Origin of the sequence: Chitinibacter tainanensis DSM 15459, from assembly GCF_000429785.1 — a bacterium.
Taxonomy (GTDB): domain Bacteria; phylum Pseudomonadota; class Gammaproteobacteria; order Burkholderiales; family Chitinibacteraceae; genus Chitinibacter; species Chitinibacter tainanensis.
The window spans coordinates 1-115,343 of record NZ_KE386953.1; the positions used below are offsets into that span (position 1 = coordinate 1).

Annotated in this window: 107 protein-coding genes, 1 rRNA gene and 1 riboswitch (1 of these 109 running past the window's edge); of the genes, 49 read left to right on the plus strand and 59 right to left on the minus strand. The window is 56.4% G+C overall.

Going from position 1 to position 115,343, the window contains the following annotated elements:
* A 16S ribosomal RNA gene (locus G482_RS0114760) occupies window positions 1-67 on the minus strand; the annotation flags it as partial.
* Between the two features lie 444 nt (window positions 68-511).
* Here G482_RS0114760 and grxC point away from each other — a divergent pair.
* The 6 genes from grxC (at window position 512) to G482_RS0114790 (ending at window position 7,636) form a co-directional block, all read left to right on the plus strand.
* The gene (grxC, locus tag G482_RS0114765) at window positions 512-775 is read left to right on the plus strand and encodes a glutaredoxin 3 (RefSeq protein ID WP_028450678.1); all 264 of its coding nucleotides are present in this window, start codon (window positions 512-514) and stop codon (window positions 773-775) included.
* 146 nt (window positions 776-921) lie between these two features.
* On the plus strand, window positions 922-1,395 hold the full coding sequence (gene secB / locus G482_RS0114770; RefSeq protein WP_028450679.1) for a protein-export chaperone SecB: 474 nt from the start codon (window positions 922-924) through the stop codon (window positions 1,393-1,395).
* A complete protein-coding gene (locus tag G482_RS0114775) occupies window positions 1,376-1,837 on the plus strand; it encodes an SH3 domain-containing protein (protein WP_051259079.1) in 462 nt (153 codons plus the stop codon). Before secB ends, G482_RS0114775 begins: the two co-directional genes overlap by 20 nt.
* A 22-nt stretch (window positions 1,838-1,859) precedes the next feature.
* Window positions 1,860-2,852: an NAD(P)H-dependent glycerol-3-phosphate dehydrogenase gene (locus tag G482_RS0114780; protein WP_028450681.1), complete on the plus strand. Its 993-nt coding sequence runs from the start codon at window positions 1,860-1,862 to the stop codon at window positions 2,850-2,852.
* Window positions 2,853-2,970: 118 nt separating this feature from the next.
* Window positions 2,971-6,660 carry a PAS domain S-box protein gene (locus G482_RS18950; protein ID WP_034619844.1) on the plus strand — a complete coding sequence of 1,230 codons (3,690 nt, stop codon included), beginning with the start codon at window positions 2,971-2,973 and terminating at the stop codon, window positions 6,658-6,660.
* Window positions 6,653-7,636 (plus strand): response regulator, encoded by a 984-nt coding sequence (locus G482_RS0114790; RefSeq protein WP_028450682.1) that lies wholly within the window; start codon window positions 6,653-6,655, stop codon window positions 7,634-7,636. Before G482_RS18950 ends, G482_RS0114790 begins: the two co-directional genes overlap by 8 nt.
* A gap of 48 nt (window positions 7,637-7,684) precedes the next feature.
* Here the strand turns inward: G482_RS0114790 and G482_RS20520 are convergent, their stop codons facing one another.
* The 13 genes from G482_RS20520 to G482_RS0114850 all read right to left on the minus strand — a co-directional run bounded on the left by G482_RS20520 (window position 7,685) and on the right by G482_RS0114850 (window position 19,113).
* Window positions 7,685-8,383, minus strand: coding sequence for a patatin-like phospholipase family protein (locus G482_RS20520; RefSeq protein ID WP_373277576.1), 699 nt, complete (start codon window positions 8,381-8,383; stop codon window positions 7,685-7,687).
* The gene (locus G482_RS20525; protein WP_211227652.1) at window positions 8,265-8,789 is read right to left on the minus strand and encodes a patatin-like phospholipase family protein; all 525 of its coding nucleotides are present in this window, start codon (window positions 8,787-8,789) and stop codon (window positions 8,265-8,267) included. The genes G482_RS20520 and G482_RS20525 overlap by 119 nt, the downstream gene beginning before the upstream one ends.
* Window positions 8,790-8,961: 172 nt before the next feature.
* Window positions 8,962-9,753, minus strand: a complete 792-nt coding sequence (locus G482_RS0114800; RefSeq protein WP_028450683.1) for an ABC transporter ATP-binding protein — start codon at window positions 9,751-9,753, stop codon at window positions 8,962-8,964.
* A complete protein-coding gene (locus tag G482_RS0114805) occupies window positions 9,750-10,757 on the minus strand; it encodes a FecCD family ABC transporter permease (RefSeq protein ID WP_051259081.1) in 1,008 nt (335 codons plus the stop codon). Before G482_RS0114805 ends, G482_RS0114800 begins: the two co-directional genes overlap by 4 nt.
* Window positions 10,754-11,647, minus strand: a complete 894-nt coding sequence (locus G482_RS0114810; RefSeq protein ID WP_034619845.1) for a cobalamin-binding protein — start codon at window positions 11,645-11,647, stop codon at window positions 10,754-10,756. Before G482_RS0114810 ends, G482_RS0114805 begins: the two co-directional genes overlap by 4 nt.
* Window positions 11,644-12,924, minus strand: coding sequence for a cobyrinic acid a,c-diamide synthase CobB (locus G482_RS0114815; protein ID WP_051259082.1), 1,281 nt, complete (start codon window positions 12,922-12,924; stop codon window positions 11,644-11,646). The genes G482_RS0114810 and G482_RS0114815 overlap by 4 nt, the downstream gene beginning before the upstream one ends.
* 18 nt (window positions 12,925-12,942) lie before the next feature.
* The gene (locus G482_RS0114820; RefSeq protein ID WP_028450687.1) at window positions 12,943-13,392 is read right to left on the minus strand and encodes a YiiD C-terminal domain-containing protein; all 450 of its coding nucleotides are present in this window, start codon (window positions 13,390-13,392) and stop codon (window positions 12,943-12,945) included.
* The gene (locus G482_RS0114825) at window positions 13,389-13,640 is read right to left on the minus strand and encodes a VF530 family protein (RefSeq protein ID WP_028450688.1); all 252 of its coding nucleotides are present in this window, start codon (window positions 13,638-13,640) and stop codon (window positions 13,389-13,391) included. The genes G482_RS0114820 and G482_RS0114825 overlap by 4 nt, the downstream gene beginning before the upstream one ends.
* A gap of 55 nt (window positions 13,641-13,695) precedes the next feature.
* A complete protein-coding gene (gene cobO / locus G482_RS0114830; protein WP_028450689.1) occupies window positions 13,696-14,298 on the minus strand; it encodes a cob(I)yrinic acid a,c-diamide adenosyltransferase in 603 nt (200 codons plus the stop codon).
* Window positions 14,295-15,176: an ABC transporter substrate-binding protein gene (locus tag G482_RS0114835; protein ID WP_084414742.1), complete on the minus strand. Its 882-nt coding sequence runs from the start codon at window positions 15,174-15,176 to the stop codon at window positions 14,295-14,297. Before G482_RS0114835 ends, cobO begins: the two co-directional genes overlap by 4 nt.
* Window positions 15,177-15,185: 9 nt before the next feature.
* Window positions 15,186-16,256, minus strand: a complete 1,071-nt coding sequence (locus G482_RS18960) for an aminotransferase class I/II-fold pyridoxal phosphate-dependent enzyme (protein WP_051259083.1) — start codon at window positions 16,254-16,256, stop codon at window positions 15,186-15,188.
* A gap of 31 nt (window positions 16,257-16,287) precedes the next feature.
* The gene (gene cbiB / locus G482_RS0114845) at window positions 16,288-17,271 is read right to left on the minus strand and encodes an adenosylcobinamide-phosphate synthase CbiB (RefSeq protein WP_028450691.1); all 984 of its coding nucleotides are present in this window, start codon (window positions 17,269-17,271) and stop codon (window positions 16,288-16,290) included.
* 3 nt (window positions 17,272-17,274) lie between these two features.
* A complete protein-coding gene (locus tag G482_RS0114850; protein WP_028450692.1) occupies window positions 17,275-19,113 on the minus strand; it encodes a TonB-dependent receptor domain-containing protein in 1,839 nt (612 codons plus the stop codon).
* Window positions 19,114-19,236: 123 nt separating this feature from the next.
* Window positions 19,237-19,454, minus strand: a riboswitch (cobalamin riboswitch).
* Window positions 19,455-19,641: 187 nt separating this feature from the next.
* Between G482_RS0114850 and G482_RS0114855 the strand changes: the two genes are divergently transcribed.
* From G482_RS0114855 to G482_RS0114875, 5 genes are all read left to right on the plus strand, one after another.
* Entirely contained in the window at window positions 19,642-20,211 is a 570-nt protein-coding gene (locus tag G482_RS0114855; protein ID WP_028450693.1) for a GbsR/MarR family transcriptional regulator, read from the plus strand.
* Window positions 20,212-20,214: 3 nt separating this feature from the next.
* Entirely contained in the window at window positions 20,215-21,531 is a 1,317-nt protein-coding gene (locus tag G482_RS18965) for a cytochrome ubiquinol oxidase subunit I (RefSeq protein ID WP_051259084.1), read from the plus strand.
* Between the two features lie 11 nt (window positions 21,532-21,542).
* Complete coding sequence (gene cydB, locus G482_RS0114865; protein WP_028450694.1) at window positions 21,543-22,565, plus strand: cytochrome d ubiquinol oxidase subunit II; 1,023 nt, start codon at window positions 21,543-21,545, stop codon at window positions 22,563-22,565.
* 245 nt (window positions 22,566-22,810) lie between these two features.
* Window positions 22,811-23,290 carry a DUF4231 domain-containing protein gene (locus G482_RS0114870; protein ID WP_028450695.1) on the plus strand — a complete coding sequence of 160 codons (480 nt, stop codon included), beginning with the start codon at window positions 22,811-22,813 and terminating at the stop codon, window positions 23,288-23,290.
* Window positions 23,290-23,700, plus strand: coding sequence for a hypothetical protein (locus G482_RS0114875; RefSeq protein ID WP_028450696.1), 411 nt, complete (start codon window positions 23,290-23,292; stop codon window positions 23,698-23,700). Before G482_RS0114870 ends, G482_RS0114875 begins: the two co-directional genes overlap by 1 nt.
* 35 nt (window positions 23,701-23,735) lie before the next feature.
* Here G482_RS0114875 and G482_RS18970 read toward each other — a convergent pair whose 3' ends face one another.
* The gene (locus tag G482_RS18970) at window positions 23,736-25,445 is read right to left on the minus strand and encodes an EAL domain-containing protein (RefSeq protein WP_051259085.1); all 1,710 of its coding nucleotides are present in this window, start codon (window positions 25,443-25,445) and stop codon (window positions 23,736-23,738) included.
* 172 nt (window positions 25,446-25,617) lie between these two features.
* Here G482_RS18970 and G482_RS0114885 point away from each other — a divergent pair, with 172 nt between their 5' ends.
* Complete coding sequence (locus G482_RS0114885) at window positions 25,618-26,463, plus strand: 23S rRNA (adenine(2030)-N(6))-methyltransferase RlmJ (protein ID WP_028450697.1); 846 nt, start codon at window positions 25,618-25,620, stop codon at window positions 26,461-26,463.
* Between the two features lie 124 nt (window positions 26,464-26,587).
* Here the strand turns inward: G482_RS0114885 and G482_RS0114890 are convergent, their stop codons facing one another.
* From G482_RS0114890 to leuC, 7 genes are all read right to left on the minus strand, one after another.
* Window positions 26,588-27,511, minus strand: coding sequence for an Asd/ArgC dimerization domain-containing protein (locus tag G482_RS0114890; RefSeq protein ID WP_028450698.1), 924 nt, complete (start codon window positions 27,509-27,511; stop codon window positions 26,588-26,590).
* A gap of 127 nt (window positions 27,512-27,638) precedes the next feature.
* A complete protein-coding gene (locus G482_RS18975) occupies window positions 27,639-28,403 on the minus strand; it encodes a substrate-binding periplasmic protein (RefSeq protein ID WP_169721088.1) in 765 nt (254 codons plus the stop codon).
* Between the two features lie 103 nt (window positions 28,404-28,506).
* Window positions 28,507-29,571 (minus strand): 3-isopropylmalate dehydrogenase, encoded by a 1,065-nt coding sequence (leuB, locus tag G482_RS0114900; protein WP_028450699.1) that lies wholly within the window; start codon window positions 29,569-29,571, stop codon window positions 28,507-28,509.
* Between the two features lie 163 nt (window positions 29,572-29,734).
* Window positions 29,735-30,466: a glucosamine-6-phosphate deaminase gene (gene nagB / locus G482_RS0114905; RefSeq protein ID WP_028450700.1), complete on the minus strand. Its 732-nt coding sequence runs from the start codon at window positions 30,464-30,466 to the stop codon at window positions 29,735-29,737.
* Window positions 30,467-30,578: 112 nt separating this feature from the next.
* The gene (gene leuD, locus G482_RS0114910; protein WP_028450701.1) at window positions 30,579-31,214 is read right to left on the minus strand and encodes a 3-isopropylmalate dehydratase small subunit; all 636 of its coding nucleotides are present in this window, start codon (window positions 31,212-31,214) and stop codon (window positions 30,579-30,581) included.
* Window positions 31,211-31,327, minus strand: a complete 117-nt coding sequence (locus G482_RS20170; RefSeq protein ID WP_156129093.1) for an entericidin A/B family lipoprotein — start codon at window positions 31,325-31,327, stop codon at window positions 31,211-31,213. The genes leuD and G482_RS20170 overlap by 4 nt, the downstream gene beginning before the upstream one ends.
* A gap of 9 nt (window positions 31,328-31,336) precedes the next feature.
* Complete coding sequence (gene leuC, locus G482_RS0114920) at window positions 31,337-32,743, minus strand: 3-isopropylmalate dehydratase large subunit (protein ID WP_028450702.1); 1,407 nt, start codon at window positions 32,741-32,743, stop codon at window positions 31,337-31,339.
* A gap of 154 nt (window positions 32,744-32,897) precedes the next feature.
* Between leuC and G482_RS0114925 the strand changes: the two genes are divergently transcribed.
* From G482_RS0114925 to G482_RS0114935, 3 genes are all read left to right on the plus strand, one after another.
* Window positions 32,898-33,350, plus strand: coding sequence for a ribonuclease domain-containing protein (locus tag G482_RS0114925; RefSeq protein ID WP_028450703.1), 453 nt, complete (start codon window positions 32,898-32,900; stop codon window positions 33,348-33,350).
* A complete protein-coding gene (locus G482_RS0114930) occupies window positions 33,329-33,607 on the plus strand; it encodes a barstar family protein (RefSeq protein WP_028450704.1) in 279 nt (92 codons plus the stop codon). Before G482_RS0114925 ends, G482_RS0114930 begins: the two co-directional genes overlap by 22 nt.
* Before the next feature lie 311 nt (window positions 33,608-33,918).
* Window positions 33,919-34,200 (plus strand): helix-turn-helix domain-containing protein, encoded by a 282-nt coding sequence (locus G482_RS0114935; RefSeq protein ID WP_034619846.1) that lies wholly within the window; start codon window positions 33,919-33,921, stop codon window positions 34,198-34,200.
* Window positions 34,201-34,211: 11 nt separating this feature from the next.
* Here G482_RS0114935 and G482_RS0114940 read toward each other — a convergent pair whose 3' ends face one another.
* Together G482_RS0114940 and G482_RS0114945 are read right to left on the minus strand one after the other, a co-directional pair.
* The gene (locus G482_RS0114940) at window positions 34,212-35,069 is read right to left on the minus strand and encodes a radical SAM protein (RefSeq protein WP_028450706.1); all 858 of its coding nucleotides are present in this window, start codon (window positions 35,067-35,069) and stop codon (window positions 34,212-34,214) included.
* Window positions 35,070-35,080: 11 nt separating this feature from the next.
* Window positions 35,081-35,536, minus strand: coding sequence for a universal stress protein (locus tag G482_RS0114945; RefSeq protein WP_028450707.1), 456 nt, complete (start codon window positions 35,534-35,536; stop codon window positions 35,081-35,083).
* Window positions 35,537-35,605: 69 nt separating this feature from the next.
* On the opposite strand from G482_RS0114945, the gene G482_RS0114950 reads away from it, so the two are divergent.
* The 4 genes from G482_RS0114950 to G482_RS18980 all read left to right on the plus strand — a co-directional run bounded on the left by G482_RS0114950 (window position 35,606) and on the right by G482_RS18980 (window position 38,898).
* Window positions 35,606-36,121 (plus strand): acyl-CoA thioesterase, encoded by a 516-nt coding sequence (locus G482_RS0114950; RefSeq protein ID WP_245575295.1) that lies wholly within the window; start codon window positions 35,606-35,608, stop codon window positions 36,119-36,121.
* Window positions 36,118-36,531: a tellurite resistance TerB family protein gene (locus G482_RS0114955; protein WP_028450709.1), complete on the plus strand. Its 414-nt coding sequence runs from the start codon at window positions 36,118-36,120 to the stop codon at window positions 36,529-36,531. Before G482_RS0114950 ends, G482_RS0114955 begins: the two co-directional genes overlap by 4 nt.
* A 61-nt stretch (window positions 36,532-36,592) precedes the next feature.
* Window positions 36,593-38,386, plus strand: a complete 1,794-nt coding sequence (locus G482_RS0114960; protein ID WP_028450710.1) for a methyl-accepting chemotaxis protein — start codon at window positions 36,593-36,595, stop codon at window positions 38,384-38,386.
* Window positions 38,383-38,898, plus strand: a complete 516-nt coding sequence (locus G482_RS18980) for a DNA-deoxyinosine glycosylase (protein WP_245575296.1) — start codon at window positions 38,383-38,385, stop codon at window positions 38,896-38,898. Before G482_RS0114960 ends, G482_RS18980 begins: the two co-directional genes overlap by 4 nt.
* 3 nt (window positions 38,899-38,901) lie before the next feature.
* On the opposite strand, the gene G482_RS0114970 is transcribed toward G482_RS18980, so the two are convergent.
* Entirely contained in the window at window positions 38,902-40,587 is a 1,686-nt protein-coding gene (locus tag G482_RS0114970) for an ABC1 kinase family protein (RefSeq protein WP_028450711.1), read from the minus strand.
* An 82-nt stretch (window positions 40,588-40,669) separates the two neighbouring features.
* Between G482_RS0114970 and G482_RS18985 the strand changes: the two genes are divergently transcribed.
* On the plus strand, window positions 40,670-41,590 hold the full coding sequence (locus G482_RS18985; RefSeq protein WP_051259086.1) for a C40 family peptidase: 921 nt from the start codon (window positions 40,670-40,672) through the stop codon (window positions 41,588-41,590).
* A gap of 166 nt (window positions 41,591-41,756) precedes the next feature.
* On the opposite strand, the gene G482_RS0114980 is transcribed toward G482_RS18985, so the two are convergent.
* The 16 genes from G482_RS0114980 to ndk form a co-directional block, all read right to left on the minus strand.
* Window positions 41,757-43,052, minus strand: coding sequence for an adenylosuccinate synthase (locus G482_RS0114980; protein WP_028450712.1), 1,296 nt, complete (start codon window positions 43,050-43,052; stop codon window positions 41,757-41,759).
* A gap of 124 nt (window positions 43,053-43,176) precedes the next feature.
* Window positions 43,177-44,319: an ATP phosphoribosyltransferase regulatory subunit gene (locus G482_RS0114985; RefSeq protein ID WP_028450713.1), complete on the minus strand. Its 1,143-nt coding sequence runs from the start codon at window positions 44,317-44,319 to the stop codon at window positions 43,177-43,179.
* A gap of 83 nt (window positions 44,320-44,402) precedes the next feature.
* Window positions 44,403-44,588, minus strand: a complete 186-nt coding sequence (locus G482_RS0114990) for a DUF2065 domain-containing protein (RefSeq protein ID WP_028450714.1) — start codon at window positions 44,586-44,588, stop codon at window positions 44,403-44,405.
* Complete coding sequence (gene hflC / locus G482_RS0114995) at window positions 44,585-45,463, minus strand: protease modulator HflC (RefSeq protein ID WP_028450715.1); 879 nt, start codon at window positions 45,461-45,463, stop codon at window positions 44,585-44,587. The genes G482_RS0114990 and hflC overlap by 4 nt, the downstream gene beginning before the upstream one ends.
* A gap of 9 nt (window positions 45,464-45,472) precedes the next feature.
* Entirely contained in the window at window positions 45,473-46,666 is a 1,194-nt protein-coding gene (hflK, locus tag G482_RS0115000; protein ID WP_028450716.1) for an FtsH protease activity modulator HflK, read from the minus strand.
* Complete coding sequence (gene hflX / locus G482_RS0115005; protein ID WP_028450717.1) at window positions 46,667-47,770, minus strand: GTPase HflX; 1,104 nt, start codon at window positions 47,768-47,770, stop codon at window positions 46,667-46,669.
* Window positions 47,771-47,894: 124 nt separating this feature from the next.
* On the minus strand, window positions 47,895-48,146 hold the full coding sequence (hfq, locus tag G482_RS0115010; RefSeq protein WP_028450718.1) for an RNA chaperone Hfq: 252 nt from the start codon (window positions 48,144-48,146) through the stop codon (window positions 47,895-47,897).
* 100 nt (window positions 48,147-48,246) lie between these two features.
* The gene (gene der / locus G482_RS18990) at window positions 48,247-49,599 is read right to left on the minus strand and encodes a ribosome biogenesis GTPase Der (RefSeq protein WP_051259087.1); all 1,353 of its coding nucleotides are present in this window, start codon (window positions 49,597-49,599) and stop codon (window positions 48,247-48,249) included.
* A 9-nt stretch (window positions 49,600-49,608) separates the two neighbouring features.
* Window positions 49,609-50,739 carry an outer membrane protein assembly factor BamB gene (gene bamB / locus G482_RS18995; RefSeq protein ID WP_034619849.1) on the minus strand — a complete coding sequence of 377 codons (1,131 nt, stop codon included), beginning with the start codon at window positions 50,737-50,739 and terminating at the stop codon, window positions 49,609-49,611.
* A gap of 1 nt (window position 50,740) precedes the next feature.
* Window positions 50,741-51,370 carry a YfgM family protein gene (locus tag G482_RS0115025; protein WP_028450719.1) on the minus strand — a complete coding sequence of 210 codons (630 nt, stop codon included), beginning with the start codon at window positions 51,368-51,370 and terminating at the stop codon, window positions 50,741-50,743.
* A gap of 11 nt (window positions 51,371-51,381) precedes the next feature.
* Window positions 51,382-52,653, minus strand: a complete 1,272-nt coding sequence (hisS, locus tag G482_RS0115030) for a histidine--tRNA ligase (protein ID WP_028450720.1) — start codon at window positions 52,651-52,653, stop codon at window positions 51,382-51,384.
* 55 nt (window positions 52,654-52,708) lie between these two features.
* Window positions 52,709-53,983 carry a flavodoxin-dependent (E)-4-hydroxy-3-methylbut-2-enyl-diphosphate synthase gene (gene ispG / locus G482_RS0115035; protein WP_028450721.1) on the minus strand — a complete coding sequence of 425 codons (1,275 nt, stop codon included), beginning with the start codon at window positions 53,981-53,983 and terminating at the stop codon, window positions 52,709-52,711.
* A 6-nt stretch (window positions 53,984-53,989) separates the two neighbouring features.
* Window positions 53,990-54,868, minus strand: a complete 879-nt coding sequence (locus G482_RS0115040; RefSeq protein ID WP_028450722.1) for a helix-turn-helix domain-containing protein — start codon at window positions 54,866-54,868, stop codon at window positions 53,990-53,992.
* Window positions 54,861-55,562 (minus strand): tetratricopeptide repeat protein, encoded by a 702-nt coding sequence (locus G482_RS0115045; protein ID WP_028450723.1) that lies wholly within the window; start codon window positions 55,560-55,562, stop codon window positions 54,861-54,863. Before G482_RS0115045 ends, G482_RS0115040 begins: the two co-directional genes overlap by 8 nt.
* 50 nt (window positions 55,563-55,612) lie before the next feature.
* A complete protein-coding gene (gene rlmN / locus G482_RS0115050; protein ID WP_028450724.1) occupies window positions 55,613-56,755 on the minus strand; it encodes a dual-specificity RNA methyltransferase RlmN in 1,143 nt (380 codons plus the stop codon).
* 24 nt (window positions 56,756-56,779) lie between these two features.
* Window positions 56,780-57,208 (minus strand): nucleoside-diphosphate kinase, encoded by a 429-nt coding sequence (gene ndk, locus G482_RS0115055; protein WP_028450725.1) that lies wholly within the window; start codon window positions 57,206-57,208, stop codon window positions 56,780-56,782.
* A gap of 187 nt (window positions 57,209-57,395) precedes the next feature.
* Here ndk and G482_RS0115060 point away from each other — a divergent pair, with 187 nt between their 5' ends.
* Complete coding sequence (locus G482_RS0115060) at window positions 57,396-58,262, plus strand: SPOR domain-containing protein (RefSeq protein WP_028450726.1); 867 nt, start codon at window positions 57,396-57,398, stop codon at window positions 58,260-58,262.
* An 84-nt stretch (window positions 58,263-58,346) separates the two neighbouring features.
* Here G482_RS0115060 and cysS read toward each other — a convergent pair whose 3' ends face one another.
* The gene (gene cysS, locus G482_RS0115065) at window positions 58,347-59,741 is read right to left on the minus strand and encodes a cysteine--tRNA ligase (RefSeq protein WP_028450727.1); all 1,395 of its coding nucleotides are present in this window, start codon (window positions 59,739-59,741) and stop codon (window positions 58,347-58,349) included.
* A gap of 290 nt (window positions 59,742-60,031) precedes the next feature.
* Here cysS and trpE point away from each other — a divergent pair, with 290 nt between their 5' ends.
* From trpE to trpC, 5 genes are all read left to right on the plus strand, one after another.
* Window positions 60,032-61,501 carry an anthranilate synthase component I gene (gene trpE / locus G482_RS0115070; RefSeq protein ID WP_034619851.1) on the plus strand — a complete coding sequence of 490 codons (1,470 nt, stop codon included), beginning with the start codon at window positions 60,032-60,034 and terminating at the stop codon, window positions 61,499-61,501.
* 38 nt (window positions 61,502-61,539) lie between these two features.
* Window positions 61,540-62,109, plus strand: coding sequence for an aminodeoxychorismate/anthranilate synthase component II (locus G482_RS0115075; protein ID WP_028450729.1), 570 nt, complete (start codon window positions 61,540-61,542; stop codon window positions 62,107-62,109).
* A 63-nt stretch (window positions 62,110-62,172) separates the two neighbouring features.
* Complete coding sequence (trpD, locus tag G482_RS0115080) at window positions 62,173-63,204, plus strand: anthranilate phosphoribosyltransferase (RefSeq protein WP_028450730.1); 1,032 nt, start codon at window positions 62,173-62,175, stop codon at window positions 63,202-63,204.
* Window positions 63,204-63,566: a GFA family protein gene (locus G482_RS0115085; protein ID WP_028450731.1), complete on the plus strand. Its 363-nt coding sequence runs from the start codon at window positions 63,204-63,206 to the stop codon at window positions 63,564-63,566. The genes trpD and G482_RS0115085 overlap by 1 nt, the downstream gene beginning before the upstream one ends.
* Window positions 63,567-63,586: 20 nt before the next feature.
* The gene (gene trpC, locus G482_RS0115090) at window positions 63,587-64,390 is read left to right on the plus strand and encodes an indole-3-glycerol phosphate synthase TrpC (RefSeq protein ID WP_028450732.1); all 804 of its coding nucleotides are present in this window, start codon (window positions 63,587-63,589) and stop codon (window positions 64,388-64,390) included.
* A 99-nt stretch (window positions 64,391-64,489) separates the two neighbouring features.
* On the opposite strand, the gene G482_RS20390 is transcribed toward trpC, so the two are convergent.
* The 4 genes from G482_RS20390 to G482_RS0115110 all read right to left on the minus strand — a co-directional run bounded on the left by G482_RS20390 (window position 64,490) and on the right by G482_RS0115110 (window position 69,165).
* Window positions 64,490-64,981 carry a hypothetical protein gene (locus tag G482_RS20390; RefSeq protein ID WP_028450733.1) on the minus strand — a complete coding sequence of 164 codons (492 nt, stop codon included), beginning with the start codon at window positions 64,979-64,981 and terminating at the stop codon, window positions 64,490-64,492.
* 132 nt (window positions 64,982-65,113) lie between these two features.
* Window positions 65,114-66,445: a tRNA adenosine(34) deaminase TadA gene (gene tadA, locus G482_RS20180; RefSeq protein ID WP_211227654.1), complete on the minus strand. Its 1,332-nt coding sequence runs from the start codon at window positions 66,443-66,445 to the stop codon at window positions 65,114-65,116.
* A 63-nt stretch (window positions 66,446-66,508) separates the two neighbouring features.
* Window positions 66,509-68,179 (minus strand): DNA repair protein RecN, encoded by a 1,671-nt coding sequence (recN, locus tag G482_RS0115105; RefSeq protein ID WP_028450734.1) that lies wholly within the window; start codon window positions 68,177-68,179, stop codon window positions 66,509-66,511.
* A gap of 110 nt (window positions 68,180-68,289) precedes the next feature.
* A complete protein-coding gene (locus G482_RS0115110; protein WP_028450735.1) occupies window positions 68,290-69,165 on the minus strand; it encodes an NAD kinase in 876 nt (291 codons plus the stop codon).
* 123 nt (window positions 69,166-69,288) lie between these two features.
* Here G482_RS0115110 and hrcA point away from each other — a divergent pair, with 123 nt between their 5' ends.
* The 3 genes from hrcA to G482_RS0115130 all read left to right on the plus strand — a co-directional run bounded on the left by hrcA (window position 69,289) and on the right by G482_RS0115130 (window position 72,730).
* Window positions 69,289-70,290, plus strand: a complete 1,002-nt coding sequence (hrcA, locus tag G482_RS0115115) for a heat-inducible transcriptional repressor HrcA (protein WP_034619852.1) — start codon at window positions 69,289-69,291, stop codon at window positions 70,288-70,290.
* Between the two features lie 48 nt (window positions 70,291-70,338).
* Entirely contained in the window at window positions 70,339-71,397 is a 1,059-nt protein-coding gene (mltB, locus tag G482_RS19010) for a lytic murein transglycosylase B (protein ID WP_084414747.1), read from the plus strand.
* Window positions 71,398-72,136: 739 nt separating this feature from the next.
* Complete coding sequence (locus G482_RS0115130; RefSeq protein WP_028450738.1) at window positions 72,137-72,730, plus strand: hypothetical protein; 594 nt, start codon at window positions 72,137-72,139, stop codon at window positions 72,728-72,730.
* Between the two features lie 134 nt (window positions 72,731-72,864).
* Here the strand turns inward: G482_RS0115130 and uvrC are convergent, their stop codons facing one another.
* Entirely contained in the window at window positions 72,865-74,808 is a 1,944-nt protein-coding gene (uvrC, locus tag G482_RS0115135; RefSeq protein ID WP_084414790.1) for an excinuclease ABC subunit UvrC, read from the minus strand.
* 226 nt (window positions 74,809-75,034) lie between these two features.
* On the opposite strand from uvrC, the gene G482_RS0115140 reads away from it, so the two are divergent.
* Window positions 75,035-76,390 carry a sodium-dependent transporter gene (locus tag G482_RS0115140; protein WP_028450740.1) on the plus strand — a complete coding sequence of 452 codons (1,356 nt, stop codon included), beginning with the start codon at window positions 75,035-75,037 and terminating at the stop codon, window positions 76,388-76,390.
* 141 nt (window positions 76,391-76,531) lie between these two features.
* Here the strand turns inward: G482_RS0115140 and G482_RS0115145 are convergent, their stop codons facing one another.
* Both G482_RS0115145 and G482_RS0115150 read right to left on the minus strand, forming a co-directional pair.
* A complete protein-coding gene (locus tag G482_RS0115145) occupies window positions 76,532-77,083 on the minus strand; it encodes a hypothetical protein (protein ID WP_034619854.1) in 552 nt (183 codons plus the stop codon).
* Between the two features lie 93 nt (window positions 77,084-77,176).
* Window positions 77,177-77,569, minus strand: coding sequence for a YchJ family protein (locus G482_RS0115150; RefSeq protein ID WP_028450742.1), 393 nt, complete (start codon window positions 77,567-77,569; stop codon window positions 77,177-77,179).
* Between the two features lie 57 nt (window positions 77,570-77,626).
* Here G482_RS0115150 and G482_RS0115155 point away from each other — a divergent pair, with 57 nt between their 5' ends.
* The 5 genes from G482_RS0115155 to G482_RS19835 all read left to right on the plus strand — a co-directional run bounded on the left by G482_RS0115155 (window position 77,627) and on the right by G482_RS19835 (window position 84,552).
* Window positions 77,627-78,295 (plus strand): HAD family hydrolase, encoded by a 669-nt coding sequence (locus G482_RS0115155; protein ID WP_169721089.1) that lies wholly within the window; start codon window positions 77,627-77,629, stop codon window positions 78,293-78,295.
* Between the two features lie 132 nt (window positions 78,296-78,427).
* Complete coding sequence (locus G482_RS0115160) at window positions 78,428-79,900, plus strand: inorganic phosphate transporter (RefSeq protein ID WP_028450744.1); 1,473 nt, start codon at window positions 78,428-78,430, stop codon at window positions 79,898-79,900.
* A gap of 122 nt (window positions 79,901-80,022) precedes the next feature.
* On the plus strand, window positions 80,023-80,361 hold the full coding sequence (locus G482_RS0115165) for a hypothetical protein (RefSeq protein ID WP_028450745.1): 339 nt from the start codon (window positions 80,023-80,025) through the stop codon (window positions 80,359-80,361).
* A gap of 577 nt (window positions 80,362-80,938) precedes the next feature.
* Window positions 80,939-81,928: a GGDEF domain-containing response regulator gene (locus G482_RS0115170; protein WP_028450746.1), complete on the plus strand. Its 990-nt coding sequence runs from the start codon at window positions 80,939-80,941 to the stop codon at window positions 81,926-81,928.
* Between the two features lie 86 nt (window positions 81,929-82,014).
* The gene (locus G482_RS19835) at window positions 82,015-84,552 is read left to right on the plus strand and encodes an ATP-binding protein (RefSeq protein ID WP_051259088.1); all 2,538 of its coding nucleotides are present in this window, start codon (window positions 82,015-82,017) and stop codon (window positions 84,550-84,552) included.
* 383 nt (window positions 84,553-84,935) lie between these two features.
* Here G482_RS19835 and ppsA read toward each other — a convergent pair whose 3' ends face one another.
* A complete protein-coding gene (ppsA, locus tag G482_RS0115185; protein WP_028450747.1) occupies window positions 84,936-87,308 on the minus strand; it encodes a phosphoenolpyruvate synthase in 2,373 nt (790 codons plus the stop codon).
* Window positions 87,309-87,477: 169 nt separating this feature from the next.
* Here ppsA and ppsR point away from each other — a divergent pair, with 169 nt between their 5' ends.
* From ppsR to G482_RS0115220, 7 genes are all read left to right on the plus strand, one after another.
* Window positions 87,478-88,296 (plus strand): posphoenolpyruvate synthetase regulatory kinase/phosphorylase PpsR, encoded by an 819-nt coding sequence (ppsR, locus tag G482_RS0115190; RefSeq protein ID WP_028450748.1) that lies wholly within the window; start codon window positions 87,478-87,480, stop codon window positions 88,294-88,296.
* Between the two features lie 161 nt (window positions 88,297-88,457).
* Window positions 88,458-89,201 carry a septum site-determining protein MinC gene (gene minC, locus G482_RS0115195; RefSeq protein ID WP_028450749.1) on the plus strand — a complete coding sequence of 248 codons (744 nt, stop codon included), beginning with the start codon at window positions 88,458-88,460 and terminating at the stop codon, window positions 89,199-89,201.
* A gap of 38 nt (window positions 89,202-89,239) precedes the next feature.
* On the plus strand, window positions 89,240-90,049 hold the full coding sequence (minD, locus tag G482_RS0115200) for a septum site-determining protein MinD (RefSeq protein ID WP_028450750.1): 810 nt from the start codon (window positions 89,240-89,242) through the stop codon (window positions 90,047-90,049).
* Between the two features lie 3 nt (window positions 90,050-90,052).
* Window positions 90,053-90,316: a cell division topological specificity factor MinE gene (gene minE, locus G482_RS0115205; protein WP_028450751.1), complete on the plus strand. Its 264-nt coding sequence runs from the start codon at window positions 90,053-90,055 to the stop codon at window positions 90,314-90,316.
* 127 nt (window positions 90,317-90,443) lie between these two features.
* The gene (locus G482_RS0115210) at window positions 90,444-91,757 is read left to right on the plus strand and encodes a chloride channel protein (protein WP_051259089.1); all 1,314 of its coding nucleotides are present in this window, start codon (window positions 90,444-90,446) and stop codon (window positions 91,755-91,757) included.
* A gap of 87 nt (window positions 91,758-91,844) precedes the next feature.
* A complete protein-coding gene (gene map, locus G482_RS0115215) occupies window positions 91,845-92,654 on the plus strand; it encodes a type I methionyl aminopeptidase (RefSeq protein ID WP_028450753.1) in 810 nt (269 codons plus the stop codon).
* A 76-nt stretch (window positions 92,655-92,730) separates the two neighbouring features.
* Window positions 92,731-95,304: a [protein-PII] uridylyltransferase gene (locus G482_RS0115220; RefSeq protein WP_245575297.1), complete on the plus strand. Its 2,574-nt coding sequence runs from the start codon at window positions 92,731-92,733 to the stop codon at window positions 95,302-95,304.
* Window positions 95,305-95,444: 140 nt separating this feature from the next.
* On the opposite strand, the gene purU is transcribed toward G482_RS0115220, so the two are convergent.
* A complete protein-coding gene (gene purU / locus G482_RS0115225; protein WP_028450755.1) occupies window positions 95,445-96,299 on the minus strand; it encodes a formyltetrahydrofolate deformylase in 855 nt (284 codons plus the stop codon).
* A gap of 76 nt (window positions 96,300-96,375) precedes the next feature.
* Entirely contained in the window at window positions 96,376-96,750 is a 375-nt protein-coding gene (locus G482_RS0115230; protein WP_028450756.1) for a hypothetical protein, read from the minus strand.
* Window positions 96,751-96,840: 90 nt separating this feature from the next.
* On the opposite strand from G482_RS0115230, the gene G482_RS0115235 reads away from it, so the two are divergent.
* Window positions 96,841-97,305: a tRNA (cytidine(34)-2'-O)-methyltransferase gene (locus G482_RS0115235; protein WP_028450757.1), complete on the plus strand. Its 465-nt coding sequence runs from the start codon at window positions 96,841-96,843 to the stop codon at window positions 97,303-97,305.
* 264 nt (window positions 97,306-97,569) lie between these two features.
* Here G482_RS0115235 and G482_RS0115240 read toward each other — a convergent pair whose 3' ends face one another.
* Window positions 97,570-97,959, minus strand: a complete 390-nt coding sequence (locus G482_RS0115240) for a group II truncated hemoglobin (RefSeq protein WP_028450758.1) — start codon at window positions 97,957-97,959, stop codon at window positions 97,570-97,572.
* 158 nt (window positions 97,960-98,117) lie between these two features.
* Here G482_RS0115240 and G482_RS19840 point away from each other — a divergent pair, with 158 nt between their 5' ends.
* Window positions 98,118-99,749 carry a methyl-accepting chemotaxis protein gene (locus tag G482_RS19840; protein WP_051259090.1) on the plus strand — a complete coding sequence of 544 codons (1,632 nt, stop codon included), beginning with the start codon at window positions 98,118-98,120 and terminating at the stop codon, window positions 99,747-99,749.
* Between the two features lie 29 nt (window positions 99,750-99,778).
* A complete protein-coding gene (gene putA / locus G482_RS19030; protein ID WP_051259091.1) occupies window positions 99,779-103,267 on the plus strand; it encodes a bifunctional proline dehydrogenase/L-glutamate gamma-semialdehyde dehydrogenase PutA in 3,489 nt (1,162 codons plus the stop codon).
* 46 nt (window positions 103,268-103,313) lie between these two features.
* Here putA and G482_RS0115255 read toward each other — a convergent pair whose 3' ends face one another.
* From G482_RS0115255 to dnaB, 5 genes are all read right to left on the minus strand, one after another.
* The gene (locus G482_RS0115255) at window positions 103,314-103,868 is read right to left on the minus strand and encodes a phasin family protein (protein ID WP_028450759.1); all 555 of its coding nucleotides are present in this window, start codon (window positions 103,866-103,868) and stop codon (window positions 103,314-103,316) included.
* A 105-nt stretch (window positions 103,869-103,973) separates the two neighbouring features.
* Entirely contained in the window at window positions 103,974-106,304 is a 2,331-nt protein-coding gene (locus G482_RS0115260) for a serine/threonine protein kinase (RefSeq protein WP_028450760.1), read from the minus strand.
* Between the two features lie 182 nt (window positions 106,305-106,486).
* Window positions 106,487-109,804: a DNA translocase FtsK gene (locus G482_RS19845; protein WP_245575298.1), complete on the minus strand. Its 3,318-nt coding sequence runs from the start codon at window positions 109,802-109,804 to the stop codon at window positions 106,487-106,489.
* 2 nt (window positions 109,805-109,806) lie between these two features.
* The gene (locus tag G482_RS0115275; RefSeq protein WP_028450761.1) at window positions 109,807-110,178 is read right to left on the minus strand and encodes a cupin domain-containing protein; all 372 of its coding nucleotides are present in this window, start codon (window positions 110,176-110,178) and stop codon (window positions 109,807-109,809) included.
* 102 nt (window positions 110,179-110,280) lie between these two features.
* On the minus strand, window positions 110,281-111,729 hold the full coding sequence (gene dnaB, locus G482_RS0115280; RefSeq protein ID WP_028450762.1) for a replicative DNA helicase: 1,449 nt from the start codon (window positions 111,727-111,729) through the stop codon (window positions 110,281-110,283).
* A gap of 108 nt (window positions 111,730-111,837) precedes the next feature.
* Between dnaB and G482_RS0115285 the strand changes: the two genes are divergently transcribed.
* The 4 genes from G482_RS0115285 to G482_RS0115300 all read left to right on the plus strand — a co-directional run bounded on the left by G482_RS0115285 (window position 111,838) and on the right by G482_RS0115300 (window position 114,948).
* Window positions 111,838-112,266: a type II toxin-antitoxin system RatA family toxin gene (locus G482_RS0115285; protein WP_028450763.1), complete on the plus strand. Its 429-nt coding sequence runs from the start codon at window positions 111,838-111,840 to the stop codon at window positions 112,264-112,266.
* 3 nt (window positions 112,267-112,269) lie between these two features.
* The gene (locus G482_RS0115290; RefSeq protein ID WP_028450764.1) at window positions 112,270-112,575 is read left to right on the plus strand and encodes an RnfH family protein; all 306 of its coding nucleotides are present in this window, start codon (window positions 112,270-112,272) and stop codon (window positions 112,573-112,575) included.
* A 109-nt stretch (window positions 112,576-112,684) separates the two neighbouring features.
* A complete protein-coding gene (gene rsxC, locus G482_RS19040; RefSeq protein WP_084414753.1) occupies window positions 112,685-114,034 on the plus strand; it encodes an electron transport complex subunit RsxC in 1,350 nt (449 codons plus the stop codon).
* Window positions 114,031-114,948, plus strand: a complete 918-nt coding sequence (locus G482_RS0115300) for an RnfABCDGE type electron transport complex subunit D (RefSeq protein ID WP_028450765.1) — start codon at window positions 114,031-114,033, stop codon at window positions 114,946-114,948. The genes rsxC and G482_RS0115300 overlap by 4 nt, the downstream gene beginning before the upstream one ends.
* 27 nt (window positions 114,949-114,975) lie before the next feature.
* On the opposite strand, the gene G482_RS0115305 is transcribed toward G482_RS0115300, so the two are convergent.
* Window positions 114,976-115,343, minus strand: partial view of an SRPBCC family protein gene (locus tag G482_RS0115305; protein WP_028450766.1) — the 3' portion only. It continues 103 nt past the right edge of the window; the window shows 368 of its 471 coding nt (coding positions 104-471); its start codon lies beyond the right edge, outside the window; it ends in the stop codon at window positions 114,976-114,978.

A 115,343-nucleotide genomic window follows, 5' to 3' on the forward strand; every position in this document is an offset into this window, starting at 1 on the left:
GTTCGACTTGCATGTGTAAAGCATGCCGCCAGCGTTCAATCTGAGCCAGGATCAAACTCTTTCGTTTAATCTCTAAGCTATTTTTACTACTTGGCTTGTACTTCAATACTCAAAGAAAATCACGAGTTAACAGGCAAAGCCTGCTGACTTGTTTTTTTCCTATCATCTGAGTGCAAGCACTTGTTTCGACTTACGAATCAAGCACTCACACTCATCGGCTGTAATTTGTTAAAGATCGGGCTGGCGACTAGAGAAACTCGTTTTGTTTCGCTGCGTCATCAGCAGAGAGGCCGAACTATACCCACCCATCGGAAACACGTCAACACCAATCCAACGAAAAAGCACCAACAAGTCGATAAGCGATTGATTTTCATAAACCTCTATCAGGCAACTTTTGCGACCAGAAACTTAAGACTTGCATTTCCGCTTTGGCGCCACATCTAGAAAGATGTACTCAACAAGAGCAAAGTCAGCACAAAATTCACTGGCTTTGCACAAGGATAGCGACCAAATGGCCAAAGTAATCATGTATAGCACCGGCTACTGCCCCTATTGCGATCGGGCAGAGCGCCTACTTAAAGAACGCGGTGTCGATAATCTGGAAAAAATCCGCGTGGACCTCGATCCTACGCAACGTGAAGCCATGATGGCACGCACCCAGCGCCGTACAGTGCCGCAAATTTACATTGATGATTATCATGTAGGTGGTTTTGACGACTTGGCAGCCCTGGATCACGCTGGCAAATTAATCCCTTTGCTGCAAGGTGAACAATAAGCGTCATCTGGATACCAAATCACCGCAGAGATCATGGCATCAGGCGAACAACTATGCGATGATTCCTGCGCGCTGAATAACGCTATCAATACTGATAGCTATGTAGCGAATACTTGTTTAAAAATCACGACTCAAAGGGATGGACCATGAGCGAAGAAAACCAAGAAGTACAACAACCGATTTTCGCCGTACAAAAACTGTACGTAACCGACATTTCGCTCGAATCGCCAAACGCGCCAAATTCTTTCATGGAACAAGCGCAACCTGAATTCAATATCCAGTTCCGCAACCAAGCTAAAAGCTTCGACAATGGCTTTTACGAGGCTGGACTGACCGTTACTGCCACGGCCAAAGTGGAAGATCGCACCGTATTTCTGGTGGAAGTAACACAAGCTGGTCTGTTCCAGATTGAAAACGTACCTGAGCAAGAACTGGATCCGCTGCTGGGCATCGGTTGCCCAAGTATTCTGTTCCCGTATCTGCGCGAAGCCGTATCAGATCTGACTACCCGTGCAGGCTTCCCTCCGCTGATTCTGCAACCGATCAACTTCGAAGCGATCTACCTGCAACAGCGTCAACAAGCTGCCGCACAAGAAGCCAATGAGCAAACCACTCATTAATCGCGCTGCATATTATTTGCACGTAGGTGCACTACTGGCCTTGGCGGCCGGTAGTGTGCATGCGCTGGAATACCGTTCCAGCGCGCGTCATGGCGTTATTCTGTATGAGGCGCCCAACGAAAACAGCACGAAACGCTTTGTATTAAGTGCCAACATTCCGCTCGAACTCATCGCCGAACAAGGCAATTGGCTACGTGTACGAGATCGGGATGGTACGCTGGCTTGGCTTGCCAAAACCGACGCCAGTAGCACTCGTTATGTGCAAGTGAGCAAACTGACAGAGATTCGCGTAGCGCCGCAGCCACAAGCTACCACCCTCTTCAAAGCCGAACGCAATGTACTATTGCAACTGCTGGACAACACCGGCACCGGCTGGCTGAAAGTCAAACATCGTGATGGCCAAACCGGCTACATCCGTATCGAAGAAGTTTGGGGCGTATAGCCCCTCTGCAGGAGATCAACCCTTGAAACTTGCCGTTCTTGGCGCTGGCGCTTGGGGCACCGCCCTAGCGATCCGTTTTGCCGACCGCCAATCGGTTACGCTGTGGTCGCGTGAAGCTGAGCAAGTTGCGACCATGCGCACCGAAGCCTGCAACACACGCTACCTGCCGGATGCGCCCTTCCCCGCGCAACTGCAAGTCACCGCATCCATGGCAGAAGCCATCAGCGATGCCGGCTTAGTTTTGATTGTAACGCCGATGTCTGGCCTGCGTAGCACCTTGAAAGCACTGGCCGAACTTGGCAATACCGCACCCGTTTTGTGGGCGTGCAAAGGCTTGGAAGCGGGCACTATGCTGCTGCCGCATCAAGTCGCCGAGCAAGAGATGCCCGATCATATTCCGCGCGGCATGCTCTCTGGCCCCAGCTTTGCGCAGGAAGTCGCCAAAGGCCTGCCCGCGGCAGTGACTATTGCCGCGAGTGATGCGGCGTTTGCCCAGCAAGTGGTGAATGATCTGAATACTAATGTACTGCGCCTCTACGCCTCCGATGACTTGGTGGGCGTAGAAATTGGCGCCGCCGTTAAAAACGTCATGGCGATCGCTGCCGGGGTAGCCGATGGCCTGAATCTGGGCCTGAATGCTCGCGCGGCGCTGCTGACTCGCGGCTTAGCCGAGATGGCGCGCTTCTGCGTCGCTTTGGGTGGCAAGCCCGAAACCATGATGGGTCTGGCCGGGATCGGTGATTTGATGCTCACTGCGACCGGTGATCTATCCCGCAATCGCCGGGTTGGCCTGCTGCTAGCACAGGGGCTTGATCTGGATGGCGTACTGAAAAATCTTGGCCACGTCGCCGAGGGCGTACCCACTGCTCGCGAAGTATTGCGCCAAGCCAATGAGCTGGGTATCGATATGCCAATTACACAATCGGTGTGCCAGGTCTTGTTCGAGCAAGCGCAGGTCAGCGACATTATTGCTGATCTCATGGGCCGCAGCCCGAAAATGGAAGCCGTGGTCTAAGCACCCCGCCCCCAAGCAAGCCACCTGCGGGTGGCTTTTTTCTTGACCTTTACTTGCTGTGCCCAAGCCCAAGCGCCGCCTATACTGAGGCTTTACCGCCTCAATAGCACAAGGCGCCATGCTCAGCGACTTCTTTCTCGCCGCCGATATACCTAGCCAGCTACTGCTCTATGGCAGCTATCGCTACGATCTGGTGGCCTTGTCTTTTGTCATTGCCATTCTGAGCTCAGCCATGGCCTTGCAGGTGGCTGGCATGGCGCGACTAGCTCACACGCGAGCCTTGCGGCAGGTGGCTTTTCTCACTGGCTCTTTTGCCTTAGGCGTGGGCATCTGGTCGATGCATTTTATTGGCATGCTGGCGTTTTCGCTCTGCACCACCATCAGCTACGACTATGGCCTCACCTTGCTATCGATGCTGCCCGCCGTGTTGGCCTCATGGGTAACACTGAATCTGCTGTGGCAGCGGGACATTAACCGCTGGCAACTCGTGATCGGCGGGGTACTGGTCGGCAGTGGGATTGGTGCAATGCATTATGCCGGCATGGGTGCCATGCGGATGAGCCCTTTGCTGCGCTACGACCCATGGTGGTTTGCAGCCTCCATTGTGGTGGCGGTAGTACTGGCTATGCTGGCTCTCTGGATCCGCTTTGGTCTACGGCGCCGCGGCCGCTTTAGCGCCTTGCAGTCGATTTTGCTGGGTGGCATCGTGATGGGCTGCGCGATTACTGGTATGCACTATACGGGTATGGCCGCGGCACGCTTTGTAGGAAGCGCTGATCCGGCCTATACCCCCACGATGGGTGCCAACACCTATCTCGCCATCAGCATCGCACTCTTTACCATCACGGCTAGCGTGTTTGTGCTGGCCGGCAATGCCCTTTTGCGCTATCGCCAGCTGTTGCGGCAGATGCAAAGTAATGAAGCGCAAATGCGCGCGATCGTCGATACCGCCGTTGATGGCATCATTACCATCGATCAACACGGCCTGATCCGCGCGCTTAATCAGGCGGCCGAGCAGCAATTTGGCTGGCCTGCCGCCGAGTTAATCGGGCAAAACATCAACCGGCTGATGCCCCAGCCTTATCGCTCTGAGCATGATGGTTATCTATTGCATTACCTGCAAACTGGGGACGCCCGCATCATTGGCCAAGGGCGTGAAGTTTATGCCCAGCGCCGCGATGGCTCGGTGTTTCCGATCCGGCTGGCCGTGGGCCGCACCCAGATGGCCGGCGAGCCGATGTTTGTTGGCTTTATCACCGATATCAGCGAGCGTGTCCGGATTGCCAAAGCCCTGCAATCGAGCGAACAACAATACCGCACCCTGATAGCCAATATGCCTGGCGTGGCTTTTCGCAGCAAAGTTGATTTTGACTGGACCAAACTGTTTATCAGCCAAGGCATGACGCAACTCAGCGGTTGGCCAGCCGAAATGTTTCTGGATGGCAGCCTAAGCACAGTCAGCATCATTCATCCGGACGATCTGGCACGAGTGCGCGTCTGCATTGATGCTGCCATCAGCGCCCAGCAATCCTATGTGGTGGAATACCGCATTCTGTATCGGGGTGGTGGCGAGCGCTGGGTGTCAGAAAGCGCCGGCGTGGTGTACGACGAGCAAGGCCAGGCGCAGTGGATTGATGGCGTACTGCTGGATATTACCGAGAGCAAAATCCGCGCAGCAGAACACGAAGGCATTGTGCATGCCATTTCACGCGCGCTCAGCGTGGTTGAATTTGACCTGACCGGCACGATCCTCGCCGTCAATGACAACTTCCTCAGCCTCACTGGCTATAGCGCGGCCGAACTCATTGGCCAGCACCATAGCCTGCTGTGCTTTACCGAGGAGCGTGACAGCCCAGAATATCAAGCCTTCTGGCAACGCTTGCAGCAGGGTGAATTTCAAAGCGGCGAATACCGCCGACGTGGTCAAGCCGGGCAAGAAATCTGGATTCAATCCGTCTACAACCCGATTCTGGATCTGGATGGGCAACCTTGGAAAGTGGTGAAGTTGGCGCATGATCTGGCCGAGCGCAAAAAAATGGAGCAGGCACTGACCGAAGCGCGCGATCGTGCCGAACAAGCCGCTGCCGCCAAGGGCATGTTTTTGGCCAATATGAGCCATGAAATCCGCACGCCAATGAACGCCATTTTGGGGTTTACCGAACTCTTGCAGCACACGCCCCTAGATGCCCAGCAGGCTCGCCACCTCGACATCGTACGCCAATCGGCCCGCGCGCTGCTGGGGCTATTGAACGATATTCTGGACACCGCCAAACTCGAACGTGGCGCTCTTGAGCTGGAAGAAGCCGACTTCTCACTGCGCCAGCTGTGCGAGCAACTGATCAACACCTTCGCCCTGCAAGCCCAGCAAAAAGGCTTGGCGCTCACCTTGCACTATGCGCCCGATTGCCCTGCAGCGATTCGCGGCGATGCGCTGCGGCTGCGACAAATCCTGACCAATTTGCTCGGCAATGCCGTGAAATTTACCGAGCACGGGCAAGTTAGCCTCAGCGTCGAGTGCGATCAAACACAGCTGCGCTGCCAGATCAACGATACCGGCATTGGCATTGCCCAGGATCGGCTCGAAACCATTTTCGCGCCCTTTACCCAGGCCGATGTGTCGATGGCGCGCCGCTTCGGTGGCACTGGCCTGGGCACAACCATCGCCCGGCAACTGGCAGAACTGATGGGCGGCACCATCAGCGTCAGCAGTAGCGAAGGTGTGGGTAGCTGCTTTACGCTGCAGCTACCTTTACGCGCAGCCAACATGGCCGAGGAAGTCGCCCAGGGTAAGGCAATTGTGCTCCCGCCATTACGCCTCCTGGTAGCAGATGATGTGGCGCAAAACTTGGAGCTAATGCAGCTATTACTCCAGCAAGACGGGCATCAGGTCACGCTGGCACAGGGCGGCGCGGCGGCAATTCAGGCCTTTGAGCAGGGTGAATTTGATGTGGTACTAATGGATGTGCAAATGCCACAGATCGATGGCTTGCAGGCCACGCGGCACATTTTGCGCTGGGCCGCCGCAGAAGGCCGGCCAGCACCACCCGTCATTGCGCTCACCGCCAGCGTACTCTCGCAAGACCGCGCGGATGCGGAAGCTGCCGGCATGGTCGGCTTTGCCTCCAAGCCCGTCGATCACGCGGCGCTCAATGCCGAAATAGCACGAGTCTTGGGCTTGCCGACGAGCCCAATTTCTGTGACAAGTCATCCATCTCAAGGCCTAGCCTTGGGGCAAGTTGGTGCCACCATTGATGCAGTCAGTGCAACGATCGATCGCGCCGGCGCTCTCGCCCGCTGGGGTAGCGAGGCAACATGGCAAACCCATCTGGCCGCTTTTGTGCAGGAATATCAAAACTTGCCTGCCGAGCTAAACACTGCCGATGCTGACGCACTAGCCGCCACCGCACACCGGCTACGCGGGGTGGCCGCCAATCTGGGGCTCACCGCGATGACCCAGTGGGCCCAGCAAATCGAATCCACCCGCACCCTGCCCAGTGGCTGGCAAACTGAATGGGCCAGCCTACTGGCCTCAGCGAGCGCCGCAATGTCGCCCGCAAGCGCAGCCACACCAGCAAACACAGGTACACCGCTGCCTGCCACCCCTGAATTAGCAGCGACGCTGTCTGTACTGGCCGCCGCGTTTGCCCGTGGCGAGCTAGCCGAAGACACCCTCGCCCCTTTGCAGGCTTATTGCCCACCGGCCTTATGGCAAGCCCTCAACCACGCACTGGGGCAATTCGATTTTGATGCAGCCCTCGCCACCCTGCAGCAATGGCAACAGACCTTGAGCGGAGAACAGCATGACTGAGCCTAATCCCCTGCTACTGCTGGTTGATGATGAGCCCAATAATCTGCAGGTGCTGCGCCATATTCTGCAAGAACATTACCGGTTGCAATTTGCCCGCGATGGTGAAAAAGCACTGCAACTTGTGAGCCAAACGCCGCCAGCGCTGATCTTGCTCGATGTCATGATGCCGAACATGACCGGGCTAGAAGTCTGTCGGCGGTTAAAGGCCGATCCGGCAACGGTCAATATCCCGGTGATATTCGTCACGGCCCTGAGCGATAGTAATGACGAAGCCGAAGGCTTTGCGGCCGGCGCGGTTGACTACATCACCAAACCAGTCAGCCCTCCCATCGTGCTGGCGCGAGTAAAAACGCATTTATCGCTGGTGCGCGCGGATGAGCTGCGCAACACCCGGCTGGAAATCATTCGCCGGCTCGGGCGCGCGGCCGAGTTTAAAGACAATGAAACCGGCATGCACGTGATCCGCATGAGCCACTACGCGCAAAAGCTGGCGCTGGCCGCCGGTCAAAGCGCGCATTGGGCTGAAGAATTACTGCATGCCGCGCCCATGCATGACATTGGCAAAATCGGGATTCCCGATGCGATATTGCGCAAACCTGCCAAGCTCGACCCTGCCGAATGGCAAATCATGCAAACCCATGCCGAGATTGGCGCGCGCATCATCGGCGAAGATCGCTCAACCTTGCTGCAAATTGCCCGCACCATAGCCCTGAGCCACCATGAACGCTGGGATGGCCAAGGCTATCCGCAGGGTTTGGCTGGGGAGGCAATCCCGCTGGCGGCGCGCATCGTGGCGATTGCCGATGTCTTTGATGCGCTCACCAGTGTGCGCCCGTACAAAGCGGCCTGGACTGTAGAAGACGCGCTTGCGCATATTGCCGCCCAAGCCGGCCAGCATTTTGATCCAGCGCTGGCCGCGCTGTTTCTTACCCTCGAGCCCGAGTTACGCGCCATTCAGGCCAGCTGGCGGGATTAACGCCCGCCCCGGCGCGGCCCAACGCTCGACCTCAGCCCAAACTCAGCCCTAGCGCAAAGCCGCCCGCCGCCCTTGCAGAAATAAGCTCGCCTGGCGCCGGCCATCTTCGATCAGGCGCGTTAGGTTTTCCGGATTACGATCCAGCTTGCTTTCGTAATCCAGCTCATGCAGCGCTTCGCTCATTTCAATAAACGGAATATGGTACGGTGCGGTGGCCTGCGCCAGATGGCATTTCGGGATCAGCACCGGCTGGCGGATATCAAATTGCGCCAGAAACTCAGGGCGGAAAGCATCGCGCAGCATCAGCTCATTGAGCCAGCTTAAGGTATCGAGCTGCTGAAATAGCGACACATTGCCCACCATCTCATTGCGCCGATCAGCAATCGCTTCGGGCAGCTCAGGCACACTGCGGCAGCCGGTTGGGTTAATTTTGATCACCCAAACTTCATCCGGGATATTGCCCTCACCGACATATTGCGCACGCACTAGCTCATTGATCGGTGGGTTATCCGAAAACAGGCCATCCCAATACGCGCGGCCTTCGTGCTGTACCGCCGGGAAAATATTCGGCACCGCGCACGAGGCCAGAAAATGCTCCAGCTGAATCGACTCGGTGCGGGAATTAAACTTACGCAGCTCGCCGGTCAGGATATCGGCCGCCCCCCAGTAAAAGCGCCGGCGCCTGCGGCTGTGGCCCCCAGGCTTGCAGCTCGGAGAAATCAAAATGCTTTTGCAGCAGCAAGGCAAAATCGGTGAATTCGGGGCGCAGGCTTTGCGTGCTGAGCGCCATCATCCATTTGGCCAGCGGATCAGACGGGCTCATATTGAAATGCGGCATATGGCCCTTGCTGGTGGCGCGCAGCGTTTCGATGATCTGATCATTAAACTGCCGCTCGGCCGCCGTTTGCGCCATATTATCCAGCCAGAAATCCAGCAGGCGCTTGCTGGGCTGGGTATCGCCCTTGCGCAAGGCATACCAGAGCAAACCGGCACAGATCGCCCCGCCCGAGGTGCCGGATAAACTCACCAGCTCAAAATCGGACTGAAAATTCTCACTAAACAGGGCGTCGAGCGCCCCAGCGGTAAACGCGGTTTGGCTACCGCCCCCCTGGCAAGCCAGGGAGATTTTGCGACGACGGCGAGTGCTGGGCATATCCTTTCCTCTGGCAGCTGAATAACACAGAAAAATGTAAGGATAAAATCAGCGGAACACAAGCACGGCAGCGCGTCGCGACTGCCGATGCACAGTCATGGTGTACACGCTCAGCAACGTGCCTCAATCACCAAAATTGAATCCCACCACCGAGCCTGACCCGGCCGCCCGCTTAGGCCGGCGCCTGCGGCACAAACCAGCGCGCTCCCTGCTGGCTAAGCTCAGATACAGGGTGATGGTATAGCTCGCTAAGGCTTTTCGTATTGAGCACCTGATCACATACCCCCGCCTGCCAGCGTCCATCACCAAACAGCAGCAAGGCGTGGGTAGCAAATTGAGCGGCGTGATTGGGGTCATGGCTCACCACCAGCAGGCTACGGCCTGCCGCGCGCTCGGCACGCAGCACCTGCAAGGCTTGTTGCTGATGGCGCACATCCAACTGCGAGAGCGGTTCGTCTAGTAACAGCAGCGGCGCTTGCTGGGTTAAGGCCGTGGCCAGCGCCACCCGCCGACGCTCACCGCCCGACAGGCTGGCCAAGTCGCGCTCGCCAAAGCCCTGCAAATCCAGCCGCGCCAGCTGCGCTTCGGCCAGCGCCAGATCGGTCGCGCCCTCCCAAGCCCAGCGGCTTAAATGCGGGTGGCGGCCAGTGAGGGTCTTTTCCAGTACCGAGAGTGGAAACGGGCATTCGTCCTGCTGGGTTTGCCAGGCGATCAGCCGGGCACGCTCGGCCGGCGGCACCCGGCACAAGGGCAACAGTCCGCCCGCCGCGGCGAGCTGAACTTCCCCCGCGGCCGGGGCGCGCCAGCCGGCCAAGGTGGCCAGCAAAGTACTTTTGCCGCAGCCATTTTCCCCCAGCACAATCCAGCCTTCACCCGGCTGAATGCTCAGCTGCAAATCGCGCACCAGCTCGCGCGAGCCTTGTTGCAAGCTCAGCTGTTGCACCTGCATTAACGCTGCGGTCATGCCCGCCCCCCGCCCGCGCGCTGGGCCAGCAACCATAAAAACACCGGCACCCCCAGCAGTGCCATCACCACCCCCACCGGCAATTGCTGTGGCGCCAATAATGTACGCGCCAGCATATCGGCCAGCAGCAGCACCACGCCACCGGCCAGCGCCGCCGCTGGCAGCAGCAAGCGTAAATCCTGCCCAATCACCAGCCGCAAGGCATGCGGCACAATCAAACCCACAAAGCCGATCATGCCAGCGGTGGTCACCGCCAGTGCGCAGGCCAGCGCCGCGGCGAAATACAATATCCAGCGCAAAATGGTGTGATTCAGCCCCAGCGAAAACGCGGCTTGCGAACTCATGCCCATGATGTTCAGCTCACGCGCCAGCGGCCACAGCAGCAGCAACATCAGCCCCAGCATCACCAGTGCTGGCAGCCAGGCCGCGCCGGCCAGATCGCCCATTAGCCAGAAAATCATGCCGCGCAACAAGCCATCGGGCGCCATGCTCAGCAGCAAGGACGACAGCGCGCCACAAAACGCCGCCAACGCCACGCCGGTGAGTAGCAAGCGCGTCTGGGTGCTGGATTGATCGCGCCCGGCCAGCAAAAACACCACCACGATGGTCAGCAAAGCCCCGGCGCCGGCAGCCAGATTTACGCCCCAGATACCCACCCCCAGTAATAGTGCCAACAACGCACCCACACTGGCCCCGCCGGAAGTACCCAGGATGTACGGATCAGCCAGCGGATTGCGCAGCAGCACCTGCTGCAAGGTGCCGGCCAGCGCCAGCAGCCCGCCCACGCCAATCGCCGCCAGCGTGCGCGGCAGGCGGAGCGCCAGCACCACATCGCGCGCCAAGGCCGCTTCTGCGCCCCCGCCCCACAACTGCCACGGGCGGTAATTAGTGCTCCCAAAACACAGGCTGGCGGCCACGGCCAGCGCCAATAGCAATAGCAACACGCTCAAAGTACTGATAACACGCCGCGGAGTTAGCCGCGCGGGAGCCGCCGCGCGACTCATTGCCGGCGCACCTTATCCACTGCCTCACACATGGCGCGGGTGCCATCCACCAGCCGCGGCCCCATGCGGTTCACGCTGTCTTTGGGCAAGACGTAAAACTGTTTGTTTTGCGTGGCTTTCAGGTTTTTCCACTGCTGCCACGGCGCCAGCCAATCGATTTTCATGCCCGGCTCGCCGCTGGTCATAATGGCTTCGGGGTTGGCGGCCAGCACAGCTTCTACATCAACTTTCGGGGTTAAATCCGGCAAGTGGCCAAACACATTGACCGCGCCACAAATGCGCATGGCATCGGAGATAATCTGCGTGTTATTGATGGTCATGAGCGGGCGATCCCAGATCTGGTAAAACACCCGCACCGGTTTGCGACCGGCATAGGTTTTTTGCAGCTCGGCCAGCTGATCGCGATAGCGTTTGGCTGCTTGCGCTGCACCGGCCTGCTGACCGGTCAGCACGCCCAAGCGCTCCAGCACGGTGGGCACATCGCCCAGTTTTTTCGAAAAGGTCAGAAACACCGGAACGCCCAACGCCTTTACCTGCGCCAGATGCCGCTCAGGGTTGCCCGTGGCCCAGCCCACGATCAGATCGGGCTGCAAAGCACGGATACGCTCCAGATCAAAACCGTTGTAACCGCCAATGCGCTCAATCTGATTGGCTTCGGGCGGGTAATCGCTGTAGCTCACCGCGCCCACAATCAGCTTACCAGCGCCAATCGCAAACAGATCTTCGGTCACATGCGGGGCCAGGCTGATAATGCGCTTGGCCGGCTGCGCCAAGGTAATGCTGGTACCCAGATCATCTTTCACCGTCAGCGGGGCCGCCATGCTGGCCAGCGCCCATGCACTCAGGCTCAGGCCCAATACCCAATCACGCAGGTGGCGTTGCAAACTCATACTTGTGCTCCAAACAATGCGGCCGTGCCTACCGGATTAGCGGCAAACCAGACATGCAAATAACTTGCCCGCAAATACCCATGCCGGTATACCGCCTCACCGCTAGATCCTAAGCGGCATGGCGTAGCATACCCCTCGGGGGTGAGCGTGGTTTGCAGGGTGGAATAATGAAAGGTGTGCCCGCGCAGCGCGCCAGAACCCAGATCGATCTGCTGCGCGCCCAGCGCCGCCAGCCGCGTTTGCATTTGCCCTTGCGCTGGCAGCAGCCCCCACATCGGCTGCTCTTGCCCATCGCTCAGCGTCAGCGCTTCGGCCAGCGCCAGCATCCCACCACATTCGGCCCAGATCGGCCGGCCCACGGCCAGATGCGCCGCTAAATCCGCTGCGATGCTGGGGTGAGCTGCGAGCGCCTGCGCATGCAGCTCGGGATACCCGCCCGGCAGCCACACAGCATCACACGCGGGCAAAGCCTCGTGCGCCAGCGGTGAGAACGTCACCACCTCGGCGCCCAGCGCACGCAGGCAGGCCAGATTGGCCGGATAAATAAAGCAAAAGGCCGCATCCTGCGCCACCGCAATCCGCCGCCCTGCCAGCAAGGGCGGGATCGGCGCGGCCGCCAGTGCGCTCAGTGCAGTCGGCGCGGGCAACTGGGCAATCGGCTGGCTGGCCAGCATATCGGCCAGTTGATCCAGCCGCGCCGGCAAATCGGCCACTTCATGTGGCTGTACAATGCCCAGATGCCGCTCAGGCAGAGGCTCGCCCCGCCCCACCCAGCCTTGCCACTGCGCCGCCGGGCAGGCTTCTTGCAACATTTGCGCATGCCGCTCGCCGGCCACTTTATTGGCTAGCACCCCATAAAACGGCAAATCCGCGCGGTAATGCGCCAAGCCAAACGCCAGCGCGCCAAAAGTTTGCGCCATCGCGCCGGCATCAATCACCGCAAGCACTGGCAAGCCAAATTTCACCGCCAAATCAGCGGTGCTCGGTTCGCCATCAAACAGGCCCATCACCGACTCGATCAACACTACATCGTAATCGCGCGCGGCTTCAGCCAGCATCTGGCGGCACAAATCCTCACCCACCAGCCACAAATCCAGATTATCCACCGGCGCGCCGCTGGCAAACCCCAGCAGCAATGGGTCAAGAAAATCCGGCCCGCATTTGAACACCTTCACGCGCTTGCCTTGCCGACGATACAGCCAGGCCAAGCCGGCAGTAATCGTGGTTTTGCCTGAGCCCGATGAAGGCGCGGCGATCAGTAATACAGCGGCACTCATAGCAGCGCACCTTGTGATTTAGTCATGGATTACATAATTCCCGCGAAAGTGCACCGCCACACCCTGCGCGGTGACAATCTGCACCACGAGCTCAATCCGCCCACGCCCTTTGCGGCTAAATAGCTTGAGGCAGCGCTCAAACTCGGCATCGCTCGTCAATTCGCAGCGCGCATTGATGGTTTCAACCACTGGCAGCAGGTAGTCAATCTGCGCATCCTGGATCACGATATGCGCGTGCAGGCCGGCGGCGTGCAGACGGGCAAAGACCATGCTCCAGCCGGCCAATACCGCCACTGCATACAGGCTGCCGCCGAATGCCGTGCATTTGTGGTTGATATTGGGCGCCAGCGGCGCGGCGAGCTCAATGAGGTGCGGGTCGGCGCTGCTGACACTCAGGCCAATCTCGCGGGTGAGCGGAATTTCCTCATGCAGCGTGCGCGCCAGTAGCGTGGGCAGATTGTCACTCATGCGCGGCCATCATCTTGGCTACGCAGGGCCAGATCGAGCGCCTCGACCTGCGCGCGCGCCCACGGCGTGCGGCGCAGAAATTTCAGGCTGGATTTGATCGAGGGCTCATTGTAAAAGCACTGAATCGGGATCCGCCGCGCCAGCTCTTTCCAGCCGTAATAGGCCACCAGATCGTTGAGCATGGTTTCCAGCGTAATACCGTGCTGCGGGTTATTTTTCTGGCCACCGGCCGGGGTTTGGGCAGTCATGGGCGCTCCTGACGAAAGTTCGGGCAAGGCATGATTAGCCATACCCCCATTGGGTTTACCATTCCAAGCCTTTTTGCGCCTTAATCCCAGCGCGATACGCATGCTTTTCGTCTTGCAGCTCGGTAATGGTATCGGCAATCTCGCGCAATTCGGCCACTGCGGCGCGGCCGGTTACCACCACGTGTTGCATCTCGGGGCGCGATTCCAGATCGCGAATCACCTTGGCTTTATCCAGATAGCCATACGAGAGGCAGTAAGTCAGCTCATCGAGCACCACCACGTCGTAGCTTGGGTCGTTCAGCATTTGCGCGGCCAGCGCCCAGGCTTCTTCGGAGCGGGCTTGGTCGGCGGCAAAATTCTGGGTTTCCCAGGTAAAGCCATCGCCCATCACATGCCAATCGCAATGTTTGCCCAAAAAGGCTTCTTCGCCGGTGTCGGTGCGGTTTTTGATAAATTGCACAACGCCCACTTTCATGCCGTGGCCAATCGCGCGCGCCACCATGCCAAAAGCCGAGGATGATTTACCTTTGCCATTGCCGGTGAGCAAAATCAGAATGCCGGTGTCGAGATTGGCTTCGGCAATATGCGCATCGATAATGGCTTTTTTACGGGCCATGCGCGCGGCGTGGCGCGCTTCGCGGGTAATGTCTTGGCTCATGCAGCAGGCTCCAGGGCAACAGCAGTAATCAGGGTTTGTAATTGCGGCAGGCCGCGCGTAATCGCGGTAATACCGGGCACCAGCAAATCGTGGCTGGCTATTTCGTGTACTTGTTGGCGCGCCAGCGCCGGCACGGCCGCCCAGCCCGTTCGCGCATACACTTGCGCTGGGTCTAGCGGCTGCCCACACCAGCTGGCGATCATCAGTTCGGGCGCGGCGGCGATGACTTCGTCGGCGCTCACCGTGCGATCTTTCGCGACCACCGCGCTTGAGCGGGCGGCAAAAATATCCTCGCCGCCAGCGATCTCGATCAGCTCGGAGACCCAGCGGATGCCACTATACAGCGGGCTATGCCATTCTTCGAAATACACTCGCGGCCGGCGCGGCAAGGCGGCGGCCTGCGCTCGGGCGGCGGCGATCGTCGAGTTCAGCTCAGCAATCAGTGCGTGCGCCTGCGGCTGGCAATCCAGCAGCCGGCCCAAGGTGGCAATCATGCCCAAAATACCGGCGATGCTGCGCTGATTGAAAAAATGCACTTCCAGCCCAGCCTGAATGCACTCTTTCACAATTTCGCCCTGCAGGCCGGAATACGCCAGCACCAGATCGGGCTGCACGGCAAAAATCTTTTCCGCCTTGGCGGTTGAAAAGCCGCTGATGATCGGGTGTAGCTTGGTTACCCCAGCCGGGTGGCGGGCAAAGGCGGTAATGCCGGCGATGCGGTGCGCTTGGCCCAAGGCATGCAGCACTTCCACAGTTTCGCTGCTTAGGCAGGCGATGCGCTGCGGGCCGGCGCTGCCACAGGTGGCGGGCGCGGCAATCTCGGCTGGCGCAAGCTGGAGGTCGGCGGGCTGGGCCGGTGCGGTAGTCACATCATTCATGCGGTTTCCTTAATGGGGGTCGGCAGGGCCGATTTGCGCTTGCGCCGCGGCGAGGCGGCTGGCAAAGCGGGCACGGTCGGCCTCGGCCACCGGGCCAAAGCGCAGCGCGCTGGCACCAGCATCGGGGGTATTGAATACGCGGGCATAGATTTTCTGGCTTGCCAGCGCATACCCCCACTGATCAATTGCATCGGCACTCACCGGGCAATACTGCAAGAGCGGATGGCTGGCCGCAACGATGAGGCCATGCGCTTGCAAAGTCTGGCTTAGCCAGGCCTGATCGGCCTGCAGCCGCGCCAGTTGCGCCTGCTGCCAGTCGCGATCTTGCCAGGCCAGCTGCGCCGCCCACAGCGCGGGGCCGCTCACCGCCCACGGCCCTAGCCATTGCGCCAGCGCGGTGCGGATAGCCGCCGGCGCGTACACCATGCCCAGCCGCAAACCGGCTAGGCCAAAAAATTTCCCCACCGAGCGCAGTACAATCAGCCCCGGCTGCTCGCCTGCGGTCAGCAAGCTAGTTTGGCTACCTGCCAGTGCGGGCGCGTCGATAAAGGCTTCATCCACCACCAGCCAACCACCGCGCGCTGCCAGCTGCGCCGCCCAATCTAAGAGCGTGGCGCTCGGCCAGCTGCGGGCATCGGGGTTATTCGGGTTCACCAGCACCAAGACATCCAGCGTGGGGATGGCCGCCGCAATCGCATCCGCCGCCAGCACACTCACCTGATGCCCGCCCAGCTGCCAGCGCCAGCCATGCTCGGCATACGCGCCGCGCAGCACCCCGACCCGGGCGCGCCCGCAGGTCTGCAGCCGCACAATCGGCAAGCCGGAAATCGCGGCCTGGCTGCCCGCCACCGGCAGGCCATCGGCCGCACCGTAATAGGTGGCCGCCGCGGCGTGAAAATCAGCATCCGGGTGGGCCAGATGCTGCACCACCGCCGCCGGCAGTGGTGGCAATGGGTAGCTATATGGCGCAATGCCGGTCGAGCAATCGATCCAGTCGGCCCGGCTACCGCCAAAATTCGCCATGATGGTGGCCAGATTGCCACCGTGGCGCGGGGGCTGGCCCGTGAGTAATTGCGACATTAGTTGTATTTCCGCGCAGGGTTAAACAGCTTCATCTCCACCACCACTGCAGCACCAGCAACAGCACCGCCAGTGCCAGTTGCAAGGCAAAACAGCGTTGCACCAGCCACAGCGCGCGTCGCACATCGGCGGCCTGCGGCACCCGGCCGGCACCCAGGATGGGGCGCTCTTCCAGCCGCCCATGATAAACCGCCGGCCCGCCCAAGGCGACGCCCAGCGCACCGGCGCCACTGGCCATCACCGGCCCGGCATTCGGGCTATCCCACTCTGGGGCTTGGCGCCACCAGCAATGTAGCGCCAGCCGGGTTTGGCCCAGCAGCGCGTAGCTCAGCGCGGTAAGGCGGGCGGGAATAACATTCAGTACATCATCCAGCCGCGCCGCCACGCGGCCAAATTGATTTAAGCGTGGCGTGCGATAGCCCCACATTGCATCCAGGGTATTAGCTAGCCGGTGCAATAGCGCGCCCGGCCCGCCCAGCAAAATAAACCAGCACAGGCTGGCAAACACAGCATCGGCGCCGTTCTCCAGCGTGGATTCAATCGCGCCGCGAGCAATGGCCGGATGTTCCAGCGCAGCACAATCGCGGCTGACAATCCGCTGCAAAGCCGCCCGCGCTGCGGGTAAATCGCGCGCCTGCAGCGGCCACCAGATGGCGATCACATGCTCATGCAGGCTGCGGGCGCCCAGCGCAAACCACAGCAAGAACCCATGCCCCAGCACCGCCGCCACGCTACTCGCCCAGTGGCTGGCGCTCAGGGGCATGGTCTGGGCTTGAGTCTGTAACAGCCCTAAGCCAGCCGCAAATACCCCTGCAGGTATCACCACCAAAATCAAAACACATAAGCCCCCCCGGGCAATACCCATCCTGCCGGTATTGCACCGCTGCTCCAGCCACTGCGCCAGACGGCCAAAGCCGACCAGCGGGTGCCAGCGCCGGGGCTCACCCCACAGCGCCTCCAGCACTAGCGCAAGCCACAAGGCCGGCAGCAGTAATTGGGGGGCAAACCACAGCATGGCTTACTTTTGCGGCGCCCAGCGCAGCGTCAGCATGCCATTCAGGCCCAGCGTGCCGTAGTCGTAAACCTGGGTGTAATCGCGATCAAACAGATTATTTACCCGGGCATTCACGCTCCAGTCTTTGCTCAGCTGGTAATCGGCGCTCAGATTCACCACGCCATAGCCCGCCAGTGTCACGCGGCCAACGCCATAGATGTCGTCATAGCGTTTGCTCTGGCCCTGCACTTCCGCACGCAGCTGCCAGCCATCGGCGGCATAGCCGGCATAGGCCAAAGCACTGTGCTTGGCGCGGCGCGCCAATTGCTGATCTTTTTGCAGATCTTTGGCATCAAGGTAGTCGTAGCTCACGCCCGCCAGCCAGTTGCCGCTCTGCCAATCGCTGGTGAACGTAATCCCCTGCAGGCGCACGCGCTCGACATTGCTGACGGTATTGGTGCGGGTCAGGATGAAGTTTTTCACTGTATTGCGATAGCCCGTCAGGCTCAGCTGCAGCGCGTCGCCACGATAGCGGGTAAAGAGCTCGCCACCGGCTGATTCTTGCGGTTTCAGATGCGGATTACCGTAATTGGGGAAATACAGATCGTTAAAGGTCGGTGCTTTGTAGGCGGTACCGTAGCTACCACCCAGTTGCCATTGCTCGTTCAGCTGATAGCTCGCGCCCGCGCTGCCGGTGGTTTGGCGGCCAAATTGCGAGTTATCGTCGCTGCGCAGATTACCCTGCAGGCTCAGCGCGCCCAGCTTGGCCAGATAGCCACCCAAGAAACTATTAATGCGGCGCTGGTCTACATCGTATTTGGTGGTGCCAGAGACTTCCTGATTCAGCGTCTCGGCGCCCAAGGTGGCCGTGCCCGGGCCGACTTGAATATCATTGAGCCAGCTTATTTGAGTTTGCTGGGTTTTAAACTGGCTTCGCTCTTTGGCCGCAGTCGCGGCCGGCGCATAGGTGTAACTATTGTCAAGGCTTTGGCCCACTTGCAGGCGGCTATGCCAACGCTCGGTAAATTGATTGCTGCTGTACACCTGCAGCGCGCCGCTGGTGCTTTGATCGCGATAATCGTAAACCTTCGGCGCGTAGGCGTTGTCGTAATGGCTTTCGCTGTCGGCCACCAGCAGGCTCGCGCCCAGCTCATGGCCAGTGGCCAGCTGATGGCTCAGGCTCAACGAGCCGCTGGTATTTTCATAGCCATCGGCATCGCTGTTGTACTTGGCGTATTTAGGCAGCACCAGCGCGCTAATGCCGTCGGTTTTGTAATGGCTCACGCTGGCGGCATAGCGGGTTGTAGCCGTGCCGCCACTCAGGCTGGCGCTGGCTTGCAGGCTGTCTTGCGTGCCCATGCCTAAGCTAATGGCCGGCTGCATGCCGGCTTGGCCGCGCTTGGTAAAGATCTGGATGACCCCGCCAATGGCATCAGCGCCATACAGGCTGGCCGCAGGGCCACGCAGGATTTCGATGCGCTCAATCTGCGCCAGCGGAAGATTCTGCAGCGCAGCCGTGCCGGTGGTGGCCGAACCCACGCGCACCCCATCAATCAGCACAATACTTTGATTGGTATTGGCACCGCGGATAAACAGATTCATCGCTTTGCCCGGGCCACCATTGCTGGCGGTTTGAATGCCGGGCTGGCGCGCCAGCACTTCAGGCAGGCTACTCTGGCCTTCGCGGGCCAGCTCGGCCGCGGTCAGGATAGTCACATCACCGATGACTTCGCGCTCGGGCTGGGCAATGCGCGATGCGGTAACCACGATCTCTTCAAGCGGCTCGGCGGTGTTTGCGGCCTGAGCCAGCAGCGGAAAAGTCGATAAAACTACGAGGTATAACTGGGAAAGACGCGTATTCATTAGGGCCTCCGGCAATACACCCACAGTGTATTGCTGTTTAAAACCGACAGAGGCCACGCGTTAGCCGGATCGAACGATCCTGAGTTCACGCGCGCGGGCACCCTGCCGTGCGTTTCGCTGCGCCAATGCGCAGCCACCGAGGCCGGTATCCGGACTGATCAGTGACCCACTTGCGGGCCGATCGGTCGCCTTCCCATTCGCGATGCGAACAGTGGCTGCGCGGGGCGCATGACCGACTACACTGATTTACCGTTGCAGGGGCAGTACAGGCTTTTCACCTGTTTCCCGTTTAAAGGCGGGCAGCGATTGCTGCGCGCCTCACCTTGGCTGGCGCGCATTGTAGCCCAATCGCCCTGCCATTGCCTGACGCGAATATGACAAAGTCAATCGCCAGCGTTTTAGTTTTTATCAATCAACTAGATAGCAAAATACAATCGCCTAAATTTTGGGCAGCCCATTGTCAAGCTCACCCCCGCTGGAATATGATCCAGATCAAATTTCAAAGATTACTGAAAATTCAAAACGTTTATGAAGCTCACACCTTTGATCCAATCTTTCGTGCTGCACTTTGGCGAAATGGGTAGCCGCTGGGGCATTAATCGCACCGTGGGGCAGATTTATGCGCTGCTGTTTGTCAGTGAAAAACCGCTTAATGCCGATGAAATGGCCGAGGCGCTGGGCTTTTCGCGCTCGAACGTCAGCATGGGGCTCAAAGAGCTGGAATCGTGGCGGCTGGTAAAGCTGCAGCATTTTCCCGGCGATCGGCGCGAGTATTACTCCACCCCGGAAGACGTGTGGGCGATTTTTCAAACCCTGGCCGAAGAGCGCCGCAAGCGCGAAGTGGAGCCCACCCTCACCATGCTGCGCGGTGCGCTGATGGAAGAGCCGGGCAACGACGCCGAGCGCTATGCGCAGGCGCGGATGGCCGAAATGCATGGGCTGATTGATCTGGTAACCAGCTGGTTTAGCGATATTCAAAAACTGGATGTCGAAACGCTGGAAAAGCTGATGAAGCTCGGCGCGCAGGTGCAAAAGTTCTTACTGTTTACCCAAAAACTGCCCTTTATCGGCCAAGACGCCGCCCGCAAGGAGGAATAAACCATGCCACCCGATGCCAGTGTGCTCGATCCGCTGTTATTGGCCCGCATTCAATTTGGCGCCAATATCACGTTTCATATCTTGTTTCCCACCATCAGCATTGCGCTCGGTTGGGTGCTGCTGTTTTTCAAGCTGCGCTTTAATGCCACCGGCGAAGCCAAATGGCTGGATGCCTATGCATTCTGGGTAAAAATCTTCGCCCTGACTTTTGCGTTGGGCGTGGTGAGCGGCATTACCATGAGTTTTCAGTTCGGTACCAACTGGCCGGGCTATATGCAAACGGTGGGCAATATCGCCGGGCCGCTCTTGGCCTATGAAGTGCTAACGGCGTTTTTCCTAGAGGCGACGTTCCTCGGGATTATGCTGTTTGGCCAGCAACGGGTCTCCAACCGGATGCATACGGTAGCCACCGTGCTGGTGGCAGGCGGCACAACGCTGTCGGCATTCTGGATTTTGGTGCTTAATTCCTGGATGCAAACCCCGGCCGGCTTTGAAATGATCAATGGCCAAGCCCATGTCACGAGCTGGCTGGCGGTGATTTTTAATCCATCCATGCCTTATCGCCTCACGCATATGCTGCTGGCCTCTGGCCTGACGGTGGCGTTTTTACTGGCTGGGGTTTCGGCGTACCGCTGGCTGGCCGGCCAGCGCACCGGCGGCGTCCATGCCAGCCTGAAAACTGGCGTGTATCTGGCTGCGCTCTTGATCCCGCTGCAGATTTTTGTCGGCGATATGCATGGCCTGAATACCCTGAAACATCAGCCGGCCAAGCTGGCGGCCATCGAAGGTGTGTGGCACACCGAGCGCGGCGCCCCGCTGCTGCTGTTTGCCCTGCCCAATAGCGAAACACGCAGCAATGACTACGCGATTGGCATCCCCAAACTAGCCAGCTTGATTCTGACACACGATCTGAATGGCGAAATCAAAGGCCTGAATGAGTTTGTGGGCGAACACCCGCCAGTTGCGAAAGTATTCTGGTCCTTCCGCGTGATGGTGGGCGTGGGTGTGCTGATGCTGCTCACCAGCTGGCTGGCGGCTTGGCAACTACGCCGGGTGGGCGAGCCAGCCCCATGGCTGGGCCGCGTGTTGATCGGTATGACCTTTAGCGGCTGGATTGCCACCGTGGCCGGCTGGTATGTAACCGAAATCGGCCGCCAGCCCTGGCTGGTGCAAGGGGTACTCAAAACCGCTGATGCGGCCTCTAATGTGGCGGGCGGCATGATCTTGAGCACGCTGATCATGTATCTGGCGTTGTACGTGTTCTTGCTCGCCTCGTACATTTCGGTGGTCTTTTATCTGGCCCGCAAAGCCAAAGCTTGAGGAGTGACATCATGACGGGCATTGATCTGGCCTATTGGCTACCAGTAATTTTTGCCGCCCTGATGGTGGTGGCGATGTTTGCCTACGTTGTACTGGATGGGTATGACCTTGGCGTTGGCATTTTGCTTGAGTTAGCGAGCGATACCCCACAAAAAGATCAGATGATCGCCGCGATTGGCCCCTTCTGGGATGCCAACGAAACCTGGCTGGTACTGGGGGTGGGCCTATTGCTGGTGGCATTCCCGCTGGCGCATGGGGTAATTCTGACAGCACTATATTTACCCGTAGCACTGATGCTGCTGGGGCTGATTTTGCGCGGGGTGGCCTTTGATTTTCGCGTGAAAGCCCAAGCGCAGCACCAGCCGCTGTGGAATCGCCTGTTTTTCGTCGGTTCACTCTTGGCCACGGTAGCGCAGGGCGTGATGCTGGGGCGCTATCTCACCGGCTTTGCACCGGGCTGGGCCGCCTGGGGTTTTGCCCTACTGGTCGGCCTGAGCCTGATCGCCGCCTATGCCCTGCTGGGCGCGGGCTGGCTGATTATGAAATCCACTGGCGATCTGCAACAACGAGCCGTGCGCTGGGCCAAAGCCAGCTTAGGTTTTGCCGCGCTGGCAGCACTGCTGGTTTCGGTGGCCACCCCGGCCATCAGCCCGCGGGTATTTGAGCTATGGTTTAGCCTGCCAAACTTCTTCCTGCTGGCCCCGGTGCCACTGGTATCGATCGCCCTGTTTGCGGTAATGGCGTACAGCCTGCCTAAACTTGCCCAGCGCCAGCAGCAAGGCAATGATAATTTCTGCTGGCTACCCTTTGCGGCAACGGTCGGGATTGTGGCGCTGTGCTTTTTCGGGCTGGTGTTCAGTATCTTCCCGCATCTGGTGATCGATCAGCTCACCATCTGGCAAGCCGCCAGCAGCCCCGAAGCCCTGCTCATCATGCTCTTTGGCGCCGCGATCGTGCTGCCGACGATTGTTGGCTACACCATCTACTCGTATCGGGTGTTCTGGGGCAAGGCGCGCGATTTGAGCTATCTGTGAGCTACCTGAAACCCTAGGCTGTCAGAAACATCCGCGTAAAAAGGCAGCTTAGGCTGCCTTTTTTCTCGGCCTTGGCTAGGCTGTCGACTATTGCCACGGCTATCCATTCCTACCGTGCGTGCAGAGCAACACCAGCATATTGAACCGGGGCGCCAATATGACCTCATTACAACGAAAAGCTTGCAAGCAGTGTTAGCAACCACAATGCGCTGGGTATCATACAGGTTTTCACCCAGAAGCCCGCGATGGACCACGACATCACCGCGCAGATCATTACGCAGCACCCAGATATCCGGGTGCGGTTTTTGCTCAGCAAAATCATCCGCCATCAGCGCTATAGCGAGCGCAAAAGCCAGCAGCTCAAGCAAACCACCTATACCCTCAAATTCTCGCTCTTGACCCTCGCGGCGGCTTCCACCGTGGTGCTGGGGCTGGAATGGCCATGGCTGGCGCCCTATGCCAAAAATATCGCCTTGGTGCTGGGGGCGCTGATGACGTTATTGGGCGGGATTGCCAGTTTTTTGAATATCGAAGAATACTGGATGCGCAACAACACCATTCACCTGAAGCTGCGCGCGCTGCGGGATCGGCTGATTTACCTCACCGCCGAATTGCAAACCATTGAAGACGATGTGCTGCAAGGCTTTATCAATGACTATCAAGCCATCACCGAAAGCAATATCAATTATTGGGCCGAGGCCATTGCCGAACGGCAGGGTCAGTAATGCCGGCGTTTTATCGCCGCCGGCGCACGTATAAATACACGCTGGATACGCCCTATCAGCTCGTCACCCCGCTGCGCCCGCCAGAGGCCGTGGGCAATGGTTTTCTGCGCTTGCATACGGATGGCACACTGGCCATCGCGGCGCATTACAGCTGGGATGGCGCTAGCGGCCCGATGCCGGATTTACCCAGTATTGTGCGCGGCTCGCTGGTGCATGATGCGCTGTACCAGTTAATTCGCGAAGGCGCGCTGGCGGCAAAGCCCCACCGACGCGAGGCCGATCAGCTCTTGCGCAGCCTGTGTTTAGCCGATGGCATGTCGTATCTGCTGGCGCAATGGGTTTATCTATGTGTGCGGGTGTTCGGTGGCCTGTTTGTACGCTCACCACAGCGGGCGCTGCGCAATACCTAGGCAGGTATCGCCCCCAAGTCAATACAAAGCAAGAGCTACAGCAACATACCCTCGGCCTGCAAATAGGCTGGCACCTTATTAGCCTCCAGCGGCCGGCTAAACCAGTAGCCCTGAGCGTAATCTACCCCTTGCGCCGCCAGCCAGTCGGCTTCGGCCGGCGTTTCAACCCCTTCGGCCACGACTTCGAGCTGCAGCGCTCGTGCCAGATCAAGCAAGGCGCGGCAGACCTGCTGCTGGGCCTGATTGTCGGGAATATTCTTGATCAGGCTGCGATCAAACTTGAGCTTACTGAGCGCAAGGCGCGACAACATCGCCAGGTTCGAGTAGCCGGTACCAAAATCATCCATATGAATCGCAATGCCCGCCGCGGTGAGCTGCTGCAGCGCTTGCCAGGCATGCTGGTCCATCAGCGTGGATTCGGTCAGCTCCAGCTGCAATAAAGGCTGCAAAGCGGGCGGTAAGGCCTGCACGCGCGCGATCACGCTTTCGGCAAAACGGCCATGGGCTAACTGCAGCGCCGAGACATTCACCGCCACCGGCAGTAAAGGCTGGCCAGCCGCCGCCCAGCTTTGCAGTTGCGCCATGGCTTCTTCCAGTGCCCAATCGCCAATCGCGGCGATAATGCCGGTTTGCTCGGCAAAGGGAATAAACTGCAGCGGGCTAATCTCGCCGCGCAAGGGCTGATACCAGCGAATCAGCGCTTCAAAACCAGTCACCTGCCCATCTGTCAGCCGCACTTGCGGCTGATACACGAGGCGAAATTCGCCACGCTCCAGCGCCTGGCGCAATTCGCGTTCGAGCTGCAATTGGCGCACCGCGTCTTGCGCCATGATGGCCTGAAAACCGCTCACCCGCCCACGCCCGGCAGCCTTGCCCTGATAGAGCGCGACATCGGCATGCTTGAGCAATTGCCCGCCGCTGTGCCCATCGGCCGGAAAACTGACACGCCCCGCAGTGAATCCGAGTGGAAAATCCAGCTCTTCAATCCGGATACTCTGACTCAAAAAGCGCCCCAGCGCTTCATCGATCAAAGCCAATTGCGCCTGCGGTGCCAGCAGGACAAATTCGTCGCCACCCAGGCGAAACACCTGCTCGCTAATCGATTGCAGCCGCTCGCCAATTTGCACCAGCGCGGCATCGCCCGCGGCGTGGCCAAGCGCATCGTTAATCCGTTTGAAATGATCCAGATCGATCAACCACAGCGCAAACGGTAGCCCGCTGCGTACCCATTCGGCCAGCTGGTTTTCCAGCGCATGGCGGTTATAGAGCCGCGTGAGCGGATCATGTTCAGCCAGCCAGCGCAGCTGCTCTTGGGCGCGTTTGCGCTCGCTAATATCGCGGGCAATCCCAGCTGTGCCAATCACCTGCCGCCCCTCGCGCACCGGCACTTTGATCAGTTCCATCCAGCGCTGGCCGTCTTCTACATGCTCAAACGGATGCTCCTGCCGGATCGCTTCGCCAGATTCCACGATGCGCAAATCATCTTCGCGATAGCGCTGCGCCAGATGTGGCGGCGAGAGGAAAAAATCGTCTTTCCCCAACAGCTGGCGGGCATCGGCAATGTGCCAGATATCGCAAAAGGCTTTGTTCACCACCACAAAGCGCCCCTCGCGATCTTTGGCCCACGCCAGATCGGGAATACTATCCACCAGCGCCTGATAGCGCCGACGCAAGCGGCGGGCGCGCCAGGCGTACACCAGCAGCGCCAAACACAACAGACTCAGCCCGATTAGCAACCAGCCCATGCCTACCTCACGATAAAGCCATAAGCCATTCTAAGCACAATGCGCGCGCGCGGTGCGGTTTTGCGCTGGGAATGTCACTTGTACCTACACTGGCGCGCATGGCCGCTGCGCGGGCAGTTAGGTGGGCACTGCGGTTTAGCGCTAAAATAGGCGATTGTTTTGCAGGTGCCCCATGCTCAGTTACCGCCACGCCTTTCACGCCGGCAACCATGCCGATGTGCTCAAACACGCCGTTCAAACCTTGCTACTGGATTATCTAAACCAGAAAGACAAGCCGTGGTGGTATATCGATACCCACGCTGGGGCCGGCGTGTATTCGCTGACCGAAGGCTACGCCACCAAAAATGCCGAGTACAACACCGGTATTGCCCGTATCTGGCAACGAAAAGATCTGCCCGCGCCGCTGCAGCGTTATGTCGAAATTGTGCGCGAGCTCAATCCGGGTGAGCGTTTGCAGCTGTATCCGGGCTCGCCGTATGTGGCACAGGCCCTGCAGCGCAGCGATGATAAATTGCGGCTGTTTGAGCTGCACAGCAGCGATGTGCAGCTCTTGAGCGACAATTTTGCCAGCGCCGGCCGCGCGGCCCAGGTGCAGCATGCCGATGGCTTTGCCAGCATCAAAGGCGTTTTGCCACCACCGCCGCGTCGCGCGCTGATGCTGATCGACCCCCCGTATGAAGACAAACACGATTATGTGCGCGTGGTCGACACCATGAAGCTGGCGCTGGAGCGCTTTGCCACCGGCGTGTACGCGATCTGGTATCCGGAGCTCTCGCGCCCTGAAGTCAAGCAGATGCTGGATAAACTGAAAAAGCTGCCGGCCAAAGGCTGGCTGCATGCTGCCCTCACCGTCCATAGCCCGCGCGCCGATGGTTTTGGTATGCATGGCAGTGGCATGTTTGTGCTTAACCCGCCGTGGACGCTGGCCGAATCACTACAAACCTCCCTACCGTATCTGGTGCAACACCTTGGTATTGATGGCGGAGCGCGCTATACCCTAGAGCAACATACCAGCTAAGGCAGGTTGGCGCTGGCAAGGCCTCAGTCCGCCGCGAGTGTACGAACCTGCTCGTACAGCCACAAAAACAAAAAGCCCCGCACTGCGGGGCTTTTGCTTTCAGGCGAACGAGTGATTCACCGGATTACAGCAGAGCCAGCAGCAAGGCTGCTGCGCGTGCTGGCAAGCGGGCATTGTCGGCCACCAGCCACAGCGTGACCGTCAGGCCATCGTTCGATACTTGCAGCTGATTCGCCCAGATTTTGTCAGCGCCAATCGCATCTTGCGGGGTAGCGATGCCGGCGGCGCCGTCCACTTGCAGGAAAAACAGCGCTGGCGAGGCTTGCAGCGCGGCTTCGATTTGCGCACGGGTTTGTGGCTGGGCCAGGCGTACGCTCAGGCTCACGGCATGGCCGAAGAACACTGGCGCGTGTGTCAGGGTCAGGCTATGCAAGGGCAGGCCCGCGGCCGCCACTTCCTGTTGCACCCGGTTGATGGCTTCGGCATCAGTTACCGGCAGCAGATTAAAGGCCAAGCGCTTGGGATAACCGCCCAGCTCGACTTCCTGCTGGGCAAACAGTTGCCGCGTCTGCATCGACAGCGTTTCAATCGCGTTTTTGCCTTCGCCCGAGGCCGACAGCAGCGCGCTGGCCGCCACAAACTCAGGCGCTGCCGCGGTTTTCAGCGCATCCAGCGCGGCAGTAATCATCGAAGTCACCACTTGCGGCAGGCTCACCACTTGCCCGCGCTTGGCCGCGCCCACCGGCGCATTAGCACCACCGGTCAGATCAATCACCGCCACGCCCGCGCTGGCGGCTTGCGCCGCATAGCGGGTGGCTAGCGCCGGCTCGCCCACAAACAGCGCCGCATCCACATGGGCAAAATCGAAGGTTTCCAGATCCAGAATCGGCAGCACTTGCTGATTAAGCTCCAGCGTGCCGGCTTCTTCGTCATCGGCGAGTGGGTACAGCGCGCCAAGCTGGATCGGCATTTCGCCCAACACATCCAGAACAGTTTGAGCTGCGGGGGTATCTGCACCGACGAGCGCAACAGAAATGGCTTTAGACATATACTCACTCCAGGTATCCAAATAAAACAACCGCACGCGACCTGGTGGCCGGTGCGGTGAATGGGTATTTTACCTTTGATCGCGGCGCAAGCCTACCCACCTTGCGCGGCACAGGCTGGATGGGCGCTTATTTGGCCTGATTAATGTCTTTGCGCGCCTGATCGAGCAAGGTATTGAGCTGGCCACTTTCCAGTAATTTGCGCAGGCCAATATTAAATTCAGTCGCCCAGCGCGGGGATTTGGGGTTTTTGCGATCCAGCACGACATGCAGCGGCGCGCTCCAGTAGGCTTGCGGCGGGCACACGATATTTTTGCGCTCGTCTTCGCCCAGATTTTGCGCGATCAGATACGGGCCAACTTCAACATCAATCGGCAAGACATCGATATAACCGGCATTGAGTTTACGCAGATTGCTCACGTCGCTATTGCTGGCGTCTACTTTTAATACGCCGGCCTTCACCAGATTATCAAATTCATCCGAGTAAAAATTGCCCGAGGTAATACCGATGCGATAGGTGGCAAGATCGGGCAGTTTTTTCCAGCTGATTTCGCGCCCGCGCTTCTGGCAAAACACCATACTCAGCGACAAAATCGGGTCGGTGTAGATCAGGTCTTTTTCGCGCTCGGGGTTTTTGGCCCAGCCAAAACCTCCCTCATACAAGCCCATGCGCACCCCATCAATCGCACGCTTATTCGGCACCGCCACCAGTTTGGCGGTGATTTTTTGCTGCGCAAATGCAGCTACCACAATGCGGGTAAGCAAGCCTTTGTGCGGCAAGGCATCGCCCATATAGGGCGGATATTCTTGCAAGGTGAGCGTGATGTCTTCGGCGTGCGCCGTGTTCATCCAGACACTGGCCACGACCCCGAGGACCACTAAACCGGCTTTCATGGCGTTCTCCCAAACTGTGCTGGCAAGTTTTAGCATACGCTGTGCAGTAAAAAAGAGCCCCGCAAGGCTCTTTTTTGGCTTACAAACGGTACGGCGCACGACCTTACAGCGCCGCCACCACCGCATCACCCATCGCCGAGCAGCCGACTTTGGTCGTACCCGCTTCATAGATATCGGCCGTGCGCAGGCCTTGGGCCAGCACTTTTTTCACGGCGTTTTCTACGCGTTGCGCGGCAGCTTCGTTATTGAAGGTGTAGCGCAGCATCATGGCTACTGACAAAATCGTCGCCAATGGGTTGGCTACGTCTTTGCCTGCGATATCGGGCGCCGAACCATGGCTTGGCTCGTACAGACCTTTGTTATTCGCATCGAGCGAGGCGCTTGGCAGCATGCCAATCGAGCCGGTCAGCATGGAAGCTTCGTCGCTCAAAATGTCACCAAAGATATTACCGGTGACCACCACATCGAATTGCTTCGGCGCTTTCACCAGCTGCATCGCAGCGTTATCCACCAGCATATGGCTCAGCTCTACATCCGGATATTCCTTCGCCAGATCAGTCATGATCTCTTTCCAGAATTCGGTGGTTTCGAGCACATTGGCTTTATCCACTGAGCACAGACGTTTGCCGCGTTTTTGCGCCGCTTGGAAGGCCACATGGCCGATGCGGCGAATTTCGCTTTCGGCATACAGCATGGTGTTAAAGCCTTCGCGCTCGCCCGCGTCATTGGTGCGAATACCGCGTGGCTGGCCGAAGTAAATATCGCCGGTCAATTCGCGCACGATCAGGATATCCAGGCCTGACACGACTTCTGGCTTCAGCGTGGAAGCATTGGCCAATTCTGGGTACAGAATCGCGGGGCGCAGATTGGCAAACAAGTTCAGATCTTTGCGGATGGCCAGCAAGCCACGCTCTGGGCGCAGTGGGCGATCGAGCTTATCGTACTGTGGGCCACCCACGGCGCCGAGCAAAATCGCATCGGCTTCACGCGCCAGTTTTTGCGTGAATTCTGGATACGGCGCGCCGTATTGATCATAAGCTGCGCCACCCAATGGGGCTTCCTGCAGCTCCAGCGCCAGGCCATCTTGCTGCAGCGCCAGCAGGACTTTTTTCGCCTGAGCAACAATTTCGGGGCCAATGCCGTCACCGGGCAGAATCAGAACTTTCATAATGCTCTCGTCGTGGTGTTGAGTGTCAATGCAAAATACTAATGGGTATAGGTCTGCAGTATTGATCTAGATTGGCTTACAGCCCAATACCCCTAGCAAAAATTACTGCCGCCGACGTGAAAAAGAGGGGCAAGCCCCTCTTTGCTCACTGGGCTAGGCCAGCTTAGAACGATACTTTGTAATCAACGTCGCAATCAGTCATCACAATCACGCGTGGGTGCGTTTGCAGCAATGAAGCTGGCACTTGCGTGGTGATCGGGCCATTCAGGGTTGCATCCAGGATGGCGGCTTTTTCAGCACCTTTTACCACCAGCAAAATCGCTTTGGCTTGCATGATCGAACCCATACCCATGGTCACGGCGTGAGTGGGTACATCATCAATGCTGTCGAAGAAGCGTTTGTTGGCTTCGCGGGTTTCTTCTTTCAGCGTTACTTTGTAAGTACCGCGTGACAATTGCGTATCCGGCTCGTTAAAACCGATGTGGCCGTTGTGGCCAATACCCAGCAATTGCAGATCAACCGGGCCTTGCTCGAACATCATGCGGTCGTAATCACGGCACTCTACATCCACATCAGCGGCATTGCCGTTCGGCACATGGGTGTTTTCCGCTTTGATATCGATGTGATCGAACAGATTGCGCTGCATGAAATTGCGATAGCTTTCTGGGTGAGTCACTGGCAGACCCACGTATTCATCCAGATTGAACGTTTTAGCTTGAGCAAAGCTCACCAGACCTGCCTGGTAGGTTTTCACGATTTCTTTGTACAGGCCGACTGGGGTACCACCGGTGGCCATGCCCAGCACTGCATTTGGCTTGGCACGAACCATGGAAATGATCAGGTCAGCAGCAGCACGATCAAGATCGCTCGAATTTTTAAATTTATGCAGGATCATGGGTTTACTTTCCAAGTGTGTATTTGACCGTGAAACTATACGATAAAACCCGGTCATATTTATTGATCAAGTCTAAAAATTAAGCCCCAAATTTGTGTCGGGGCTCAATTAATTAGGCAAACAGCCACGGCTGCTCGGCTTTACGCCGCGCTTCAAAAGCCGCGATTTCATCCCGATGCGCCAAAGTCAGGCCGATTTCATCCAGACCATTTAGCAAACAATGTTTGCGATGCTCGGTGATTTCAAAGCTGAATTGCTCGCCGCTTGGGGTAGTGATAGTTTGCGCTGGCAAATCAATCTTTAAGCGATAACCTTCGCTGGCCGCTTCACGGAACAACTGATCAACCACGGCCGCAGGCTGCACAATCGGCAGCAGACCATTTTTGAAACAGTTATTAAAGAAAATATCGGCAAAGCTTGGCGCAATCAGCGCGCGAAAGCCGAAATCTTCAATCGCCCATGGCGCGTGCTCACGCGAGCTACCACAGCCAAAGTTGTCACGCGCCAATAGGACTTGCGCGCCTTGATTGCGCGGCAGATTGAGCTCGAAATCCGGATTGAGCGGACGCTGGCTGTTATCCATCCCCGGCTCACCGTGATCCAGATAGCGCCATTCATCAAACAGATTCGGGCCAAAGCCTGAACGTTTGATCGATTTCAAAAATTGCTTAGGGATAATGGCATCGGTGTCGACGTTGGCACGATCCATCGCGCACACCAGCCCATCCAGTTGAGTAAACGGTTTCATTTCGCTGCCTTTTCGATGGCTTCGCCACCTTTTTTAATGTCTTTGCCGATTCCGGAAATGGTGTTACACGCGGTCAGACTCAGCAGTAACACACCGAACAAAATGACACGCATGCGCACTCCTTAGGCAAAAGTTCGTACATCAACAAAATGACCGGCAATCGCGGCGGCGGCGGCCATTTCTGGGCTCACCAGATGCGTACGCCCGCCCTGACCTTGCCGCCCTTCAAAGTTGCGGTTTGAAGTCGAAGCGCAACGCTCACCCGGCGACAAACGATCGGCATTCATGGCCAGACACATCGAACAGCCCGGCTCACGCCATTCAAACCCGGCCTCGATAAAGATCTGATGCAGGCCTTCAGCTTCGGCTTGGGCTTTTACCAAGCCCGAGCCTGGCACAATCAATACTTGCTTGACTGAAGCTGCCTTTTTCTTGCCTTTGACGACACTTGCAGCTGCGCGCAAATCTTCGATCCGGCTATTGGTACAGGAGCCGATAAAGACTTTATCAATGGCGATTTGCGCCAGCGGGGTATCCGCGGTCAAACCCATATATTGCAAGGCGCGCTCATAGCTGCCTTTTTTCACCGGATCGCTCTCGGCGGCTGGATTGGGCACTTTGCCGGAAATGCCCAGCACTTGCTCGGGTGAGGTACCCCAAGTAACTTGCGGCTCGATTTCTTCCGCACGCAGTGTGACGACGGTATCAAACTCTGCACCTTCATCAGACACCAGCGTGCGCCAGTAGGCGACTGCGGCATCCCATTGCTCTGCGTTTGGCGAGAATGGGCGGCCTTGCAGGTAATCGATGGTTTTATCATCAACGGCCACCATGCCCGCACGCGCGCCGCCTTCGATGGCCATATTGCACAGGGTCATCCGCCCTTCCATGCTCAAGCTGCGAATGGCATCGCCACCAAATTCAATCGCATAACCCGTGCCGCCGGCGGTACCGATTTTGCCGATAATCGCCAACGCCACGTCCTTGGCAGTTACACCAAAACCCAGTTGGCCATCCACGCGCACCAGCATGGATTTCGATTTTTTGGCAACCAGCGTTTGCGTAGCCAGTACGTGCTCAACTTCAGAAGTACCGATACCGTGCGCCAGCGCCGCAAAAGCACCATGGGTAGAGGTATGGCTATCACCACACACCACAGTCATACCAGGCAGCGTAGCGCCGTTTTCCGGGCCAACCACATGCACGATACCCTGGCGCTGATCTTTGAATGGGAAATACGCCAGCGCGCCGAATTCTTTGATATTGGCATCCAGCGTTTCCACCTGCAGGCGCGAAATCGGGTCTTGAATGCCTTTGTCCCACTCATTTGTGGGGGTGTTGTGGTCGGCCGTGGCCACCACCGAGGTTTTACGCCATGGTTGGCGACCAGCCAGTTTCAGCCCTTCAAAGGCTTGCGGGCTCGTCACTTCATGCACCAGATGACGGTCGATATAGATCAGGCAAGTGCCGTCCGCTTCTTCGCGGACCACGTGCGATTGCCAAAGTTTGTCGTACAGGGTTTTTGCCATAGCAGGGATCGCCAATCGGGACAATCGGGAAACCCCTGATAGTAGCGGAATCCCTGTATTGCGACAACCAAGCCGCGCCATCTCAGGGCTTCATCCCTCTGCGCCAGCCAGCAAATCAGCGCATAATGACCCCACCTCAATCCCGAGCCAACCTATGCCGCGCTTATTGACTCTTCTGACCATCGCCGGCCTTAGCCTAAGCACCTGGGCTAGCGCCGCCACACCAAGCTGCAGCCAATTGGCGCAACAATTTGCCCGCAGCCACCAGCTTAATGCACAAGAACTCAACGAAATCTTCACTAGCCTCGCGCTGGCGCAGAGCCTGCCACCCAAATTTGTGAATAAACGCGAGGCCCAAGCGGCCGGCTGGCAGCCGGGCCGCAGCCTGTGGGATGTTCTACCTGGCAAATCGATTGGTGGCGATCGCTTTGGCAACCGCGAGCAACGCCTACCAAGCGGTCGCTACCAAGAGGCCGACCTGGATTACCGCGGCCAAAAGCGCAATGCCAAACGCTTGGTTTACCAAGGCAACGGCCCGCGCTTTATTACCATTGATCATTACCAGACCTTTACCGAGGTGCCCGCATGCCAAGCCACACCACGCTAACCCTCTGCCAAGTGCATTCACTTGCGGAGCTCTATCAACAGATTGGCGCGCAAATCCCGGCCGACGAGGCCTTTGGCCACAATCTGGATGGCTTATACGATTTGCTCGCCAACAATCTTGCCGGCCCGGTGCAGCTCAACTGGCCGGATTTTACCCAAGCGAGCCAGCACCTCAACCCACACGAGCTGTCAGCCATAGAAAATCTACTGCACGAGATTAGCAGTGAAAGGGCTGATTTCAGCTTGCAGCTCAAATAATACCCCCTCCCCGTATCGCCCCACAAAGATGTATTAGCCTACCCCTCAGGCTAATACATCACCCCAAACGCAATGACAAAGTCATATGCACAAAAACATCACCAAGCGCAATAGGGATTTGACGCAATATGCCAAACAAATTAGCATTCGCTGATTAGCCCTTGATTTAGTTCCATTTTAAGTTCGGCAATATTCAACACTGGGCAGTTGCAAAAGTGCCGTGCCTCACAGAGTCAAAATTCTTAAGATGACATCAACATTTATCAATGCGGCATAGAGGAATCGTTGGCCTCATCATTAAGGAGAACACCATGACAACCACCCTGAATCCCAAACAGATCCGTAAACAACTTGGCATGAATCAACAGGACTTCTGGAGTCAGATCGGCGTGACACAAAGTGGGGGCTCACGCTATGAAAGCGGCCGCGCCATGCCCAAGCCCGTGCGTGAACTACTGCGCGTCGTCCATGTAGAAGGGATTGATCTGGCCGCCCTGCGCAAAGAAGAAATCCAGGCGCTGAATTATCTGCGCGAGCAACAGCCAAACCTGCTGCAAGATCTGATTCGCAAATCAGCCCAGGTTGGCGAATAAGCCGCAGCAAATCAAGCGCTGAGTTTTACCGGTAAACCCAGCGCCTCAATACGCGTCGCAAGGTCTTGCATCCAGTCTGCCGGCGCAGCACTTAAGCGCGGCGCTGCCGGCTGTAGCGAAGGCCGCGCCAGCCCGTACAGCAGCACGCCGGCCAGCGGCACCCCGGCCGCCAGCTGTCGCTGCAAAAACGCCAAGTAGGCTGCCAGCTCAACCTCGCTTGGCAGCTGACCATCCAGCGCAAACATACAGGTCTGTATCCAGGTCGGGCACAGGGCAGCGGCTGCGCGTAGGCGCCGCTCTACCTGACTGGCACGTAAATTAATCTGGTTCACGAAGGCAAAACCATCTTCGGGCGCCCGATCAAGCTTAAACCAGACCTCCCCCTGCAATTGTCCCATGCGCGCGATTCCGGCCTGCACCGCCGCCTTATCCAGCTGACTACCATTGGTAATCAGTACGGTCTTAATATCCAGCGCAAATTGCGCCCGTACTTTGGCCACCAGCTCCATCACCGATAAAAACTCAGCCGCGGTGGTTGGCTCGCCATTGCCCGAAAAAGCAATGTCATTCAGTCGCCGCGCCTCAGCCGGCACCGCCGACTGCATGAAATCGCCATGCACGACCTCATCCAGCAATGCCGTCAGCTCGGCCTCCAGCATGCCCAGATCAATCGCCGGCGCTGGCCCCCGCTGCAGATCGGGCACCTGACAATACACACAGGCCCAATTACAGGCATTATTGGGGTTGAGATTAATACCAATTGAAACCCCACCCGCCCGCCGCGAGACCACCGGATACACATAGCGCATTCCGGCAATATCACGACGGTGGTCAGTGACCGACAAAGGGGCTTTGATTTCAATCGACATGCAGAACTCGTTTAAACAGCGTTTTGCGGTGCGCGCACCAGCAGCACCGGCTTGGTGGTATAGCGCATCACACCTTCAGCCACACTACCCAGCAATAAATGCGTGAGGCCACCATAACCGTGCGTGCCCATCACGAGCAAATCAGCCTGCCATTGTACCGCATCCTCCACAATGGCCTTGGCAATTTGGCCACCCCAGATTTCCAGCAGCGCAGTTTCCACCTCAAGCCCCTGCGCCCGTACCTGTGCCGCCCGTTCAAGCAGTAAATGCTCGCCACTTTCTTTGAGCGAAGACTGCAATTGCGGCACATCCAGAAATTCATTGGCGCTCCAGGCAAATTGCGCCAGATCGATCACATGAATCAGGCGCAAAGTGGCGTGCTGCTCACTAGCGAGGCGGCAAGCCTCGTTCAGCGCCGCATCACTGGTTTCACTATGATCGATCGGGACAAAAATTCGGGTATACATGATTGGTCTCCCCAGCAAGAAATTTCCTGTACTTTCAGTCTAGCAGCCCAATGATGCAACAGATGGGAAATGCCGGTATTGCCAGCCGTTTTCGCCTGCGCATACACTGCAACACCAGATACTTTAGAAAGTACTTATTTTTCCCCGATGGCGCGATTTGAACTAAGCTTACCCACATGCGATTTGTTTTTCACCGAGCTGACAATTCGTATTCGCGACATCAATTACGGTGGGCATCTGAGCAACGACGCACTACTGGCGTTATTGCACGAAGCCAGACTGCAATGGCTCAAGCAATTGGGTTTTGCCGATGAGCTGGATGTAGGTGGCAAGGGCTTAATCATGACCGATGTCGCCATTTGTTTTCGCCAGGAAGTATTTCACGGGCAATCGCTGCAGATTGCCCTAGGTTGCGCCGAGGTTGGGCGTGCCAGCTTTGATCTTTATTACGATGTAACCCAAGAAGGCCGCCCGATTGCCCAGGCTAGAACCGGCATGGCTGCCTTTGATTATCAGCGCAGAAAAATAAGTAGTTTACCAACGCCACTGCGCACGGCACTGGAACCACGAGGGATAACACCATGAAAAAATACGCAATCAATAGCCCAGAAGCGATGGCCCGCATTCTGGTATTGCAAATGATCTGTGACGGCAATTTCGATCCGGAAGAAATCGATGAGCTGGAACATCTGCATGTGTATGACGTACTGGGCATTTCACGCAAAGGCTTTATTCAGGTGCTGCAGGACTACTGTAACGACATCGGCGATGAAGCCGATGAAAACGGCACCGTGCATCTGGTTGACAAAGAGCGCATTGATGAGCTGCTCGACACCGTCACCGAGCCGAAAAAACGCCTACAACTGGCGGCGCTATCACTTGATCTAGCCAAATCAGACGAAGAAATCAACGATGCCGAGCTGGCGGTATTCAGCCGCATGCTGAAAAAATGGCATCTTTCACTGGATGACTTGCAACTGGCCTTTGATCACTAAGCCCTTGCATTAGTAGCAACACGCCTTACAAATAAAAATATAAAAACAGGAATCCACTCTCATGGCCTGGATTGCGGACTTTCATCGGGCGTTCGAGAAGAATTTCATCCCGACACTGGCACGAAAATTTGCCTTCATTGCCCTGCTGGGCTGTTTTCCCCTGCTGATTTTAATGCTGCTGTACAGCGCGCGCAGCGAACTTACTGCCGCGCTGGCCGCCTTACCCGCGGCTCAGCAGCAAAGCGTACTGCAGGTCGTGGATTCGCTGATTACTTATGGCTGGCTCGCACTGATTGGTGCAGCCCTCTTGTGCGTGATCGAGATTACGTATTTTCATTTCTGGATCACCAAACCGGTGCGCCTGATCGAGGCCGTATTTGCCGACGCGGCCAATCATGATGGCGACCTCTCACAGAATATTCCATCGCCCTACACCGACGAAATCAGCCAGCTAGCCAACACCTGCAATCGTTTTTTGGGCAAACAGCGCGAAATTATCGCCACTGTCCAGAATATGACCATCAGCATGGCGCTAGAAGCCGCCAAATCACAAAAACACATCCGGGATTCGGCGCTAGCCACCGAGCAGCAGGACAAACTAGCCCAACGTATTGTTGAAGCCAGCGCCAGCACCACCGCCGGCATTAGCCACGTCACCGAACAAACCGGCGAAATCGCCCAAACCACGGCTACTAATTTAGAGCTGGCGCACGCCTCATTTTCAGAGTTACAAGACGTCGTGCAGCGCATTAGCGCGATTAACAGCAAGATCGGCAATTTTAACCAAACCGTAGATGGCCTGAATAAGCGCTCGGCCAGCATCAAGACCATTGTCGACCTGATCAAGGAAATCGCCGGTCAAACCAATTTGCTGGCGCTGAATGCCGCAATCGAAGCCGCACGCGCTGGCGAGCAAGGGCGTGGCTTTGCGGTGGTGGCGGATGAAGTGCGCAAACTGGCCGAAAAAGTCGGTGTGGCCACCGATGAGATTTCGCACGACATCGACAATATGTTGGCTCAGGTCTCCGAAACTCTGGAAGAAACCCACCTGATTACTGCCGACGCCAATCGCACCCGCGAAGTAGTGGAAAAAGCCTCCGCCCAATTTGCCAGTATGGTGCACGACTTTGAAAACACCTCGCAGGCCTTGGGCGGGATTGCCGCCACCCTAGAGGAATTCAGCACGGCTAATCACTTGGTCAATACCAATGTCAGCGAAATCCACCAGCTCACCTTGATGGTGAATGAAAAAATGCAGCACTCGGCGGTGTCTTCACAAGATGTGGCCAAAGCCTCGGAAAACGTACAAAGCATGGTGGGTCGCTTTGTGATTGGGCAAGGCGCGCTCGATAGCGCCATCCGCTTATGCCTGCGCTACCGCGACCGCGTGGCCGAGAAAATTACCGCCCTGCAACAGCGCGGGATTGATGTCTTTGATCAGCGCTACCAGCCCGTGGCCGACACCAAGCCCCCGAAATACACCACGAGCTACAGCCAGTATTTCGTGAATGAAATTCAACCGATTTATGATGATTTAGTGCGCACAGCTACGGGGGGCAAGTTTGCCTTAGCCGTCGATAACCGCGGCTATGGCCCCACCCACAATAGCTGGTATTCCAAACCGCTCAGTGGTGATCCGGCCCAAGATCTGGTGAACAGCCGCGACCGCCGCATTTTCAACGACCCGGCGGGCCTGCGCGCCGCGCAGAATACCGAACGCTTCTTGTTGCAAACCTATGTGCGTGACACCGGTGAAACCATGACCGAACTGGATGTACCGATCTTTATTGGTGGCCGGCATTGGGGTAATTTACGCCTCGGCTTTGATGGCGCAGCGCTTCTACAGCAATCGTGAGCAGCAAAAGCAGTTTTGCGCCGATCTGGCGGGTCGATGCCCGTATTCTGATCTTGGGCAGCCTGCCGGGCGATGCTTCGCTGGCGGCAGGTGAATACTACGCCCACCCGCGCAATGCCTTCTGGCCGATCATGAGCACCCTTTTGGGCCAACCCTTGCACGAACAACCCTTCCCGGCCCGTTACGCCGCCCTGCAAGCCGCCGGGATTGCGCTGTGGGATGTGGTCGCTCAAGCCCAGCGCCGCGGCAGCCTCGATAGCGCATTGCGCGAGATTAACCCCAACCCGCTGGCCGAATTAATCGCCCAGCTGCCGCAGTTGCAACTGGTGGTCTTTAACGGGCAAGCTGCAGCCAAGCACGGGCAACGATACATCCCCATGTATATCGCTAGCAGCATTGCGCCATCGAGCAGCCCAGCCTATACCCTGCCACTAGCAGCCAAACTAGCGCAGTGGCAAGCCCTGATTGCGCCGCTCATGAACCATGCACGGCCCCACAGCAGTGAGTGCTAAAGCCTAGCTTTCACTCTTGCTGGAAATCCAGATTGCAAACATCAGCCAGATGGCATTGATGAGTGCGAGCACAAAGCCCAGGAAACCCAGCAGCGGCATACCGAAAATCGTCGGCCCCACTTTGATGGTCATGGCGATGGATGAGCCGATAATCAGCGCGCCGGTCACAATGCCCATGGTGAGGCGGTTGGCACTTTTGGCCAGCTGACTGCCGAAGTTATCCAGCCGTTTTAAATCCAGATCGATGCGCAGATTGCCCCGCCGCGCCTGTTTGATCAGCTTACCAATATCGCGCGGCAGGCCCGAGACAATTGAAAACGCTTCAAATAGATTATCTTTGCCCCGTTTAAACAGCGTTTTCGGGTTATAGCGCGCCATAATCACTTCGCGCACGAACGGCGTGAGATGCGGCACCATCTGAAATTGGGGATCGAGCTGCCGGCCCAAGCCTTCGAGTGTGATCAACGCCTTAAACAGCAGCGTAAGATCTGATGGGAGCGTAATCTCATGCTCGCGCATAATCATCGCCACATCATTCAAGAGATGGCCAAACTGAATATCCTTGAGCGAGAGGTTTTCGTAGTTGAACATAAAGTCGGCAATATCGGCCGCCAGCTTGTCTTCATCCACCACCGTGTCGCCGGTCCACTCCAGCAGCACATTCAAAATGCCATGCTCATCGCGCTGGGCCAGCGCAGCCAGTAGATCAACAATGTGATCGCGGCGTGGGTGCGGCAGTCGCCCTACCATGCCAAAATCCAGAAACGCGATCCGGCTATCGGGCAGATATTTCACATTGCCGGGATGTGGGTCGGCGTGAAAATAACCATCGATCAACACCATTTTCAAGACGGCATCGGCCCCGCGCGCGGCCAATAATTTCCGATCCAGCCCAGCGGCATCGACACCGGCCAGATCATTGCCGGACACGCCGGCAATGTATTCCTGCACGATCAGCCGCTCGGAAGTCCATTCCCACCAGATTTTCGGAATTACGATTTCATCGTGGCCAGCAAAATTGGTGGTAAAACGCTCTAAATGCCGCGCCTCAATCGAGAGATTGAGCTCGCGATGCAGTGATTTGGCAAATTCATCCACCATTCGCACCGGCTGATAGCGGCGTAAATCCGGAAACTCAAATACCGCCAATGAGGCGATATGCCGCAAAATCCGCAAATCGGCATCGATTTTGGCGGTGATATTGGGGCGACGGATTTTAAGTACCACCTCGGTGCCATCGGCGAGGCGCGCACGATGCACCTGCGCAATCGAAGCCGAGCCGATCGGCTGCGGATCCAGCTCGATAAACAAGCTGTGCGGGTCTGCACCCAGCGCGGCTTGCAGCTCGGGCAATAGCTCGGCAAACGGCAGGGGCGGCACATCACTTTGCAGCTTTTCAAACTCGGCAATCCACTCCGGCTCGAACATATCAACCCGCGTGGCCAGCACCTGCCCCAGCTTGATAAACGTTGGGCCAAGCTGCTCCAGCGCCTTGCGCACCCGCACGGCGGGGGCCAGCTGCTCAATCTCATGATCGCCTGGCCAATGCAGCAAATCGCCAGCACGTTCAATGCCCTTTGCCAAGCCCAAACGCTGTACCAAATTACCCAAGCCATGCCGCATCAAAATCGCGATAATCTCGCGCACACGCGGTAAATCACGCATCACCGTGAACGTTTCTTTCAACATCGAGTCAGTCCCAAAGGGCAGCAGGCCGAAATTTGAATTTTAGGCTTTACAGCCGTTTTCCACACCCGTAAAGTTCTTGCCCATGAAATGGATCATCATTCTCGCTACAGTCTGCGCAGCCGCTAGCCCATGGGCGCTAGCCGACCAAGACATGCCACTGGGCGACAGCACGCCGCCGGTACTTAAAAACGCCGAATCCCTCAATCTGGACGATGCCGAACCTGGCAGCCCGGCCAACCCCAAACCTCGCAAAGCCAAATCCAGCAGTAATGTCATGCCCAAAGGCACGGATTACACCCCGGCCCAAGATTTGCTGCTATCCGCCATGAGCCTAATCGGGGTGAAATACACCTGGGGCGGCAATTCGCCCGAGTCTGGGCTTGATTGTTCGGGGTTTATCAAATACGTCTTTCAAAACTCAATGAACATCACACTGCCCCGCACCGCGCTGGGCATGTCGCAAACCGGGCAAACCATCGACAAAGATGAGCTTAAACCGGGCGACCTGGTGTTCTTTAATACGCTGGGGCGTACGTTCTCCCATGTGGGGATTTATCTGGGCGACAATCGCTTTATTCATGCTCCGCGCAAAGGCCGCAATATCGAAGTGGCCAATATGAATCTGAGCTACTGGCAAACCCGCTTTAATGGCGCGCGCCGCATTGCAGATGGCGGCGGCAAAGGCCTGAATGTAAATGCCCTCTTTGCGGCCGCCCCCAACAGCGCCAGCAGCAAAGCGGCCACCAATGCCACTAGCGGTTCTGCCCGCAGCGACGAAGCCCGCAGCAGCCAGCAGCGCTGCACCAAAATCACCACTGGCAAAGGCAAAAAACGCAAAACGGTGATGCAATGTTCGCCGCGCAGCAGCGCCGAACAGCCTAGCAATACGCGCAAAGGCAAAGCCAGCGCCAGCCGCAATAAGGGCAACACTAAAGCGGTGAGCAAAGCCAATAAATCCAGCAACAAGAAAGCGGCCACGAAAACCGCCAAGAAGAAAAAATAAGGGTATGGCCTGCCAAGCCATGTAGTTATTTGCTTGGCGGGCAATACCCCAACCAGAAAGCCAACGCTTTAAGTTTGATTGCTGCTTTTGTTGCCGACCCCACTCGCCGACGCTCTAGGCAATAAAAAACCCGCCAATTGGCGGGTTTTTTCTTAGCAAGGACTGCTTAGCCGTTGTATGGGTGGCGCAGTACGATGGTTTCTTCGCGGTCTGGGCCGGTAGAAATGATATCGATAGGCGCTTCACAAACTTCAGCGATCCGTTGCAGGTATTTGCGGGCGTTTTCTGGCAGGTCTTCCCACTTTTTCACACCGAAGGTGCTGTCATTCCAGCCTGGCATTTCTTCGTAGATTGGCTCGCACAGGGCAATATCATCCGCGCCAACAGGCAGAATGTCGGTCTCTACGCCGTTCACTTTGTAGCCCACGCACAGCTTGATGGTCTCGATACCGTCCATCACATCCAGCTTGGTGACACACAGACCTGATACACCGTTGATCTGGATTGAGCGTTTCAGCGCTGCGGCGTCAAACCAGCCACAACGGCGTGGACGCCCCGTCACCGAACCAAACTCATTACCGCGTTTTGCCAGACCGGCACCAATATCGCAGAAGAGTTCGGTTGGGAATGGGCCCGAACCTACGCGTGTGGTGTAAGCCTTCACAATACCCAGTACGTATTGCAGCATTTGTGGGGCAACGCCGGCGCCTGGTGCCGCTGCACCCGCCACACAGTTGCTTGAAGTCACAAATGGGTAAGTACCGTGGTCGATGTCCAGCAAGGTGCCTTGCGCACCTTCAAACAGCAGCGGTTTGCCGGCTTTGTTCAGATCGTACAAAGTGCGTGACACATCGGCCAGCATCGGCTTGATACGCTCAGCATAGGCCAGTGCATCGTCATACACTTTCTGGAATTCAACCGGCTCAGCTTTAAAGTAATTTACCAGCTGGAAGTTATACCATTCGAGGTTTTCCAGCAGCTTGGCCGAGAAACGCTCTGGGTGATACAGATCTTGCAGACGGATCGAACGACGCGCCACTTTGTCTTCGTAGGCTGGGCCGATACCACGACCAGTGGTGCCGATTTTCTTGTCGCCTTTGGCAGCTTCGCGAGCCTGATCCAGCGCGATGTGGTACGGCAGAATCAGCGGACATGCTTCTGAAATGCGCAGGCGGCTAGCGACGTCGATACCGGCCGCATTCAGCTCGTCGATTTCTTTGAGCAGCGCTTCTGGTGAAATCACCACGCCGTTACCGATAAAGCAAGCTTTACCTGCGTGCAAAATGCCCGATGGAATCAGACGCAGAACAGTTTTTTTGCCGCCAACGACCAGGGTGTGGCCGGCGTTGTGACCGCCTTGAAAGCGAACCACGCCTTGAGCGTGATCGGTCAGCCAGTCAACAATCTTGCCCTTACCCTCGTCACCCCACTGGGTACCGATAACGACTACATTTCTGCTCATTCCCAAACCTCGATGCATAAAACACAAAATAATTTGGCAACATTACAGCGGTAACGTTGCGACGGAACTTTAACGTCAAAACGCTGTTTGAGCCAGCGTTTTTTTTGTAAAAACGGCTTATTTTTTACAGGCTTAGCACTTGCCAAACACCCTCTTTTTGCTGCAGGGTGCGGTCGACATCGACCTCGGTGCTCAGTACGCCCAAGTCAACAATCACGATCTCGCCAGCTTCGCGCAGCTGGCGAATCTTCGCCAGCAAAGCCGGGTCTTCCCCCTGTGGGGCCAAGATCCCGGGGCGGCGCGCCGGGAATGGCAGACGGGTTAAACCACGCAAATCGATACTAAATCCGGTTGCAGGGCGCGAACGGCCAAATTTCTCGCCCACGCTGTCATAGCGGCCACCGCGCGCCACGGCATTGGTAAAGCCTTTGGCGTAGGCATTAAACACCAGCCCGGTGTGATAGTAGCTACCGGGCAATTCGGCCAGATCAAAACGCACCGCCAAACCGCGCGCTGCCAGCGCCGAGTACAGCTGCTGCAACGTCGCCAAAGCGGCCTGAATGGCCGGCAGCGCAGGCAACTGGGCTGCTGCTTGAGTCAGCGCACTGCTATCGCCATAGCAATTGGGCAGCGCCAGCAGGCCGGCACGTAAATCAGCCGGCAGATTCGCCGCCAACTCAGTCAGCGTGGGTTGGTCTTTTTGTTGCAGAGCATTAAAAGCCGCCTGACGAATTTCGCCTTGCCAACCGGCCGCATCGGCCAGCGCATTAAAGAGGCCAATGTGGCCCACTTCCAGCGTGAGATCGTTCACCCCTGCTTCTTGCAGGCTGGCAAACATCAGCTCGATCACTTCCACATCGGCGGCGATATCGGCACAGCCATACAATTCGGCACCGATCTGGCGTGGCTGGCGGGTAGAGAGCAGGCCATCCGGGCGGGTACACACGACCGAGCCGGCATAGCACAGGCGCGCCACGCCTTGGCGATTGAGGATATGCGAGTCGATCCGCGCCACCTGCGGGGTAATATCCGCGCGCAAACCCATTTGCCGCCCACTAAGCTCATCCACCAGCTTGAAGGTCTTCAGATCCAGCGCGGCATCGTGCTGGGTGAGCAAGGATTCCACATATTCCACCAGCGGCGGCTCAACCTGCTCATAGCCGTACAGCGCAAACTGATCGAGCAGGCGACGACGCATGCTTTCGATCTGGCGCGCTTCGCTGGGCAGGACATCGGAGATATATTCGGGAAGGATCCAATTACGCATTGTCTATACAAACCAAATGCCCACCCGGGGTATACCCCGGTGTGGGCGTCATTTAGATGATTGACGGCAATACCCCTGGGGGGTTATTTGGCCGCCAGCGAAATCAACAAACCTGCAATCAGCGAACAGAAACCGATCAGGCGTATCTGTCCGTCAGTAAGCTCAGCCATCCGGCGCAAGGTAGCACGCCAAACATGCGGCAGGGTAAAGGGCATGATGCCTTCAAACACCAGCATCAGCCCCAAGCCAAGCCAGAGCGTTTCACTCATTTGGCGCCGCCAGCGCGCGGATTCTTCATGTATTTGAAGAAGTCGGCACTTGGGTCAACCACCAGCACATCGCTCTTCTTGGCAAAACTTTGCTTGTAAGCGTCAAGGCTCTTATAGAAGGCGTAGAACTCTGGGTTTTTGCCATACGCTTCGGCATAAATACCGGCGGCTTTGGCATCGCCCTCACCTTTCATTTGCTGCGCCTGATTATACGCTGCTGCCAGAATCACTTCGCGCTGTTTATCCGCATCGGCTTTGATTTTCTCTGCTGCAGCGCTACCTTCCGCACGCAATTGGCTGGCCACCGCTTTACGCTCGGACTGCATACGCTCGTACACGGAGTTCAGCGTGCTGTCTTCCAGCTCAACGCGTTTGATGCGTACATCCAAGACCCGCACCCCGATGCGCGCTGCATCGGCATCCGCTACTTTGCGCACGTAATCCATCACTTCATCACGCTGACCCGAGATCACGTCTTGAACCGTGCGCTTACCGAACTCATCACGCAGCATGTTGTTCACGGTATTGCGCAGACGATCAACACCTTTACGCTGATCCACCCCGACCGCTTTGTAGTATTTCTCAACGTCCACGATCTGGTATTTGATAAAGCTATCGGCTTTCACGTTCATCTTTTCGATGGTTTGAATCCTCGCTGGGCTCTCTTCATCGATGGTCTGAATCCGTTTATCAAAATAGCGCACATCTTGCAGTAGCGGCACTTTGAAATGGAAACCTGGATCTTTAATCACCCGCACCGCCTCCGAGAACTGGAAGACGATCGCATATTGGCGCTGATCTACAGTAAAAAACGTCGTTGAGAAAATGAACAACGCGACAAATAAAGCTCCGATTACCGGCATAATTTTGTTCATGATCACTCCTTAGCGGCCGTCACGGTCGCCGCGCTGCTTAGCAGGGGCGGTTTCTGCGGCGGGAACGGGGGCGACAGGGTCAGCCGCTTTCGCCGCTGGCGCTGCTTCGCCTCCATTGCTGTTTGCATTCATCTGCATCAGCTTATCTAGCGGCAGATACAAGAGATTGCCGCTACCTTTTTGATCCACCAGCACTTTGGTGGTGTTCTGGTACATGGTCTGCATGGCATCGAGATACATCCGATCACGCGTCACTTGCGGTGCTTTGGCATATTCGGCGGCAATCTGGCGGAAGCGTGAGGCATCACCTTCGGCGCGCGATACCACTTGCTCACGATAACCCAGCGCCTCTTCTTTCAAGCGTGCAGCCATACCGCTGGCTTTAGGCACCACATCGTTGGCATAGGCCGTACCTTCATTGATCAAGCGCGCCCGATCTTGCCGTGCTTTCACCGCATCGCTAAAGGCCGCCTGAACTTGCTCAGGTGGCTGCACATCAGAAATATTCACCCGCGAAATCGAAATACCGGTGCCATACTTGGTCAGCAGATCTTGGATGATTTCTTTGGTGTCTTCACCAATTTTGCCGCGGCCTTCATTGAGCACATAGTCGACTTTATTTTTACCGACCACTTCGCGAATCGCCGTTTCAGCCGCCTGCTTCACCACATCACGGCCATCGCCATCTTTGAAGCGGTTGTTAAACAGAAAATCGCGGGCAGAATTGAGGTTGTATTGCACCTCCAGCTGCACTTCAATGATGTTCTGGTCACCGGTGAGCATGGTGCTTTCATCATTTCCCGCCCCTTCGGCACGTACACCGACCTCCAGGCTGCGCAGCTCAGTCACATTCACAATCTGCCGCTGCTCAATTGGATACGGCATATGCCATTTCAAACCGGCACTTTCAACTGTTTGGACATATTTGCCAAAACGGGTGATGACCGCGTTTTCCCGCTCATCTACCACATACACACCCGAACCCAGCCACAGCGCCAGCAAGGCGCCGCCCACCAAGATCAAGCCGGCTGAGCCACCTTTGCTAGGCTGACTACCGTAAGGCGCTTGACCATTGGCGTTACCTTTGCCACCCAGCAGGCGATTTACCTTATCGCTCAAGGAGCGCAGGATTTCTTCCACTCCAGGTGGCCCGCCATTATTTCCAGGACGGCCACCACCCCATTGCGGATCGTTTTGACTCATTTATTCTTCCTTTTCTGACTGGCTCATGGCTTCAATCAAGGCAGTACGCAGCAAATCAAGCCCCTGCCCTTGCATGGCGCTTAATTTGACCGATTGAATTTTATCATACTCATCCCGCCCCAATTCAGGCGGCAGTGCTTTCAGGTCAATCTTGTTGAAGACCATGATTTGTGGAATATGTTCCGCACCGATTTCGGCCAGCACTTTATTCACTTCGCTAATTTGTAATTCACGCATTGGATGATTGATATCCACCACGTGCAGTAGCAAATCCGCATTGATGGTTTCTTCCAGCGTAGCGCGAAATGCCGCCACGAGCGTGTGCGGCAATTGGCGAATAAACCCAACCGTATCCGACAAAACCACCGAATGCTCATTATCCAAAAAGAGCTTGCGGCTGGTGGTATCCAGCGTAGCAAATAACTGATCGGCCGCATAAATTTTGGCTTTGGTCAGCGCATTAAATAAAGTGGATTTTCCAGCATTGGTATACCCGACAATCGAAACCGTAAATTGCCGATTCCGCTCGCGTGATTTGCGTTGAGTCGCCCGCTGTTTCTGCACGGTAGCCAATTGATCTTTCAAGCGTTTTACGCGCACCCCGATCAAACGGCGGTCAGTTTCCAACTGGGTTTCACCCGGGCCGCGCAAACCGACACCGCCCTTTTGCCGCTCCAAGTGTGTCCACCCACGGATCAAACGGGTTTGGATATGCGCCAACTGCGCTAGCTCAACCTGCAGCTTACCCTCGGCGGTACGCGCACGCTGGGCAAAAATATCTAGAATCAAGGTCGTGCGATCAAGCACCCTCGCTTGCACCTTTTTTTCCAGATTCCGCTCTTGGGCTGGCGAGAGCTGATGATTAAAGATCACCAGCGAGGCCTGATACTGCGCCACGGCCAGGGCAATTTCATCGGCCTTGCCTGAGCCCGCAAAATAGGCTGGATCTGGCCGCTGGCGTTTACCTTCGATAATATGCAGCGGCGTCACGCCCGCTGATTTGACCAATTCTACAAATTCATCGACACCATCTCGGTAATCTGCTTCGCCAAAATCCAAGCAGACCAAAATGGCTTCATCGCCGCCTTGGTGGCGTTCAAACATGCAAACCTCTGTTTTTCTTTACCCGCTAGGCTTTGAGCATGGGGCCAATTACATAAATTACAAGCAGAAAAAACCCCGAAAGAACGAATCTTTCGGGGCTGGACACGCAGCAAACTGCCCGCAATTAGTTTTCAGTTGCAGCAGCGGCTGGGTTATCGTGCGGCACAGTCACTGAACGTGATGGCACCACAGTTGAAATGGCGTGCTTGTACACCATCTGGGTCACAGTATTGCGCAGCAATACCACATACTGGTCAAACGATTCGATCTGCCCTTGCAGTTTAATGCCGTTCACCAGGTAGATTGAGACAGGTACGTGTTCTTTGCGCAAGATGTTCAGAAATGGATCTTGCAGCATTTGCCCCTTAGCACTCATTGTTATTCTCCGGCTTGTTATTTAGTTATCCGTGTATACGGCTTGAGTCAAAACATCTTACGCTTATAGTACATGAATCAACAGCTTACAATCAGCAATTTTATTTATTGCCGCGGCGATTCAACTTCGGCGGTTCTTTTCCTTCAAACGGATTGCCCGTTTTCTTGAATTGAACGCGCAGTGGCGTGCCTTGCAGCTTAAACATCTTCATGAAGAAGCCTTCCAGATAACGCCAGTATGACGCAGGAACGGCCTCCAATGCATTGCCGTGGATCACAACCACCGGTGGATTTGAGCCACCTTGGTGGGCGTAACGCATTTTGGGGCGAATCTTGCCTGCCAGTGGCGGTTGCTGACGTTCCATCGCCAACTGCAGCGCACGCGTCAGCTTCGGCGTTGGAATTTTCACCATTGCGGCATCATAGGCCTGATGGATCGAACCAAAAATATCTGCGACACCTTTACCATGCAATGCAGATATATAGTGGAATTTGGCAAAATCCAGGAACGAGAGTTTCCTAGCGATTTCACGCTTAATGGTATTGCGCTGATTTTCATCCGCGGCTTCCCATTTATTGATCGCCACCACCATGGCTTTGCCGGCTTCCAATACAAAACCAGCGATCTTGGCATCCTGATCCGAGACATCCTGCGTGGCATCCAGCACCAAAATCACCACGTTACAGTCTTCAATCGCCTGCATGGTTTTAATGACCGAGAATTTTTCGATCATGTCGGTCACTTTGCCGCGCCGGCGCACCCCGGCAGTATCCACCACCGTATAGTTTTGGCCATTGCGCTCAAAATCAATAAACACCGAATCACGCGTAGTGCCAGGTGCATCAAAAGCAATCACGCGCTCTTCACCCAAAATGGTGTTAACCAGCGTTGATTTGCCGACGTTCGGACGACCCACGATAGCAAAAGTCGGATGCGTGCGCTCTTCTTCGTCTTCTGGCTCAGGGAAACCGGCCAGAATATCATTCACCAGATCGCGTACACCTTCGCCGTGCGAGGCTGAAATCGCCACCGGCTCACCAAGGCCCAACTCGTGAAACTCGGCGGTCATCACCGCACGGTTCATGCCTTCGATTTTGTTCACCGCCACCCACACCGGGCGATCACCCTGACGCAGACGGTTGGCAATGATCTTGTCTTGCGGGGTGAGGCCATTGCGCCCATCCACGACAAAAACAATCGCATCGGCCTCATCCACGGCCTGCAGTGTTTGCTTGGCCATCTCGAACATGATGCCTTCGTCCACAACGGGCTCGAAGCCACCGGTATCGATCACCAGATATGGCTTATCGCCGACCTTGCCATGACCATAGTGGCGATCACGGGTCAGGCCTGGCTGATCTGCCACCAGGGCATCACGGGTTTTGGTCAGGCGATTAAACAGCGTGGATTTGCCCACATTCGGGCGCCCCACGAGGGCAATGGTTGGTTTCATTCAATTCTCTTACTGAGCGCTGAGCAGATATAAGCTGCCCTTACGCGTTTGCACCAAGGCCTGCGAACCCGCAGATTGAGGTGCGACAAAAATACGACTGCCATCGGTAGGCTGTTGGCCCACCAAACTGCCATCTTCCAAATTCATATAGTGCAAATAACCGTCGAGATCACCCACGACCAGCTGATTACCCAGCACGGCGGGGGCGCTCACAAAGCGATATTTCAGCGCATCTTGCTTCCATACCGAGCGGCCAGTGGTGCGCTCGAAGGCATTAATCTGCCCTTGGTCATCGGTGACATACACATGGCGCTCGTCAATGGCTAGGCCCGACCAGCTAGAAATCTCCCGCGACCATACCAGTGAGCCATTTTGGGTACTGATACACGCCACCCGGCCCTGATACGCGACCGCACACACCAGATCGGCATGCACGACCGGCGGCGCCACGATATCGGTGATGCGTTCAAGCTCACTCGCACCACGTGGCAGCGCAATCGGCGCTTCCCACAGTACGCGGCCATCAGCCACGGCCAGCGCGGTTAAACGCCCAGCGGCCTGCCCGACATAAACGATGCCATCCGCCACCACGGGTGCTGCATAGTTCCGCAGTTGCAACGCAGGCTGTTGCGGGCGCTGATACACCCATTGCAGTTCGCCCTTAGCGGCCGACAGCGCGCTGAGCTTGCCATCTGCCGAACGAACCAGCACCAGATTCTTGTTCACGATTGGCGAAGAAATCACTTCACTGCTGGTTTTGACCGCCCACACGGGCTTGCCATTGGCCAAATCCAGCGCGATCACATCGCCCTTGAGGCTACCCACCACGACCATGCCAGCGCCAATGCCAATCCCGCCAGCAACCGGTTGCTCCAGTTTTACCCGCCATTTGGCTTGACCAGTGGCACGATCCAGCAAAGCCACTTCATTCTTGCCGCCCACCACGGCTACCAGATCAGCCAGAAACGCAGGCTGGAAGCGGAAATCGGTATCGCTTCCTACTTCGCTGCGCCACACTTGCTTCGCCGTCGCGGCCTGACTGATCTTCGGTAGCGGCGATGGATCTGGCACATTACTTGGAGTAGAGCACGCAGCCAGCAGGCTCAGTGCACCGAGGGCAGCGATCCGCAAGCATTGCATCTTAGTTGGCTCCCAGCGTATCAAGTTTCACTTCCAGCAATTTCACATTGGGCGCGTCTTTTGGCAATTTCGCCAAAGCTTGACGGTATGCGTCTGCAGCGCCCGATTTATCTTGCTTAGCGAGCAATACGTCGCCACGTACTTCAGCAAACAGACCCGAATAACTCTCTTCTTCCGGCGCTTTCACCAAAGCCAGGGCCTCGTCGTATTTTTTATCGTCGAGCAAAACGCCTGCCAAACGCAATTTGGCCGAATCACGCAAAGTCACTTCTTTGGCATTGCTAATCACCCAGTTCAATTCATCGCGGGTTTTAGCCGGCTGGCCCTTCATATAAGCCAGTTTGGCGGCGGCCAGCGCGGCACGTGCGGCATAAGGCGTGCTGCCGAAATCGGTTTTCAAGGTGGTCAGCGTAGCGGTGAATTTGGCCTCATCCATTGCCTGCAGTTGCAGCTGGGCATACAGCTCAGCGGCTTCGGCCGCACGGTGCTTTTGCCAGGTTTGCCAGCCTGACCAGCCAGCGTAGGCGAGCAGCGCCAACACAACCGCGGCGGCCAGCGCTTTACCCCAGCTGTGCCACCAGGCTTTCAGTTCGGCAATTTGTTCTTGTTCTTGTAAGTCAAAAGCAGCCATGTCGTCCTCGATTATTTAAGACTACGAATCGTATTAACCATCTGATCTTGCGCTACGGTGTGCTGCTCCCCCTGCTGCGCACCGGTCAAGACCTTGATATTCACTGTGCCAGCGGCCAATTCACCCTCGCCCACGATCACCGCCAATGCGGCACCGGATTGATCGGCTTTTTTGAATTGGGATTTAAAGCTGCCACCGCCAGCATGATATATCACATTCAGGCCATTGGCGCGCAATTGCCGCGCCGCGGTAAATGCCGCCCGCGCCGCCGCTTCACCTTGGCTAATCACGTATACATCGGGGCTTTGCGCTGGTGTAGCCACTTGCTGGGCTTCCAACAAGAGCATCAAGCGCTCAATCCCCATGGCAAAACCAACCGCCGGACAAGGCTTGCCGCCCAGTTGTTCCACCAACGCATCATAGCGACCACCCGCCGCGACGGTACCCTGTGCGCCAAGCTCGGTCGTAACCCACTCGAACACGGTGCGGTTGTAGTAATCCAAGCCACGCACCAAGCGCGGATTAAGCCGATAGGCAATGCCTGCATCGTCCAGCAGCGCTTTCACGCCGGCAAAATGCGCTTTAGATTCTTCGCCCAGATAGTCTTCCAGCTTGGGCGCCAGATTAGCCATCTCTTGCAAAGCAGGGTTTTTGGTATCCAGCACGCGCAGTGGATTGGTATACAGGCGGCGCTTGCCGTCTTCGTCCAAAACATTCACAAAGCCTTCCAGATACTTGATCAGCTCGGCACGGTGGGCCGCGCGCTCGTCGGCATTACCCAGCGAATTGAGTTCTAGGGTCAGTCCAGTCAGGCCAAGACGCTGCCAAAGATCAGCCAGCATGATAATCAGCTCGGCATCCAAATCAGGGGTAGCGAAACCAAACGCCTCTACACCCAGCTGATTAAACTGGCGCAAGCGGCCTTTTTGCGGACGCTCATGTCGGAACATCGGCCCGATGTACCACAGGCGCTGGGTTTGGTTATACAGCAGGCCATGCTCAATACATGCCCGCACACAACCGGCGGTGCCCTCTGGGCGCAGGGTCAGCTTTTCACCATTCAGGCTGTCTTCAAAGGCATACATTTCCTTTTCGACAATATCGGTATGCTCACCAACGCCACGCACAAATAGATGGGTCGATTCCACAATCGGCATGCGGATGTTTTGGTAGCCATAGGCGGCCAGCCAATCACGACAAACTTGTTCGAAATACTGCCAGCGTGGCGATTCTTGCGGCAGCACATCGTTCATGCCGCGGATACCCTGAATGGTTTGAGCCATTGTGCTTGTTAACCTGCTACTGAAATTAAAACAAAAGAATGGGCGTAATCGGGTTTTAAACCGGCGTGAGCGGAATCACCTTAGGCGCATCAGCACGGCGCTTGCTGCCGTTTTCGCCATAGCGGGTCTGCACGTAGTTTTCGACAATCGCCTGAAACTCGGCCGCGACATGATCACCTTTCAGGGTCACATCTTTTTGCCCGTCGATGTACACCGGACAGACCGGCACTTCACCCGTACCGGGCAAACTAATGCCGATATCGGCGAGTTTTGACTCGCCCGGGCCATTCACCACACAGCCCATCACCGCCACTTTCATGTCTTCCACGCCAGGATATTGGGCACGCCAAACCGGCATTTGCTCGCGCAGGAAATTCTGGATGTCTTGCGCCAACTCTTGGAATACGGTTGACGTAGTACGGCCGCAGCCTGGGCAAGCGGTCACCAGTGGGGTAAAGCTACGCAGCCCCATGGTTTGCAGTAATTCTTGTGCCACCACGACTTCTTTGGTGCGATCGCCATTAGGCTCGGGGGTGAGCGAGATACGGATGGTATCGCCAATACCTTCCTGCATTAGTACGGCCAGGGCGGCACTCGATGCCACAATGCCTTTTGAGCCCATGCCCGCTTCGGTCAGCCCCAAATGCAGCGGATAATCGCAGCGCGCACCCAGATCGCGATACACGGCAATCAGATCTTGCACGTGCGAGACTTTGCACGACAACAAAATTTTATCGGGTGACAGCCCCCACTGAATCGCCTGATCGGCCGATTCTAGCGCCGACACAATCAGCGCCTCGCGCATCACAGCTTCGGCCGTCAGCGGCACCGCGCGTTTGGAATTTTCATCCATCATGCGGGCAGCGATGCTCTGATCCAGCGAACCCCAGTTCACGCCAATGCGCACCGGTTTGTTAAATTCGATGGCCCGCTCAATCATCAACGCAAACTTTTCGTCGCGCTTGGCGCCCTTACCCACGTTGCCGGGGTTAATCCGGTATTTGGCCAGCGCTTCGGCACACTCTGGGTAATCGCGCAGCAGGCGATCACCATTAAAGTGAAAATCCCCCACCAGCGGCACCTTGCAGCCCCAGTTTTCGAGCTTGGTTTTGATATTGGCTACCTGCGCGGCGGCCTCGGCGCTATTGACGGTAATCCGCACCACCTCGGAGCCGGCACGCCACAATTCGAAAATCTGGCGTGCAGTGGCTTCGGCATCGGCCGTATCGGTGTTGGTCATGGATTGCACCATGATCGGATGGTCACTACCTACCCACACATGACCAATCTGGACCTGACGGGTTTTACGACGCTGAATCGGGCTCGACATAAGGGCTTACTTCAATTCCATATTAACGACATCAGAACCTGGCTTCATAAATGGCGCCAGATCTACCGCCTGCCCACGCAGGCTTAGACGAGTTTTTGGGGCATTGCCGACACGAATCGACAACGGTGGCTGCACCGCCACACGGCGCTCATAACCGGGGCGCACAATCTCAGACAAGACTTTATTGCCGCTCGCGTCCACCACCTGCACCCAGCTATCCGACTCGGTCACAATCACCAGCTCAGGGCCGCTTACGGCCACACTACTGGCAGCCGAGGCCACGCTACTGGCTTTGCTGGCCAGCGCCACCGCGGCAGAGGCCGCCGAAGCTGGCGTAGCAACAAGTTCAGGCACCACCGCAGATGCTTCCGACGCAACCGCTTCAACCGCACTAGCCGCCGACGCTTCGACCACTGCTGGCGTTGGGATCGTGGGCAAATCCAGCTCCGGCGAACCAGGTTGCTGCAAATACCAATACACACCACCCACACCGATAAACACGCCCAACAGTGCCATGATTACCGTGGCCGATGGGCCGCGACTGGCGGTTTTGATCGTAACAGGCTGATCAACCTGGACGTTTACGCTGGAAACAGGCGTTTTAGCTACATCTGCAGGCAATACCCCGGCGAGGTATTGCAGCAATGGCTCGGAATCCAAGCCCAGCAAACGCGCGTAATTACGCACAAAGCCGCGAATAAACAGATTGCCGGGCAGATCTGTAAAGCGCTCTTCTTCCAGCGCCACAATCTGCCGCGCCGAGAGTTTCAGTTGCCCTGCGACATCTTCCACACTCCAGCCCCGCCCCTCCCGGGCGCTGCGAAGTTGCTGGCCTGCTGGCATCGCGCCAGATGAAGCCGGTATAGCTTGTTCTTGTTCAGTCATATTTACCGGTTAACAATTTGGTGGTTTCCACCGCATCGGGATACAGCTGCTGCAGCTGCTTGGCATAGCGGGTTTCGGCCTCTTTACTACCTATTGCCCGTTCAATCCGTACCCCTAACCACAATAACTCAGCCGGGGGTTGCGGAAAAATTCGCATCAAATCGACAAAATGGCGTTTTGCCTCAGGCAAATCTTGCTCTTCCAGCAGAAAACTTGCCAGTTGATATTTCACTTGCGGATTGCGGCTTTGTAATTGTGCCGCGCGCTGGAAATATTGTTTAGCCAATGCACGGTCACCGGCCTTCAGGCTGCAATTGGCGGCGGCCACCAAGGCTTGATCCTGATTCGGAAAAAACGGATTGGCCAACACCACATCGTAGCGAGCGAGCCCAGCGCGATGCTCGCCTTCTTCACACAAAAAATTCCCGAAGTTTTTATTAATATCGGGGTCTTTTGGCGCCGCACGCAGGGCTTGTTGGAAGTAACTGCGGCTGGTGGCGTCTTCCTTCACCGCCCAGTACGACAAGGCCAAAATATTGAGCGCATACGGGAAGTTCTTCACCGATTCCAGCGCTTTTTTGCCCTCTTCAATTGCTATCGCATAGGCACCGCGCTTGTAGTATTCGGTAGCCAGATTGGTTCGCGTCATCGCGCGCTGCTCGGCCGGCGTGGGCTCATCGTTAGCCCAAGCCATGGACGAACAAAGGACACACATCAACAGCAAGCAGTACTTCTTCATTTCAGTTAGCCTTGTTTATGCTGAAACAGAATCGGGCGTACTTCTTCAAACTTCTCTGCAAATTTGGCCTGGCGGCGGGTTTTATCCATAACCTGGCCAGCAAGCTGGCCACAGGCGGCATCAATATCATCGCCGCGCGTTTTACGCACCGTCACGATGTAGCCAGCCTGCGTGAGAATATCACGGAACCGCTGGATTGCTTCACGACCCGAGCGATCATAGCCGGAATTCGGAAACGGATTAAACGGAATCAAATTGAATTTACACGAGGTCGAACGCGCCAGATCTGCCAGTTGGCGGGCATGCTCCGGCTGATCATTCACCCCGGCCAGCATCACATACTCGAAGGTCACAAAATCGCGCGGGGCTTTTTCCAGATAGCGATTACAGGCATCAAGTAGTTCTTTTAACGGGTATTTTTTATTCAGTGGCACGATCTGATCACGGATCGTGTCATTGGGCGCATGCAGGCTCACTGCCAGCGCCACGGGGCAATCTTCACGCAGCCGATCCAGCTGCGGCACCATGCCGGAAGTCGACAAAGTCACGCGCCGGCGCGATAGGCCGTAAGCGTTGTCATCGAGCATCAGGCGTAACGCCGATACCACATTGTCGTAGTTGGCCAGCGGCTCACCCATGCCCATCATCACCACATTGGACACAATCCGTGAATCATCATTCACAGCCTGCCCCAGGCGCGCGGCATTGAGTGACAGGCGCTGATTAGCCCACCACAACTGACCGATAATTTCGGCCGTACTCAAATTACGATTAAAACCCTGGCGGGCGGTCGAACAGAAGGTACAGTCCAGCGCACAGCCCACCTGGCTTGAGACACACAAGGTGCCGCGATCATCCTCAGGGATAAACACGGTTTCCACCCCATTGCCGGTGCCAACATCCAAGAGCCATTTATGCACGCCATCACTGGCCACCTGCTCGGCCATCAGCGAGGGCGGAGCCACACTGGCTTGCGCCGCGAGTTTTTGCCGGAACGTCTTGGCAATATCGCTCATCAGGTCGAAATCGGCCGTACCGCGTTGATGCACCCATTTGAGCAACTGTTTGGCCCGAAAGGGTTTTTCACCCATTTCGACCACCAGCTGCGCCAATTGGTCCGCATCATAATTCAGCAAATTTAACGACATGATGGTGTGCTCCGCGCGCGTCAATTACTTGGCGCTGTAAATTTCAGAAGCTGGGAAGAAGTAAGCGATTTCGATCGCTGCATTTTCCAGGCTATCTGAGCCGTGAACGGCGTTGGCATCGATGCTGGCAGCGAAGTCAGCACGGATGGTGCCTGGCGCTGCGTCTTTCGGGTTAGTCGCGCCCATCAGTTCGCGGTTTTTCAGTACGGCGTTCTCGCCTTCCAGCACCTGGATCATGACCGGGCCAGAGATCATAAAGTTCACCAGATCATTGAAGAAAGGGCGCTCTTTATGCACTGCGTAGAAGCCTTCAGCTTCAGTGCGAGACAGTTGCTTGAGCTTGGCCGCAACGATTTTCAGGCCAGCAGTTTCAAAACGGTCGTAGATCTTACCGATTACGTTTTTACCTACTGCGTCCGGCTTGATGATAGAAATAGTACGTTCGATAGCCATTATTGATTTCTCCAGAGGGCTGAATGTTCAGTTTTGTTAACAGACAGAAATTGTTTTTTGCTGCCCTTTGCCTTTTTCGGCTAGCCTCTGCGCCTAGGGAAAGTCGCAACTCGCCAAGCCTCGCCAGGCAAAAATCGAGGCAAATAGCCCATCATTATATCACTTACAGCCACAAAGCAGACAGAGAATGAGTGACGGTCTCGACCCCATCCTGCAGCAAAAAGAACAGCAACAGCTAAAAACCCAGTTACTTTGGCGACTTGGGATTGCGGGCGCATTAATTGCGGCGATTCTCGGCGGCATTGCCTGGCTGGAAAAAAGCCAAGATAACGCCCCTCCGAAAGTCGATTTGCCGCAAATTGCGCCCGAGATTTCGGCCAGCGAAATGGCCAGCCTCAACGCCAGCGAACCAAGCACCGCCAGCACAGCAAGTGCCGCCGCCACTAGCGCACCCAGCCCCACACCGACCGCCAACCCATCGGCTGCTCCAACAGCGGCGCCAACTGCTACCCCCATCCCAACCGCCGCCGCGACACCGCTCGCCAGCGCCCGCCCAAGCGCAGCGCCAGCAGTGCGCGCCGGCCAAACGGCTCTGCCACCCGGCGTGCAGATGACAGGCAACTCCAGCCCGCGCAGCAGCCAACGGATCGAGAACATCCCCGTCGCCACCAGCATACCCAAGGCAAGTATTACCCCCAAAGCCATACCTGCATTAGCCGCTACGGCCATACCCCTCAAGGCAATAACTGCCGCACCAAGCAGCACCGCCCTGCCTAGCACCACTCTACCTAGCAGTGCACCACGCTTGGCGACAGCGGCGCCGGCCACCTATCCAGCCCCGGTGAGTAATAGCCGTGGTTACAGCGTTCAAGCCGGCGTGTTTCTGCTCTCGAACAATGCGGAAAAACTCCTCGGCCAGCTGCAGCAGGCGGGCATTCCGGCCTACCTCGAAACCCGCGTACAAATTGGCCCATTCAAAAACAAGGCCGAAGCCGAAGCCGCGGTGCGCAAGCTCAAAGCCATGGGCATTACGCCCGTGGTTAAAACCGAATAAGCGCGGCATTGTCCTGCCGCGCCTGCGCCACCACGAATAAAAAACCGCCCCAACGGGCGGTTTTTTATTGCACGCCAAGGCCGATCAAGTCCGGCGCCAAGTAGTTTCACCGGCTTTGTCTTCCAGCACAATCCCTGCGGCCGCCAGCTCATCGCGAATGCGATCACCCTCTGCCCAGTTTTTGGCCGCCCGTGCTTCGCGACGCGCCACAATCGCTGCTTCAATTTTCTCCGCCGTCCACTCACCTACTGCACCCACATCCGCTTGCAGGAAAGCTTGTGGATCGCGCTGCAGCAAACCGAGCACGCCGCCCAAGGCTTTGAGCAGCCCCGCCTTTTGCGCCCCCAACTCGGTACCGGCGTGTTTATTGGCTTCAGCCGCCAATTCAAACAACACCGCTACGGCCTCGGTCGTCGCAAAATCGTCGTCCATCGCCGCCTTAAAGCGCGCCGCTAACGGATCTTGCCAATCGATCGCCACCTCAGCTGGCGCCACCGCTTTGAGCGCGGTATACAAGCGGGTGAGCGCATTTTTGGCGTCATTCAGATGCACATCGCTGTAGTTCAGCGGGCTACGATAGTGCGCACGCAGAATAAAGAAGCGTAAAACTTCGGGATCAAACTGCTGCAGCACATCACGAATGATGAAGAAATTGCCCAAGCTCTTGGACATTTTCTCGTTATCGACATTGATAAAACCGTTGTGCAGCCAGTAATTCACATACTGATGGCCATGCGCCCCTTCGGATTGGGCGATTTCGTTTTCATGATGCGGAAACTGCAAATCTTCGCCGCCACCATGAATATCAAAATGTTCGCCCAAATGATGGCAACTCATGGCCGAGCATTCGATATGCCAACCCGGACGGCCCGCCCCCCAAGGCGATTCCCACTTCACTTCGGCGGGCTCATCGGTTTTGGCCGCTTTCCACAGCACAAAATCGCGTGGATCACGCTTATTCGGGTCTACCTCGACCCGCTCGCCCGCGCGCTGCTCGTCAAAATCTTTGCGCGACAATTTGCCGTAGCCGGCAAAGTCTTTCACCGAGTAATACACATCGCCATTGGGCGCGTGATAGGCCAAGCCATTGTCAAACAGCTTGCGGATAATCGCCTGCATGCCGTCCACGTGCTCGGTCGCGCGGGGCTCGTGATCCGGGCGCTGAATACCCAGCGCAGCAAAGTCTTCGTTCATTGCGTCGATAAAGCGAGCGGTGAGGCTTTGAATCGATTCGCCGTTTTCCACCGCGCGCTTGATGATCTTGTCATCAATATCCGTGATATTGCGCACGTAATTCACGTGATAGCCAGAAGCGCGCAACCAACGCGCCACCACATCAAATACCACCACCATCCGCGCATGCCCGATATGACAGTAGTCATACACCGTCATCCCACAGACATACATATTTACGTGTCCGGGGGTAATCGGTTTGAATTCCTGTTTTTCGCGGGCAAGAGAATTGAACAGTGTCAGCATCGTGGTTTCACATTTTCTGCAGGACTAAAACACCGATTCTACCAAAGCTGCCGCCGCCGCTTGCAAGAAAAGTGAACCCGCACCACGGCCATACGGGAAAACCCCGTTTACATTTGACGCTAGCGGGTAGTTCCCGCACAATCGATGCTGTTTCCTACCTGATTGGATCGGCCTCGATCCCCTGTCATCATGGCTTTTTACTGTACTGATCTCTGGCTGGAATGGCGATGGCGTCGCTAAGCGCGCCCACACATCGTTCATTCTGATTTTTCCATCTGGAGAGAAGTCCCATGCTGACTCGTGAAGAATTTCACGCCTTGGCGGCCCAAGGCTATAACCGCATTCCGCTGATTTCTGAATTATTTGCTGACCTCGACACCCCGCTATCGGTGTATTTAAAGCTCGCCAATCGTCCTTACTCTTACCTACTGGAATCCGTGGTCGGTGGCGAGCGCTTTGGTCGCTATTCTTTTATTGGCCTGCCGGCCCGCACCCGCATCAAAGTCTGTGGCCAAACCACCGAGCTGATCCACGATGATCGCGTGATCGAAACCCATAGCGGCAACCCGCTCGATTACATTGAAGCCTATCAGGCCCGCTTCAAAGCGCCTTCAACCAAAGGCTTGCCGCGCTTTCTGGGCGGTTTGGTCGGCTATTTTGGCTACGAAACCATTCGCTATATCGAGCGCAAGCTGGCCGAATGCCCGAAGCCGGACCCCATTGGCGCGCCGGATATTCAGCTCTTGTTATCCGAAGAGATCGTCGTGGTCGACAATCTGTCCGGCAAGCTTTACCTCGTTGTTTACGCCGACCCAAGCCAAGACAATGCTTATCAGGTGGCTGAAGAGCGCCTACTGGCGCTGCGCCTGAAATTGCGCGAGCCGGCGCAGATTCCGTTCTCGCTGCCCGTGGCCAGTGCTGGCGAGCCGGTATCCGAATTTGGCGAACAGCCATTTAAAGACGCGGTACTGAAAGCCAAGGAATACATCAAAGACGGCGATGTGATGCAAGTGGTGTTGGCGCAGCGTATGAGCGCGCCATTTAATGCCTCGGCCATGTCGCTGTATCGCTCGCTGCGCAGCATTAATCCATCGCCGTATATGTTCTATTACGACTTTGGCGATATGCATATTGTTGGCGCGTCGCCCGAAATCCTGGTGCGCCTGGAAGACGATACCGTCACCGTGCGCCCGATTGCGGGTACCCGCCCGCGCGGCAAAGATCGCGAACACGATCTGGCGCTCGAAGCCGAGCTGCTGGCCGATGAAAAAGAAATCGCCGAACACGTCATGTTGATCGACCTCGGCCGCAACGACGCCGGCCGCGTGGCGCAAACCGGCTCGGTGAAACTCGTCGACAAAATGGTGGTTGAGCGCTATTCGCACGTGATGCACATTGTGTCGAGCGTAGAAGGCAAACTCAAACCGCAGCAAACCGCGATTGATGTACTGAAAGCCACATTCCCGGCGGGCACCGTATCGGGCGCGCCAAAAGTGCGGGCAATGGAAATCATTGACGAGCTCGAGCCGACCAAGCGTGGCGTGTATTCCGGCGCGGTTGGCTATCTGGGCTTTAACGGCGATATGGATGTCGCGATTGCGCTGCGCACCGCCGTGATCAAGAACCAAACCCTCTATATGCAAGCGGGCGCCGGCATTGTGGCCGACTCAGTCCCGCAAAGCGAATGGCAGGAAACGCTCAATAAAGCCCGCGCCGTACTGCGCGCCGCCGAGCTTGCTAGCCAAGGCCTGGACGCCTAAGCGCCCCGCCACTGCCATCTGCGATAAAGGATTAAATCATGCTTTTAATGATCGACAATTACGACAGTTTCACCTACAACCTCGTGCAATACTTTGGCGAACTTGGCCAAGACGTGCACGTGCATCGCAACGATGAAATCAGCATCGAACAAATCGAGGCCATGCAGCCGAAATACCTGGTAATTTCACCCGGCCCATGCTCACCACTGGAAGCCGGCATTTCGGTCCCTGCCATCAAGCATTTCGCTGGCAAATTGCCGATTATGGGCGTGTGCCTTGGGCATCAATCGATTGGCGAAGCCTTTGGCGGCAAGATTATCCATGCCAAAACACTGATGCATGGCAAGGTATCCCCCGTTATCCATAACAATATCGGGATGTTCAGAGACATACCCTCCCCAGTAACGGTAACGCGGTATCACTCGCTAGCGATCGAGCGCGAATCGCTGCCCGATTGCTTAGAGGTAACCGCATGGACGGAAGATGGCGAAATCATGGGCGTGCGCCACAGAACTTTGGCGATCGAGGGCGTGCAATTTCACCCCGAGTCGATCTTGACCGAACACGGGCATAAGATGCTCGAGAATTTCCTAAAAGAATGGGCGTAAAGCCAGCCTCAAGCCGACCCTAGGTCGGCTTCTTTACGACCAACAATAAAACAAGGAATTACGATGATCACCATCCAAACCGCACTGAACCGCCTGATCGACAATAACGAACTGTTTTACGATGAAATGCTGCACCTGATGCGGCAAATCATGTCGGGCGAAATGACCCCGGCACAAATCGCCGCCCTGCTGATGGGCCTGCGCACCAAAGTTGAAAGCGTGTCCGAAATCGCCGCTGCTGCCACCGTGATGCGCGAGTTTTCGACCAAAGTGGCGGTGCAAGATGGCCGGCACTTGGTCGACACCTGTGGCACCGGCGGCGATGGCGCGCATACGTTTAATATCTCGACTTGCTCGGCCTTCGTGGCCGCTGCGGCGGGTGCGAAAGTGGCCAAACATGGCGGCCGCTCGGTGTCGTCGAGCTCTGGCTCGGCCGATGTACTCGAAGCCTTTGGCGTGAATCTGAATCTGACCGCAGAACAAGTTGGCCAGTGTATTGATCAGGTCGGCCTCGGTTTTATGTTCGCACCTAACCATCACAGCGCGATGAAATACGTTGCGCCAGTGCGCAAAGAGCTGGGCGTACGTACCATCTTTAATATCCTTGGCCCGCTCACCAACCCAGCCGGTGCGGATAATCAGGTGATGGGCGTATTCCACCCAGATCTGGTCGGTATTCAGGCACGGGTGCTCAAACAACTGGGCTCTAAGCATGTGCTTATTGTGCACGGCAAAGACGGGCTGGATGAGATCTCGATCAGCACCCCAACCATGATTGCCGAGCTGAAAGATGGCGACATCGTTGAATACGAATTCGATCCTCGTGATCTCGGCTTTAGTCTGGCCGACAGCAAAGCGCTGTACGCTGGCACCGCACAAGAATCCAAAGCCATTATCGAAGGCATTCTGGCTGGCAGCCTCAGCGGCCCTTGTCGCGATATCGTGCTGCTGAATGCCGGTGCCGCGATCTACGCTGCCAATTTGGCGGTAACGCTCGAAGACGGCATCAACGCCGCGCACGAAGCACTGGCCAGCGGCGCCGCCAAAGCCAAACTTGACGCCCTCGTATCGTTCACACAAGGCCTAGCCAAGTAATGGAAAACCGGCGCACTTACCACGGCAGCTGCCATTGCGGCGCGGTGAAGTTTCGCATCAGCTCGCCTGAAATCAGCTCGGGCGTACGCTGCAATTGCTCGATCTGCCAGCGCAAAGGTGCGCTGATGACGCCGTATATTTATTCACCGGCAGAATTAGTGATCGAAGCCGGCACCGAGCAATTGAGCGTGTATCAATTCGGTACAGGCGTGGCGAAGCATTATTTCTGCAAGGTATGCGGGATTTATCCATTCCACCAAACCTTGCGCAAGGCTGGGTATTACCGCGTAAATGTGGGCTGTATCGATGGTCTAGAGCCCCTGACTATGCCCGTTGAAGTCTTCGACGGCCGCAGCCTTTAATCTACCTTTGAGTACGAAAAATGTCCGACATCCTAAAAAAAATCTGGGCCACCAAGTTTGAAGAAGTGGCTGCCGCGAAAAAACTCATCCCGCTCGCGGAAATCCGTGCGCAAGCCGAGGCCAATCGCGATCTGCGCGACTTTGTGGGCGCAATTCAGGCCAAACATGCAGCCGGTAAAGCGGGCGTGATTGCTGAAATCAAAAAGGCCAGCCCATCCAAAGGCGTGATGCGTGATCCGTTTGTGCCGGCCGAGATTGCCCCCGATTACGCCGCCCATGGCGCGGCGTGTTTGTCGGTGCTGACCGATGTGCAGTATTTTCAGGGCCACGCCGATTACCTGAAAGCCGCCCGTGCGGCCTGCACGCTGCCGGCGCTGCGCAAAGACTTTATGGTCGATGAATATCAGTTTTATGAGGCGCGCGCCTGGGGTGCGGACTGCATTTTGCTGATTGCCGCCGAGCTGGATGTAAAACAGATGCAGGATTTTGAAGCGCTGGCGCACAGCCTGGGTATGGCGGTGCTGGTGGAAGTACACAATGCGCAAGAGCTAGATGCCGCACTCACGCTCAAAACCCCGCTGCTGGGCGTGAATAACCGCAATTTGCGCACTTTTGAAGTGAGCCTGCAAACCACCATCGATCTATTGCCACAAATCGTGGCCGATGGCCGCATTGCCGTGTGCGAAAGCGGTATTCACACCGCGGCTGACGTGCAATTGATGCGCGATCACAATGTACACACCTATCTGGTGGGCGAAGCGTTTATGCGCCAGCCGTCACCGGGCGCGGGCCTGGCTGGCTTGTTTGATCCGGTTTACGGCTAATACTCACTCTACCTGGGTATTGCTCCATAGGCATTGCTATTGATTGCCTGCAGAGCAATACCCTCGATTGGCACTAGCAAAGACGGCGACAAATCGCACTTAACCTTTGCCGCTACCGCCACTTTTACCCCCGCCTTTACCCCCGCCTTTACCACCACCATCGCCGCCCCCTTTCCCGCCACTGTCGCCACCGCCTTTACTGCCGCCCTCACCTCCGCTTTTGCCCCCTTGGCTGCTGCCGCTACTGCTGCTCCCACTATTACTGCCGCTGCCTTTGCCGCTGTCGCCGCTACCACTTTTGCCGCTGCTCTCGCCGCTGGCTGTTTTGCCCGTACTATCGTTGCGGCTACTGTGGCTAAAGCCGCTATCGTCGGCGCCACTGCGATGGCTGCTGCTGTCTTCGCTGGTGGCAGTTTTGGTGCGCAGGCCGCCATGATCGTCATTGGCATCATGGCTAACCGGATCATCGCTAGGCTTTACAGTGCCGGCGGTACGGGTGGCGGAATCGTCGCCAGCTGGATCATCGGCGCCAGCGGCATAGAGTTGGCTGCTTAAACACAGCACCAGCATTGTCAGTAAGGTGCGCGGCATGGTGTTACTCCAACAATAGACATGCTCTGCCTTAGCGAAGATCGGTGCGCTCGCCCAGCCCGATGTGGCCGAGCAGTTGATCAGCGGCAAAACAGTCGTTGGGTATCAGGCTGGCTTCAGCCTTAGCTGCGTTTAGCGGTCAGCCGGCTGCAGGAGTTGCGCTTGCAAAGCGGCAATGGTGTCGCTCGACAAGCCCAGCACTTCACGCAGATAGCGCGGCATATTGCCGGCCTGCTTTTTTACTTCGTGCATGGCGGTTTTCAGATAGGCGGCCTGTACGCCCAGAATGGCCGTTAGCGTCTCGCTGCTGGCCCCTGCGGCGCAGGCCTGCGCGATCAGCGGGGCGTATTTGCCGCGGATAGCGGCATCGCTCAGTAGATAATCCCGCAGAATACTTTCATGCGGCACGCCCAGCGCCGAGAGCAGCAACACCATGGCCCAGCCGGTGCGATCTTTGCCGGCAGTGCAATGCACTAAGGCGGGGTATTGCCCGCCAAGGCTTAAATTAGTTAGCCACTGGGCATATACCTGCTGCACCGCCGGGTTGGCGACGAGCTCGCGATACAAGTCATGCATCATGGCCGCCGCGCGGCCCTCGCCCAGTAACGCTTCGAGCTGCGCAGGTTGCGCCAGTAATTGCGGCACGCTGCAGGCCGTGGCTTGCGCGGTGGCCGCCAAAACATCGCAGTGGGTGTCGCTCACGCCACGAAAGTGCGGATTAGGTGCCTGCGCTCGCTCGGCGGCTGAGCGCAAATCCCAAATCGAGCGGATTTGCAGCGCGGCGAATTCAGCGCAGACTGGGTCAACGGCCTGTAGCTGCTCACTGCGAAACAGCAGCCCGGCACGAATCTGCCGGCCATCTGCCGTTTTAAGCCCGCCCAAATCACGCAAATTAGCCAAGCCCGGCACCGCTACCTGCGGGCGCGCGCGGGTAGCGCGCTGGCTGGCGCGCTGCTGGCGGAAAAATTCACCGAGCAAGGCGGCCGACTCGGCGCCGCCGGGGCCAGCTTGGATACAGGTGTGATGATTGAGCTGCGGGCTGGCAAAGGGGTTGATGACGCTGCCGGCCGCGCCGGTTTTGGCATCGGCAGTGGCATACACCACCCGCCGCACCCGGGCGTGCAAGATGGCGCCGGCACACATAATGCAGGGCTCCAGCGTCACAAAAAGCTCGCATTCGCTCAGGCGATAATTGCCCAGCTGCTTGGCCGCGGCGCGTAGCGCCAGCATTTCGGCATGGGCGCTTGGGTCGTTCATCGCCAATGGCTGATTATGCGCGGCGGCAATCACCTCGCCCCGATACACCACCACCGCGCCCACCGGCACCTCACCGTGCTGCGCCGCTTGGGCCGCCTGCGCCAGCGCGGCCTGCATAAATGCAGCATCCGCCTGCGGATTGGGGGAAGTCAGTGGGGATTTATCGTGCGCGGCCATCCGGTCAGCCCTTGAAATCAGGCCGACCATGATACCGCAAATGGGCCGTTGCGCTGTGCTGGCCGCTAGATGCGGCCACGATCCAGCAAGTACTTAGCCCGCGACTGCCACCTGCCCCAGCATTTCGGCCGCGTGCTGGCGAGTGGTGTCGGTGATTTCCAGCCCGCCCAGCATGCGGGCGATTTCTTCGATCCGCTCGGCGTGGCTCAGTTGGCTTATGCTGCTGCGCACGCCATCTTTGGCTTGAGCTTTGGCGACCTGCAGATGCGTACGGCCGCAGGCGGCCACTTGCGGCAGATGGGTAATACACAGCACTTGCCGGCTCTGGCCCAATTCAGACAATAAGCGCCCCACAATCTCGGCCACCCGTCCGCCGATACCGACATCCACTTCATCGAAAATCAGCGTGGGGACATTCGCCACCTGGCTAGTTACCACTTGCAGCGCCAAGCTGATGCGCGACAGCTCGCCGCCCGAGGCCACTTTGGCCATCGGCCGCAAGGGGGATGCCGGGTGATTGGCGGTTTGCAACTCGATTTGCTCCAGGCCAAAGGCCGCCGGCTGGGTTTGCGGCAGCAATACCACTTCGCAGCGGCTACCGGCCAGCGCCAGCGTCTGCATTTGCTCGCTCACTAATTTAGATAGCTGCTTGGCCGCCTTGGCGCGTTTGGCCGAGAGCTGCTCGGCCGGGCGGCGGTAATCTTGCTCGGCCTGCACCACTTGTTTGCGCAGCGCATCCAGCCCTTCTTCACCTCCCAGCTCGGCCAGCCGCGCTTGCCAATCGGCCAGCTGCTCGGGCAGCAAGCTGGGGTCAATCCGGTATTTGCGCCCGGCGCGGTAAATGGCATCCATGCGCGCTTCCACTTCCCCGAGGCGCTCCGGGTCTAATTCCAGCCTATCGGCATATTGGCGCAAGCTACTCACCGCTTCGGCCAGTTGCGCCTCGGCGCCGGCCAGCTGCTCCAGCGTATCGTGAATCGATGGATCAAAATCGGCTAGCTTGCCCAGCTGATGCGCCACGGTGGCCAGCCAGCTCTGGCAGTTTTCGTCGCCATCCGATAAGGCGGTCAGGCCATATTGCACCCCATCAATCAGGCTGGCGGCGTGGTGCAGGCGTTTATGCTCGGCCTGTAGCTCGGCCCATTCGCCCTCTTGCAGCGCCAGCTGGCTGATTTCATCGATTTGCCATTGCAGGCGCTCGCGCTCGGCTTCAAAGCGCTCGGCATTTTGCTCGGCCGATTGCAGCTCATTGGCCAGCGCGTGCCAATGCTGATAACGCTGGCTCACCTGCCGCACCAGCTCGGTGGCGCCCGCGTAGGCATCCACCAGCTCGCGCTGCGCTTCGTGACGCAAGAGCGATTGATGCGCATGCTGGCCATGAATATCCACCAGCCCTTCACCCAGGCTTTTGAGCTGCGCCAGCGTGGCGGGGCTGCCATTGATAAACGCGCGCGATTTGCCGCTGGCGTCGATAATGCGGCGAATCAACAGCAGCTCGCCCTCATCGCTAAAGCCCTGCTCGGCCAGCCATGCGCTGGTTTTCGCGACGGCGCTGATATTGAATTCGGCGCTGATTTCAGTGCGCTCGGCACCGTGGCGCACCACGCCCGCATCGGTGCGCTCGCCCAGTAATAAGCCCAGCGCATCGATAATGATGGATTTGCCCGCGCCGGTCTCGCCGGTGAGCACGGTTAATCCGCTGGCGAAATCCAGATCTAGCTCGCGAACGATCACGAAATCACGTAAATGCAAAGCAGAGAGCATGGCAGTACCCGGCACAAACAGAACGAGCGTTCACTTTAGGGCAAGATGCCGGGCAGGACAAGAGGCAAACGCGCGGCTGTGGGGCTTTCGCCGCAACCACGCGTGATGAATTACAGCAGCTTCTCGCCCCAGCGCAGTTTGGCGCGCAGCATATCGTAATAGCTGTAGCCATGCGGGTGCAGGATGCGCAGCGAATTGGTATAGCGGCGGATCAGCACCCGATCCATCTCGCGCAATTCGAAATCCGATTGGTTATCAAAATACACCCGCGCATCTTGGCCGCGGGTGAGCAAAAAAGCGACCTGGGCATTTTCCGACACCACAATCGGCCGGTTGGATAATGATTGTGGGCAGATCGGCACCAGCGTAATGGCCGGTAAGGCCGGGTGCAAAATCGGGCCGCCCGAGGCCAGCGCATAGGCGGTGGAGCCGGTGGGTGTAGAGACCACCAAGCCATCCGAGCGCTGGCTGTACACAAACTGGTTATCAACAAAAATCTCGAATTCGATCATCGAGCCGATCGAGCCGCGGCTAAACACCACATCGTTGAACGCCAGCGAGGTATTCACCGTCTGCCCGTCGCGCAAAATGCTGGCTTCCAGCAAGATGCGCTCTTCGGGGATAAACTGGCCGGCCAGCATATTGGGCACGGCGGTTTCCATTTCATGCAGCGGCAGATCGGTCATAAAGCCCAGCCGGCCCTGATTGATACCCATAAGGGGTATGCGATAGGGAGCCAATAAACGCGCCACCGACAGCATGGTACCGTCGCCACCCATCACAATTACCAGATCGGCCAGCTTGCCGATATGGCCGCGTTCAACGCGCTGATAATGCTCGATGCAGTGTTCGCGGGCGATGTCCTGCTCGATCAGCACCTTTACCCCGCCCTCATCCAACAGGCGCGCCAAGCGCAAAATCGGCTCGCCGAGCGCAGGGGTATTCAGGCGGCCAACGAGGGCGATGGTTTTAAATAGGCTGTGCATAATCTTGAATATTTGGTGCGTCAGCCGCATTAATACACCGAAGAGCAGGTAAAATCCAGCCTGACGCGCGCCTGTGCGCTGTTGTTGCCGTCCAATCTGCCGTTTTGTGACTCTAGCCGTGCCATGCTTCTGAACGACCGCTCACAGATTTTGCTTAAAACGCTCGTCGAGCGTTATATCGCCGAAGGCCAGCCTGTCGGCTCGAAGGCTTTGTCGCAGTTTTCCGGCCTGGAAGTCAGCAGCGCCACCATCCGCAATGTGATGGCCGAGCTGGAAACGCTAGGCCTGGTGGCCAGCCCGCATACCTCGGCCGGCCGCATTCCCACCGCGCAAGGCTACCGGCTGTTTGTCGATACCTTGCTGGCGGTGCAGCCGCTGGGCCATGTGCAGATCAACGCCCTACCGAACGACAACCCGCAGCACAGCATTCAGGCCGCCTCGCAGCTTTTATCGCAGCTGACCAATTTTGCCGGCGTGGTGATGACGCCCAAGCGCAGCGAGCTCACGCTCAAGCAAATCGAATTTCTGCCATTGGCCGAAAAGCGCGTGCTGCTGATTTTGGTGACCAGCGATGGCGATGTGCAAAACCGTATTGTGCAAACCGAGCGGCACTTTAGCCCCACTGAACTGGCCACCGCGGCGCAGCTCTTAAACGAGCATTGCGGCGGCAAAACCCTTGCCAATTTGCTGAGCTGGCTGCAAAGCGACGTCATCCGCGTGAAGCAAGACCTCACCAGCCTGATGAACGCCGCCGTAGCCATGAGCCATGGTTTGCAAAGCGAACACATGGTGATCGCCGGCGAGCATCAGCTACTGGGCCTGCATGATTTCTCGGGCGATATGCAGCGCATGCGCCAGCTGTTTGAACTTTTCGAGCAGAAAACCGCCCTACTGCAATTGCTGGAGCAAGGCCACCGCGCCGACGGCGTACAGATTTATATCGGCGCCGAAGCCGGCATTGCCCCGCTGGATGAATGCTCGGTGATTACCGCCCCGTATCAGGTCAATGGCGAAGTCGTCGGCACGCTGGGCGTGATCGGCCCCACCCGCATGGCCTATGAACGGGTGATCCCCATCGTGGATATCACCGCCAAATTACTGACGACCGCGCTATCCAACCCCTAGCGCGGCCCCCAAACCGGCGCCCACGGCGCCACTAACCAAGAATTGCTCATGTCTTTCCTTCGCACCGCCCTTGCCAGCCTGCTGCTGGCCACTCTGCCGTATGCCAGCGCCGATGATGAGCTGGTCACCCGCCCCGATGTGCAAGATTACATCCAGCAAACCGCCCAACAGCATGGCTTTAGCCCCGATGAGCTGGCCGGCTGGCTGCAGCAAGTGGAGCTCAAACCCAATATCCTGGCGATTCTGGACAAGCCCTCCACCAGCCGCCCCTGGCATGAATTTGAAGCCAATTTTGTGAACAAAACCCGCATCAACAATGGCGCGCGCTTTTGGCGCGAGAATGCCATCCTGATCGGCGATGTGAGCCGCAAATATCAAGTGGCCCCGGAAGTCTTGCTGGCGATTTTGGGCGCCGAAACCAATTACGGCCGCTACACCGGCTCGTTCCGCGTGGCCGATGCGCTCGCCACCATCGCGTTTAATTACCCGCGCCGGGCCGAGTATTTCCGCGGCGAGCTCACCCAGCTATTTTTGCTGGCGCGTGAAGAAAAAGAAGACCCGCTGAGCTTTAAAGGCAGCTACGCCGGCGCCATGGGCTGGCCGCAGTTTATGCCCTCTTCGTTTCGCAAATGGGCGCAAGATTGGGATAAAGACGGCCACCACGATATCTGGAACAACCCGGGCGATGCGCTGGCCAGCGTGGCCAATTACTTAAATCAGCATGGCTGGCAAGATCGCGGCGATACGCTGGCAGCGGTGAATTTTAATGGCGATCCAAGCCAGCTGGTGGCCGATAAATTTAATCTGCACTACACGGTGGATGAACTGATCGCCAAAGGCGTGGCGCCAATCGATGAGATCAACACCAAGCAGCAAGCCGTGCTGTTTACGCTGGAAACCGAGCCGGGCTTTACCCAGCATTTTCTCGGGTTTAATAATTTTTACGTGATCACCCGCTACAACAAGAGCACGCTCTACGCCACCGCGGTACTCAAGCTCGCCGACGCGATCAAAGCCGCCTATGTAAATGGCGATGATCTGGTCAAAGCCACCCCAGCCCCCACGCCGGCCAAAAAGCCCGCCAAAGCCAGCGCGCGCAAGAAGTAAACCACAGGTATCGCCCTGCAAGGCTTGGCTAAAATAGCCTGCAGGGCCATACCCCACTAGCGCAGCCAGCGCTGTACCTGCCAGCAGTACGCCAGCACGGCCAACACTCAGTGCCCCCAAATCCCATAGCCTCACCGCCACTCAGGCACTGCGCCCTACGCCACGGGCTAGGATGATTGACGCTGGGCCAGCAGCGGCGCTGCGTGCCAGTGTCGCGCAGCTTCCGCCTGAATTTCCTTCGATCGCAACAGGTTACGACTTAAAACTTACCAAGCGCCTCCCGAACGGCACTGCTACGTGGGGGTATATTCAGCAAACCAAAGACCAGCAATGCCCTCAGCGCAATACTGCCACCCGTATTTACCGCGCAGGTGAAGCTGGGGCTTGGTTTCCCGTGTAGCGAAAACCGCAGCGAGGAGAGAGACAAACGGCCTTTTGTTTGGCTCACGACGAAGCAAGGGCAGCGCGGAGCGCTTTTCGCCCGGGTCGCCTTTGGGGTGCAGGGGGCTTTGGCGAAGCAAAGCTCCCTGCCTGTCTGCGCGGCGGAACGCGCATCAAAAACAACGTGCCGAAGGCACTAAAAATAATTAAAATCATCGAAATTGCACAGGCAACAATCGGCCAAAAGCGGAAGTAGATACTTTATTTGTGCATAACAGAGTGAATGCCTGCAATCCACTAGGCAATACATTAATGCAATGTACTCATGAATGAATGAGTCATTTAATCAAGAGTGACCATGATGCAAGAGTTTAAAAAATTTATCATCATTCTGGCCATGGTTGTAGGCCTAATTCTTATTATTTTTAATGAAAATATCCGTGGTTATTACCGCTTCAAGGCGATTTGCGAAAAAGAAAGTGGCTTGCGGGTTTATCAAAAGCTTGAACAGGGAGTGGGATGGTTAGCGGACAGCTACAGCAATGCTCGCTATGTTGCAACAATACAAGGTGTTGGTTTCGTTCGGTATGTTGGTCAAGACGGTATTACTTATGATCTTCGCTATCTCAAGGGGCATCCGGGAGATGACACATCATTTGATAAGAAGGCAGCGGATTTAACTAAACCCGTGTTGTACTCATTTAAGTTTGTACTTGAAGATATTCAGGGGGAGTTGCGTTTAGCACGTGCAGGCTTCGAGATAAGAGATGTTCGCTCCTTAAAGCATGATGATTCTATGAAAATCAGTACGGCCAAATTGGTCGCACGCATCTATCGATTTGATTACAGCAGGTTTGATCAGGACAAAACCATTCTCGCTGCGCCTTCTAGAATAACTTGTTCAAGCTATCACATTGAAACGCCAGAAAATCGGGCGCAATTATTTAAATGATTAAAGGGCATGTGGGATTAACTTTACAAGTGCAGCACTAACCTGCGAAAACTTCCGCTTTGGGTCTAAACCTGCCAAAATAAAACCCGCGCTAGCGGGTTTTATTTTTAATCCGAGCAAACCTCAATGCACCCTCACCCCCGCAATGCCGAATAAATCTTCTCCGCCAACGCCTGATTAATCCCCTCCACCGCCGCCAAGTCATCGACACTGGCCGCTTTCACGCCTTGCAGCCCACCAAAGCGGGCCAGCAGTTTTTGCCGGCGTTTGGGGCCGATGCCTTCGATGTCTTCCAGCGTGCTGGCGATGCGCGCTTTGGCGCGACGGGCGCGGTGGCCGGTGATGGCGAAACGGTGTGACTCGTCACGGATTTGTTGTATCAGATGCAGCCCAGGGTGATCGCGTTTGAGCTGCAATGTTTTGCCCAGACGCGGGATAATCAGCTGCTCTAAGCCGGCTTTGCGGGTTTCGCCTTTGGCTACGCCAATCACCCATGGCTCGACAAGGCCAATTTCATCAAGGATGTCGAGCGCGACGCCCAGCTGGCCTTTGCCACCATCAATCAAAATCACGTCGGGCATTTTGCCCTCGCCGGCGGCGATTTTGCTGTAGCGGCGCTGCAGCACCTGGCGCATGGCGGCGTAATCGTCGCCCGGCGTGATCGGGGCAAATTCGCTATCGCCCTTGCCCGGCGAAACAGTGGTGGCGATGTTAAAGCGCCGATATTCCTTGGGCTGCATATCTTGCTGATCGTATACCACGCAGGAGGCGACGGTGAGCTCGCCCATGGTGTGCGAAATATCAAAACACTCGATGCGCTGGGTTTCTTCCGGCAGGCCCAGCGCTTCGACCAAGGCGGCGAGACGGCCAGCTTGCGAGGCTTGCAACGATTTGCGCTGCAAAATGGCCAGCTGGGCATTTTTGGCCGCCATTTCCAGCCACACGCGGCGCTCGCCATTGGGGTTGCTATTAATCACCACTCGCCGCCCGCCTTTGCCGGCGCCCATTTGCTCAGAGAGCGAGGCGGCCAGCAGGCTGGCGCCATCGGGCTCGGGGCTGCAGAAAATCAGCGGCGGCACCGTGCGCTCGAGATAATGCTGGGCGATAAAGGCGCTAAGGGCCTCGGCGGGCGTGTATTCGTCGGCGTGACTCGGAAAGAGATTTTTGTCGCCCACATGCCGCCCGCCACGCACCATGGCCAGATTCACGCACAGCACACCGCCCTCTTCCACACAGGCCAAGATGTCGGCGTCGCCATCGCTGCTGTTGCTCGACACAAATTGCTTTTCTTGTACTTTGGCTAGCGCCTGAATCTGATCGCGCACCGCGGCGGCGGCTTCGAATTCCCAATTGGCCGCGAGCGTTTGCATGCGCTCTTCCAGCTGTTGCAGCACTTCGTTTTCTTTGCCGGATAAAAACAGCATCGCGTTGTTCACATCGCGGCGGTAGGCCTCGGGCGAAATGGCATTCACACACGGCGCGGAGCAGCGCTTAATCTGGTGCAGCAAACAGGCGCGCGAGCGGTTGCTAAATACCGAGTCTTCACAGGTGCGTAGCTGAAATACTTTTTGCAGCAGCTGGATGCTCTCTTTCACCACATAGCCATTCGGGAACGGCCCGAAATAGGTGTGGCGCTTATCCAGCGCGCCGCGATAGTAGGCCAAGCGCGGCGAGGCATGGCCGGTGAGCACCAGATACGGGTAGCTTTTATCGTCGCGAAACAGAATGTTGTAGCGCGGCGACAGGGCTTTGATGAGGTTATTTTCCAACACCAGCGCTTCGGCTTCCGAGCGCACCACGGTGGTTTCCAGCGCGGCCACCTGATTGAGCATCAGGCGTATCCGCGGGCTGTGATCGTTTTTGATGAAATAGGAGCCGACGCGCTTTTTGAGGCTAATGGCCTTCCCCACGTACAGCACCGTGCCATCACTGGCCAAATAGCGATACACACCGGGCAGATCGGGCAGATTTTTCACCTGCAGCAACAGCGCTGCGCGCGCCTCATCGCTGGGCTCGGCGGCAGCTTCGGCCGGCGCCGCATCAGGCAGCGCGGCAGCCGAGTCGGCAAGCTGGGGCATGGTGGGTTCAGTGGCTTCGGGCACAGCAGTCATAGGTGGGCGCAGCAAAACGTAAGCAATGCACTATTGTACTGAAGTTACCGTGCCGCGCTGCGGCTGCGCCAGATCAAATCCACGGCATTTTGTCCGCCCGCCTGGCGGCGAAACGGGTTTTCCCGAATGGACAGCTTACAAACCGGATTTGATGATGCGCATACCGACCAAAAACAAGCATAAGGGGCAGGCCATGAGCCAGAACCGTGATGGATTCACATCGACCTTTGGCGTACTCGTCGCCACACTGGGCTCAGCCGTCGGCTTGGGCAATATCTGGAAATTTCCGTACCTCACCGGCACCAATGGCGGCGCGAGCTTTTTGGTGGTGTATCTGCTGGCCACCTTGCTGGTGGCGCTGCCGGTGATGATGACCGAAATCATGCTCGGCCGTGCTTCGCGCGCCAATGCAGTCACCGCATTTGAAAAGCTGGCACCCAAAAATCAGAAATTCTGGACCGTGATCGGCTATATGGGTCTCGTGTCGGCCATTTTGATTTTGGCGTTTTACACCGGCGTAGCAGGCTGGGTGTTTGCGTATATTTTTAAATCGCTGTCGGGCAGCATCCACAGCACCGACCCAGCCACCGCGAAAGCCGCGTTTGATGCCATGGTTTCTAACCCAATGCAGGCCCTGTTCTGGCAGTGGGTGGTCTTGGGCGGCGCGGGCGTGATTATTATGCTGGGCGTATCCAAAGGGATTGAAGCAGTAGCCAAAAAACTGATGCCGCTGCTGTTTTTGCTGCTGGTTTTGCTCTGTATTCGCAGCCTGACCTTGCCCGGCGCAATGGCCGGGGTGGAATTTTTGTTTGCACCGGACTTTAGCAAAATCACTGCGCCGGTAGTGCTCACCGCCGTGGGCTTGGCGTTTTTCAAGCTGTCGATCGGCATGGGCACGATGCTGACCTACGGCAGCTATTTCCGCCAAGAGCAGAATATCCCCGCCACCGCCACCCGCGTGATGCTGGCCGATCTGTCGGTATCGATGCTGGCTGGCCTGGCGATTTTCCCGGCCGTGTTTGCCTTTGGCTTTGAGCCATCGGCGGGCCCTTCGCTGGTGTTTATGACGATTCCGGCCGTGTTTGCCAGCATGCCGCTGGGCAATGTGTTTATGGCGATCTTCTTTGTGTTGGCGGCGATTGCGGCCACCGGCGCGATCTTGTCGATCTTGGAAGTGCCAGTTGCGATGATGAGCGAACGCTTTGGCTTTAGCCGCAAACTAGCCACGCTGATTTCTGTGGGCATTATTGGCCTGTTTGGCGTGCCAGCGATGTTGTCATCGTCACTGACGGCCGACTGGAAAGTCTTTGGCCTGAACGCGTTTGATCTGTTCGACTTTATTAGCTCGAATATCTTGTTGCCACTGGGCGGGATTTTGATCTGTTTGTTTGTGGGCTGGGTGTATGGCTTGCCGCAACTGAAAAAACAGCTGAGCAACGAAGGCCAACTGAACAATGGCCTGCTGATCAACGCGGTGTTTGTGCTGGTGCGCTATGTAACGCCGATTATCATCACCGTGATTATGCTGCGCGGCTTGGGGCTGTTCTGATACCCGGATGGGTATTGATCTGTAGATATTGAAATTGATTAATTACAGAGCAATACCCCCGCTGCAACACACAAATAAAAAACGGCCTACGGGCCGTTTTTTATTTGAGCAGCATTGGCTGGCGCCAAATTGGTCGCCGACTTATTGGGTATCGTTGCCCCAAATCGTGGCCGAAGCACGCACCAATACCACGATCTGATCGCCCACCGCGGCTTTGTTCAGGTATTCCTGATTTTGCACCGGAATATCCACGATTTTGCCATCCGGGTTTTTCGCCCGCACCACGCCGTTGGTTTTATCGATGGCGATGATGTCGTTGTAAGTGGCGCGGGTTTTCAGCACCCCGGCACCATTGGGCAGCACGTCTTCCGCTTCGCTGAGCTCGATGCGGCGCACGCCGGCCGTGCCTTTGCTCAAGGAAATGGCCAGCGATTCACCCGCCGCCACCATCACTTTGTCGCCCACGGCGAGGTTTTCAAAGCGGCTAATGCGGGGATCAACATTGCTGAAATTCAGCTGTTGGCCATCGGCCAGATTCAGTGTGACATTGCGATTGCGCAGATCAACGGCCGACACCGTAGCTTCGACGCGATTGCGCACGCCTTCGCTCAGCAGCAGTTCTTGCTCGGCGGCCACTGCCGCACCTTGCCACAACACAGCCAACAGGCTCAGGGCCAGAATGGAGGTTTTCATCATGCTCACCTTGGATCAGTTGATATTATTTATCCGCTGATCAGAACGTCAGCGTTACTGCATCCTAACATGAGGCGTCAGAAGAAAAACACCTTATTCGGCAATATCACCATCCAGATAAAACCAGCGCCCTTCTTCGCGTACAAAGCGGCTGTGCTCGGCCAGCTTATAGGCGCGGCCACCGACTTTATAGCGGGCCAAAAACGACACCGTGCCATGGTCGCCATCGCTGGCCGCATGATGCACGGTGAGTCCCAGCCACTTCACTTTGGGCTCTTCCTGCAAATCCAGCCGCTCGGGCCGGGTGCTGGCATGCCAGCTGGCCAGCAGATAATCTTCTAGCCCCATGACATAAGCGCTATAGCGCGAGCGCATTAAGGTTTCGGGAGATGGCGGCACTGCGCCAGCATGATAGGGCGCGCAACATTGACTATAGCTGGGCCCACCACACGGGCAGCTCGCAGCTGGGGCAGAAGAATTGGCCATACGGGCGGTAGATTAGGTAGACTTTGCTATTGTTTTCGATATTTGATGATTGCGCAAATGAAACACCCCCAGATTGTAGCGGCCATTTTTGATATGGATGGTCTTTTGCTAGATTCCGAGCGGATGGCCCTGAGCTGCTGGCATGACGCCGCCCGCGAGCTTGGGCATGAGATTGATCCGGCCGTACCGCTGGGCATGGTGGGCATGCATTCATCCAAAACCCTCGCCTATCTGCGCGAGCAGCTGGGGGATGATTTCCCATGTGAGCACTTGCGCGAGCGCACGCACGAAATCTACCTCACGCGCAGCGAAGCCGGCATCGCCCTGCGCCCAGGCGTGTTGGCGCTATTTGACTGGCTGGAAGCGCACGACATCCGCAAAGCAGTGGCCACCTCAACCCGCCGCAGCATTGCCGAGCATCATCTGCATAAGGCACAGCTGTGGCACCGGATTGAATTTGCCGTCTGCGGCGATGAAGTCAGCCAGCCTAAACCCGCTCCGGAGATCTACCAGAAAGCCATCACCCAGCTGGGGGTGAGCGCGGCACAATGCGTGGTGTTTGAAGATTCCAACTTTGGCGTGCAAGCCGGGCATAGCGCCGGTTGTCGGGTGATCATGGTGCCAGACTTACGTGATCCACTAGAACATGTGAAAGCCCTTGGCATCGAAATCGTCTCCTCATTAGATGCAGCGCAAACTTTATTGAATTCTGAAATAAAAGCTTAAAACTCAAGGTAGAATACGCGCCATCGGGCGTCTGCCCACCACCATGTGCTGTATGCGTCACCCGCGCGGCTTGCGATTGGCTTGGCCTAATGCAAACCGTGGGGGACGCTTTATCTTTTTTATGAGTCACTTATGTTAGACATCTTCTCGGGCATGCCCTTCGGGGCCGCCACCATGCTCGCTCTTGCCCTGTTTTTTGTGTTGGCCTACGAGTTTATCAACGGCTTTCACGATACCGCCAATGCCGTTGCCACCGTAATCTACACCAAAGCCATGCCCGCCCATCTGGCGGTGATCGGCTCGGGTATTTTCAACTTTCTGGGGGTGATGCTGGGTGGCTTGGGCGTGGCTTATGCCATCGTGCATTTGCTGCCGGTGGATCTGCTCTTGAATGTGGGCGTGGGCCATGGCCTGTATATGGTGTATGCCCTACTGGCAGCCGCCATTATCTGGAATCTGGGCACCTGGTATTTCGGCATTCCAGCGTCTAGTTCGCACACGCTGATCGGCTCGATCATGGGCGTGGGCATCGCCAATGCGCTGATGAATAATCAATACTGGCTCTCGGGCATCAACACCAAAAAAGCCATTGATATCATGCTCTCGCTGCTGATTTCGCCCACCATCGGTTTTGTGATGGCGGCGATCTTACTGTTGGCGCTAAAAAAATGGCGCAGCCAGTCGCGCATGCACATGACGCCCGAAGAGCGCAAAACTACCGATGGCAAAAAACACCCCCCATTCTGGACCCGCGCCACGCTGATCGCATCAGCCATGGGCATGAGCTTTGCGCATGGCTCCAATGATGGCCAGAAAGGCATCGGTCTGCTGATGTTGGTATTGATTGGCCTGGCGCCGGCCAAATTTGCGCTGGATATGGATAGCACCACCTATCAAATCGAGCGCACCGTGGATGCCGCCCAGCATATGCAATCGTTCTACGAAAGCAATCGTGAACGCCTGAATGGCAAAATCGACCTCACCCATTCCGCCGAGCACCCGCTGCCGACGCTGTTTAAATGTGAATCGAAAACCACCCTGCCCGCCATCAGCAGCCTGCTAAGCACACTGCAAGGGGTGAAATCGTATAACGATCTGAGTGGCGAAGACCGCCGCAAAGTCCGCCGCATCCTGCTGTGCCTGGATGACACCGCCAAGAAAGCCAGCAAGCTGGATATCCTGAGCAAACAGGAAAAAGCCGATCTGGATAAACTGCGCAAAGACCTAAACGCCACCACCGAATACGCCCCGCAATGGGTGATCGTGGCCGTAGCGCTGGCGCTGGGCTTGGGCACCATGGTGGGTTGGAAGCGCATCGTGCTCACCGTGGGTGAAAAAATCGGTAACAAGGGCATGACCTACGCCCAAGGCAATGCCGCCCAGCTCACCGCCGCCAGCGCGATCGGGATCGCCAGCTGGACAGGCATGCCGGTTTCCACCACGCACATCCTGTCATCCGCCGTAGCCGGCACCATGGTCGCCAACAAGAGCGGTCTGCAAGGCGGCACGGTGAAATCGATTCTGATGGCGTGGGTGCTGACCCTGCCAGTGACGATGTTGCTGTCGGGTGGTCTGTTCTGGCTGGCAAGCGTATTGTTCGCCTAAGCGCCAATGGCCGCGACGGCGGCAAGCAAGTAAGCCCAACCCCACGCCCGCGCGTGGGGTTTTTTTAATGCCGCACGCACCACGACGCAGTACAATGCAGCCCACTTTGCCGAGCCTCAACCATGATTGTCCTCACCCTACCCACCAGCCAACCCGACCTAACTAGCTGGCATGCCTTTTTGCTCAGCCAGTGGGCGCAGCTCACCCCCGCGCTGGATTGCGAAGTCAGCGAATTCGATACCCATGCGCAGTATACGTTCAGCGAGCTTGATAAAATTGAGCTAGACGGCGATACCCTGCTGATTTACTACCACACCCATTACCATGTCTACCACCCCTGCCGCGGCATGGATCTGCACGACTGTTGCTCCCGGTTTGTACGCGGCCAACTGATCGGCAATCGCCTGCAACTGGCCATCTACCAAGCGCCAGAAGAACGCTCGACGGCTGATGAGCTGTAACTGCACTTGCGCTCAACGAGTATCTAACCACCACACCTACCTGCGCAGCCCACGCAAGCTCGCCCCACTTGCTGCAGTCAATACCCATGCGGGTATGTGTGACAAAGCCTGATTCAATCTTACCTACCGCAACCTACCTCGCGAATCCGCCGCTGGCTGCAGTCCAGCCCCCCCATACATTCCCGCCATCTGCTGTCGTAAGCCTCTGAGCTAGCCGCTATTCGCCGAGTAGTTATGGTGCGCCTCAATCATGCAGCCATGACTGCAACTGAATCAGAGTAAGTAAAAACAACAAAATCTTAACATTACCCATCATGCACTTACATGATTCATACACTATCATCTAGACACATCCGTACACGTACTCTATATTGCCCGCAATAGTAGATTTCGCTTATATAGCTGGGTCAGTACCACCGTACTGCAAGGCACTTGGGATAAGCAGATCTTCACACTGGCAAGTAGCCCCGAGGGGCTAAAAAGTTTGCCTGCTGTAGTGATACATGCAAGCGGGCACCAGCCCTGTTTTATGCGCAAAAAAGTAATTCACAATAAAAAATAGACTGGAGAATATCCAATGAGTAACAGCATCATTTTGTGCGTCGATGATGATCCTAATATGCTACAAGCCCTGCGAAATTTGCTCTTTATGCAATTAGGGCCGGATTGCTTCATCGAGCTCGCCGAAAGTGGCGCAGAAGCCTTGGCAATATGTGAAGAATTAATCGCTGAAGGCCAAGAAATTTCGGTGATTGTATCTGACTACATTATGCCAGGCCTGCGTGGTGACGAATTACTGGTGCAGATTCATCAACAGAGCCCCAATACCGTCAAAATACTATTAACAGGGCAAAGTGATATTGATGGTGTCAAGCGCTCCATTAATAAAGCAAATCTTTACCGCTTTATTGAAAAACCATTCGTTAATGAAGACCTCGTTCTCACCATCCGCGCAGCGGAAAAAGCCTACCAACAGGAACGGACATTGGAGCGCCAAAATGCGCACCTCACCAAGATGAACAATGAGCTTGAAATTTTGGTCGCGGAGAGAACCAAAGAGCTGATCGAAAAAAATAAACAATTAGAACAACTATCACAAACCGACAAACTCACAGGTCTTTTCAATCGCCACAAACTGGATTTGCAACTGGCAGAAGAAGTACTGCGTTGCCAGCGTGGGGGTAATGCTTTCTCACTCATCATTGCCGATGTCGATCATTTCAAAAATATAAATGACACTTACGGCCATCCGGCCGGTGATGAAGTGTTGGTGAGTGTGGCTAAAACTTTGCAAGCGCAAAGCCGCGCCATTGATATTGTTGGCCGTTGGGGGGGTGAAGAGTTTTTAATCCTCTCTCCGGTGACCGAGCTGGCTGGCGCACTACAAGCGGCGGAACATTATCGCAGCGCGATTGCCGCGAGCAAGCACAATCATGCTCTAAATATCACCGCCAGTTTTGGCGTGGCTAGCTATCAGGAAAATGATACGGTCAACTCAATTCTGGCACGGGTCGATCACCTACTGTATCAAGCCAAAAATAGCGGTAGGAATTGCGTCCGAGGGTAAGGCTGTTATCACCAAGTCAAGATCAATATATCCATCTATTACACTTCGCCAGCTCAATATACTGGCGAAGTGTAGCCGGGAATGGCATGAAGCAAGCTCAAAACCTAATCGCTACCAACGAGACACAGCGGGCCTTCAACAGCTGGTTTCAGCGAGCGATCCAGTCAGTTAAAAACACCCGTATCTCGTTATGGGTTGCAATTGCGGCCCCCTTCTCGGTGATTTTTCTAGCCACAGTCACATTTCAAAATATTAATCAAACTCGGCTCACCAATCGTTTTATCGAACAATCAAGTATACGACTGCTTGATGCTTTGAGTGTTAGCTCGAAAAACAGCCTCCACCTTTTTCTTGAAGAGCCATTTCGTATCCAACTCGAAATTGGTCATGCCATTGCCAACAATCGGCTCTACACCGAAGGCAATATGGAGCGGGTCTACCAGTATATCCATAATACCTATGTCAAACTCTATAATGACAAGACCCAAATTAGCGTTTTAAGTTTTGGCAGCGAATACGGTGAGTTCGCCGGCATTCGCCGCGAGAATAAACCAGGCCAATACGCCTTAATCCTGAAAGATGACAGTACACGGCAAAAATTAAGGATCTATGCCGATGAAACGCCAAGCAAATTAATCACTGAATTTCGCAGTTATGACCCACGCTTTAGGCCATGGTATATGCCAGTACGTGGCACCGGTCAAGCACGCTGGTCACCTATTTACACAAATTATGATGAGCGCGAAGACATTACGATGTCTGCGACTTCGCCAGTGATGATAGGCGACAGAATTATTGGCGTCATGGATGCCGATATCAAACTCGATGGCCTCAGTCATTTTTTACGTAATGATCCATTACGTAAAAATGGCGTGATCTTTATTGTCGATTCGCACGGTCAGCTAGTTGCTCAATCCACACCGGGCTCTATCGTCGCCCATCGCGATGGCCCTGGTATGCCCGGGCAACGGCTCAGCATGGCCGAAAGCACCAATGCCTCCATTCGGGCGGCTTCTGCCACAGTACTCCGACTGCGGGATCAAGAAAATGCCAGCTTTGACATCAATATTGCCCGTACCAAATATTATGGTCGAATCACGAAATATATTGATCCACGCGGAATTGACTGGCGAATTGTGAGTCTCGTGCCCGAAACTGATTTGATGGGAGATGCCAGGGATCAGAATTTACTATGGTTTTATTTGATTTTCTCACTCGCAGTCGCATTTGGCTTAATTGGTTTAATCGCGATTCGCCGAGTGATTCGCTCAATCGAAAAGGTGGTGGCTGCAGCTAAAGAACTTACGTTAGAAAAACAAACGGTAATGATTCCTGCCACCGGTTTTCTACAGGAGACCAAAGCGCTGGCACAGGCATTTAATGATATGTCCGAGCGACTACATGAATCCTATCAGGCTATGCGCAACCAACAGGATACCCTCACCGAAACGCTCGACAAGAATTCAGCCATGCTGCTGGATATTGTGCGTAAAGAAGTCGATTTGCGCGAATTAAATGAGCAACTAGAAGCCCGCGTCACCGAGCGTACCGAAGCATTAACGGTTAGCAATACCGCATTACGCACCGCCATCGCCGAAGCCGAGCAAAAAAGTGCTGAAGCCAACGCCGCACTAGCGCAGCTAAAAGAAGCACAAAGTAAGCTCATTCAATCGGAAAAGATGGCCTCACTGGGGCAACTAGTCGCCAATGTAACTCATGAAGTCAATACCCCGATTGGGGCAATTAAATCAAGCGGTAGCACCATGTTAACGGCGCTCAAAGAGGGCTTACTGAGCCTACCGGCACAAGTACGTACTCTAGAGACGGAAGAATTTGCCGCTTTTGAGCAATTAACCCAACTGACCCAAAGACCACCGGCAGTACGTAGCACACAAGAAGACAGGAAAAACTTGCGTGAAATCATCAGCCAGCTAAATCATTTTGGGATTGCTAATTCAGCTAAAATGGCCAATATGCTGGTCCAATGCCAGGCAGTACCGAGTGATATCGAATTACTACTACCCATTTTGCGCAATAATCGCGCCGAAGAATTACTAAAAATGGCCTATCATATTTCGACTTCAATCTCCTGCGCTTTGAATGTCAATGTGGCGGTAGAAAGTGTATCCCGGATTATTTTTGCCCTGAAATCTTATTCGCGCCAAGGCCAATCGAATATCCAGACCGAAGTGAATGTCAAAGACACGCTTGATACCGTGCTTTTACTATACGGCAATGCAATTCGCCGCGGGATTGATTTAGTGAAGAACTTTGCAGACGTTCCCATTATTCATGGCTACCCTGAAGAGCTATCGCAAGTCTGGACAAATTTAATTCATAACGCGATGCAAGCCATGCATTATCAAGGCATGCTCAGTGTTAGCCTGTGGGCGGATGAGCACAATATCTATATCAAGATTGTCGATTCAGGGCCCGGCATTCCACCGCAAATCCGTGCGCAAATTTTCGATCCATTCTTTACGACTAAACCAGTCGGTGAAGGCAGCGGGCTTGGCTTAAGTATTTCACGCAGCATTATTCAAAAACATGGTGGTGAAATTGTGATTGATGATTCGATTGAGAAAGGGACCGCTTTTGTAGTCAATCTGCCGATCTCGCCTTAAATATCGAGGCTTCAAGCATGAGGCACACCACACTCCCACGCTGGAATGTAATGCAAGCGAATTTGATACACCCGCTTAGTATAAACGCGGCGCGCATGATCAAATTGAGCTAGACGGCAATACCCTGCTAAATCACTACCGCACCCATTACCATGTCTACCAACCTCTATCGCGGCATTTCGGATCGATCGGGCTCGCTAGGGTTATCAGGGGCAAGGCAAGACTGCCCCTGATTCGTCTGGCGGGCGAAACCGTCGGTTTACCGCCTGCGCCAGCAGGCTGATCAAGCTCGAGAAAAAGCCCGTCACAAGGACGGGCTTTTTATACTGCCATGGGTATATTTTGCCAGGCAAAGCTAAATAAAACCCACAGGGCTATACCCCTCAGGCTTTGCCACCTTTAGCCAAGAAAAGCCAGGTTTCCACCACGGTATCGGGATTGAGCGAAATTGTCTCGATCCCCTCTTCCACCAACCACTGCGCAAAATCAGGGTGATCCGATGGGCCTTGGCCACAAATGCCGACGTATTTACCGAGTTTGCGGCAAGCTTTGATCGACATGCTGAGCATGGCTTTCACCGCTTCGTTGCGCTCGTCAAAGCTGGCGGATACTGGACCACCAGAGTCGCGATCAATACCGAGCGTGAGCTGGGTCATGTCGTTCGAGCCGATCGAGAAGCCATCGAAATACTGCAGGAATTGCTCAGCCAGCACGGCGTTGGCGGGGATTTCGCACATCATAATGATACGCAGACCATTTTCGCCGCGCTTGAGGCCATTGCGCGCCAACAAATCGATGACGCATTCGGCTTCCTTCAGCGTGCGCACAAACGGAATCATCACTTCGACATTGGTCAGGCCCATCACATCGCGCACTTTTTTGACTGCGCGGCATTCGAGCTCAAAGCAATCACGGAATGATTTGTCCACGTAGCGCGCCGCGCCACGGAAACCAATCATTGGGTTTTCTTCATGCGGCTCGTATTCCGGGCCACCGAGCAAGTTGGCATATTCGTTGGATTTGAAATCCGACAGCCGCACGATGACTTTTTTCGGGTAGAACGCCGCACCCAGCGTAGCAATGCCCTCGGCGATTTTATCGATATAAAAATCGATGGCCGAGCGATAGCCGGCGATGCGCTCTTCCACTTGGGTTTTCAGTGGCTCAGCCAGATTCGGGTAGGCCAGCAGGGCTTTGGGGTGAATGCCGATCATGCGGTTGATGATGAATTCCAGCCGCGCCAACCCCACACCTTCGTTTGGTAGCTGAGCAAAGTCGAAAGCGAGCTCCGGGTTGCCAACGTTCATCATCAATTTCACCGGCGCTTGCGGCATGGTGGCCAGCGAAACATCCAGTTTTTCAAATTTCAGCAGGCCTGCATACACATTGCCGGTGTCGCCTTCGGCGCACGAGACAGTTACTTCGTCGCCTTCACGCAGGGCTTTGGTGGCGTCGCCACAGCCCACCACAGCCGGAATACCCAACTCGCGGGCGATAATCGCGGCGTGACAGGTACGGCCACCGCGGTTGGTGACAATCGCCGCTGCGCGCTTCATCACGGGTTCCCAGTCCGGGTCGGTCATGTCGGAAACCAGTACATCACCGGCTTGCACGCGATCCATTTCCGATACATCGCGGATAATGCGCACGCGGCCTTGGCCAATCTTCTGGCCAATGGCGCGGCCTTCGGTCAACACGTCGCCGGTTTCCAGCATACGGAATTTGGTGAGTTTTTCTGAGCCGCTTTCTTGCGATTTGACGGTTTCTGGGCGGGCTTGCAGGATATACAGCTTGCCATCGATGCCATCACGGCCCCATTCCACATCCATTGGGCGACCATAGTGTTCTTCAATGATTAGCGCGTATTGCGCCAATTCTTGGACTTCTTCATCCGAAATGGAGAACTGACGGCGATCGGCCAGCGGCACATCCACGGTGCGCACCGATTTACCGGCTTTGGATTCGGTATCGAATTCCATCTTGATGGCTTTGCCACCCAGATGGCGGCGCACAATCGCTGGGCGGCCAGCGCGCAACGTAGGTTTGTGTACGAAAAATTCATCCGGATTCACCGCGCCCTGCACCACGGTTTCGCCCAGGCCATACGACGCAGTTACGAAAACGACTTGATCGAAACCCGACTCGGTATCGATGGTGAACAACACGCCCGCCGCGCCTTTGTCCGAGCGTACCATGCGCTGGATCCCGGCCGAGAGGGCCACGATTTTGTGATCAAAACCTTTGTGCACGCGATAGGCAATGGCGCGGTCGTTATACAGCGACGCAAATACCTGCTTCATCGCATCCACCACGTTTTGGTAGCCGACGATATTCAGGAAAGTTTCTTGCTGACCGGCAAACGAGGCATCAGGCAAGTCTTCAGCCGTGGCGGATGAGCGCACCGCGACAGTGACGTTGTCGCCGAGCTTGGCGTAGTGTTCGGCCATTTCGGCTTCCAGCTGCGGTGGCAAGGGCGTGGCCATAATCCAGTCGCGGATTTGCTTGCCGGTTTCGGCCAAGGCTTTGACGTCATCGACATCCAGCGTGGCCAGCGCCGCATCAATGCGATCAGCTAGGCCTTCGTGAGCCAGAAAGGTGCGATACGCTTCAGCCGTAGTAGCAAAACCGCCAGGAACGCGCACGCCCTTTTCGGTCAGCTGCGAGATCATCTCGCCCAGCGAGGCGTTTTTGCCGCCTACTTGTTCGACATCGCTCATCCGCAGATGTGCAAAATCCACTACGTACTGTTCAGTCATCGTATCGACCCCTTCGTGAGGAAGTTGTTTATTGGTGTGCGTCTTTGTTGCAGCGCAACTTAATGGAGAATAAGTTAAACATAGTTTTTTTTTGACCAAAGTAAGTAATTGTATCTACTGGTTTTCCCCTGATCGTCAGTTTATCCTAGGGAAAAAGGAAGAATATCTTATGCGTCGCACCGCTTTTTTTGTCTCTGGCCGCACCGGGATCACCGTAGAAATCTTGGGTCATTCGCTGCTGTCGCAGTTTGTGGACGTGACCTTTAACCGAATTGTGTTGCCGTTTGTCGATACGCTGGAAAAAGCCGAAGAAGTCGCGCTCAAAATCCGCAAACAGGCCCTGATTGATGGCTGCCGGCCGCTGGTATTCAGTACCATCGCCGATCCGAGCATTCGCGCCAAAATCCAGGTGCCCGACGCCCAATCCTTTGATTTTTTTGCCCAATTTATTGGCCCACTGGAAGATGAGCTGGGCGTGCAATCGTCGCACACCATCGGCCGCGCACATGAAATCAGCAATTTTGAGGAATACAACAACCGGATCAACGCGGTGAATTTCTCGCTCAATCACGATGATGGCGTGATGCCACGCGATTTGCAGGAAGCCGATTTGATCCTGGTGGGCGTCTCCCGCTCGGGCAAAACGCCCACCTGTTTGTATCTGGCCCTGCAATTCGGCATCAAGGCCGCCAACTATCCGCTGACCCCGGAAGATTTCGGCCAGCACACGCTGCCTAAACTTTTGTTACCGTATCGTAATAAATTGTTTGGCCTCACCATTGACCCCGAGCGCTTACGGCAAATCCGGCAAGAAAGAAAGCCAGAAAGCCGTTATTGTCAGCTCGAAACCTGCCAATTTGAAGTTGCCGAGGCCGAAGCACTAATGCGCCAAGCCAGCGTCCCGTTTCTGAATACCACGCGGATGTCGATCGAAGAATTGGCCACTACCATCATGCACCGCACCGGCCTCACTCGCCGCGCTTATTAAGCCTATCCAACGCAGTAAATCCACATCCTAGCGTCCCGTACGGCCAGATCTGACCGGCGGGGCGTTGTTTTCATTCGCTGACAGGGTTTTACAGCTTCCTAGCGCGAGGTTGAAACGGTAAACTGCAGGGTTTAATTCCCACCCTTGTCTTTGTGACGCTCATGACCAGTTTCGCCTACCCGGAATCGACGGCCAGCCTGTTTGAATTCAAAAGCTCTACCACCCGTTTGACGGCCTTTGTTCCGGTCACCACCGATTGCGATCAGCTGCAATCTGCCTTGCAAGCGCAATTGGGCGGCACCGATCATTTTCTGAGCGGCGAGCAAGTCGTGATCGATTTCAATAGCCTGCCGCAAATCCCCAGCGCGGTTGAAATTGTGGCCATGGTGAATTTGCTGCGGCAATTTGCCCTCGCGCCCATCGCCGTGCAGGGTGGCAATAAAGATCAACAAGTCGCCGCGCGAGAAGCCGGCCTGGTGGTGCTACTGGAGACCGAGCTCACCAGCACCAGCCAACCCGCGCAACATACCCCCCCAGTGCATCAGCCGGAAATCATTGCCCCACAAGGCGCTACGATCATTACCCGCCCAGTGCGTACAGGGCAGCAGGTGTACGCCAAGGGCGGTGATCTGATTGTGCTGGCGCTGGTGTCTAATGGCGCCGAAGTCATCGCCGATGGCAATATTCATGTCTATGCCCCACTGCGGGGACGGGCGCTGGCGGGCGCACGAGGCAATACCGAAGCGCGCATTTTCACTACCTGCATGGAAGCCGAGCTGGTTTCGATTGCTGGGGTGTACCGCGCGCTGGATGAAAACCTGCCCGATGCCATACGCGGCAAACCGAGCCAGATTCTGCTCGATGAGAACAAAATCGTCATCGAAGCTTTAACCAACTTGAACTAAGCGCGAGCTTTCCAACATTTCAACATCAGGGGATCACCGTGACCAAAATCGTCGTAGTAACTTCAGGCAAAGGCGGCGTGGGTAAAACCACCACCAGCGCCAGCTTCGCATCCGGCCTTGCGCTGCGCGGCTTTAAAACCGCTGTGATCGACTTTGACGTGGGCCTGCGTAATCTCGACCTGATCATGGGTTGCGAGCGCCGCGTGGTGTACGATTTCGTCAACGTCATCCAAGGTGAAGCCACGCTGCGCCAAGCGCTGATCAAAGATAAAAACTGCGACAATCTGTTTGTACTGCCCGCCTCGCAAACTCGCGATAAAGATGCGCTCTCGAAAGAAGGCGTGGAGCGGGTGCTGAACGAGCTTAAACACGACGGCTTTGATTACATCGTGTGCGATAGCCCTGCCGGTATCGAAACCGGCGCGTTTCTGGCGCTGTATTTCGCCGATGAAGCCATCGTGGTCACCAACCCAGAAGTCTCGTCAGTGCGCGACTCAGACCGTATTATCGGCATTCTGGATGCCAAATCACGCAAAGCCGAAGAAGGCGCCACAGTAAAAACCCACCTGCTGATCACCCGCTACAGCCCATCGCGCGTGGAATCAGGCGAAATGCTGTCGCTGGATGATGTGCAACATCTGCTGCGCATTCCGCTGATCGGGATTATTCCGGAATCTGAAACCGTGCTGCAGGCCTCAAATGCCGGTACGCCCGCGATTCACAATGCCGGCACTGATGTATCGGAAGCCTACAAAGACGTGATCGGCCGCTTCCTGGGCGAAGAAAAACCAATGCGCTTTATCGAAGTACCAAAACAGCCGTTCTGGAAACGGTTGTTTGGAGGTTAAGCGATGTCGATCCTGAGTTATTTCTTTGGCGAAAAGAAAAAAACCGCCTCGGTCGCACGTGAGCGCCTGCAGATTATTCTGGCGCATGAGCGCAGTGGCCGCGAAGCGCCCAATTACCTGCCACAGCTGCAAAAAGAGCTGGTGGAAGTGATTTCCAAATATGTGGCCATTGATCCGGCCGACATTAAAGTACAGCTCGATAAAAAAGACGATTTTGAAGTACTGGAAGTCAACATCGTGCTGCCGGAAACGCGCCGCCCAAGCTAATCTGCAAGGCCCCACTCTGGGGCCTTTTTGCTGCGCGCCGTGCGGCTATCACGCGGCATGGTATTAGGTACTGGACTTCCCTCTGCCTACCGCGCATGCTCACTACTTCACCATCGCCCGTATACCCATGCCTGTACCTCGCCTTCTGCGCCATTACTGGCTGCGCCTCAGTCATACCGTACAGCAAGCCTCCACCAGTAGCCGCCAAACCGCGCTGCTGTGGCTGGGTGCGGCGCTGGTGGGCCTGGTGGCGGTTTTGCTGGCCAAGGCGGCCGAATATGCTTTTGGGCTCTTTAGCTGGGCACAAGGGCAATGGCGCTTTGCGCCGCTCTTGCTGGTACCGGCCGGCGGCGTGGCCGCGCTATGGCTGATGCGCCGTCTGGGTGAAGGCGCGCAAGGCAGCGGCATTCCGCAGACCAAAGCCGCGCTGGAAACCACCCACGCACCGGCGCGGACATCGCAGCTGTTATCGTTGCGCATCGCGCTGGCCAAATTCATCGGCATTGTGGCGGGCCTTGCCAGCGGCTTTGTGCTGGGGCGCGAAGGTCCCACCGTGCAAATTGGCGCTAGCCTCATGCACAGCCTGCATGGCTTTGCCCGCATCGATACGCCGCTGTTTCGGCGCCAGCTAATTTTGGCCGGTGGCGCCGCCGGGATTGCCGCCGCGTTTAATACCCCGCTGGCCGGGATTGTGTTTGCCTTTGAAGAGCTGGCCCGCTCGGTCGAGGAACAAACCTCGGGCAAATTGCTCGGCGCGGTGATTATCGCCGGGGTGGTGTCGCTGGCCTTACTCGGTGATTATGTGTATTTCGGCCGCATTCATGTGCCGGGCTTTTCGGCTGCGATGTTGCTGCCGATTGTGCTCATCGGTGGGGTTGCGGGCTTGGTAGGCGGGATCTTTAGCTGGACCTGTATCCATGCCCAACGCTGGCTACCCGCCAGCGTGCAGCAATGGCGCACGCAAGCGCCGTATCGCTTTGTGGCGCTGTGCGGGCTACTGATTGCGCTCTTGGGTTTGTTGGCACCGATTCATGGCAGCGGCGCCGAAATCACCAGCGCCGCCATCAATCAGGGTAGCGCCCTGCCGTGGTATTTCACTCCGCTGAAATGGGCAGGCATGGTGCTCACTTTCCTGACCGGCCTGCCCGGCGGGATTTTTGCGCCCTCGCTCTCGCTGGGTGCCGGGGTGGGCAGCTGGTTTGCCCCGCTATTTGCCACCACGCCCCCGGTCAAACTGATGGCAATTGGCATGGTGGGCCTGCTGGCCGCCGTGACCCGGGCGCCGCTCACCGCCGCGGTCATCATGATGGAAATGACCGATGGGCACGATATGGTGATTTCCAGCCTCGCAGCCGCCATGCTGGCTAGCGCCGTGGCGCGGCAGTTTAAGGTAAACCTCTATCACGCACTGGCCGATCAGGCCCTGAGCCGCCTACGGTAAAAACCGGCTGTGGGGCACCGCAGCGCAGTGTTATAATTGCGTAAAAATTGATCGCGGCTGCTGGCCAGCCCCCCCACTGAGGATTCCATGAGCATCACCATTAAAACCGCTGAAGAAATCGAAAAAATGCGCGTTGCCGGCCGTCTGGGCGCCGAAGTACTCGATTACATCACCCCATTCGTTGTGCCTGGCGTGACCACGGGCGAGCTCGATCGCCTGTGCCACGAATACATGGTGAATGTGCAAGGCACCATTCCTGCCCCGCTCAACTACTGCCCACCGGGGTATATTCCGTATCCGAAATCGATTTGTACTTCGGTCAATAACGTGATTTGTCATGGTATTCCCAACGACAAACCGCTGAAAAACGGCGATGTGGTTAATCTTGATATCACCGTGATCAAAGACGGCTACCACGGCGACAATAGCCGGATGTTTCTGGTGGGCGATGCGGTGCCGGCGCATGCCAAACGCCTGTCGCAAGTGACATTCGATTGCATGTGGATCGGTATCGAGCAAGTGAAGCCAGGCGCGCGGCTGGGCGATATTGGCGCCGCCATTCAAAGATACGCCGAAAAAGCCGGCTACTCGGTCGTGCGCGAATTCTGCGGCCATGGCATTGGCGCGGTGTTTCACGAAGAGCCGCAAGTGCTGCACTATGGCAAAGCCGGCACTGGCCCCGAGCTAAAGCCGGGCATGATTTTCACCATCGAGCCGATGATTAACGCCGGCAAGCGTGAAATCAAACAAATGAACGACGGCTGGACGATTGTGACCAAAGATCGCAGCCTGTCGGCTCAGTGGGAACACACGATTCTGGTGACCGAGACTGGCTACGAAGTGCTGACCGTGTCAGCGGGTACGCCGGCCAAACCAGAGAAATACCTGCTGGGGTAATCTCAGCAAAGCTTTACAAATCGGGTATTGCAGCGCAATACCCTTTTTTATGTCCATCGCCGTCGCAGGATTATCTATGCGCTCCGTCACCGCCATCCGCCAAAGCTACGCCAGCAGCAAAACCGAGTTGCAAGCGCGTTTTACAGAACCTGCCAAAACCGCGCCACTGCTGAGCGAGCTGGCCAGCCTCACCGACCAGACGCTGAGCGAGCTATGGAATCGGCATGAGTTTGCTAGCGAGGTATTGCTCGCTGCGGTAGGCGGCTACGGGCGTGGCGAGCTATACCCCTACTCCGACATCGATTTATTGATTTTACTGCCCGATCAACCTAGCCCGGCGCTACTGGAAAAACTCGAGATTTTTGTGGGCGAGCTCTGGGATATCGGGCTGGAGGTCGGCCACTCGGTGCGCACACTGGCCGATTGCCTGAATGAAGCCGAAAAAGACATCACTGTGCAAACCGCGCTGCTGGAGGCCCGCCTGCTGGTGGGCGATACCGCGCGCTTTAGCCAGTTTCTTGATACCGTGCACCGGCATATCGATCCGAAAGAATTTTTCGACGCCAAGCTGATCGAGCAGCAAGCCCGCTACGGCCGCTTTCAAAACGCCACCTACAAGCTCGAACCCAATATCAAGGAAGCCCCGGGTGGCTTGCGTGATTTGCATCTGATCGGCTGGATTGCCGCCAGCCAGCGGCTGGGCCGCGATTGGCATGCGCTGGCGGCCATGGGCATGCTCACCGACGAAGAAAACCGCAAGCTGTGCGAAGCCGAGCGCGTGCTGCGTACCTACCGCATCGCCCTGCACTGGCGTGCCAAACGACGGGAAGACCGGATTTTATTTGATTACCAACACCCGCTGGCCAAAGCCTTCGGGCTGGATGATCTGGCCAGCGCCGGGCGAATTACCCAGCGCGCCTCGGAAGCCTTTATGGCCGAATACTATCTGGCCGCGCGGATTGTGACGCAGCTGGTGCCGGTGTTGCTACATGCACTGCGGGCGCGGATTTTCTCGCAAATCGGCACCAAGCCACTGCCGATTTGCGCCGATTTTCAGATTCGTGATGGGCTGCTGGAAACGATTGACCCGGATTTATTCACCCGCAAACCCTCAAGCATGCTGGCGCTGTTTCTGCATTTCGAGCAGCGCCGCGAAGCCAGCGATATCGCGCCGGCCACGCTGCGGGCGCTGTGGCATGCGCGGCATTTAATCGATGATGATTTTCTGGCCGAAGCCCACAATCGCCAGCTCTTTATCTCACTGTTTCGCGAGCCACGCGGCCTCACCCGTATTTTGCGGCGCATGAATCAATATGGGGTGCTGGGGCGCTATATCCCCGAGTTTGGCGATATTGTTGGGCGGATGCAGCATGATCTGTTTCATGTGTATACGGTGGATGAACACACGCTGATGGTGCTGCGCAATGTGCGCCGCTTTGCCGTGACCGCCTTTACCCATGAATATCCGCTCTGTTCGCGCTTGCTAGCCGAATTTGAGCGACCCGAAGTCATCTATCTGGCGGCGCTATTTCACGATATCGGCAAAGGCCGCGGCGGCGATCATTCGCTGCTGGGCGCCGAGATTACCCGCCAGTGGGTGGCGCGCCACCCGCTACCCGAAGCCGACCGCGAGCTGATCGTCTGGCTGGTGACGCACCATCTCACCATGTCCTCGGTCGCGCAAAAACAGGACGTTTACGATCCGGAAGTCATCGCCGAATTTGCCGCGCTGGTGAAAGATCAGCGCCATCTGAATGCGCTGTACCTGCTCACCGTGGCGGATATTCGCGGCACCAGCCCGAAAGTATGGAACGCCTGGAAAGCCAAGCTGCTGGAAGACCTATTTAAAGGCACGGCCCGCTATCTGAATAGCCAGAACATCACCGCGCATTCCTGGCTCGCCGAGCGGCAGGATGAGGCTTTGCGCCTGCTGCGGCTGTATGGCTTTCGCAGCGATGCGCATCAGCCATTCTGGAAGCTGCTGGATACCGTGTATTTTCTGCGCCAGGATGCTCGCGATATTGCCTGGCACACCCGTGTATTGCTCAACCGCATGCATGCCACCGAGCCGACCGTCAAAGCCAAGCTGTCCGAATCGGGCGAAGGCCTGCAGGTGGTGGTGTATACGCTGGATCAGCCCGATCTGTTTGCGCAGATTTGCAGCTTTTTCGAGCACGCCGGCTACAGCATTTTTGATGCACATATCCACACCACCACGCACGGCTATGCGCTGGATACCTTCTACGTGTTTATCCCCGATAGCCGCCATGCCTCATATCGCGATCTGATCAATTACGTGGAATTCGAGCTTGCGCAGCGCATCGCCAAAAAACTGCCGCTCCCCGCCGCACCCAGCGCGCGGCTATCGCGCCAGCAAAAGCATTTTCCGGTGAAGCCGCATGTGCAGATTCGCGCCGATGAAAAAGGCAAGTTTCATATTCTGTCGGTAGCGGCTGGCGATCGGCCCGGGCTGTTATCCACCATTGCACGGATTTTGGCCGCCAAGCGGATTGAGATACAGTCGGCCAAGATCATGACCTTGGGCGAACGGGCGGAAGATCATTTTCTGATTACTGGCAGCGTACTCAATGATGAACGCGCCTTGCTACAGCTGGAAAACGATCTGCTGCAAGCACTCAGCCCGAATTAATAACAAAGGGGTATTGCCTGCCAAGCCTTAATCCGAAAGGCCTATCCGGCAATACCCCTGTTTGATTTACTACAATCCATTCCCGCCGCCCAGCGCATGCTAGTGTGCGCAGCCAGCGGCCAAGGTGTTTAGTTGGGCGTTTAGTTGAAAATCACCGTTTTGTTTGAATACACCAGCACGCGGTGTTCCAGATGCCAGCGCACTGCCCGCGACAGCACCACGCGTTCCAGATCGCGGCCTTTTTGAATCAGGGCTTCGACATCATCACGGTGTGAAATGCGCGTGACGTCTTGCTCGATGATCGGGCCATCGTCGAGGATTTCGGTGACATAGTGGCTGGTGGCGCCAATCAGCTTCACGCCACGGGCAAACGCGCGGTGGTACGGCTTGGCACCGTCAAATGCCGGCAGGAAGCTGTGGTGAATATTGATCACGCGCTGCGGGTAGGCGGCGGTGAATTCATGGCTTAACACCTGCATATAGCGTGCCAGCACGATCAGATCGATGCCTTTTTCAGCCAACAGCGCGCGCTGTTGCGCTTCGGCGGCGGCTTTGTTGTCTTTGTTAACCGCAATGACGTGGTATTCAATGCCGTAAAATTCGGCCAGCGCACGACAATCTTCGTGATTGGAAATAATCAGCGGAATTTCGCATTTGAGCTCGCCACTCTTGTAGCGGTGCAGCAAATCCACGAGGCAGTGATCGTATTTAGAAACAAAAATCGCGACTTTTTGCGCTTTATTCGACAGCGCAACTTTCCAGGTCATGCTAAAGCGGTCGGCAATCGGCTGAAAGGCCGCAGCAAACGCATTCATATCCAGCGTGAAGTCGGCCAGATCCCACTCAATGCGCATCAGAAACAGATTATCGGTGTTGTCCTGATGTTGATCGGAATGAACGATATTGGCGTTGTAGGTAAACAGGAAATTGGCAATCGCAGCCGAAATGCCTTTCTGATCAGGGCAGCTGATCAGCAGCGTGGCGGTATGAGTCATACGGGAACAGTCTTTGGCAAAATAAATTTGCTCTCGATTCTATCAGCCCCACCCCAGATCGGACAGCGAAATAGCCCTAGATTTGCGCAGAATCAGCCCGCGCCAGCTGCGCTGTGCGCGCCCGCTGTTGGCCGACTTCCAGTTGCGCCGCCAACAGCCACTGCCCCAACTGCGCCGGGGCACAGCTGGCGGGAAGCTCGGCCTGCCAGCGCCAACCATTGGGCGCGTGCCGATCACGCCGCAAGGCCAGCGGCCAGCCGTGCTGGGCCGCGTAGCAGGCCGCGGCAAAACCTTGGGTGCGCGCTGGATTAAACGGCGTAGTGTCCGGTGCGGGCAGCCAGTGATCGAGCGCGCGAAACAGCAGGGCCAGCGTTTGCGCGGGGCTCAGCGCATCGGCCCGCGCCATGGCTGCGGTGGCCTGCAAGATTTCCTGCGTTAGCGGCACGCTCATACGCGCACTCCCAGCTCGATGGAATCTCAGTGTAGAATCAGCGCCCTGCCCGTCAAGGGTAAATCTATTTGTCTTGCGCCACGGATCACCATGTTTGAGATTGTCCTCTACCAGCCCGAAATTCCGCCCAATACCGGCAATATCATTCGTCTGGCCGCCAATACCGGTGCGCGCCTGCATCTGGTCAAGCCACTGGGTTTCCCGCTGGACGATACCAAAATGCGCCGCGCAGGGCTGGATTACCATGAATACGCCGAGATGCAAGTGCACGAAGACTGGGCCGCCTGCCGCGCCGCACTGGCCGGGCGGCGCTTTTTTGCTGGCACCACCAAGGGCTCGCAGCGCTTTGATACCGTGAGCTACGCGCCTGGCGATGTACTGGTGTTTGGCCCCGAGAGCCGTGGCCTGCCGGCTGAAATCTTGGCCGAATTCGCGCCGGGCGAACGCATCCGCCTACCCATGCTGCCCAATAACCGCAGCCTGAATCTGGCTAACGCCGTGGCCATCACGGTGTATGAAGCCTGGCGGCAAAATGACTTTGCCGGCGGCCAATAAACAAGGATACCCAGTCGGGTATCCTCAGGCTGCTGGCCAAGTGGAAGAACAATCGTTTGCGAGTCGCAGCAAAGCCGAGCCTAGGAATAAGGCGTTTAATCTGCAGCCTAGATGTTTTATTCCTACCCCACCCGTTCCCTCCTTGAGGGGAGCCTCGCTTCGCGAGTGAGCTTTGTTATTTAATCTACGGATACCCATAAGGGTATCCTTTTTAAACTCAACCCACCCAATAACTTCAGAGCAATACCCCAGCACAAACCCAGTTTATTGGTTACGCATAAAATCGGCAGTGCGGAAAAACGCATCCTCCAGATGGCTGCGCACTTCGGCCGGCATCGGGGTGTCGTTCATCGCCTGATACATGCACAGCAACCACTGATCCCGCTCCGCCTCACCAATCGCAAACGGCATATGCCGGGCGCGCAAGCGCGGATGGCCATATTTTTCGATAAACAACTGCGGCCCACCCAGCCAGCCAGATAAAAACTCGAATAGTTTTTCCCGAATCAAGCCAGTGTCAGCACCATGCATGGCCTGAATCGTCGCTGCGCGCGGGTCGCTCGCCATCAGGTCATAAAAGCGATCAACCAGCTGGCGCAGCACGGGCGCGCCACCAAGTAATTCATACGGCGTTAATTCTGTGACCTGGGTCATGCTCAAGCTCGGTAAACAGCAAAAAGCCGATTTTACCTGATTCACCGCAAGCTCACCTGACCGTTAAAATATGACATTTTTATGAAATCATCGTCATGGCTTGCAGATTGCTTATGCCAACCTAGACTGATGATTAAATGACTAATTCGGAGTCGCTCATGTCGTCCAAACTCACCATTGCCGCCAAAATCATGCTCGGCTTTGTGGTTATGATCGTATTAATTATCGCCGTGGGCTTGGTCGGCCTGATGGGCTTGCGCCAATCGGCCAATGTGGTGCAAGAACTCTTAAGCACCGATCTGGAATATGGCATTGCGATGAATGAGCTGGGCGAAAATGTGCTGCATTTACGCCGCTTTGAAAAAGACCTATTTATTAATTTGAGCAATCCGGAAAAAGTAAAAGAATACAAAACCAAATGGGATAAAACCCTAGGCGACGCCAAAGCCGCGCTTGATAAAGCCGCGCCGGTCGCCAACGATGAGCGCAAAAAAGCCATCGCCGAGCTGCAAACCGGGCTCGATGATTACGCCAAGGCCTTTAATGAAGTCGCTGGTGAAGTCGCCGCCGGCAAATACGCCAGCACCGGCGAAGCCAATCAGGCCTTTGATAAACACAAAGCAGTCGTGCGCAAACTCGGTGAAGATTCCGCCGAGCACGCCAAAGAAGCGATGACGGCAGTGAAGGCGATTGCCGGCAAAGTCGAAGCCCAGCGAGCCGCCACCAATCAAATCACAATTATACTGCTGCTCTTGGCGATTGCGGCCGCAGTGATTGCCGCCGTGGTGATTTCGCGCAGCGTGCGCCAGCCATTGAATCAGATGCAGCGTGATATTGATGAAATGGACCGCACCGGCCATATTGGCCGTCGCCTCACCGCCAATCAGCATGATGAAATCGGCCAAACCTCAACCGCACTAAATCGTCTGTTTACTGGCATGTGCGAAGTAATTGGCTTGGCTAACCGCAATTCGGGCGAGCTATTGAGCGCGGCGCGCGAGCTCACCAATGCTTCGGAACAAATTGCCCAAGCTTCGCGCCAACAGGCGGAAGCATCTGCTTCGACCGCAGCCGCGGTGGAGCAAATGTCGGTCAGCGTCAATATGATTGCCGACAATACCCTCACCATGGAAAGCGAAGCGCGCGAGGCCTCGGTAACCGCCAGCGAAGGTACGGCAATTGCCAAAAAAGCCGCGGTAGAGATCAACCAGATTGCCGATTCGATCAATCGCTCGTCTGAAACCATTGTGCAGCTGAATCAACGCTCGGATGAAATTGGCAGCATTGCCATGGTGATTAAAGATATTGCCGATCAAACCAATCTGCTGGCGCTTAATGCCGCGATCGAAGCAGCGCGGGCCGGCGATTTGGGGCGTGGTTTTGCCGTGGTGGCCGATGAGGTGCGCAAATTGGCCGAGCGCACCACGCAAGCCACTGTTGAGATCACCAGCAAAATCGACTCGGTACAACGCGATACGTCGCTCGCCGCCGAGGGCATGCGCTCCGCTGGGCAGTTGGTAGAAAGCGGCGTGCGCAGCACCGAAAGTGTGGCTGATGCCTTAAGCGCCATCGAAAACGTCACCCGCCGCAGCGTCGAGCACATTGGCAGCATTAGCGGCGCCATCAAAGAGCAAAGTATTGCTAGCCAGGAAATCGCCCGCAATGTGGAGAAAATCGCGCAGGTGAGCGAGGAAAACCATAGCGCCGCCGAAAACACCAATCAACTGGCCGGCCGCCTGACCCAGATTGCCGAAGGTCTGGATAAAACCATTCGGCGCTTTACGGTATAAGCTCTGCGCCCACGGGCCAAGGGACCCATATGCTGCGCTTGCCCACTGCCCTCTTTGATTTACCGCGCGATTTACTCGCGCTGACGCAGTTGCGCGCGGCCGACGAAGCGCGCTTGGCGAGCCAGCAACCTTGCACCGGTATACTGGGCAGCGAACAGCAATTACGCGCCGATGCCATGGGGCATTTGCTGAGCCAGAAAGTGCGCCAGCTACGCCAAGCCACTGGTGGGCTGGATGCCTTGCTGGCGCAGTTTCCGCTGCACACCCCGGCTGGGCGCGCCTTATTAAATTTAGCCGAAGGGGTACTGCGTATCCCGGATGATGCGGCCGTTTCGACCTTAATTGCCGAGCAGCTGCACGCCGCCGATTGGCATGCCTTACGTGGGCAAAGCCCTTCCTGGCAAATCAATTTGGCCACTTTGGGTCTAGATTTGGCAGAAAGTTGGTCGTCCAGCTTAACCGACCCGCTGATTCGCGAATCGATCCGCCATGCGCTGTTGCGGCTGGCGAACCAATTTGTGATTGCGGATCACATTCAAGAGGCCTTACAACAACAAGCCAGCGAATTTCGCTATTCATTCGATATGCTGGGCGAAAGCGCAATGAGCCAGAGCGAAGCTAGGCGCTATGGAGAAGCCTATGCCCAAGCCATTGAGGCGGTGGGCCAATACAGCCAGGGTGCTGGGTATTTTGGCCCCAGTGTTTCGGTGAAACTCTCGGCCTTGCATCCGAAATTTCAGCTTGAGCAGGCCGACGCAGTCCAAGAGCAACTCTACCCGCAGCTATATGCCTTAGCCGAGCGTGCCATGCAGCTGGATATTGGGCTCACCATCGATGCCGAAGAAAGTGCACGCCAGCTCTTAACCCTGCAGCTTTTTGCCCGACTGATGCACGAGCCCAAACTGCGCGAATGGGCTGGGTTGGGGATTGCGGTGCAGGCTTATCAAAAAAACGCGCTCGAGGTGGTGAAATGGCTGAATAAGCTAAGCCGCGAGCTGCATAAACCGATTAGTGTCCGCCTCGTCAAAGGCGCATATTGGGATAGCGAAATCAAACTGGCGCAGCAAGCCGCCTTAAGCCACTATCCGGTCTGGACCGAAAAAAGCCGCACCGATCAGCATTATCTGGCCTGCGCGCAGGTGCTACTGCAGGCGCCGCACCGTATTTTTCCCCAGTTTGCCACCCACAATGCTTTTACCATCGCCCAACTGCATTTAATGGGCGAGCAGCAGCAATTTGAATATCAGGCCTTGCTGGGCATGGGCGAAGGCCTCTACCAAGCAGCCAGTGAAATGGGCATTGAACGCCCTTGCCGTCTGTATGCTCCGGTGGGCGATAGCCGCCAGTTGTTGCCCTACTTGGTACGCCGTTTCCTAGAAAACGGGGCCAATACATCGTTTATGCATCAACTGTTTCACCCTCCGGTGACGCCGCCCACTGCCAGCAAACGCTTAAAACCGCCCAATAAACTGTATTTGCCCCGCGAGACCCCCGCGCAAATCGACCCAGCCATGCTGGCGCAATGGCAAACCCGCATTGCCAGCATTAGTGAGCATACTAGCACCCAGTATCTGGCTACAGGGCTTATCCATCAATACACTGAGAGCAATACCCATAAGGTAGATTGCTTTAATCCTGCCCAAAGTAGCGACCGCCTTGGCGCCTATTGCCCCAGTCAACTGGCCGAGATTAATGTCGCCTTTGCTGCGGCCGAAGCTGCCGCGCCGCGCTGGCGCCTAACGCCCGTGTTGCAACGCGCGCAAGCGCTAGAGCAGACTGCAAATTTGCTGGAGCAGCAAGCCGCGCCCTTGCTGAATTTATTGGTACGCGAAGCGGGCAAAACTTGGCGCAATGCCGAGCAAGAGCTGCGCGAAGCCATTGATTTTTGTCGCTACTACGCGCAACAAGCCCGCCAGCATTGGCTACAGCAAGCACCGCAGCCATTAGGCGTTGTGGTGGCAATTAGCCCGTGGAATTTCCCGCTGGCCATTTTTACGGGCCAGATTGCCGCGGCGCTGATTGCCGGCAATCCGGTGCTGGCCAAGCCGGCCCCAGAAACGCCGCTGATTGCCAGCCTGGCCGTGCAATGCTTCCACCGCGCCGGCATCGGCACCGATGTACTGCAATTGCTGCTGGGTGGTACAGACGTGGGCGCAGCGCTTACGCTCGATCATCGCTGCCAGGGTGTGGCCTTTACCGGTTCGCTGACTAGCGCCAGGAAAATTGAGCAGGCCATTGCCGCATTTGGACCAGACCGCGTACTGGTAGCCGAAACCGGCGGGGTGAATATCCTGTTGGCCGACAATACCGCCCACCCCGAGCAATTATTACGCGATCTGGTTCAGTCGGCCTTTGATAGCGCTGGCCAGCGCTGCTCGGCCGCCCGAATTTTGTGTATTGAGGAACCACTAGCCAGCCAAATCTTGCCGCGCTTGCGCGAAATGCTGGCTGAGCTCTGTGTCGGCGACCCCAGCGAATTAGCCACCGAAATGGGCCCGCTGATTTCCGCAGCGGCCAAACAACGGATTGAAGCACGTATCCAGGCCTGGCAAAGCCAAGGTTTAGCAGTGTGGCGTACTCGCTGCACGCTGCCAAGCAGTGGGCATTTTCTCAGCCCCACGCTCGTTGAAATTAGTGACCTCAAGCAAGCTGGCGGCGAAGTATTTGGCCCGGTGCTGCAAGTGTTGCGCTATCCGCGCAAAGGCTTGGACAAACTCTTGCGTGATGTCGCGGCGCTGGGCGATGGCCTAACCATGGGCATACATACCCGGCTGGAAGAAACCATTCAGCGCTGTCGAGTGCTGTGCCCGGTCGGTAATGTGTATATCAATCGCAATCAGATCGGCGCACTAGTGGGGGGGCAACCCTTTGGGGGGCTCGCAGGCTCAGGCACAGGCCCGAAAGCGGGCGGCCCGTGGGCGATCTGGCGCTGGACTCGCGATGGCGACCCCTGCCAGCCGCATTATGCAGAACTCGCCGACACATTTAGTTTCCTGCGCAGCCTCAGTGGGCTGTGGCCGGATCTGGATCAGAGTGTTGATCTGGAAATCTTATGGGAGGACGCAGCCCGGCGCAGCCCACTCGGCCAGCCGCTGCCCTTGCCCGGCCCGACCGGCGAAGACAATACCCTGCACTATCAAGGGCGCGGTTTGGTCGCCTGCTTGGGGCACAGCGAATGGCTGCGGCTGCAGCAAGCGGGTATCGCCTTACTCACCGGCAATACGCCGGTATTACCTGCGACAGACCGTATTCAAGATTGGGCGCGCAAATTAGGTGAGCGGGTCATCTTTTGTGCCGAACCGCTGGCCGAAAAACTGGCCGCAGTGATGTACAGCGGCCCCGATGCGCACCTGTTGCGGCAGCAACTGGCTAAGCGCAGCGGCGCGATTGTGCCGCTCATTTTGCCCTTTGAAGATGGGCATTGGCCGCTCTATCAGCTGGTGGCCGAAATCACCGTCAGCCGCAATACCGCCGCGCAGGGCGGCGATATCGGTCTGCTAACCCATCAGGCTGAATAAAAAGCCACACCCTAGGGTGTGGCTCTATTCAGATTTGCTCAGCAGCTTAAGCGGCTTTATTGCCCGCTTTGCTGGCGGCAGCCACTGATTTGGCGCCAGTTTCAACCGCAGCTACAGTCGCTTCAGTCAGGTTAGCCGCGATGCGCTGGCTGGTTTTTTGTACGGTATCAAATGCAGTGTTGGCGCTTTCAACCGCGTTTTTCAGCAGTGCCACAGCGGCGCTACCAGCTGGCGCTTGTTGCGCAGCTTGTTCCAGTGACGACACCAGGTTTTTGTTGAATTCCAGTACTTGCTCTTCGATCAGTTTGTTCAGCTCGGCTTGCGTGCTGCTCGCAGCTTCGTACACCGTGCGGGCCACAGCGATGGTTTTTTCAACGCTAGGCTGAGTCAGAGTTTTTTGCAGATCAACCAGCTCTTGTACTGATTTAACTTGTGACAGTGATTTAGCTGTTTCAGCATTTTCGGCCAACAGATCACGAGCCAGTGACAGTTGCAGCTGGAACAGGCGCTCAGCACCACCCAGCGCGATATTCGTCAGGCGCAGTGATTTTTCCAGATTGGCTTGATTCAGTTCAGCAAATTGTTTCTGAGTGGCAAACATGGCAATCTCCAGGTAAGTTTGTGCATCGCAACAATTGCATTGTTGCCGCTTGCCTCCACGAGGTCAAGCATTATTTTGTGCGTCGCACAAAAGTTCACACAAACATCATCCCGCGGCAAACTGCTTTTGCCGAATCGCTAAAATTGCCTGATTGCGCAAGGTTTTAAGTAAATTCAACTGCTCATGTGGCAACTGCAGTGAATGCGCGGCCAAGCGGTCGGCATAAAACAGCCCCAATGGCTTTTTATCAATAATCACCGGAAACACAATTAGCGATTTAGCCGCCGAAGCACTGCGATACCAGGCCGGAATGCGCTGGCTGATACTTTCAGCATCGATGTCTTCAATCAATACATCGGCGCCCTTTTGCATCACCAATTGAAACACATCGTGCACCGGCGCCAGCGGATAGCTAAATTGCCGCTGCAGCGCTTCAATGTCATCGCCAAAGCCAAAGCGGGCCACCATCAGGCCGCGCTTGATGTCACGGGTGCAAAACAGCACATGATCAAAACCAATGCTGCGATACATGGTTTCTAGAATCATCCGCAGTACATCGTTGAGGTTGTAATCGCCAACGAGGGTACTGGTTATGTCTTGTATCCCGGCCGAGAGCACCGCCGCCGGATTGGCCAACGTGCCGTTGGCCGTGGTCGAGACCTGAATATCTGCCAGTTCGGATGGTGCCGCGGGGGCCGCCACCGGCTGGCGCCCCACCATGGCTCGCAGTTGATTAGCAAACTTGGTGGGGCCTGGGTCTATCCCCAGCACGGATAGATAATTGAGGTATTGCTCAGCCGCCTCTTGCATCAGATCATGCAAATCGCGCTCTTTCCAGCTCACCGCGGCGGCATAGCGTTTACTGAGGCCAGCTAAATGGCCCGCGGCAGCCTGCGGGCTTTGCGCCAGAGTGGGCAACAAATCACCGGCCAGATTGGCAAAGACCCGCAAACGCTCACCCTGATTGGCCGGCTCGCGCACTTTGGTCTCTGGTAAAGGACGCATGCTGGTAACAATGCGATCGGGGAAATTCCACTCTTTCGCAATCGCCTCGCCCAATTCGGCATAGCTCACGCCCAAAATCGCCTGCGCGGCCAGCGTTTCGGCCTCGCCGGTTTGGGCCACCCGTTTCATGATTTCAACGCTTTCTTCGTTGAAATAAAAATGCGTAAGCAAACGGCCCAAATGTTGAAACATGCCGCAAATCAGCGCTTCTTCGGTATCACGCCAACCCGATTTATCGGCCAGCCGCCGACAGAGCACGCCGCCAAAGAAAATTTCTAGCACCACATCACGCAGGCGGGCGGCATGGCCTTTATTCTGCATATGCTCAAACAGCAGCAAAGTCACCGCCAGACTGCGAATACGATCAAAGCCCAAAATCACGATCGCCCGCGAAATGGTGCTAATGGTGCCGCCAAATTGGCCAAAGCTGGCCGAATTCACCATTTTTAACAGCTTATTGGTCAGCGAAATATCATGCAAAATCACGCCCGATAGGCTCTGTATGCGTTCCGCTTCAGAGTCATCCACCCGATTAATCGCCTGAATGGTCTGCGATAGCGCTGGAAAATCGGCCGAATGGCGCATACGCCGGAGCAAAAATTCAATCGTGCTGTGCCGACCATCATTGGCGGCGGCGCCCGCTTCGCCGCTTTGCTCGAGCCAATCGAGCAAAGCCACCCGCATTTCGCCAGCATCGGCAAAGCGCGCCTGTGGGTCTTTAAACAGCGCCGTGAGCACCAGATGATCGAGCTGATCATTAATCTGGCTATTCAGGCTAGAGGGCGGCGCGACCGTAGCCGAGACGGTTTTATGCAACATGGCAAACATCGACTCGGCTTTCACCACCGGCTGGCCGGTCAGCATCTGGTACAGCATCGCCCCGCAAGCAAATACATCGGCCTGAGCATTGACCGGTAGATTACTGATTGCTTCTGGGGCGATATAACCCACGGTGCCATTGAGCTGTGGGTCGCGCTCGCCGGCGCTACTGGCCACCCCAAAATCCATAATCCGCGGCCGATCATGCTCATCCAGCATGATGTTTTGCGGCTTCATATCCCGATGCACAATGCCGCGCTGATGCGCGGCATACAGGCCTTCCAGCACCGCAGCCATGAGTTTTACCGCCGCTACCGACTCCAGCGGCCCCTGCCGCTGCAAGCGGGCGGCCAAGGTTTCTCCGGCCACATATTCAAACACCAGACAGGGATGCTGCTCATGGGCAAAGGCATCATGCAGCGTCACCAGATTGGGGTGATTCAGTTGGCTGATCATGCGTGCTTCGCGCAAAGCCTCAACCGGCTGGGTGTGCAATACCTTGAGGGCCACTGGCCGGTTTAACTGGGTATCGGTCGCCAAATACACCAAACCCTGCGCACCTTGCCCGAGTTTTTTCTCGGCCACGAAGCGACCATCGGCAAACGATTTCATCTCTCATCCAGACTTTGTGCTTTTATTCTGAAATCATAGCCTGCTTTGTGACTTAGATTACAGGACTATCGTGGAAGCAGCGCCAGCTGTGGCTTGGCAGCAGCAAAAATGCCGTTCGCATGGCGATTTTCAGGCAAAAAACAACCCGCCGTAGCGGGTTGGGAAGTGAAAGTGGTATTAAACTATTCGTGCGATGGCACCAGCACGCTGCGATTACCATTGCTTTCCATATTGCTTACGATCCCAGCAGCTTCCATCTGCTCAATCAACCGCGCTGCGCGGTTGTAACCGATGCGAAATTGCCGCTGTACCGCCGAAATCGACGCCCGCCGGCTGCGAATCACATGCGCTACCGCTTCGTCATACAGCGGATCGCTCTCTTCGCCTTCTGCCACGCTGCCACCACCATTGCCAGCTTCGGCCTCGTTGGCGGGATACAGCACCCCTTCGATGTAATCCGGTTCGCCCAGCTGTTTCAGGTATTCAACCACGCAATGCACTTCGGCATCATCGACAAACGCACCGTGGACGCGCTGTGGATAACCGGTGCCGGGCGGCAGGAACAACATATCGCCCTGCCCCAGCAAAGCTTCGGCGCCCATCTGATCCAAGATGGTCCGGCTATCCACTTTGCTCGACACCTGAAAAGCCAGCCGGGTCGGAATATTGGCCTTGATCAGCCCGGTAATCACATCCACCGACGGGCGCTGAGTGGCCAAAATCAGGTGTATACCGGCGGCGCGGGCTTTTTGCGCCAGCCGCGCAATCAGCTCTTCGATTTTCTTACCAGCCACCATCATAAGATCAGCAAATTCATCCACCACCACCACAATCAGCGGCAGCTTTTCTAGCGGCTCGGGTTGCTCGGGCGTGAGCGTAAACGGATTGCTTAGTTTTTCGCCGCGCGCGGCGGCTTCGGCCAGTTTCTGGTTGTAGCCGGCCAGATTGCGCACGCCCAGCGCACTCATCAGCCGGTAGCGTTTTTCCATTTCGCCCACACACCAATTAAGCGCATTGGCCGCCAGCTTCATATCGGTTACCACCGGCGCCAGCAAGTGCGGAATGCCCTCGTACACCGATAACTCCAGCATTTTCGGGTCGATCATGATCATGCGCACTTCATCGGGCGTAGCTTTAAACAGAATGGACAGAATCATCGCATTCACGCCCACCGATTTACCCGAGCCGGTGGTACCGGCCACCAGCATATGCGGGGTTTTGGCCAAATCGGTTGCTACCGGAATACCGCTAATGTCTTTGCCCAGCGCGATGGTGAGAGGCGAGCTTTGCTGCTGATATTCGGGCGAAGACAAAATTTCGGATAGCCGAATCATCTGCCGGCTTGGGTTGGGCAGCTCCAGCCCCATGCAGGTTTTGCCCGGAATGGTCTCCACCACCCGCACCGAAGCCAGGCCCAGCGAACGCGCCAAATCTTTGGCCAGATTCACCACCTGCGCGCCGCGCACCCCGGTGGCCGGCTCAACCTCAAAGCGGGTAATAACCGGGCCGGCATAGGCATCCAGCACACTGACTTTGACTTTGAATTCATTGAGCTTTTCTTCAATCAGAATACTGCGTTCCAGCAGCTCTTCCTGCGTCACCGGGATCGCCTGCGCGGCCGGTGGGCGCAATAATTCCAGCGGCAGGCACAAGCCATCTTCGGTGCGCCACTGATTGGTGCTGGCTTTCGGCGTTGGTGCGAGTTCATCGGGCCGTAAAAACTGGTTGGGGCGTACGACCGGCGTTTCGGCCGCTGGGGTCAGGGCCGGCTCCACATACCCAATAGGGGTATCACTCTCAAACGGCGAATTATCAAGTGCCGCAGGCAATACCTCTGCAGTAGACAACCAATGGTTCACCCCCTGATTTGGGGCAGTGTGCAAAGGTTGACTCTGCGGCTGAATCCACGACGTTGCCACAGGTGCGAGCGGCTCTGCCAGCTCCGGCGCGGTCGGCGGGTAGTATTGCTCATCGCTTAGATGCGCAAACGGATCAAGCTGAGGAGCCGTCTCTGTGGCTGGTGTGCTCGCCTCACTGACGGCTTCAGCCTGATGCAGATTGGGCGTAGCCACTACGGCGCTCACGGCAGCCTGCGCGGCCACTGCGGCACCGGGCACTTGAAACACGCGGATCACTTCCGGCGCCGGCGCCCGGGCGATGGGCGTGCTCGGTAACTCCGCGGCATGTGCGGCTGGAGTGACTGCCACAGCCGGAGTTTTGCCCGCTGCAGGATGATTTGGCGCAGCAGGTGCCACCGGCGCAGGGCTATGCGCTGTCGCAGCGACAGCAGCGGGCCGTACGACCGGTGCGGGAGCATCCACGCGTGCATGGCGCACTTCGCTCGGCGCCAGCTTGGCCGACGGACGCTTATTGGCGTGAATATCCTGCAGGCGCTCGCGAATTTCTTCGGGCTTGATAACCGGCAAGGGCTCAACCGGCTCCGCGGGCGGCAGCTTGGCGCCTTCCAGCGTTAATTTGCGCGCGCTGCGCTCCAGATTGCGCTGGATGTGCTGCATATCGATCACCGGCAATTCACGCCGCTGCTTACGCGGCCAATCGCGTACGGGCGGCGCGTATTGCAAAGGATCGGTGATTTGCGCGGGCGGAGCTTCAGTCGGTGCAGCCTCTGCACTAACTTCAGTTGCGCGAGGGGCCGTTTCGTTCGCCGTAGTTGCGCTCGCTACGGGCTCGGCGTTGACCTCGGCGGGTGGGCGCACTGATGTAGCGGCTTGCGTGCGCGGAGCTGCTGGTTGAACATCGCCGTTGGCTGTAGATGCTGCCGGCTGGCGGGGCGTAGCTGCCACCTCAGCCTGCGGCTGCACGCCCACGGGCGCGACAGGAGCAAACGCCGCGGGTGTTGCTGCAGCGCTGCGCGCCGGCGGGGTTAAGTATTCCGGATTGCGCGCCGTCGCTGGCGCCACCGCAGCTACAGCTGGTGTCTCAGGAGCACCGGCAGTTGGCATGCCTGGTTCAGTGTGCCGATGCAGCCCTTTTTCGTAATGCGCGCTGCGAATATACCCCTGCTCCGGCGCAAAATTCTCCTGCAGGATTTCCGCTTCGTCTGCAACGGCTGGCACCGTGGGCGAAGCAGAGCTGGCGGCTGGTTTGGCCGCCCGTGGGCCGAATAAAATGGCGTCGCTATCGAGCTCTGCCAGCTCGGCGGCGGGGTCTTTTTCGCGGCGCTGGGCCACTTGTTTCAGCTGTTCGGCACCGGTTTGCCACGCTGCGGCGACTTTGGCGCCCAATTTGCTCGCCACGGGGCTGAGTAATTCTTTGGCCGACGAAAGGCCTTTGCTGGCCGCATCGGTAATTGGTGCAATCGGCAAAACAAACAGCGGGTCGAGCCGATCTTTAGTGGCCGGCTCGGGCTCACCCGGCGCAGCGGCTTTTTTACCTACGCCAGACTCGGCAGCCGGCGGCGCTTTCGGTAGCTCCACCCCGGAGAGATCGCCCTCTAGTTTGCGATTCAGCGTGTCAAACAGCTGCTGAAATTTCTTCATCATTAACCTCGGGCGGCGCGATCGAGCACCACAAAATACTTGCGCACCGGTTCCAATACTTCAAAACGGCCTTCAAAGCCGGCCGGAATCACCGCCGCTTCGCCCGCCGCCACGATCACGGCACTGCCATCGGCACCGTGCAGGCAGACCTTGCCGCTGATCACGCAAAAAAACTCTTCTTTGTCGGCGGCAAAGCGAATTTGCCAGGCACCTACTTCGCACGCCCAAATGCCGCAGCTCAGTTGCCGATCGCTCGATTCGTAGTGTGTCCAGGTTTGGCGTTGCGGATTACCGCTCACCAGCCGCTCTGGGCGCGGGTAATCAATACTTACCGGCACGGTTTGCTGGAAATGGGTAATCGTTGGCGTATTCATGCGGTTTTTCCTCTACTGCGCGACAGCCAATCCTGCCGAAGGCACGGCAATGGGCTGCGTTACTTGAACATTGACTACAGCGGCTGCGGATTTGGCTGCAGCTTACTCCAGATCACTATTCCAGCCATCCGGACGCATCAGCGCATTATCAAAACGCGAGTACATGCCCTGAAAGACCAGCGGAATCCGCCCTACCGGGCCATTCCGGTGCTTACCTAAAATGCACTCCGCCAAGCCTTTGTGCGGGCTGTCGGGGTTGTAGTATTCATCGCGGTACATAAACATGATCAAGTCCGCATCCTGCTCGATCGCCCCGGATTCACGCAAATCGGACATCATCGGGCGTTTGTCGGTACGCTGCTCGACCGAACGCGACAGCTGCGAGAGCGCAATAATCGGGCATTTCAGCTCGCGGGCCAGACCTTTGAGCGAACGCGAAATCTCGCCCAGCTCGGTGGCACGGTTTTGGTCTTTCGCGCCCGCGCGGCCGGCCATCAGCTGCAAGTAGTCGATCACAATCAAGCCCAATTGACCGCCACATTGGCGCGCCAAGCGGCGCGCACGGGTGCGCACATCCAGTGCGGTCAGCGCACCGGTTTCCTCAATAAACAGTGGCGCTTCCGAGAGCTTGCCCACGGCGTGGGTGAGCTTGAGCCAATCTTCATCCTCAAAGCGGCCGGTTTTGAGCTTATGCATATCGATTTTGCCCACCGAACCCACCATCCGCATCGCCAACTGGGCCGCGCCCATCTCGAGCGAGAAAATCGCCACCGGCAGCTTGCTATGAATGGCCACATTCTCGGCAATATTGACCGAAAACGCCGTTTTACCCATCGAAGGCCGGCCGGCCACAATAATCAGATCGCCGCCCTGCAGGCCGGACGTCATTTTATCCAGATCGATAAAGCCAGTTGGCGTGCCGGTGACTTCAGACGGGTTTTCTTGCTGATACAGATAATCGATGCGCTCGACGATTTCTTTCAGAATCGGCGGCATGGTATGAAAACCCTGCTGCCCTTTGGCCGATTGCTCGGCAATCTGGAACACCTTGGATTCTGCTTCATCGAGCAGCTCTTTGGCATCGCGCCCATTCGGGAAATAAGTGGCGTCAGCAATATCGGTGGCCACACTGGCCAGCTGGCGCAGCACCGATTTCTCGCGCACGATTTCGGCGTAGCGCCGGATATTGGCCGCGCTAGGCGTGTTTTGCACCAGAGAGCCCAAGTACGACAGCCCGCCCACGTAGGTCAGATCGTTGGTGGTATCGAGCGATTCTTTAACCGTAATCACATCAGCCGGGCGGTTGTGCTCAATGAGCTTGATAATCGCCTGAAAGATCCGCCGATGGTCTTCGCGATAAAAATCCTGTTCAGTCAGGATATCGGCGATCCGGTCAAAGGCGGTGTTTTCCAGCATCAAACCACCAAGCACCGATTGTTCGGCCTCGACCGAATGCGGGGGCATCCGGAAGTTGGCGGTTTCATCCACCGGGGCCGGCTGACGGTAATCGGCTTGCGTGTCGTGTTCTAGCTCGGTAGGATATTCGTTCATTTTCACTCTATGGCGACAAAACGCGGCCTGATTTCCAGCTCCGCGCGACATCGGTTAGCACCTGCTGCTGCGAGCCGTGTATTTTACCCCGCCAGCCCATTGATGACCATGCAGTCCATTCGTAAAACCGTCCTTGTCCCCCACTCCGCCGCCCAGATGTATGAATTGGTTGACCGGGTGGAAGATTACCCGCGGTTTTTACCCTGGTGTGGCGGCGTAGAAGTGCATGAACGCAGCGAAACGGTACTCGATGTCACCGTGCGGATCGAATTTTTGAAAGTCAGCACGTTCTTTCGCACGCGGGATACCAAAACCGAAAACGAAATCGTCATGCATTTTGTCGACGGCCCTTTCAAAGCCCTCACCGGCATCTGGCGCTTTCAACCGCTGATGGAAGACGCCTGCAAAATCGAGTTCGAGCTCGATTACGAATTTTCCAGCCGCACCCTCGACGCCGTGATCGGCCCGGTGTTTGGCAAGATCACCAGCACTTTTGTCGATGCTTTTGTGAAAGAAGCCGACCGCAAATACGGATAAACAATGAGCCAAATTACCGTCGAGGTGGTCTACGCCACCGCCAGCAAACAAAAACTGTTGAGCCTCAAAGTGCCCACTGGCACCACCGCCCAACAGGCGATCGAACAATCCGGCATCTTGGCCGAGTTTCCCGAGATCGATTTAACGCAGCAGAAGATCGGCATTTTCGCCAAAGCAGTCAAACTCGATACTATTTTGCGGGAAAAAGATCGGGTCGAGATCTACCGGCCATTGATTGCAGACCCAAAAGAAGTACGTCGTCAGCGGGCGGCAGAAGGAAAAGTTATGAAGAAAGGCGGTGGGGAGTAAACCGCCAACTGCGGTGATTTGTACAACACCTGACAGGTATTAACAGGACAAGACAGGGAATACACCCTAATATTCGGGTTTTCCCGTACAGTGTTTTACCTGTTGCGTCATGTTTGCCAAAGTTTTTCGGGCGTTTAAGCCTTTTTCCAGCCCGCAGCAACTTGAGTTCCTTACCCAAGCCAATCCACATTGGCATGCTGAAAAGAACTGGCGTGGGGGCATAAAACTCCCCGGCAATAAACAACTAACCCGTAACAAGGCCATCACCCGCTTGCGCCCAGGGCAGGCGCTTTTGCGGATTCCCCTTGGCACCCAAGACCCCAGTACCGTGCAGGTCCACATTGGGCAGCGCGTACTCAAACAGCAAGCACTCAGCCATTCTGACCAAGTTCCTTGGTGTCATGCCCCCACTTCAGGTCATATTGTACGGATTATCAACGGCCATAACGCCAATGGCATACCGCAGCTGCTAGTTGAATTGCAAGCTGACGGCCTTGATATCGGACTACCTGAATCAGTACCTCCGAGACCTAGTCGCGAACAATTGCCGCAGTTTTTACATGAAATGGGAATTGTTGGCATGGGAGGCGCAGGGTTTTCCGCCGGAAAAAAAGTCTCGCTGCTGGATGATGTCCGCTTCTTATTGATTAATGGGGTTGAATGCGAACCCTATATCACTGCTGATGATCGACTCATGCGTGAACGCGCGATGGAAATAGTGCGCGGCCTTACCCAATTGGCGCAAATTATTCAGCCACGCTATATCCGCATTGGCATTGAAAGCAATAAACCTAAAGCCATTCAAGCGATGCAGCTTGCCTGCCAGGCAGCCAGCACGGCGATCGACGTTGTGACGGTACCCACGATTTATCCCGCCGGCAGCCAGCAATCACTGATCAAGTCGCTCACCAATATCCAAATGCAAGCCGGACAACATCCTAATCAACACGGGATTTTGGTTTTAAATGTGGCCACACTGTATGCGATTGGACAGGCCCTACTCTATGGTCAGCCGCTGACTCATCGTGTCGTCACCTTAACTGGCGACATTCAACGGCCATGCAATCTAGAAGTACCACTGGGCACCACCTTGAGTCAGTTGCTGCACAAAGTCAAACCACGCAATCCGCAATATCGGGTGTGGCAAGGCGGGCCCATGATGGGCAGCTGGCAGGATGATCTCAGTAGTGTGATTGGCAAAACCAATAGTTGCATCGTTATCCATAGCCAAGCCATTACTCCGCAAGCAGAGCTACCCTGTATCCGCTGTGCGCGTTGTGTCGATGCCTGTCCGGCGCAGCTACAACCGGTCGAGCTTTATCGTGCCATTCAGCAGCAGGACCAGCAGCGAATTCAGCAACATCGCCTCGGCGCCTGTATCGAATGTGGCGCTTGTAGCAGCGTGTGCCCAAGCCATATCCCACTTCGCGACACCTTCCGCCAGCAAAAACGCCGATGAATAGTGCCCTCACCTTACCTCGGCTGATGTTACTGGTATCTGCCTGCCTGCTACCTGGGATGCTACATTTCACCATGGAATGGGGTTTGATTGTCCCAGTCCAACTACTCTGGTGCTGTAGTTGCTGTGCATTTGTGGAATGGTTATGCAATCAATGGCTGAAACTGCACACGGCGCCATTAAGCAATTTCAGCTGGCTGGTAACAGGGATGTTGCTCGCCAAATCCCTCCCCCCTTTTACCCCAGCCCCGTATTGCTTGGGCGCAGCCTTCATTGCCGTTGGACTGGTGAAGTATGGCGCCGGTGGCCTTGGGAAAAACCGGCTTAATCCAGCCATGGTCGCCCTCGCCGTAATGGCACTGTGTTTTTACCAACCACTTCATCAAAGCGGTGAGATGAATGCCTCGTATATCCGCACGCTGCCGTGGCAGGAAGTACTTCTGCACTTTTTCAGCACCTCACTACCGAGCTTACCTGATGGGATGAGCTCAGCTACACCCTTAACACGTGGCAATTCGGCTGGGGCCTACAGCTGGAGCTGGCTGAGTTTCGCGTTTGGAGGATTGATTTTGGCTCGGCTGAAAATCATCCGCCTAGAGATTCCTGTGGCTATTTTGCTGAGCTATGTCACTTTCGAATTATTGATGGGTCATAGCTTGTGGCAGGCCTGCCAGCGATTTGGCTTGGGGGGGCTAGTCTTTGCGGCATTCTTTATCGCTACCGACCCAGTCACCAGCCCGCTCAGCCAGCTAGGGCGTTGGATTTATGGTGGCTTGATTGGCGCCATTGTCAGTCTGGCCCGCTGCAATGGCTTATACCCGGACGGGATCGCCTTCGCCATTTTGGCAGGCAATCTCATCACCCCGCATCTCGATCAGTGGCTCTGGCGCTGGCAAAACCGCCAAACAGCCTGAACGTACCCTACTACGCCCGCCACCTGATTACCCTAGACGCCCGCTCGCCGCCATTTCACGAATGGTGATGACGGTATCCAGATCCATTTGCTGCCACGCAGATTGCAGATAGCGCAGGTATTTTTCCAGCTCGGGATCGGGATCATCGGGATGTGGAGTTTCATAAATAAAGCGCACGAATAGTGCGCCGCTTTCCGGCTCTTCGATTTTCATCCACATCTGCCCACCCAAATGTTTGGCGCTGGGCTGGGTGTCGTAATGCACAGATTCTTCATGCTGGTAAGCGATGTGGTCGAGCACTTCTAGCTGTCCCATCACCACACGGCGCTGTAGGCCGTGGGCGCTGCGTTGCAGCACTTCGCTTTCATCGATGTGCTCAACAAACTCCATGGGCG

Coding starts and splice junctions, on each gene's coding strand:
- grxC (WP_028450678.1), top strand. CDS start 512: ATGGCCAAAGTAATCATGTATAGCACCGGCTACTGCCCCTATTGCGAT.
- secB (WP_028450679.1), top strand. CDS start 922: ATGAGCGAAGAAAACCAAGAAGTACAACAACCGATTTTCGCCGTACAA.
- G482_RS0114775 (WP_051259079.1), top strand. CDS start 1,376: ATGAGCAAACCACTCATTAATCGCGCTGCATATTATTTGCACGTAGGT.
- G482_RS18950 (WP_034619844.1), top strand. CDS start 2,971: ATGCTCAGCGACTTCTTTCTCGCCGCCGATATACCTAGCCAGCTACTG.
- G482_RS0114790 (WP_028450682.1), top strand. CDS start 6,653: ATGACTGAGCCTAATCCCCTGCTACTGCTGGTTGATGATGAGCCCAAT.
- G482_RS20525 (WP_211227652.1), bottom strand. CDS start 8,789: ATGCCCAGCACTCGCCGTCGTCGCAAAATCTCCCTGGCTTGCCAGGGG.
- G482_RS0114800 (WP_028450683.1), bottom strand. CDS start 9,753: ATGACCGCAGCGTTAATGCAGGTGCAACAGCTGAGCTTGCAACAAGGC.
- G482_RS0114805 (WP_051259081.1), bottom strand. CDS start 10,757: ATGAGTCGCGCGGCGGCTCCCGCGCGGCTAACTCCGCGGCGTGTTATC.
- G482_RS0114810 (WP_034619845.1), bottom strand. CDS start 11,647: ATGAGTTTGCAACGCCACCTGCGTGATTGGGTATTGGGCCTGAGCCTG.
- G482_RS0114815 (WP_051259082.1), bottom strand. CDS start 12,924: ATGAGTGCCGCTGTATTACTGATCGCCGCGCCTTCATCGGGCTCAGGC.
- G482_RS0114820 (WP_028450687.1), bottom strand. CDS start 13,392: ATGAGTGACAATCTGCCCACGCTACTGGCGCGCACGCTGCATGAGGAA.
- G482_RS0114825 (WP_028450688.1), bottom strand. CDS start 13,640: ATGACTGCCCAAACCCCGGCCGGTGGCCAGAAAAATAACCCGCAGCAC.
- cobO (WP_028450689.1), bottom strand. CDS start 14,298: ATGAGCCAAGACATTACCCGCGAAGCGCGCCACGCCGCGCGCATGGCC.
- G482_RS0114835 (WP_084414742.1), bottom strand. CDS start 15,176: ATGAATGATGTGACTACCGCACCGGCCCAGCCCGCCGACCTCCAGCTT.
- G482_RS18960 (WP_051259083.1), bottom strand. CDS start 16,256: ATGTCGCAATTACTCACGGGCCAGCCCCCGCGCCACGGTGGCAATCTG.
- cbiB (WP_028450691.1), bottom strand. CDS start 17,271: ATGCTGTGGTTTGCCCCCCAATTACTGCTGCCGGCCTTGTGGCTTGCG.
- G482_RS0114850 (WP_028450692.1), bottom strand. CDS start 19,113: ATGAATACGCGTCTTTCCCAGTTATACCTCGTAGTTTTATCGACTTTT.
- G482_RS0114855 (WP_028450693.1), top strand. CDS start 19,642: ATGAAGCTCACACCTTTGATCCAATCTTTCGTGCTGCACTTTGGCGAA.
- G482_RS18965 (WP_051259084.1), top strand. CDS start 20,215: ATGCCACCCGATGCCAGTGTGCTCGATCCGCTGTTATTGGCCCGCATT.
- cydB (WP_028450694.1), top strand. CDS start 21,543: ATGACGGGCATTGATCTGGCCTATTGGCTACCAGTAATTTTTGCCGCC.
- G482_RS0114870 (WP_028450695.1), top strand. CDS start 22,811: ATGGACCACGACATCACCGCGCAGATCATTACGCAGCACCCAGATATC.
- G482_RS0114875 (WP_028450696.1), top strand. CDS start 23,290: ATGCCGGCGTTTTATCGCCGCCGGCGCACGTATAAATACACGCTGGAT.
- G482_RS18970 (WP_051259085.1), bottom strand. CDS start 25,445: ATGGGCTGGTTGCTAATCGGGCTGAGTCTGTTGTGTTTGGCGCTGCTG.
- G482_RS0114885 (WP_028450697.1), top strand. CDS start 25,618: ATGCTCAGTTACCGCCACGCCTTTCACGCCGGCAACCATGCCGATGTG.
- G482_RS0114890 (WP_028450698.1), bottom strand. CDS start 27,511: ATGTCTAAAGCCATTTCTGTTGCGCTCGTCGGTGCAGATACCCCCGCA.
- G482_RS18975 (WP_169721088.1), bottom strand. CDS start 28,403: ATGAAAGCCGGTTTAGTGGTCCTCGGGGTCGTGGCCAGTGTCTGGATG.
- leuB (WP_028450699.1), bottom strand. CDS start 29,571: ATGAAAGTTCTGATTCTGCCCGGTGACGGCATTGGCCCCGAAATTGTT.
- nagB (WP_028450700.1), bottom strand. CDS start 30,466: ATGATCCTGCATAAATTTAAAAATTCGAGCGATCTTGATCGTGCTGCT.
- leuD (WP_028450701.1), bottom strand. CDS start 31,214: ATGAAACCGTTTACTCAACTGGATGGGCTGGTGTGCGCGATGGATCGT.
- G482_RS20170 (WP_156129093.1), bottom strand. CDS start 31,327: ATGCGTGTCATTTTGTTCGGTGTGTTACTGCTGAGTCTGACCGCGTGT.
- leuC (WP_028450702.1), bottom strand. CDS start 32,743: ATGGCAAAAACCCTGTACGACAAACTTTGGCAATCGCACGTGGTCCGC.
- G482_RS0114925 (WP_028450703.1), top strand. CDS start 32,898: ATGCCGCGCTTATTGACTCTTCTGACCATCGCCGGCCTTAGCCTAAGC.
- G482_RS0114930 (WP_028450704.1), top strand. CDS start 33,329: ATGCCAAGCCACACCACGCTAACCCTCTGCCAAGTGCATTCACTTGCG.
- G482_RS0114935 (WP_034619846.1), top strand. CDS start 33,919: ATGACAACCACCCTGAATCCCAAACAGATCCGTAAACAACTTGGCATG.
- G482_RS0114940 (WP_028450706.1), bottom strand. CDS start 35,069: ATGTCGATTGAAATCAAAGCCCCTTTGTCGGTCACTGACCACCGTCGT.
- G482_RS0114945 (WP_028450707.1), bottom strand. CDS start 35,536: ATGTATACCCGAATTTTTGTCCCGATCGATCATAGTGAAACCAGTGAT.
- G482_RS0114950 (WP_245575295.1), top strand. CDS start 35,606: ATGCCGGTATTGCCAGCCGTTTTCGCCTGCGCATACACTGCAACACCA.
- G482_RS0114955 (WP_028450709.1), top strand. CDS start 36,118: ATGAAAAAATACGCAATCAATAGCCCAGAAGCGATGGCCCGCATTCTG.
- G482_RS0114960 (WP_028450710.1), top strand. CDS start 36,593: ATGGCCTGGATTGCGGACTTTCATCGGGCGTTCGAGAAGAATTTCATC.
- G482_RS0114970 (WP_028450711.1), bottom strand. CDS start 40,587: ATGTTGAAAGAAACGTTCACGGTGATGCGTGATTTACCGCGTGTGCGC.
- G482_RS18985 (WP_051259086.1), top strand. CDS start 40,670: ATGAAATGGATCATCATTCTCGCTACAGTCTGCGCAGCCGCTAGCCCA.
- G482_RS0114980 (WP_028450712.1), bottom strand. CDS start 43,052: ATGAGCAGAAATGTAGTCGTTATCGGTACCCAGTGGGGTGACGAGGGT.
- G482_RS0114985 (WP_028450713.1), bottom strand. CDS start 44,319: ATGCGTAATTGGATCCTTCCCGAATATATCTCCGATGTCCTGCCCAGC.
- G482_RS0114990 (WP_028450714.1), bottom strand. CDS start 44,588: ATGAGTGAAACGCTCTGGCTTGGCTTGGGGCTGATGCTGGTGTTTGAA.
- hflC (WP_028450715.1), bottom strand. CDS start 45,463: ATGAACAAAATTATGCCGGTAATCGGAGCTTTATTTGTCGCGTTGTTC.
- hflK (WP_028450716.1), bottom strand. CDS start 46,666: ATGAGTCAAAACGATCCGCAATGGGGTGGTGGCCGTCCTGGAAATAAT.
- hflX (WP_028450717.1), bottom strand. CDS start 47,770: ATGTTTGAACGCCACCAAGGCGGCGATGAAGCCATTTTGGTCTGCTTG.
- hfq (WP_028450718.1), bottom strand. CDS start 48,146: ATGAGTGCTAAGGGGCAAATGCTGCAAGATCCATTTCTGAACATCTTG.
- der (WP_051259087.1), bottom strand. CDS start 49,599: ATGAAACCAACCATTGCCCTCGTGGGGCGCCCGAATGTGGGCAAATCC.
- bamB (WP_034619849.1), bottom strand. CDS start 50,739: ATGCAATGCTTGCGGATCGCTGCCCTCGGTGCACTGAGCCTGCTGGCT.
- G482_RS0115025 (WP_028450719.1), bottom strand. CDS start 51,370: ATGGCTGCTTTTGACTTACAAGAACAAGAACAAATTGCCGAACTGAAA.
- hisS (WP_028450720.1), bottom strand. CDS start 52,653: ATGGCTCAAACCATTCAGGGTATCCGCGGCATGAACGATGTGCTGCCG.
- ispG (WP_028450721.1), bottom strand. CDS start 53,983: ATGTCGAGCCCGATTCAGCGTCGTAAAACCCGTCAGGTCCAGATTGGT.
- G482_RS0115040 (WP_028450722.1), bottom strand. CDS start 54,868: ATGACTGAACAAGAACAAGCTATACCGGCTTCATCTGGCGCGATGCCA.
- G482_RS0115045 (WP_028450723.1), bottom strand. CDS start 55,562: ATGGCTTGGGCTAACGATGAGCCCACGCCGGCCGAGCAGCGCGCGATG.
- rlmN (WP_028450724.1), bottom strand. CDS start 56,755: ATGTCGTTAAATTTGCTGAATTATGATGCGGACCAATTGGCGCAGCTG.
- ndk (WP_028450725.1), bottom strand. CDS start 57,208: ATGGCTATCGAACGTACTATTTCTATCATCAAGCCGGACGCAGTAGGT.
- G482_RS0115060 (WP_028450726.1), top strand. CDS start 57,396: ATGAGTGACGGTCTCGACCCCATCCTGCAGCAAAAAGAACAGCAACAG.
- cysS (WP_028450727.1), bottom strand. CDS start 59,741: ATGCTGACACTGTTCAATTCTCTTGCCCGCGAAAAACAGGAATTCAAA.
- trpE (WP_034619851.1), top strand. CDS start 60,032: ATGCTGACTCGTGAAGAATTTCACGCCTTGGCGGCCCAAGGCTATAAC.
- G482_RS0115075 (WP_028450729.1), top strand. CDS start 61,540: ATGCTTTTAATGATCGACAATTACGACAGTTTCACCTACAACCTCGTG.
- trpD (WP_028450730.1), top strand. CDS start 62,173: ATGATCACCATCCAAACCGCACTGAACCGCCTGATCGACAATAACGAA.
- G482_RS0115085 (WP_028450731.1), top strand. CDS start 63,204: ATGGAAAACCGGCGCACTTACCACGGCAGCTGCCATTGCGGCGCGGTG.
- trpC (WP_028450732.1), top strand. CDS start 63,587: ATGTCCGACATCCTAAAAAAAATCTGGGCCACCAAGTTTGAAGAAGTG.
- G482_RS20390 (WP_028450733.1), bottom strand. CDS start 64,981: ATGCCGCGCACCTTACTGACAATGCTGGTGCTGTGTTTAAGCAGCCAA.
- tadA (WP_211227654.1), bottom strand. CDS start 66,445: ATGGTCGGCCTGATTTCAAGGGCTGACCGGATGGCCGCGCACGATAAA.
- recN (WP_028450734.1), bottom strand. CDS start 68,179: ATGCTCTCTGCTTTGCATTTACGTGATTTCGTGATCGTTCGCGAGCTA.
- G482_RS0115110 (WP_028450735.1), bottom strand. CDS start 69,165: ATGCACAGCCTATTTAAAACCATCGCCCTCGTTGGCCGCCTGAATACC.
- hrcA (WP_034619852.1), top strand. CDS start 69,289: ATGCTTCTGAACGACCGCTCACAGATTTTGCTTAAAACGCTCGTCGAG.
- mltB (WP_084414747.1), top strand. CDS start 70,339: ATGTCTTTCCTTCGCACCGCCCTTGCCAGCCTGCTGCTGGCCACTCTG.
- G482_RS0115130 (WP_028450738.1), top strand. CDS start 72,137: ATGATGCAAGAGTTTAAAAAATTTATCATCATTCTGGCCATGGTTGTA.
- uvrC (WP_084414790.1), bottom strand. CDS start 74,808: ATGCCCCAGCTTGCCGACTCGGCTGCCGCGCTGCCTGATGCGGCGCCG.
- G482_RS0115140 (WP_028450740.1), top strand. CDS start 75,035: ATGAGCCAGAACCGTGATGGATTCACATCGACCTTTGGCGTACTCGTC.
- G482_RS0115145 (WP_034619854.1), bottom strand. CDS start 77,083: ATGAAAACCTCCATTCTGGCCCTGAGCCTGTTGGCTGTGTTGTGGCAA.
- G482_RS0115150 (WP_028450742.1), bottom strand. CDS start 77,569: ATGGCCAATTCTTCTGCCCCAGCTGCGAGCTGCCCGTGTGGTGGGCCC.
- G482_RS0115155 (WP_169721089.1), top strand. CDS start 77,627: ATGAAACACCCCCAGATTGTAGCGGCCATTTTTGATATGGATGGTCTT.
- G482_RS0115160 (WP_028450744.1), top strand. CDS start 78,428: ATGTTAGACATCTTCTCGGGCATGCCCTTCGGGGCCGCCACCATGCTC.
- G482_RS0115165 (WP_028450745.1), top strand. CDS start 80,023: ATGATTGTCCTCACCCTACCCACCAGCCAACCCGACCTAACTAGCTGG.
- G482_RS0115170 (WP_028450746.1), top strand. CDS start 80,939: ATGAGTAACAGCATCATTTTGTGCGTCGATGATGATCCTAATATGCTA.
- G482_RS19835 (WP_051259088.1), top strand. CDS start 82,015: ATGAAGCAAGCTCAAAACCTAATCGCTACCAACGAGACACAGCGGGCC.
- ppsA (WP_028450747.1), bottom strand. CDS start 87,308: ATGACTGAACAGTACGTAGTGGATTTTGCACATCTGCGGATGAGCGAT.
- ppsR (WP_028450748.1), top strand. CDS start 87,478: ATGCGTCGCACCGCTTTTTTTGTCTCTGGCCGCACCGGGATCACCGTA.
- minC (WP_028450749.1), top strand. CDS start 88,458: ATGACCAGTTTCGCCTACCCGGAATCGACGGCCAGCCTGTTTGAATTC.
- minE (WP_028450751.1), top strand. CDS start 90,053: ATGTCGATCCTGAGTTATTTCTTTGGCGAAAAGAAAAAAACCGCCTCG.
- G482_RS0115210 (WP_051259089.1), top strand. CDS start 90,444: ATGCCTGTACCTCGCCTTCTGCGCCATTACTGGCTGCGCCTCAGTCAT.
- map (WP_028450753.1), top strand. CDS start 91,845: ATGAGCATCACCATTAAAACCGCTGAAGAAATCGAAAAAATGCGCGTT.
- G482_RS0115220 (WP_245575297.1), top strand. CDS start 92,731: ATGCGCTCCGTCACCGCCATCCGCCAAAGCTACGCCAGCAGCAAAACC.
- purU (WP_028450755.1), bottom strand. CDS start 96,299: ATGACTCATACCGCCACGCTGCTGATCAGCTGCCCTGATCAGAAAGGC.
- G482_RS0115230 (WP_028450756.1), bottom strand. CDS start 96,750: ATGAGCGTGCCGCTAACGCAGGAAATCTTGCAGGCCACCGCAGCCATG.
- G482_RS0115235 (WP_028450757.1), top strand. CDS start 96,841: ATGTTTGAGATTGTCCTCTACCAGCCCGAAATTCCGCCCAATACCGGC.
- G482_RS0115240 (WP_028450758.1), bottom strand. CDS start 97,959: ATGACCCAGGTCACAGAATTAACGCCGTATGAATTACTTGGTGGCGCG.
- G482_RS19840 (WP_051259090.1), top strand. CDS start 98,118: ATGTCGTCCAAACTCACCATTGCCGCCAAAATCATGCTCGGCTTTGTG.
- putA (WP_051259091.1), top strand. CDS start 99,779: ATGCTGCGCTTGCCCACTGCCCTCTTTGATTTACCGCGCGATTTACTC.
- G482_RS0115255 (WP_028450759.1), bottom strand. CDS start 103,868: ATGTTTGCCACTCAGAAACAATTTGCTGAACTGAATCAAGCCAATCTG.
- G482_RS0115260 (WP_028450760.1), bottom strand. CDS start 106,304: ATGAAATCGTTTGCCGATGGTCGCTTCGTGGCCGAGAAAAAACTCGGG.
- G482_RS19845 (WP_245575298.1), bottom strand. CDS start 109,804: ATGAAGAAATTTCAGCAGCTGTTTGACACGCTGAATCGCAAACTAGAG.
- G482_RS0115275 (WP_028450761.1), bottom strand. CDS start 110,178: ATGAATACGCCAACGATTACCCATTTCCAGCAAACCGTGCCGGTAAGT.
- dnaB (WP_028450762.1), bottom strand. CDS start 111,729: ATGAACGAATATCCTACCGAGCTAGAACACGACACGCAAGCCGATTAC.
- G482_RS0115285 (WP_028450763.1), top strand. CDS start 111,838: ATGCAGTCCATTCGTAAAACCGTCCTTGTCCCCCACTCCGCCGCCCAG.
- G482_RS0115290 (WP_028450764.1), top strand. CDS start 112,270: ATGAGCCAAATTACCGTCGAGGTGGTCTACGCCACCGCCAGCAAACAA.
- rsxC (WP_084414753.1), top strand. CDS start 112,685: ATGTTTGCCAAAGTTTTTCGGGCGTTTAAGCCTTTTTCCAGCCCGCAG.
- G482_RS0115300 (WP_028450765.1), top strand. CDS start 114,031: ATGAATAGTGCCCTCACCTTACCTCGGCTGATGTTACTGGTATCTGCC.